Origin of the sequence: Paraburkholderia sediminicola (assembly GCF_046027355.1) — a bacterium.
Taxonomy (GTDB): domain Bacteria; phylum Pseudomonadota; class Gammaproteobacteria; order Burkholderiales; family Burkholderiaceae; genus Paraburkholderia; species Paraburkholderia sediminicola_B.
Genome location: NZ_JAQQEK010000021.1, coordinates 1 through 111,533, shown reverse-complemented (window position 1 = coordinate 111,533; position 111,533 = coordinate 1). Strand labels below are relative to the sequence as shown.

The window sequence follows — 111,533 nt, the reverse complement described above, 5'->3', positions numbered from 1 at the left end:
CGGCGCGTCACCGCTTGCAGCAGTTGTCGAGCGTTCTGGAAGTCGCCGTTCCATAGCAGCGCCGTCCCTTCGCACGCGAGTCGGTAGGCAGAGTCAGCGGTGGTGCGGTCGTCCGCGACGATGACGCGCTTGGGCGGCGGCACGGCCGCTTCGGAACGCCAACGCGCGGAGCGGGGGCCGTCGGCTTCGGGCCAGGTGATGGTTGCAGGGCTGGTCATATGAGGTGGGATCGGTGTTGCGGGAGCGACGCGCTGAAAAGCCGCGTCATCGGGGGCATTGCCCGCCGGAGTACTGGATAGCGTGGCCGACTGACGCCCGAATAGTACCTCTGTCGTCCGGGTTCGCGGTGCGCTATTCGTCGGCGGGGACGGGTGAAGCGCGTTATCTGCCGGCCTCGGCGGGCAAACGTGGACTCAAAAGTCCACAATCGACAAGGTGAAAGAGATATGGTGATTTTGGACCGCTTCACGGCTCACCGATCCTTCATGAAGCCGGTTCTTTTTGCAGGCTGAAGGGCCGTGCAGCGGGCCGGACACGGCGTCTTAATCAATCAGCGCGCACCAATGAAAAACGGGGTTTCTGACTGAACAGAAACCCCGTTTAGTACAACTGGTGCCGGCTGCAGGACTCGAACCCGCCACCTCATGATTACAAGTCAAGCGCTCTACCTGATGAGCTAAGCCGGCATGAGGCCGTGATTCTACTTCATTTTACGATCTTGAGGCGAGCCCTTCCGCCGCCTTTCGATCCGTCGTCGTCAGGCTGCGGACCGTCCGCCTCGCTATCCGCTTTGGCGGTGGCGGCGTCCGTCGCCGGCGCCGTTTCGACCACGCGTGGCGCGGGCGCTTCGGTCTCGTCCGCCACTTCCGCGTCGGCGCCCGAATCCTGCGCTTCACCGCCCGTCGACTCGACCGGGAACGCCATGCCCTGGCCATTTTCGCGCGCGTAAATCGCGAGAATATTGGCGATCGGCACCTCGATCTTGTGCGACTTGCCGGAGAAACGCGCGCTGAACTCGATCCACTCGTTGCCCATCTGCAGCTGGCTGGTCGCCTCGAAGCTGATGTTCAACACGATTTCGTTGTCGCGCACAAACTGACGCGGCACGCGCGTCTGATTGTCGACCCGGACCGCAATGTGCGGCGTATAGCCGTTATCCGTGCACCACTCGTAGAGCGCGCGCAGCAGGTAAGGCTTGGTGGAAATCTCTTGCATCAACAGTCCTCTAACCGGGCGCGGGCCCGCGCTCAGTCAACCGCGCGGCGCCCTCGCCCCCAAAGCCAATCAACGACGCATCACCTTTTCCGAAGGCGTCAGCGCTTCGATATAAGCCGGGCGGCTGAAAATGCGCTCGGCGTACTTCATCAGCGGTGCGGCGTTCTTCGACAGCTCGATGCCGTAGTGATCCAGACGCCACAGCAACGGCGCGATCGCGACGTCGAGCATCGAGAACTCTTCGCCGAGCATGTACTTGTTCTTCAGGAAGATCGGCGCGAGTTGCGTCAGACGATCGCGAATCGCGAGACGGGCCTTCTCGTGATTCTTCTCGGCGGCCTTGCCCTTTTCGTTTTCGAGCGTGCCGACGTGAACGAACAATTCCTTCTCGAAGTTCAGCAGGAACAGGCGGGCGCGGGCGCGCTGAACCGGATCGGCCGGCATCAGTTGCGGATGCGGGAAGCGCTCGTCGATATACTCGTTGATGATGTTCGATTCGTACAGAATCAGGTCCCGTTCGACGAGAATCGGCACCTGACCATACGGATTCATCACGGCGATGTCTTCCGGCTTGTTAAACAGGTCGACGTCGCGGATCTCGAAGTCCATGCCCTTTTCGAACAACACCAGCCGGCAGCGCTGGGAGAACGGGCAAGTTGTGCCGGAATACAGAACCATCATGTTTACGTTTCCTCAAAAAGCTGAAAGGCCAGCGCGCGGAAAAACCGTCCAACAGGTTTTTCCTGGCGCCGGCCCCACGCCGGGTGACGGCGTGATTATTTGATATGTTTCCAGTACGCGGCGTTCAATCGCCAGGCGAAAAAGCTCAGGATACCGAGGAACAACAGCACCCACACGCCAAGCTGCTTGCGGGTTTTCTGGGTCGGTTCGGACATCCATGACAGGTACGACACGAGGTCGGCCACAGCAGAATCATAATCTACCGGCGACATCGTCCCCGGAGTGACCTGCTGGAAGCCGACAAATTTGTGTACCGTCTCGCCAGTTTTTTCGTCGGTTTCGTCACCGAACTTCGCGGTGCGTTGCCCCTGAAGCTGCCACAGCACGTGAGGCATGCTCACGTTTTCATACACCAGATTGTTCCAGCCGGTCGGCCGCGTATTGTCGCGGTAAAAGCTGCGCAAATACGTGTACAGCCAATCCTTGCCGCGCGCTCGCGCTTCCACCGACAAATCCGGCGGACTCGCGCCGAACCACGCTTGCGCGTCGTCCGGGCGCATCGCCACGGTCATGGTGTTGCCGACTTTATCCGTGGTGAACAGCAGGTTCGCCTGAATTTCGTTCGGCGTGATGCCGATGTCGGTCAGGCGGTTGTAGCGCATCAGGTTCGCGCTGTGGCAATTCAGGCAGTAGTTTACAAACAATCGCGCGCCGTGCTGCAAGGAAGCGAAATTCTCCGCGTTATCCGGCGCGCGGTCGAGAGGGAAATTCTCGTCCGCGTAAGCCGGAGCGGCCAGCACCGCGAGCAGTGTCGCGCCGATCAGCGCGCACTTCGTAAGCAGTTTCTTCATTTCGTGTTCTCCTGGCTCGCGATTAGTGAGGCTTGAACCGCACCCGTTCGGGCGGCTGCTTGAACGTGCCAAGCCGCGTCCAGAACGGCATACCGAGGAAAAACGCGAAGTAGATCAGCGCACAGACCTGCGCGATCAACGTGGCGGCCGGCGACGGCGGTTTCGTGCCGAGGAAAGCCAACGTCAGGAACGCGGCCACGAAGATGCCGTAGAACACCTTGTGAAAGAACGGCCGGTAACGGATCGACTTGACCGGCGAGCGGTCAAGCCACGGCAGGAAGAACAGCGACACCACCGCGCTGCCCATCACCACCACACCCCAGAACTTCGACTCGGTGAACGCCATGGCCAGAATCACCAGCACCGCGAGCACCGGCAGGCCGAGCTTCCACTTGCCACGCGCGCGCACCAGCGCGAGCAGGCCGAGCAGCCCGATCACGACCATCAGCACGATCTTGAACGGATCGGTAGTGGCGCGCAGCATCGCGTAGAAGGCCGTGAAGTACCACACCGGGGCGATTTCAGGCGGCGTCTGCAGCGGGTTGGCCGGCACGAAGTTGTTCGCTTCGAGGAAGTAGCCGCCCATCTCCGGCGCGAAGAAAATGATCGCCGCGAAGATCAGCAGGAACACCGTCACGCCCATGAAATCGTGCACCGAGTAGTACGGGTGGAACGGGATGCCGTCGAGCGGAATGCCGTCCGGGTCCTTCTTCGCCTTGATTTCGATGCCGTCCGGATTGTTCGACCCAACCTCGTGCAGCGCGACCAGGTGAGCGACCACCAGACCGATCAGCACCAGCGGAATCGCGATCACGTGAAACGCGAAGAAGCGGTTCAGGGTCACGTCCGAGACCACATAGTCGCCGCGAATCCACAGCGACAGATCCGGCCCGATGAACGGAATCGCCGAGAACAGGTTCACGATCACCTGCGCGCCCCAGAACGACATCTGGCCCCACGGCAGCAGATAGCCGAAAAACGCTTCGGCCATCAGGCACAGGAAAATCGCGCAGCCGAAAATCCACACCAGTTCGCGCGGCTTGCGGTACGAGCCGTACATGAGCCCGCGGAACATATGCAGATACACGACGACGAAAAACATCGAGGCGCCCGTGGAGTGCATATAGCGGATCAGCCAGCCCCACGGCACCTCGCGCATGATGTACTCGACCGACGAGAACGCGAGCGTCGCGTCGGGCTTGTAGTTCATGGTGAGGAAGATGCCGGTGACGATCTGGTTGACCAGCACCAGCAGCGCAAGCGAACCGAAGAAGTACCAGAAGTTGAAGTTCTTCGGCGCGTAGTACTCGGAAACGTGCTTCTTCCAGGTGGAAGTCAGCGGAAAGCGCCGGTCGATCCAGCCGACCAGCCCGGTCGTCTCTACTTCGTGTTCGATCGCCATTACGCTTCTCCTTTCTCGTCCTTGCCGATCACGAGGCCGGTGGCCGAGGTGAACATGTAAGGCGGGATGTCGAGGTTCTGCGGCGCAGGTTTGTTCTTGAAGACGCGGCCGGCCATGTCATAGGTCGAGCCGTGGCAAGGGCACAGGAAGCCGCCTGGCCAGTCGTCTGGAAGATTGGGCTGCGCGCCCTCCTGGAAGCGCGGCGTCGGCGTACAGCCCAGATGGGTGCACACGGCGACGGCGACGAAAAGGTTCTTGTGGTCGGTGCGTGAACGGAACTCGTTGTTGCAGTACTCCGGCAACGGCATCGAAAAAGGATTCTTGGTGTGGGGATCCGCTACTTCGTTATCGGCTTTCTGGACATCGGCGAGCATTCTGTCGGTGCGGTTGATGATCCACACCGGCTTACCACGCCAGGCAACGGTCTTCATGTCGCCGGGCTTGAGATCACTGATATCGACTTCGACCGGGGCACCTGCTGCCTTGGCCTTTTCAGATGGTGCAAACGAACTAACAAAGGGTACGACAGTGGCAACGCCTCCTATGCCACCTGCTACGGTCGTCGCTATCAGCCAGGTACGGCGGCTGCCGTCGACGCGTTCATCTTCCTTGTCTCGCATCACACGCCCCACTTCTGAGTTGGATTTTTCCTTCACGTCTCTTCTACCGCCGCTAGTTTGCGCGAATGGAGTCGCCATTTACAAGGGCCGATTGCCAAAAACCGTGCGAAGCCTTTGATAAATCAGGGTTTCTCCGTACGAATCGCAAACCTTTTTGCACCTCCTTTTAAGCGCCCTCTCCGTTATTCTTGCCTTTTTCTTCGCTAATGCGTTTTACGTCGATCTGGCGATTCAAACGGGATTAGGGATATCGATAAAGAGGTGCTCGATATCGAACTGCTCGGACAGATGCTTGCCCACCGCCTGCACGCCGAAGCGCTCGGTTGCATGATGGCCGGCCGCGAGAAAAGCCACGCCGCTTTCCGCCGATGTGTGCATCACCGACTCCGACACTTCGCCGGTCAGATAAACGTCGGCGCCCGCATTGATGGCCGCGTCGAACATGCCTTGCGCCGCGCCCGTGCACCAGCCCACGCGGCGCAGTTCGCGGTCCGCGTCACCGAATACGAGCGGCGTGCGGCCGAGCGTCTGCTCGACTTGCGCGGTGAAGTGCGCGAGCGTGATCGGCATTGGAAACGTGGCGAGCCAGCCGAGGTCGTTCTCGCCGAAGCGCGCGTCGCTGATCCAGCCCATCTTCGCGCCGATCTGCGCGTTGTTGCCGAACTCGGGATGGTCGTCGAGCGGCAGGTGATAGGCGAACAGGTTCAGGTCGTTGGCGATCAGCAGCTTCAGCCGTGCGTGTTTGCGGCCGGTGATCTGCGGCGCTTCGTTGCGCCAGAAATAGCCGTGATGGACCAGCACGGCGTCCGCGCCCCAGTCGAGCGCGGCCTCCAGGAAGGCCGCCGAAGCGGTCACGCCGGTCGCGAGCTTATTGATCTTGCGACGCCCTTCGACCTGCAGCCCATTGGGGCAATAGTCCTTGAAGCGCGCGGTTTCAAGGAGATTGTTCAAGTACAATTCAAGTTCGATCCGATCCATATAAACCTCTAGTCTTCAGATGCTTAGACGCTTTTGGCTGTTCTTTGCCCAAGCGGTGACCGTGCTGTTGGCGCTAATGTTCATCATTGCGACCCTCAAACCGCAGTGGCTCCAGCGTCAAGGGCAATTCGGCAAGCAACTCGCCGAACCGATCGTCGCCCTGCGGGAAGTAGCGCCAGGCATCGGCAGCGGCCCAGCTCAGGCGTCGTACGCGGACGCCGCGCAAAAGGCCATGCCCGCGGTCGTCAATGTGTTCTCCAGCAAGGATGGCTCACTGCCACCCGACCCACGCGCGAAAGATCCGCTGTTCCGCTACTTCTTCGGCGACAAGAACCGCAAGCAGCAGGAACAGCCCGCGTCCAATCTGGGCTCCGGCGTGATAGTGAGTTCGGAAGGTTACATTCTAACGAACCAGCACGTCGTGGACGGCGCCGATCAGATCGAAATCGCGCTGGCCGACGGCCGCACCACGAATGCGAAGGTGATCGGCGTCGATCCGGAAACGGACCTGGCGGTGCTCAAGGTCAACATGACCAACCTGCCCACCATCACGCTCGGCCGCATGGACCAGACGCGCGTTGGCGACGTGGTGCTCGCCATCGGCAATCCGTTCGGCGTCGGCCAGACGGTGACCATGGGCATTGTCAGCGCGCTAGGGCGTAATCACCTCGGCATCAACACGTTCGAAAACTTCATTCAGACCGACGCGGCCATCAACCCGGGCAACTCGGGTGGCGCGCTGGTCGACGTGAACGGCAACCTGCTCGGCATCAACACCGCGATCTATTCGCGCTCGGGCGGCTCGCTCGGCATCGGCTTCGCGATTCCTGTCTCGACGGCGAGGAGCGTGCTTGAGAGCATCATCACCACGGGTTCGGTCACGCGCGGCTGGATCGGCGTCGAACCGCAGGACGTCACGCCGGAGATCGCCGAATCGTTCGGACTGGATCAGAAGTCGGGCGCGATTGTCGCGGGCGTGCTGAAGAACGGTCCCGCGGACCGCGCGGGCATCAAGCCGGGCGACATTTTGATGAGCGTGAACGGACAGGAAATCACCGACACCACGCGCCTGCTGAATGTGATCGCGCAGATCAAACCGGGCACGGCCGCGAAGGTGCATCTCGTGCGTAAGAGCCGCGAGATGGATCTGGAAGTCACCATCGGCAAACGGCCGCCTCCGCCAAAGCAGCCGGCCGAGGACAACGGCGGCGGCGGCGATCAGGACGACGACGGCGGCTGACGTAGCGGAGGACGCAGAACAAAATCGCGACGGCAACGCCTCAGCGGCAACAGCAGGCACAAGCAACGCGCCGCGCATCAAGCAAAAAGGGCAGTCCATAACGGACTGCCCTTTTGTCTTTGCGTGAGTGGCCTAGGCGCTACGCCATCATTCCGACGGGCTCGCGTCTTCGATCACCACCGGCTGCTTGCCGACGATCAACCGCGCCGCGATGATCCCTGCCTCATACAGCACGATCAGCGGAATCGCGAGAATCAATTGCGAGAACACGTCCGGCGGCGTGACCACGGCCGAAATAACAAAGGCGCCGACGATCACATACGGACGAATCTCCTTGAGCTTCTTGAGCGTCACCACGTTCATGCGCACCAGCAGCACCACGACAATCGGCACTTCGAACGTCACGCCGAACGCGACGAACATGGTCAGCACGAAGCTCAGGTAATTGTCGATGTCCGTGGTCATCTCCGCGCCGAGCGGCGCGTTGTAGTGCGCCATCACGCGGAAGATGGTCGGAAACACCACGAAGTACGCGAACGCCATACCGCACAGGAACAGCGTGTAGCTGCTGCCCACCAGCGGCCCGACCAGTTTCTTCTCGTGCTGGTAAAGACCCGGCGCGACGAATGCCCAGATCTGATACAGCACGATCGGCAACGCGATCACGAAGGCCACCAGCATGGTCACCTTCATCGGCACGAAGAACGAGCCGGTGACGTCGGTGACGATCATCTTGCCGTCCTTCGGCAGGTTCTGCATCAAGGGCCGCGCGAGCAACCGGAAAATATCCGGCGCCCAGTACACGAGCCCGACGAACACCACCACGACGGCAAGGCCGGCGCGAATGATACGGTCGCGCAATTCAACGAGGTGGGAAATGAAGGTCTCTTCAGTGCCTTCGTCCTGGGTATGCTGGGGGTCGCTCACACCGGCCCTCGGTTAGAGATTGTCGTTCTGATCATCAGAAAAACCGCGTCGGGCGACGCATGCTGGCCGGCGTATGCCGCGCCACGCGCGCCGCACCCGACTGCACACGCGTGCGGCGCGTGGTCGCGCGCTTGTACCAAGTGGGCATGGCCGTCTGCTTGACGCGCCAGTTCTTGCGTTTGGACGCCGCAGCCGGCGTGCTGCTCGGCCACGAGCTGTTGCCTGTATTGCCGACGTCTTCGAGCGCGCCGCCGGCAATGCTCGGCGACACCGACGTGCCGCTGTTCCACGCGTCGTTCATTTCCGTCTCGTGCTTGCGCAGGTTGTCCTGAACGGAGGTTTGGACGTTGGTCGCGGCGGCCTCGAACTCGCTTTTCATCCGACGCAGTTCGTCGAGTTCGATTTCGCGCGTGACTTCGGCCTTCACGTCGTTGATATATCGCTGCGCGCGGCCGAACAACGCGCCAGCCGTGCGGGCGACGCGTGGCAGGCGCTCAGGCCCGAGTACGACCAGCGCGACGACGCCGATCAGCGCCATCTTGGTTAGACCGAGGTCCAGCATGAAGTGGAATGTCCGTCAGTAACGCGGTTAAGCCGCGGCTTAGCGGTAATCGCCCGAACGCGGCGTCTTTTCCTTTGCTTCCACGTCCACGGCGCCGTTGCGCGGCAGTTCGCGCTGCTGCGCTTCGCCTGCCGGCGTTTCGCCTTCCTTGATGCCTTCCTTGAAGCCCTTCACCGCGCCACCCAGATCGGTGCCGATATTGCGCAGCTTCTTCGTGCCGAACACGAGCGCCACGATCAACAACACGATCAGCCAATGCCAAATACTCAACGAACCCATGACTACTCTCCTTAACCCGACACCGCACCGTAGTGCGGCGAAACTCGTACGCCTTGCGGCATGAATCGAAGCGCGTACGCTTCATCTAAACATTACCGCGAGCCCTTCCGATTCGACTCGCGACACGGTATGTCATTGTGACCAGACGATCGCGTCGGCGTCGTTACAATGCGGCAAAAACAACGGCCGCGGTATTGTGTGTGACCAAAACTCGCCGCGCTGCCGCGTCAGCCCATGCGCTGCCAGGGGCGCGGTCCCGCGAGAATGTGTGCGTGCAGGTGATATACCTCTTGCCCGCCGCCCGGCCCGGTATTGATTACCGTGCGAAAACCCGTCTCGCCGCCGGTGTACGCCACGCCCAGTTGATCGGCCAGACGTGCCGCCAAAACTAGCATTCTACCAAGCAGCGGAGCATCGCCTTCGGTGCAGTTCGACAGCGTGGCGATGTGCTTGCGCGGAATGACCAGCACATGCGTCTCGGCGGCCGGCCGAATGTCGCGAAAGGCGACGAATTCGTCGTCTTCGTGGACTTTGGTCGACGGGATCGCGCCGGCGGCGATTTTGCAGAAAAGGCAGTTCGGGTCGTGGCTCATCGTATTCCTGACACAGTATGGCTGAAGCGCGAAGCGGACGCGGCGCGATTCATGTCAGGCCCGGCAACCGTCGGACGAAACTCAGAACCAGCCACGCGGATTCGCGAGCGGCTTGTTATCGTACAGATACAGCCAGCCCTTGATAATACGGTACAACATCCAGATGCTCACGGCCCACAGAACCGGAATGCCGATCACCACGAACAGCAGCACGCCGCCGATCGCGTAACCCAGCAAGGCCATCCAGAAGGAGCGGATCTGCCACTCGAAATGGGCTTCGTACGGCGTGCCCACCACGTCGGGCCGCTTCACGTAGTTGATGATGATCGCGATCAGGATCGTCAGGCCGCCCGTCAGCCAGTGGACCGCATACAGCGCGTACAGAACGTGGGTGAGCGTGCGCAGGCTGCGTTCGCGCTCTGGCTCGATAGCATTGCGATAGACCGGCGGCGGATAGCTGTCGTGCGACTGTTCCATGCTTGCGTCCTCCCAAGGATGCGTCAGGTGCGTTCAGTGCAATGTGGGCGCCGGTGCTGTCTACTTCAAGACTCGAGCGGACCAACGACGATCAGTCGCCGTTCTGCTCGCGGTCGCGGCTCTTGCGCAGCGCCTTTTCCTCGATGCCCGACATGCCTTCGCGGCGCTCCAGTTCGGCGAGCACGTCCGCCGGGCTCAGATCGAAATGCGACAGCATCACGAGGCAGTGAAACCACAGGTCCGCGACTTCGCCGACCAGTGCCTTCGGCGCGCCGCCGTGGCGCGCGTCCTTGGCGGCCAGCACGACTTCGGTGGCTTCTTCGCCGATCTTCTTCAGCACCGCGTCGTCGCCCTTGTGGAACAGGCGCGACACATATGAAACGTCCGGATCGCCGCCCTTGCGGCTGTCGATGATCGCCGCGAGGCGCAGCAGCGTGTCATTCGTGTTCGCGGGGTCGGACGACGTGGTTTGCGTGGATTGCGTCATTTGTAGATGTGTTCGGGGTCTTTCAGCACGGGATCGACGGCGACCCAGTCGCCATCGTCCACCGCGCCTTCGAATTTCTGGAAAAAGCACGAGTGACGGCCGGTGTGGCAGGCAATGCCCGACACCTGCTCCACTTTCAGCAGCACGACGTCTTCGTCGCAATCGAGCCGCACTTCGTGCACATGCTGCACGTGGCCCGACTCTTCGCCCTTGAACCACAGACGCTGACGCGAGCGCGAGAAATACACCGCGCGGTTCGTCTCAATGGTCTTCGCCAGCGCTTCGCGGTTCATCCATGCGAACATCAGCACGTCGTTCGTCGACGCTTCCTGTGCGATCACAGGCACGAGGCCGTTCGCGTCCCACTTGACCTTGTCGAGCCAATTGACTGCCGAGGGATTCACCACGTCACAACCTCACCGAAATGCCCTGATCGGCCATGAAGCGCTTGGCCTCGCCCACGGTGTGTTCGCCGTAGTGGAAGATGCTCGCGGCGAGTACTGCGTCCGCGTGGCCGCTCTTGATGCCGTCGGCCAGATGCTGCAGATTGCCCACGCCGCCCGAAGCGATCACCGGAATCGGCACCGCGTCCGACACCGCGCGCGTGAGCGCGAGGTCGAAGCCGCTCTTGGTGCCGTCGCGGTCCATGCTGGTGAGCAGGATTTCGCCGGCGCCGAGTTCGGCCATCTTGCGCGCCCATTCGACCGCCTCCAGCCCGGTGGCCTTGCGCCCGCCGTGCGTGAAGACTTCCCAGCGCGGCGGCTCGCCGTCCGCGGAGACGCGCTTCGCGTCGATCGCGACGACGATGCACTGCGAGCCGTATTTGTCCGTCGCGTCCTTCACGAGCTGCGGATTCGCCACCGCCGACGAGTTCATGCTGATCTTGTCCGCGCCCGCGTTCAGCAGGCGCCGCACGTCTTCGACGGCGCGCACGCCGCCGCCGACCGTCAGTGGAATGAACACTTGCGAGGCGACCGCTTCGATGATCGGCAGGATCAGATCGCGCTGATCCGAGGTCGCGGTGATGTCGAGGAAGGTGAGTTCGTCGGCGCCCTGATCGTCGTAACGGCGAGCGATTTCGACCGGGTCGCCCGCATCGCGCAGTTCGACGAAGTTGACGCCCTTGACCACGCGGCCAGCCGTGACGTCGAGACAGGGGATGATGCGTTTAGCTAGAGCCATGATCTTGCAATTTTGCCAATACCGCTGATGAGGCCGCTCGCCTGGGGCAAGCGGCGCAAGGTCGGCGCGGCCAGTCGTGCCGCCGGTGAGTCGCACGCAGGCGGCTTGAGACGCTATGCCGGCGCATAGCCGCGCTGCTCCAGCGCCGGTGATTCGCTCACCGCGACGCCGAAACACGAGGAAGCACGAGACGCGGGCGCCTTGTCTTCCCGGCCTTAAGCGTCGTCCGATTCGCGCAGCCGGTCCGCGAGGGTTTGCGCCGCCGCGAAGTCGAGATCGCCCGAGTAGATCGCCCGGCCGCAGATCACGCCTTCGATGCCTTCGTCTTCGACTTCGCACAGCGATTCGATATCGGCGAGGTTCGACAAGCCACCGCTCGCGATCACCGGAATCTTCACCGCGCGCGCGAGACGCACCGTCGCTTCGATGTTGATGCCCTGAAGCATGCCGTCGCGGCCGATGTCGGTGTAGATGATCGACTCGCAGCCGTAGTCCTCGAACTTGCGCGCGAGGTCGGCCACTTCGTGGCCGGTCAGCTTGCTCCAGCCGTCGGTGGCGACCTTGCCGTCTTTCGCATCCAGCCCGACGATGATATGGCCGCCGAACGCCGTGCAGGCATCCTGCAGGAAGCCGGGGTTCTTCACCGCCGCCGTGCCGATGATCACGTACGACAAACCGTCGTCCAGATAGCGCTCGATCGTATTCAGGTCGCGGATGCCGCCGCCCAGTTGAACGGGAATCTCGCCGCCGACTTCCTCGATGATCGCGCGAATCGCGTCTTCATTCTTCGGCTTGCCGGCAAACGCGCCATTCAGGTCGACGAGGTGCAGACGCCGGGCACCGCGATCGACCCAATGTCGGGCCATCGCCGCCGGTTCCTCGGAAAATATCGTCGCCTGGTCCATATCGCCCTGTTTGAGGCGTACACACTGACCGTCTTTCAGGTCGATGGCGGGAATCAGCAGCATAGCAATCGGGTGTTGTCTGGGAAGGGGTTGAAGGTCGGCGGCAGCGGCTGGTAGTTCAGCCCGCCGAGACGCCGTTTCGCTAGTTTAGTACAACTCTTTCGACGCCCTTGCACAGCGTCGTGGGGGAGCGAAATCGCGGTGGTGCAATTGCGGCGCGCGGCACACGTTCCGCTCGTGGCGGAGCGGCGCACGGCAACAGGATGAAGAAAGGCGCTCACGGGTTCCAGTGCACGAAGTTGCGATACACGCGCAGCCCCGCTTCGGCGCTCTTTTCCGGGTGGAATTGGGTCGCGAAGATGTTATCCCGCGCCACCGCCGAGGTAAAGGGCACACCGTACACCGTTTCGCCCGAAGTATGGGCGGCATTGTCCGGCACCACGTAGTAACTGTGCACGAAGTAGAAGAACGCGTTGTCCGCGACGCCATCCCACAGCGGATGCGGCTGCGCCTGGCGCACGCGGTTCCAGCCCATTTGCGGGACCTTGAAGCGCGAACCGTCGTCCTGCACCTGGCCTTCCAGGTCGAAGCGCAGCACTTTGCCGGGCAGCAGGCCCAAGCCGGGCGTGCCGCCCTCCGCGCTCCAGTCGAACAGCATCTGCTCGCCGACACATACGCCCATCAGCGGCTTGGTGCGCGACGCTTCAACCACCGCTTCCTGCAGGCCGGATTCGGCCAGACTGCGCATGCAGTCGGGCATCGCGCCCTGACCGGGCAGCACCACGCGGTCGGCCGCGCGAATCGCTTCCGGCCGGTCGACGATCGCCACGTCCGCTTCCGGCGCGGCTTTGCGCAGTGCCTGGGCCACCGAACGGAGGTTGCCCATTCCGTAATCCACAATCGCTATCGAAGTTTTCATTTCAAGTTAGGCAGCAATGCCTTCAATCCGTCGACGATGAATTCCACCGCCAGCGCCGATAACATCAAACCCATGAGCCGCGTGCCGATGTTGATACCCGTGCGACCGACCCAGCGGGCAATCGGTTCGGCAAGGCGCAGCGAAAAAAAACAGATCGCCGCCAACACCGCGCCGATGGCGACGAGGCTGATCCGGTCGTACCAATGCGCCGAGCCGGCCGCGTAGATGATCGTGGTGCTGATCGCACCCGGACCGGTCAACAGCGGAATCGCCAGCGGCACGACCGCGATGTTGTCCTTCTGCTCGGCTTCATGGCGCTCTTCCGGCGTCGAACGGCTGTTGCCGATCTGCGCGTTCAGCATGTTGATCGCCATCAGCAGCATGATGATCCCGCCGCCCACTTCGAGCGACCCAACCGAAATGCCGAAGAAGCTGATGATCTGCTGCCCGAGCAGCGTGGTCACCGCAATCACGCAGAACACCGAAATAGCCGCGATCCGGATGGTTCTACGCCGCTCGGCATCGCTCTGATTCGCCGTCAGGCTCATGAAGAACGGGATGGCGCCGACCGGGTTGATCAATGCCAGCAGCGAAATAAACGACTTCAGAATGTCCATCGCACACCGGGCGCGAGCGCAAGCGCGGGTCCCGGTCCTGGTAATTGAGTTGGCCAATGAGCCGGCCACTGAGCCGGCTGACGAGCGCTTAAAGGCTGCCCTTGGTCGACGGAATCTGTCCCGCCGCGCGTTCGTCCAGTTCGGTGGCCATGCGCAACGCACGCCCGAACGCCTTGAACACCGTTTCCATCTGATGATGAGCGTTCAGGCCGCGCAGGTTGTCGATATGCAGCGTGACGCCGGCGTGATTCACGAAGCCGCGGAAAAACTCGATGGACAGATCGACGTCGAACGTGCCGATGCGCGCGCGCGTGAACGGCACATGGAATTCGAGGCCCGGACGGCCAGAAAAATCGATCACGACGCGCGACAGCGCCTCGTCCAGCGGCACGTAGGAATGACCATAGCGACGGATGCCCTTGCGGTCGCCGATCGCTTTCGCGACGGCCTGGCCGAGCGTGATGCCGGTGTCTTCGACCGTGTGGTGGTCGTCGATATGCAGGTCGCCATGCGCTTCGATTTCGAGGTCGAACAATCCATGCCGCGCGATCTGGTCGAGCATGTGGTCCAGAAACGGCACGCCGGTGGCCAGCTTTTGCTGACCGGTGCCGTCCAGATTGATCTTCACACGGATCTGCGTTTCGCTGGTGTTGCGAACGACTTCCGCAAGGCGCATGGTAATTCCTCGAATCTAGCTAGAAAGCGATAGGTAGGTGGGATGGGAAAACGGCGGGCCACGCGCGCTTTCCGCAATATGGGAAAGCGCTTGCGCGGCCGTTCGGCACGCCGTTCAGTTCAGCACGAGTTTCAGTCCAGCGAGCAATTGGGCGTTTTCTTCCGGCGAACCGACGGTCAAACGCACGCAATTGGCCAGCAATGCATGCATTTTACTCACGTTTTTGATCAGAACCCGCGCCGTGAGTAGCGTTTCGAACAGAACGGACGCGTCGGGCACGCGCACCAGCAGGAAGTTGCCGGCACTCGGGAACACTTCGGCGCCCGGTAATTGGGACACCGCGTGCGCCAGTTTGGTCCGTTCGTCGCGCAATTGCGCGGCTTGCGAGTCGAGCACGTCGACGTGGTCGAGCAGGAAATCGGCGGCGGCTTGCGTGAGCACGTTGGTGTTGTACGGCGGCCGCACTTTGTCGAATTCGGTCAGCCAGGCCGGTTTGCCGACCAGGTAGCCGAGACGGATGCCGGCGAGGCCGAGCTTGGACACCGTGCGCATCACGACGACGTTGTCGAACGCGTCGGCGCGCGGCAGCCAGCTTTGCTGCGCGAACGGCTGGTAAGCCTCGTCGATCACCACGAGGCTCTTTTTTGCCGCGGCGATGATGCGCTCCATGTCGGCGTCGTCGTACAGCGTGCCGGTCGGGTTGTTCGGGTATGCCAGATAGATGATCGCCGGCTGGTGCTCGGCGATGGCGGCCAGCATCGCTTCGGTGTCGAGCGTGAAGTCCGCTTTCAGCGGCACGCCGATGAACTCGAGATTCGCCAGCTTCGCCGACATCTGATACATCACGAAACCCGGCACCGGCGCGAGCACCTTGGCGCCCGGCTGTGCGCACGCGACCGACACCATGCTGATGATTTCATCCGAACCGTTGCCGAGCAGCACGTCGCAGCCGGCCGGCACTTGCATCACACGCTTGATCTTCTCGATCAGCGCATCCGGACGCGGCGCCGGATAGCGGTTCAGCGCGACGCCGGCCAGGTGCTCGCCCAGATGCGCGGCCAGCACCGGCGGCAGCGTGAACGGATTTTCCATCGCGTCGAGCTTGATGTAGCCCGTGGCGTCCGGAACCGGATAGCTCGTCATCGCGAGCACGTCGCGGCGGATGATGTCTTGAGGTGTCGTCATAGGTCGGTGAAGCGGGCCCGCGAGGAGAACGCCGGCCCGGCGTCGGCGGCATGCGGGCCGCCCCAGGTTGGTCTGTGTTGTCTTTATTAAACGGAGAACCGCGCGCAATCCGTCGCCGGCGTTCGCGGGCACCGGCTCGATGCCCGCATGCCCGCGGCTTCAGCGCCGGATCGACCGCGCTCAGCCGGTTTGCCGCATCCGGTATTCGGCGCTGCGGGCATGCGCCTGCAGGCCTTCGCCGTAAGCGAGCTCGGCGGCGATCTCGCCGAGCGTCTGCGCGCCTTCCGCGCTGACCTCGATCACGCTTGAACGCTTAAAGAAATCATAGACGCCCAAAGGAGACGAGAACCGTGCGGTACGAGACGTAGGCAAAACGTGATTCGGCCCCGCGCAGTAGTCGCCGAGGCTTTCGCTGGTGTAGCGGCCGAGGAAGATCGCGCCGGCATGGCGGATCAGTTGGCCCCATTGATGCGGCTCCAGCGCGGAGATTTCGAGGTGTTCCGGGGCGATGTCGTTGGCGATCGCGCAGGCTTGCTCCATGTCGCGCACCTTGACCAGCGCGCCGCGGCCTTCCAGCGATGCCTGGATCACATCGCGGCGCGGCATGGTGGGCAGCAGTTCGTCGATCGCGTCTTTCACGCGGCCGATGAACGCGTCGTCCGGGCACAGCAGGATGGATTGCGCGAGCTCGTCGTGCTCGGCTTGCGAGAACAGGTCCATCGCGACCCAGCGCGGGTCCGTGGTGCCGTCGCACAACACGAGGATTTCCGACGGCCCGGCAATCATGTCGATGCCGACCGTGCCGAACACGCGACGCTTGGCCGACGCGACATACGCGTTACCCGGACCGCAGATCTTGTCGACCGCGGGAATGCTTGCCGTGCCGTACGCCAGCGCGCCGACCGCCTGCGCGCCGCCGATCGTGAACACGCGGTCTACGCCGCCCAGCAACGCGGCCGCGAGCACCAGCGGATTCTTCACACCGTCCGGCGTCGGCACGACCATGACGATTTCGCGCACGCCGGCCACTCGCGCCGGAATCGCGTTCATCAACACCGACGACGGATATGCCGCCTTGCCGCCCGGCACGTAGATACCCGCGCGATCCAGCGGCGTGACCTTCTGGCCGAGCACGGTGCCGTCGGCTTCCGTGTACTGCCAGCTGTGGCTGCCGCATTCGATCTTCTGCTTCTCGTGGTAACCGCGCACCCGCGCCGCCGCCGCTTCGAGCGCCGCACGGCGCTTCGGCTCGAGGCTTTCGAGCGCCGCTTCCAGTTCCGACATCGGCAATTCGAGTGCATCGACGCTCTTCGCCTCGACACGGTCGAAGCGCTTCGTGTACTCGAGCACCGCAGCGTCGCCGCGCGCCTTCACGTCGTTCAGAATCTGCGCGACCGAGCGCTCGATTGCTTCGTCTTCGCTCGCCTCGAACGCGAGCACCGCGTGCAGCGACTTCTGGAAGTCGGGAGCGGTGGAATCGAGTTTGCGAATCTTGATAGACATACGGGTATCCGTTTCGGTAAGGCGCGCTTTAGAACGTGGTCACACTGACACTATCAGGCCGTCGTGGCGCCGGCTTTCGACGCGCGTTCGAACGCGTCGAGAATCGGCCGCAACGCGGCGCGCTTGAGCTTCAGCGCCGCCTGATTCACAACGAGGCGCGACGAAATCTGCATGATCTCCTCCACCTCGACCAGATTGTTGGCGCGCAAGGTATTGCCCGAGCTCACCAGGTCGACGATCGCATCGGCGAGACCGACCAGCGGCGCCAGTTCCATCGAACCGTACAGCTTGATCAGATCGACGTGCACGCCCTTGGCGGCGAAATGCTCACGTGCCGTTTCAACGTACTTGGTCGCCACGCGCAAGCGGGCGCCCTGGCGCACTGCATTCGCATAATCGAAACCTGCGGCGACCGCGACCGACATGCGGCAGCGCGCAATATCCAGGTCGACCGGCTGATACAGGCCGCTGCCGCCGTGTTCGAGCAGCACGTCCTTGCCCGCCACGCCGAAGTCGGCCGCGCCGTATTCGACATAGGTCGGCACGTCGGTGGCTCGCACGATGATCACGCGCAGGTTCGCGTCGGTGGTCGGCAGAATCAGCTTGCGCGAGGTTTCCGGATCTTCGGCCACTTCGATGCCGGCTGCGGCGAGCAGCGGCAACGTCTCCTCGAAGATACGCCCTTTCGACAACGCCAGCGTGAGCGGTGCGCTCACCGCCGGCGAAGACGAAGTTTGCGGCATGGCGCTCATGCCTGGCTCCCCGAGACACGGCGCACCTTCGCGCCGATGGCGGTGAGTTTGGTTTCCATCCGGTCGTAACCGCGGTCGAGGTGATAGATCCGGTCGATCAGCGTTTCACCGTCGGCGCGCAAGGCGGCGATCACGAGACTCGCGGACGCCCGCAGATCGGTCGCCATCACCTTCGCGCCGGAAAGCTGGTCGACGCCGGTCACGAGCGCGGTGTTGCCATCGATCGTGATGTTGGCGCCGAGGCGGTTCAGTTCCTGCACGTGCATGAAGCGATTTTCGAAGATCGTCTCGACGACCTGCGAGGTGCCCGTCGCGATCGTGTTCAGCGCCATGAACTGCGCTTGCATGTCGGTCGGGAACGCCGGGTATTCGGAGGTGCGGAACGTGACCGCGCTCGGACGCTTGTCCATGCGTACGCGCATCCAGTCGTCGCCCTCTTCGATCGTGACGCCCGCTTCACGCAGCTTTTCGGTCACCGCTTCGAGAATCAGCGGACGCACTTTACGCAACGTGACATCGCCACCGGCCGCCGCCACCGCGCACAGGAACGTGCCGGCTTCGATCCGGTCCGGAATCACCGTGTGCTTCGCGCCGTGCAGCTTGTCGACGCCCTGGATCACGAGGCGATCCGTGCCGATGCCTTCGATCTTCGCGCCCATCTCGACCAGCAGATGCGCGAGATCGCCGACTTCCGGCTCACGCGCCGCGTTCTCGATGACAGTTTCGCCCTCGGCCAGCACAGCCGCCATCAGCAGGTTTTCGGTGCCGGTCACGGTGATCATGTCGGTGACGATGCGCGCGCCCTTCAGACGCTTCGCGCGGGCTTCGATGAAGCCGTGCTCGATCGTGATCTCGGCGCCCATGGCCTGCAGGCCCTTGATGTGCTGATCCACCGGCCGCGCGCCGATCGCGCAGCCGCCCGGCAGCGAGACTCGCGCGTGACCGAAGCGCGCGACCAGCGGGCCGAGCACGAGGATCGACGCGCGCATGGTCTTCACCATTTCGTACGGCGCGACGAGGTTATCGACCTTCGACGCGTTCAGCGACACGCGCCCATCGCCGCTCTCGATCTGCACGCCCATCTGGCCGAGCAGCTTGAGCATCGTGCGCACGTCCTGCAGGTCGGGCACGTTTTCCAGATGCACCGGCTCCGCGCTGAGCAGACTCGCGCACAGAATCGGCAACGCCGCATTCTTCGCACCCGAGACGACGACTTCACCCGACAGCGGGTAGCCACCTTCAATGACGAGTTTATCCATGCCTGTCAGTTCCTGATTGACCCGGACTTCGGCCGGGGCTGCTTTGACTGTGTTCGACGCGCCGCTACCGGCGTCGCGCCCTTCTTGAGTAATTCGCACTAAATTTCCAGATTACGCGTTCTGCCATTCGGCGGGCGTCAGCGTCTTCATGCTGAGCGCGTGGATTTCTTCGCGCATGCGGTCGCCGAGCGCCGCATACACGAGTTGATGTCGCTGGATCAGACGCTTGCCTTCGAAGCTCGGCGAAACGATGGTCGCAAAGAAATGCTGGCCGTCGCCTTCGACTTCGAGATGCTGGCAGGCGAGCCCAGCCGCGATGTATTGCTTGACCTGTTCGGGAGTCGGCAACATGAGAGAAGCTCCTGATCAGTGGCGCAGTTTGTAGCCGGAAGCGAGCATGCGCATCGCCACCACGGCCAGCACCACGAAGAAACCGGCAACGATCGCAAGGCTCGCGAGCGGATTGATATCCGACATCCCGAAGAAACCGTAGCGAAAGCCGTCGATCATGTAGAAAAAAGGATTCAGCCGCGACACTTCACGCCACACCGGCGGCAGCGTGTGAGTGGAGTAGAACACGCCCGAGAGGAACGTGAGCGGCATGATCAGAAAGTTTTGAAACGCCGCAAGCTGATCGAATTTGTCGGCCCAGATACCGGCGATCAAACCGAGCGTGCCGAGAATCGCCGCGCCGAAAATCGCGAACGCAATGATGTAGAACGGCGCGGTGAAACTGACCGGCACGAACCAGATCGTCACGATGAATACGCCGAAGCCGACCGCCAGCCCGCGCGCCACGGCCGCGAGCACATAGGCGCCGAACATCTCATAGTGCGACAGCGGCGGCAGCAACACGAACACCAGATTGCCGGTGATCTTCGACTGGATCAGCGAGGACGAGCTATTGGCAAACGCATTTTGCAACACGCTCATCATCACGAGACCCGGAATCAGAAAACTCGTGTATTCGACGCCCGGATAAACCTGCACATGGCCGCGCAGGGCGTGGCCAAAAATCGTCAGATACAGGAGCGCCGTGATGACCGGCGCCAGCACGGTCTGGAACGCCACCTTCCAGAAACGCAGGAGCTCTTTATAAAACAGCGTACGGAAACCGCTCATGCAAGCCCCTCGATCACTTCCGGACCGTTCATCACCTGAACGAACACATCTTCGAGGTCGGCTTTGCGGACCTCGATTTCTTCGAATGTGCAGCCCGCTGCGCGGCACTGCGCGAGAATTTTTTCCACGTCGTCGTAGCTCGTTAGACGCAGCAGATGTTGGCGGCCATTGCCGTTGCCCGTGCCGCTGTCCACTTCGAGCGGACGCAGTTCAGCCGGTAATACGCCTTGCGCGAAACGCAGGAACAGCTGCATGCCGGCAAAGCGTTGCAGCAGCGTGCTGGTGCGCTCGAGCGCCACGACTTCGCCGCGCCGCAGCATCGCGATGCGGTCGCACAGCGATTCCGCTTCTTCCAGGTAGTGCGTGGTCAGCACGATGGTGTGGCCTTCGCGGTTCAGGCGCGAAATGAATTTCCACAGCGTTTGCCGCAATTCGACGTCGACGCCCGCAGTCGGCTCGTCGAGCACGATCACCGGCGGCCGGTGCACCAGCGCCTGCGCGACCAGCACGCGGCGCTTCATGCCGCCCGACAGCGCGCGCATGTTGGCGTCGGCTTTGTCGGTCAGGTCGAGATTGGCCATGATCTCGTCGATCCACGCGTCGTTGTTGCGCAGCCCGTAGTAGCCAGACTGGATGCGCAAGGTTTCGCGGACCGTGAAGAACGGATCGAACACCAGTTCCTGCGGCACCACGCCGAGCGCGCGGCGTGCGTCGCGGAAATCGCTGACGACGTCGTGGCCGCGCACCGCGATGCTGCCTTCATCGGCGCGCGCGAGCCCGGCGAGGATGCTGATGAGCGTCGTCTTGCCCGCGCCGTTCGGACCGAGCAGTCCGAAGAACTCGCCTTCTTCAACTGTGAGGCTGACGCCCTTGAGCGCCTGCAAATCCTTGTAGCGCTTCTTGACGTTACGAATTTCTATGGCTGACATGACTGTGGGCCGCGTGCGTCGCGGCGCCTAAAGGGGCCCAGAGAGGGCGCACAAATGCTGGAAGGAACGGAATTGGGGCCGGTTATGTGCCCCAAAAAACGTTTGATTATAGGGCAAAAATCCGTGGCCCTATCTCAGTAGGAGGTGTTCGGAGGCGACGCGTTAGAGCGTCAATGTCGCGCGCCGATGAGGGTATCGACGCCGTAGGCTTGCGCAAGGCTGGCGAGACCAGCCGGCAGATTGACGATCTCGAACGCGGCGCCGCGTGCCTGGGCGGCACGCTGCCACGCGAGGAGGACGGCCAGCGCGGACGAATCGAATTGCGTGAGCGGTGCGCAGTCCACGCCGTTCGCGCCCGCCGCGATACGCTGCAAACCCGCCGCGAGCGCGGCATTCGCGCTCGCGTGGGTCAGCGTCGCGCCGCTCTCGAAGCGGCTGACGACGGGGCTCAGCACTTCGCTCACGACTGCTTGCCCGCGGCGAGTTGCTGGTTGCGCTGCGTGAGGAACTGGATCAGTCCGTCCACGCCCTTCTGCTGGATCTGCTCGTTGAACTGCTGCTGGTACGCCTGGATCAGCCATGCGCCGAGCACGTTGATGTCATACACGCGCCAGCCTTGCGGCGTCTTGTACAGACGGTAGTCGAGTTCGATCGGCGAGCCGTTGTTCATCACCACCGAGCGCACCACGGTGTCGGTGTCGTCCGGGTTCATGCGGAACGGCTTGTACTGGATCTGCTGATCGCGCACTTGAGCCAGCGCGCCCGAGTACGTACGGATCAGCAGCATCTTGAACTGCTCGACCACCGCGTTTTGCTGCTCCGGCGTCGCGGTGCGCCAGTTGCGGCCCATCGCCAGTTGCGTCGTGCGGCGGAAATCGGTGTACGGCAGGATCTTTTCGTTGACCAGCTTGGTGATATGCGAGATGTCGCCTTGCTGGATCGACTTGTCTGCACGAATTGCGTCGATCACCTGCTGGGTGATCGTCTTGATCATGCCGTCGGGCGAATTGGTGTCGACCGTTTGTGCCGATGCACCGGCACTGGCAAACGAGAACAGCGCGGCGAACAGCGGAATCAGGAAGAATTTTTTCATTTGGAGCCTTGCCTTAAAAATAGTGCAACCGTTTGAGCCGACATTAACACGCGAGTTCAGCAGCAATCCATGCGCAAACTGCGAGAGTCGTATCGATCTGTTACGGCCGCACGATCAACGCAATTTGAATGACGGAAAGTTGAAACGCGTGGGCGGAACCAGTTGACCGGCCGGGATCTGCGTCGTTTCAGGGCCGCCGTTCAGGTCGAGCGGCGGCGTTTCGGAGCTGCCTGAAGCAGCCTCGGGCGCAGCCGCCGTGCCCGACGCCGCTTGCGGCGGCGTTGCCGCGGTGGTACCCGACGCCGGCGCCGCCTTCGCGGCAGCGGCACCCTGCGTGCCCGCCGCGCCACTGTCGACGTCGTCGTACTTCGGCAGCGGCGCTTCGTCGCCGTAGTTGGGCAGAGCCTGCGATTGCTTGCCATCCGACAGCAGATACTGACGGCGTTGCAAATACGCGCTACGCACGAACGAATATTTATCGAGCGCGGCGCCTTCCAGCACGTCGCCCGCGTTCAGCAGATTCGCGCGCGTGTTGACGATGTTCAGGCCGTACAGCGCCCAGCTCAGACCATCCGGATGAATATAGCTGAGCGGATTCACATAGTAATTGCCGATCGAGCCAACCGCGTCGCGCACGGTGCTCGGCCCGAACAGCGGCAGCACGAGATACGGACCCGCCGGCACGCCGTAGTGGCCGAGCGTCAGACCCAGGTCGTTGTCGTGCTTGGGCAGCTTGGCGAGCGTCGCCACGTCGAACAGACCGCCAACGCCGAACACGGTGTTGATCACGATCCGCATGATGTCTTCGACACCGTCGGTGATCTTCAACTGCAGCAGGTTGTTTGCCGCAATGTAGACGTCGCCGATGTTCGAGAAGAAGTTCGTCACGCTGTCGCGCACCGGCTGCGGCGTGATGAACACGTAGCCCTTCGCGACCGGCTTGAGCGCGTACTGATCGAGCTTGTCGTTGACGGTGAAGATGGTGCGGTTCAAACCTTCGAGCGGGTCACCCGGGGTCGGCGTCTGCACCGTCGAACAGCCGGCGAGCAGCGCTGCGGCTACCGCCAGCTTACCGGCCTGGAAGGCGCGCGCGCCGCTGATGCGTGTGGTCTGCATTCTGGTTCTCCTTATTGAGCCGCCGCGCCGGAGGCGGGCAGGCTCGACGCCGCCGGCGCCGCTGCGGGCGCGGGCGTGCCCGTCGCCGCGCCAGGTTTGGACGCACCCGAATCCGCGGCCTTGCTGTACAGAAATTGGCCGATGAGGTTTTCCAGCACGATCGCCGATTGCGTCATGGAGATGGTGTCGCCCGCCTTGAGCATTTCGCTGTCGCCGCCGGGTTCGAGCCCGATGTATTGCTCGCCGAGCAGACCCGAGGTCAGGATCTTCGCCGAGGTGTCTTTCGGAAACTGGTACTGCTTGTCGAGGTCGATCGTGACGACGGCCTGGTACGAATTGCTGTCGAAGCCGATCGAATCGACGCGGCCAACCGTCACACCCGCGCTCTTCACGGGCGCGCGCGCCTTCAGGCCACCGATATTGTCGAACTTGAGCTTGACCGGATAGGTTGCCTGGAACGACAACGAGCTCATGTTGCCGGCCTTCAGCGCGAGAAACAGCAACGCCACGAAACCCAGCACCACGAACAGGCCGACCCAGAAGTCGAGAGCAGCAGTCTTTTTCATCGTCATCCCAAAGTGAATCCGCCACGCCGCCGATACTTCCCGCCGCGCGCGTCCCGTGACGCGCCGCCGACCGAAAACGTGCAGCGCAGTCTTAGCTGAACATCAGTGCGGTCAGCAGAAAATCGAGGCCGAGCACCGCAAGCGACGCGTACACGACCGTCTTGGTCGTGGCGCGCGACACGCCTTCCGGCGTCGGCTTGGCTTCATAGCCTTGAAACAGCGCAACGAACGTCACCGCGAGGCCGAACACCACACTCTTGACGACCCCGGCGCCGACGTCGCGCCAGACATCGACGCCGCCTTGCATCTGCGACCAGAACGCGCCGGCATCGACGCCGATCAGCAGCACGCCCACCACATAACCACCGAACACGCCGACCGCGCTGAAAATCGCGGCGAGGATCGGCATGGAAATAATGCCCGCCCACAGGCGCGGCGCGACCACCACCTTGACCGGGTCGACGGCCATCATTTCCATTGCGGTCAGTTGCTCGCCTGCCTTCATCAAGCCGATCTCGGCGGTTAGCGACGTCCCGGCGCGCCCGGCGAACAACAGCGCCGTGACCACCGGGCCGAGTTCGCGCACGAGCGACAGCGCGACCAGCAGGCCGAGCGCCTGCTCGGAACCGTACCGGTTCAGCGTGTAGTAGCCCTGCAGGCCGAGCACGAAGCCGACGAACAGGCCCGACACGGCGATGATCACCAGCGAATAGTTACCTACGAAGTGGATCTGCTTCGTGACAAGACGCGGACGGCGCAACAACGGGAAAAATTCGAGCAGCAGCCGGAAGAAAAAACGCGTGGCGTAGCCGGCGGTGTCCAGCCCGTCGATCACCGAGCGGCCGATCGCACTGATCATGACTGACCTCCGCCGATGCCGAAGTCCGCCGCGAGCGGCGTCTTGCTGGGATAGTGAAATTTGAAGGGGCCGTCCGGCGCGCCGTCGATGAACTGGCGCACGGTGGGATCGGTCGACGCGCGCAGTTCGGCGGGCGTGCCTTCGGCGTGAACCCCGCCGTTGGCAAGGAAGTAGACGTAATCGGCGATGGCGAACGATTCCGGCACGTCGTGCGTGACGAGGATCGAGGTGGCGCCGAGCGCCTGATTGAGCGCGCGAATCAGGTTCGCCGTGATGCCGAGCGAAATCGGATCGAGACCGGCGAACGGCTCGTCGTACATCATCAGGTCGGGATCGAGCGCGATGGCGCGCGCCAGCGCCACGCGCCGCGCCATGCCGCCCGAGATCTCCGACGGCGCCAGGTCGCGCGCGCCGCGCAGACCGACCGCGTTGAGCTTCATCAGTACGAGGTCGCGGATCAGTTCTTCGGGAAGGTCGGTGTGTTCACGCAGCGCGAAGGCGACGTTCTCGAACACGGACATGTCGGTGAACAGCGCGCCGAACTGGAACAGCATGCCCATCTTGCGGCGCAGCGCGTACAGGCCGTCACGCGTTTGCCGGCCGATGTCCTGGCCCTGGAACAGAACCTGGCCGCGCTGCGCGCGCACCAGGCCGCCGATCAGACGCAGCACCGTGGTCTTGCCGCAGCCCGACCCGCCCATGACCGCGACCACCTGGCCGCGCTTGAAGCGCAGATTCAGGTTCGACAGGACGAGCCGGTCGCCATAACCGAAGTCGACGTCGCGCAGCTCGAGTAAGGTCTCGGGGGAGGAAGACACGAAACTGACAGTCCTTTTACACGGAAGGCCGAATTATAGGGCCACCGTGCAAAAGTTGCCTCGAGGGTGCCCTGTCCCTTAACCAATCATGACGATTATTGCGTAAACGCTTGTTGCAGTGCAGAAACGGCGGAGGCAGGATCCGCCGCTTCCGTCACCGCCCGCACCACGGCCGCGCAGCCGACACCCGTCGCCAGCACGTCGGGCAGCACCTGCAGATCGATCCCGCCGATCGCCACCAGCGGCACGACCCCGTCGAGCAGCCGCACGTAGCGGGCTAGCCGCTTGAGACCCTGCGGCGCGGTCGGCATGACCTTGGTGGTGGTCGGAAACACCGCGCCCAGTGCAATGTAGCTCGGCCGGAAATGCAGCGCTTTCAGAATCTCGTAGAAACCGTGGGTCGACAGCCCGAGCCGGACCCCTCCGGCTGCCAGCGCCGCAAGGTCAGCCGTATGGACGTCTTCCTGACCGAGGTGGACGCCGTATGCGCCGGCTTCGAGCGCGGCCTGCCAGTGATCGTTGATGAACACCTGGGCGTCGTGTGTGCGGCCGACTGCCACGCAGCGGGCGATTTCGCGCTTCAGCTCGTCGGCGGGTTCGGCCGATTTGCGGCGCAACTGCACGGTCTTCACGCCGAAGCCCACCACTCGCTCGACCCATTCCGCCGTCGGCAGCACCGGATAGAGGCCGAGCCGGTCCGGACAGCGCGCGAACGCCTGCGCCGGCGCGTCGGGCAAGCCGGCGAGACGTGGGAAATGGCCGAGATCAGCGGGAAAGGCGTCGTCGGCACGGGTTTCGTCGCCGTCGCGCCAAGCCAGCGCCAGCACCAGCGCGTCATGCGGGTCGAAGCCGCAGTCGAGGAAAGCAGCCAGCGCGGCAATCCAGTCTTCCGCCAGATGGCCTTCCAGGCGGTATTTTTCGCCGCCCAGATGCAGCGTGGCTTTGTCCTCGGCGGCTTCGATCACGCCGGCGCCCCGCACCAGCCAGCGCGCCACCTGCTCGCCATGCTGCTGCGCGTCGGCGATCACGATCAGATCGCCGCCGTTCGGTTCGTCCGGCGCGGTCAGGCAGATGCGCCACGGCGCATGCGTCGGCGGCCAGTCGCCCAACCGGGCGCGGATGCGCTCGGCGGCTTCGGTGAGTTCATCGGCGGGCGGCCAGAACAGGTCGCGGTCTTTCAAGCTCAAAGTCTGCGTCATGCGGCGCTCCCGTCTTGATGCCAGAACGGCATGCCGACCACCGGCGTGCTCGCGTGCGCGCTTTCGCGCTCGGCCATCGGCCCCGCCAGAAAAGCCTGGCGGCCCGCTTCGACGCCCAGCGCGAAGGCTCGCGCCATCGCGTCGGGGTGGGTGGCCTGCGACACGGCCGTGTTCAGCAACACGCCGTCGAAACCCCATTCCATGACCTGCGCCGCGTGCGACGGCACACCGAGCCCGGCGTCGACGATCAACGGCACGTCCGGCAGCCGTTCGCGCAGCACACGTAGGCCGTATGGATTGATCACGCCCTTGCCGGTGCCGATCGGCGCGCCCCACGGCATCAGCGCTTCACAACCGGCGTCCAGCAGACGGCGGCCAATCACCAGGTCTTCGGTGCAATACGGCAGCACCTTGAAGCCGTCTTTGACCAGTTGCGCGGCCGCTTCGATCAGGCCGACCGGGTCGGGCTGCAGCGTGTAGTCGTCGCCGATCAGTTCGAGCTTGATCCACTCGGTTTCGAAGATTTCGCGCGCCATATGCGCGGTCGTCACCGCCTCGCCGACCGTCAGGCAGCCGGCCGTGTTCGGCAGGAGCGGCACGCCGTGGCGCTTGAGCAGGTCGAAGAAGCCGGCTTCCGCGCCGCCTTCGTTCATCTGCCGGCGCAGCGCGACGGTCACCATGCCGGGCCGTGCCGCGTCGATCGAATCGGACAGCGATTGCAGCGACGGATAGCGCGAGGTGCCAAGCAGCACGCGGCTCGCGAAGGTCTGGCCGTAGAGCGTGAGCGCGTCGGCGGTTTGGGGGGCAGTCATTTGCATAATCCTTTGGGTCTCCGGCAAGGCGTGGCGGGCGCTCAGCCGCCGGCCACGGGTTGCACGACGTCGAGCTTGTCGCCCGCCCGCAGCGCGCGCGCCGCATGCTGGGTGCGCGCCACGAAGTCACCGTTCAGCGCGACCGCGAACGGCGGACGCGCGCCGAACGCGGTGAGCGCGTCGGCGACAGTCGCGCCTTCGGGCAGCGACAACGGCTTCTGATTGATATGAATGTCCATGGTGTTCGAATACGTTTCAGTCGATGGCGAAAGCGGTGTGGCGTGTCGCGCTCGTTTGGGTAAAGACCATTCGCGCAACGCTCATGCCGGCTCCCGCGCGGAATCCAGTTGAAAAAGTTCGCTCCAGCGCGCATTGCGCTGCCAGTCGGCGAAGGCATCGGCGTCGCCGATGCGACCGTCGAGCAGCGCCGCGGCGAAGCGCACGGCTTCGTCGGCGACTTCGGGCACGATCATGTAGCCGTGCCGGTACAGGCCGTTCACGCGCAATGTCTGCGCGCCGTCCCACAGCAAGGCCGGACGGTGGTCCGGCAAAGTTGGGCGGCACTGCGAATTCAGTTCGAGGATGCGTGCCTCGCCGAAGCCGGGATGCACGGAAAACGCCGCGCTCAGCAGTTCGAGCGCCGAGCGCACGCTGACCGGCGACATGTCCTCGCCTTCGACTTCGGTGGCGCCGATCACGTAGAGATCGTCCTGCTTCGGCGCGATGTAGAGCGGATAGCGTGGATGCAGCAGCCGCACCGGCCGTGTCAGCTTGATACCGGGCGCATGCACGCGCGCCACTTCGCCGCGAATGCCCCGCAACGTGGGCAGCACGGGCTTCGCGCCGAGGCCGCGGCAGTCGATCGTAATGCGGGCGGGCGGCAGCGCATGATCGTCGACCGCAGTATTCCAGTGCGTTTCGACGCCGCGTTGCGCGAGGCCCGCGGCCAGCGCGGTCAGCACCTGACGGTTATCCAGCTGCCCTTCACGCGGCAACAGCCAGCCCTGATTGAAGCGGCCCGCCAACGCAGGCTCGGCGGCGCCGAGTTGCGCGCCCGCGAGCGTCACGAAGCCGCCGTCCAGCAACTCAGCCGGAGCATTCGAACGCACCCGGCGCTCGAACAGCGGTGCTTCGGTGCGATCCGCGTGATGCCAGACGACCAGCGTGCCATTGCGCTGAAAGAACACCGGTTCCGGAAGCTCGGCCAGCACTTGCGGCCACGTTTCGAGCGAACTCGCGCCGAGGCGCGTGATCAGCAATTCGGCGCTGGCGGCTTCCGCGAGCGGCGCCAGCATGGCCGCGGCGACCCACGCGGCGGATTGCGAACCGGCGGCATCGCCACGTTCATAGAGCGCCACGCGATGCCCCTGGCCGGCGAGACGCCACGCGACCAGCCGCCCGCACAGGCCACCGCCGAGCACGGCGAAATCGGGTTGTGCAGGCCGCGTCATCGCACACACTCCGCTTCTCGACGGCAAACAAAGCTAAAGCAGCACGGCGCGCCAACGACGGCGGCGTGACGAAGAGCAAAACACATATCTGAAGAATAGGCGGTCATCGAGTCCTTTCCGTACGGCAAAAAAACGCACGTACCCAGGACGAAACCGGCGGGTGAGGCCGGCCGGACAATGCGCGTTCCAATGACGGACGCTGCCCGGCGGGGAATGGAAGACTGGCTGCTTCCGGAAACTTCCCGCGCCGGTATTACCCGGATCGGGTGCAAAGGGTGTCTCTCAGCCTCGCCGCTGCGCCATGAAAACCATGCCGCCTGTGCGCGAAGCACCCCTGTTTCGTCGAAGGTCATTAGACCATAAAAGGCGCGGCGCCCGCAAACCAGCGGCTGGTCGCGTCGCGCGCGATTTGATCCGGCACCATCTTTCACGTTATCAATACGGCCGAAGGCGGCGCTCTGGCACAATGCCAGCACAGGATGCCGCACGAACGCGGTGCGGGCGGCACGCCGTCCCGCCATGTTCGCAATGGCACCGGCGCGGGGCCTCGCGGCGCAAATTAATTTTCGCTTAAGGGCTTCACGCCAGAATCTGACGCTCACCCGGGCGTGCGTTCGTCGAGCACGACGCCCGGGCATGTACCGCAAACCCGCCGCAGGGTAGCCCGCCGACGGGCCTGCCCCGTTGGGTCAGCCCGAATGGGCCAGCACTACTTCAGGATGCTCATGACACCGAATACCTCTGCCAGCCCTGTGCTGCCGCCGGACGAAAAAGTCTCCGCATGGAGCCTGATCAAACCCTACTGGGTTTCCGAAGAACGAAAAACGGCATGGGGCCTGCTCATCGCGATCATCGTGATGAATCTGCTCGTGGTGTGGATCAACGTGCGCCTGAACCGCTGGAGCGCCGACTTCTACAACGCGCTGCAAACCAAGAACGTGCACGACTTCCCGCACCTGCTGATGGTGTTCTCGGGGCTCGCGTTCGGCTTCATCATTCTCGCGGTGTATGGCCGTTATCTGCGCCAGATGCTCGGCTTCCGCTGGCGCCAGTGGCTGACCACGCGCTACCTGAACGAGTGGCTGAAGGACAGTGCGTTCTACCGGATCGAACGCGACCGCCTCGCCGACAACCCCGACCAGCGGATCAGCGACGACCTGCAATCGTTCGCCACCAGCACGCTCTCGCTGACGCTCGACCTGCTGTCCACGGTCGTCACGCTGGTGTCGTTCATCACGATCCTGTGGTCGCTGGCCGGCGCGCTGACCATCTCGCTCGGCGGCATGCCGATCGAGATTCCCGGCTACATGGTGTGGGCCGCGGCGCTGTACGCCGTGGTCGGTTCGCTGATCATCCAGAAGGTCGGCCATCCGCTCGTGCCGATCAATTATCAGGCGCAGAAAGTGGAGGCGGATTTCCGTTTCGGCCTGATCCGTCTGCGTGAAAATGCCGAGCAGATCGCGTTCTACAACGGCATGGAAACCGAGAAGACGAACGCGCACTCGTTGTTCGGACGTATCCGCGACAACTGGTGGCAGGTGATGAAGTACACCAAGCGGCTCACCTTCGTGCTGAGCTTCTATGGCCAGATCGCGATCATCTTCCCTCTGGTGGTCGCCGCGCCGCGCTACTTCGCCGGCGCCTTCACGTTCGGCGTGCTGATGCAGATCTCCAGCGCATTCGGCACCGTCAGCGATTCGTTCTCGTGGTTCATCAACAGTTACGGCACCTTGGTCGAATGGCGCGCTACCGTGAACCGGTTGCGTGAATTCAAGCGCGTCGTACATTCGCCGCATCTGAAGGAGTCGGTCTCGCCGGCTACCGCGCATGGCGGCATCAATCTGCATTTCGTCGACGAAGACAAACTCACCACCGACGGTCTCAAGCTCGCCCTGCCCAACGGCAACCCGCTGTCGCGCATTCGCGATGTCGCGATTCAGCCGGGCTCCCGCTGGCTGGTGCGCGGCCCGTCGGGCTCGGGCAAGAGCACGCTGATGCGCGCGCTCGCCGGCTTGTGGCCGTTCGGCGACGGCTCGATCGACGCCCCGGTCAACGCCCGCATGATGTTCATCCCGCAGGTGAGCTACATGCCGATCGGTACGCTCAAAGCGGCGCTCGCCTATCCGTCCGCCGTCGGCACCTACACGGACGACGAATGCCGCGAAGCGCTCGTCGTGTGCCATCTGTCGGAATACGCGGACCGTCTGCAGGAATCGGGACACTGGACCCGCATTCTGTCGCCGGGTGAGCAGCAACGCCTCGCCGCCGCGCGCGTGCTGCTGCACAAGCCGGACTATCTGTTCCTCGACGAAGCGACCAGCGCGCTCGACGCGGAAAATGAAGCGCGTCTGTATCGCCTGTTCACGGAGCGGCTGCCGAAGGCGGCGATTGTCAGCGTCGCGCATCGCGAGTCGCTGGCTGCGTTCCATGACGAGACGCTCGACGTCGAGCGCTCGGCCGAAGCGGTCGCGGCATGAGCGGCATGAGCGACGTGGACGCGCTGAACGACGCCGGCAGCGCCGGATTCGAGCGCGTCGTGCTGATCACCGGCGCGGGCTCCGGCATCGGCGCCGCGCTGGCACGACGCATCGCTGCGCCACGCTCGGCCTTGATGTTGCACGCACGCGGCGCCGATCAGGAATCTCGCGAACGGCTCGCGCAAGTCGCCGTCGACTGCAGCGCGAACGGCGCACGCTGTGCGACGGTGTTCGGCGACCTGGCCGAACGCGGCGCCGCGGAGCACGTGATCCATCAAACGCTGGCGAGCTTCGGCGCACTCGATCAACTGGTCGCCAACGCGGGACACGCGCAGCGCCAAACGCTGAATGCGCTCGATCCCGACGCGCTCAGCGCAGCCTTCGCCGCGATGCCGGCCGCGTTCGCGGCGCTCGTCAAACGTGCGACGCCCGCACTGGAAACCTCGAAGCGCGGCCGCGTAGTCGCGCTCAGTTCGTTCGTCGCGCACCGCTATCGCGCGGACGCGCCGTTTGCCGCGACGGCCGCCGCGAAAGCGGCGCTCGAGTCGTTGGCGAAAACCGCGGCCGCTGAACTTGCGCCGCACGGCGTGACGGTCAATTGCGTGGCGCCTGGCTATACCCGTAAAGATCGCGGGCCGAGCGCCGATAATGCATCGGTGTGGACGCGCGCCGCCGAAGCGACGCCGCTCGGCCATGTCGCCGAACCCGCGGATGTCGCCGCGCTGATCGCGTTCCTCCTCTCCGACGAAGCGCGTCATATCACCGGCCAGGTGATTCACGTCGACGGTGGTCTCACGCTTGGGTGAGTGACAGGCGAACTGCACCACGCCGGCCGTACTAGCCACAGGCGCGGCCACTCAGCCGCAACACTCGCTCACGCTGCACCGCTGCACCGCTGCACCGCTGCACCGCTTCACCGCTTCACCGCTTCACCCAACCACGCCAGATCGCAGCGGCTTGCGCCGCATCCCTTCGCGATCCCAGGCAATACACCGCAACATCCCGAAACACGCGAGAAGAGTTCGAAAGCATTTGCGAAGCGGGCAAGCTGTTCCGCGCTTTGGAAATGCCTCCCAGCGGCGACGATAGTCGTGCGGGCCGTACCACGTCCTGCTCCACGTCATTCATCGCTACCGGATTCTCCGCCCATGTCATTCGATCGCCGCTCCCATCCTTTGACCCAGCGCCTCGCGCTGGCTCTCGGCGCCGCGCTGCTCGTCACGAGCGCCGCGCACGCAGCCCAGGCGACTCAGGCCAATCTGCCCAACGAGCCGGCCGACGCTTGCCCCGCGCTCAAGCACATCGTCGACGCCGCCGATTTCAGGCAGTTGCAAACCCAAGCCGCCGCGCAACTGCCGGGCACGTCTAGCGTCGACGATTGCCGCGCCAACACGCACGCCTACGATTGCCACTGGCGCGCGCACTGGCAGGCCGATGGCGTCGTCACCGATCCGCTCGAGGAATTCGGCGCCGATATCGCTGCCTGCTTCCCGAACGTCGTGCACGACGTCAACACGCCGACGCGCCAGCATTTCATCGTCATCACCGCCGAGCGGCGCGTGAACGTCACGGCAAGCGTGCAGGGGCAAAACGAACTGCGCCTGCGCGTCACGCGCTGAGCATGATCCTGATCGCAGCTACCCGCGGTGATTCGGCTGTGATTCACCGCATCCATTGACCGCCACCAGGCACCGCCTCATGACCTTCATGCCGAGCATGCGCGCATATGCTTTCACGCGAACCCCACGGGCCGCGTGGGTCACGTTGCGGCGTCCCTGCGCGTGGCTCGCCGTTTCCGCCACGCTGGCGGTCGGCCTGAACGGCTGCGCGTGGACGCTGATCCAGGCTGCCGATGCCACCGGCTCCGTGATTCAGGCAGGCTACGCGATCGCGGCGAACTACTCGTCGCCGACCTTCGTCAACGGCAGGCCGGCAGAGGTGAGTCACGTCTGCATTGAAGTGAACCAGAACGTATCGGTCGGCGATTTCGTGCCGGCGCTGCAGCTCGCGCTCGACCGGCGCGGCATTCGTTCGGACGTCTACAATCCGGGCACCTCGCCCGCCGGCTGCGAAGCGCGCCTCGTCTACAACGCCGCGATCGATTACGGCCGCCGCTCGTTCAGCGACGAAACGATCCAGTATCTGTCGATCATCGACCTGACGCTGATTCAGAACGGCCGCATTCTCGTCACAGCCCGCTATCAGACCGGCGGCCTGAACACCGATCGCTTCTCTTCGGCGTCGACCAAGCTCAACGGCCTGATCGAGCGAATGGTGGTCAATCGAACCGACTTCGCGCGTCAGCCGCTGCAGACCACTCAGACCTCCCAGGCGAACTAGACGCGCGGGCTCTTGCTTTCTCTTACACGGGAAAGGATTCGAAAGCGTTGCGCGCTTTGCTCCGCGCGCGTCGTTCTCTAAGATGACCTGAATGAACCAATCCATTCTGGTCGTCGACGACGACCCCGTCGTACGTGAGCTCGTCAGCGGCTATCTGCAAGGGCGCGGCTTCAAGGTCGACACGCTCGAGCACGGCATGGCGCTGCAGCGTCGCTTGCAGGACGAGCGTCCCGCCTTGATCGTGCTCGACATCATGATGCCGGAACTCGACGGCATCAGCGCGCTGCGCGCCTTGCGCGTGGCCGGCGACGACATTCCCGTGATCCTGCTGACCGCGCGCTCCGATCCGATCGACCGGGTGATCGGCCTCGAACTCGGCGCGGACGACTATCTCGGCAAGCCCTTCGAACCGAGCGAACTGGTCGCGCGGATTCGCACCGTGCTGCGCCGTCGCGGCACGATTGCGCCGAGCGCGCCGGAGCAGCGCGCACCGTACCGTTTCGGCCGTTTCGAAGTGAATTTCCCGGCGCGCGAATTACGCCGGGACGGCGAGCGCATCACGTTGCGTTCGAGCGAATTCGCCATGCTCAAGGTATTCGTCAGCCACGCGATGACCGTGCTCACGCGCGCGCAGTTGCTGGAGAAACTGCACGGCAATAGCGAGCTGCATCGCAATCGCAGCCTGGACGTCTCGATCTGGCGTTTGCGCCGGCTGATCGAAGTGGATCCGTCCGAGCCGCGCTATGTGCAAACCGTGTGGGGACGCGGCTACGTGTTCGTGCCGGACGGTGAAATCGGCGCGGCCGAACGCAGCGCCTGACGGGTGCATGAAGTGCGATGGACATCCCACTTCATGCATCTCTTGCGTCTCAGGTATCCATCGCGTCGCCGGCTCAGAACGTGAGCACGCTCATGAACATTCTCTGCAGCCAGCCCATCGTCGTGGAGTCGGACACCATTCCCACGCCGGCCTGCTCGATACGCGCGTTCGCGACCTTGCTCGACGCCACGTAGTTGCCCGATTCGATATCCTTAGGATTGACGATGCCCGACAGGCGCAGCCGGTCGCGGTTGCCGCTCATCGCAATCACCTTCTCGCCCGACACCACGAGATTGCCGGTCGACATCGTGCCGATCACGGTGACGGCGAGCGTGCCGCTCATGCCGCTAATGTCAGTGATATTGCCCTGACCTTTGTATTCCGTGCTCGCCGAGCCGATGTTGAACAGTCGCGCGAGCCGCGCGGCGGCGTTGGTGGAATGGTCGGCCGCGTCGGCAGTGATGCTGCTCGAACGGCTCGCCGCCGCGGTCGCGCTGTTGTTGCCGCTGTACGATTCCGACAGACGGATCGTCAGCACGTCGCCGATATGTTGCGCGCGCGGTGTTTCGTACAGCAGCAGCGGCGTGCCGGCTTGGTAGATCGCGCCTTGCGTGTTGACGTTCAGCGGCGCCGAGGCGAGCGGCGGCGCCATCGGCGTATCGACGATCGAGTTTTGCTGATGGCTCGCGCAAGCCGCAAGGCAAGCCGCCGCGCCTAGCGCGACAGTCAGACGTAGCGCAGTCATGCATGCTCCTTGTTCGTAACGGGCCTGACGCCCACATTCATTGGCGCGCTCATTGGCCACACTCATTGGCCACACTCACTGCCGCGCATCAGCCCGCCTCCGCGCCGCTCGCCTGCCATTGCCGCACGACCGACTTCACCCACGCATCCGAGCCCTTCAACAGATAGGTGAGCGTGCCGTTGCGCGTGCCCGGCAGAAAGCACAACGTGATCGAACTCACCGCGTTTTCCCAGACATACGTGGGCATCGCGCCCGTCGCCGACACGTTCTGCGTCGCGAGACGCGGCGGCCCGTAGCGGTCCGCGAGCGCGTCGCGCAAGTCCTCGGCGGTGATCTCGTCGATCACGAAAGAAATCTCGTATAGATGCAGCGCGCTTTGCCCGTCCACGCGCGCGAAGCGCAGCACATGCTCCAGCGCCGGCGCGCCGTCGACCACCGCTTGCGACACCGCCCAGCCGTTGTCCGCGCGATGCGCCCAGCGGCAGGCCACCGTCAGACTGTCGTGCGACTTGAGCCGCATGCCGAGCGCGCCCGCCTGCACGTCCGTCTCGCAGACCGGCACGCTGCCGAGCGGCGTCGCCCGCACGCTCGAGCCCGCGCGGAATTCGTCGAGCGTGATGCCGAGCGCGATGCCACGGAACGCGAATGGCGCGTCTTGCGAACGCCGCCGTGCATCGGCGGAAGGGTCTTTCGACGCGGCGCTCGCCGCACTCGCATCGCGCGCGGGCGGCTGCGCTTCGGCGCTCGACGCGAACACGCCGCCCAGCAACGCCAGCGCGCAGGCAATCCGTTTGAGTGTCATGATTCAGTCGATGGCGGATGAACACATGTCGAACGGCGAGGCCGCGGCATGGCCGACGACCGGGATGATTTTCAGCGTGGCCGAAGTCAGCCGGCACGGCAGCGCGGCGACGGCGCAGCCGCCCAGGGGCAGCAGCGCCGCGCCGAGCGTCAACCACGCAACGACACGCATGAAGCGGTGAAGAATTCTCGGGGTCGACACATGGGCCTCGATACGTCAGGCTGTCGTATTGACGTGATGCCCGACGAGCCCGGCAGGCAGCGACGGCTGCGGCTGCGTGGCGGACTCCCTGGTTTGCGCGGTAGCGCCCGGGTTGTTGGCGGCTGCGGGCCTTTCCGCCGGCGGCGTCGGCGCCAGAGAAGAAAAGCGGGTTGAAGTCAGATTGCTGGGAACGGTCATGATGAGCCTCGCGTGGCGCTAGGTTTCGATTTCACGCCGCCTGCCGTGGGCCCAAGGCGTTAGGCTGTTTTCAGCATGCGGCGCAACGTACTGCACGACGAATCATCGCGCCGACCACGCGGTGCCGATGCACGAAGGAAAGCGCGCTTTCCGCCGGTTCTTACGACCTGTTCCCACCCGTTCCGACCTGTTTCGACCGGTTCCAGATGCGCGCGAATTCTTTCTTCGGAGGGATGTTGGCGATGCGAAACGAATTCGGCACCGCTCGCGCGCGTCGCCAGATATGGCGCCGCTGAAATATGCCGCGAGCCTTGCGTGGCGGGCCTGACAAGCGAGCCGCCCGATGCAGCGCGGCATGACGTAAGCATTGGTAAGAAAACAGTCGGCCGCGCGTCACGCGCGCCAGTCTAAAATTTCGCCATGAATCCACAGGTCCTCATCGTCGACGACGATCCGGTCGTACGCGATCTGCTTTGCAAGTTCCTGCAGTCGAACGGCTTCGACGCGTCCGTGCTCCACGACGGCACGCATCTCCAGCGCCGGCTCGAACGCGAGCGGCCGTCCGTCGTCGTGCTCGACATCATGATGCCGAACACCGACGGCTTGCGCGCGCTCACCGCGCTGCGCGCCGCCGGCGACGACATTCCGGTGATCTTCGTGACCGCGCGCGGCACGGTGGCCGACCGCATCGTCGGGCTCTCGCTCGGCGCGGACGACTACCTGACCAAGCCGTTCGATCCGCGCGAATTGCTCGCCCGCATCCACACGGTGCTGCGTCGGCGCGGGCCGTCCACCACGAGCGCGCCGGAAGCCCGCAAGCCGTATCGCTTCGGCCCGTTCGAGCTCGACTTCGCCACGCGTGCGCTGTGCCGCGACAACTCGAAGCTGCCGTTGCGCGACAGTGAGTTCGCGCTCCTGAAGATCTTCGTCAACAATCCGTACAAGGTGCTGTCGCGCGTGCTGATTCACGATCTCGTGCATCGCGACAATCTCGCCTTCCGCGACCGCAGCCTCGACGTGCCGATCTGGCGCCTGCGCCGCGTGATCGAAGACGACCCGTCGAATCCCTGCTACGTGCAGACGGTGCGCGGCAAAGGCTACGTCTTCGTGCCCGACGCCGACGGCACGCCCTTCGCCGACGAGGCCGCCTCAAGCGCATGAAAAACCCGCTGAACACGCTGTTCGGCAGAATGGCGTTACTCTCGGCGGCGGTGTTGTTCGCAATTCAGGCCGGCTGGTTCGTGCTGGTGGTGATGCAGCCGCCGCGCCATGAAATCGACGGCTTCGCGCGCGGCATCCTGCTGGTGCTGCAGGCCATCAACGGCGAGCCGATGAAAGGCGCGGCGCTCGCGCCCGCCATGCGCGTGCATCTCGTGCCCACCTGGAACATGCCGGCGAGCGTGCATCTGCACCAGCCGACTCAGCGTCCGCTGGAAGAACTGAGCCGGCATCTGCGCGAGAACCTGCCGCCCGGCACACAGATCGCCGTCGACGACCTGCGGCCGCCGCAGTTATGGGTGCTGTTTCCCGGCAAGTCGAACTGGGTCGTGGTGCCGGTCGACGTGCCGCCGCGCCCGCGCTTTCTGATCGAATCGATCTCGATGCTGCTCGCCGCGCTGATCCTCTCGCTGTTCGCAGTCTGGCAGATGCAGCGGCCGCTCTCGCGCGTCGCCGACGCCGCGCGCGCGTTCGGCTCGGGCGGACGTCCGGAACCCGTCACAGTGCAAGGCCCGCGTGAACTGCGCGATCTGATCGGTTCGTTCAACGACATGATGCGGCGCCTGAACGAAGCGGGCGACGACCAGGCCGTGATGCTGGCCGGCGTCGCGCACGATCTGAAGGCGCCCCTCACACGGCTGAAGCTGCGCGCGAGCGTGCTGGTGGCGGAAAACGAGCGCGCCGGTCTGATCCGCGATGTCGACTCGCTCACCAACATCGTCCAGCAGTTTCTCGAATTCGCGGGCCAGTCCGCCGACGCCGGACCGCCGGTCGAAGTCGACGACTTTTTGCAGGAACAGTTCTCCGCCAGCGACAGCACCGAAACGCCGCTCTTCACGCTCGATCTGCGCGCCGGTTCGGCGTTCAGGTTACCGCGTACGCTGCTGGACCGGCTGGTCACGAACCTCGTCGACAACGCGCTCGAACACGGTGCGCCGCCGGTGGATATCGCCACCGCGCGCACTGACGGCCATTGGGTGATCAGCGTGCGCGACCACGGTCCCGGCATCCCCGACGACCGCATCGCCGCCGCGATGAAGCCGTTCGTCCGGCTCGACGCCGCGCGTGGCGGCGAAGGCCATTGCGGGCTCGGCCTCGCGATCGTCGCGCGGCTCGCGCACGATCGCGGCGGACGGTGTCACGTGCGTAATCATGCGCAGGGCGGCCTGGAAGTGCGGATCGAATTGCCGGTGGTGCCGGCGTTGACGTGAGAGAAGTTGGGCGGGCGCTTACGCGTCCTTACTGGATGAACCATTGCAGGCGCGGCGGCTTTATAGTCGCCCCCGGCAACCTCGATGCCGCCCTTCTCTGTCCGCCCAGTCATTGGGGGCGGACTTTTTTTTGCCCGCTTTTTTCGTGTCGAACGCGCGGCGCGCGGCTGTGACGCCTCAGACCACCAGGCGGCTGTGCAAGGTGTCGATGGTCGTCTGCGAGACGCCGAGGCCTTGCGTCAGATAGCTCACCATCGTGCCGTAGCTCGCCTGCACCTGGTCGAACCCGGCCTGCAGATAATTTTCCTGAACATTCATCAGCGGTGCTTCGGCGGAAGCGACGGCGTCGCCGTCCCGCGCGCGCAGCGCATCGGTTTGCGCCTTGATCGACGGCGTTAGATAGACGTTGCTCAGTAGATAGTCCTGCATGATGACGTCGAGCGGAACGTTCGCAATGCTCAGCAGCAGTGCCGCGACCCAGCCAGTGCGGTCCTTGCCCGCGTTGGAGTGAAAGAGTTGCGCGCCGGGCCCGTCGGCGAGACTCGTCAGCAGCGCACCGTAAGCGGCGCGCTGGGCGGCGCCGGTGACGTAGCCGCGCGCCTGCGTCTCCATGAACGCGACAGCCGCGCCCGCCGTGTCGAAGGGCGACGCCACGAAGTCCGTGATGCCGAGCACGTTGAGCGTCTGGGTGGTCGCGTTGCTCGGCAAGATATCGGCAGTGCGCGCGATTTCACCAGGCGTGCGCAGATCGTAGACCGAGGCAATGCCGAGCCGGTCGATCGTAGCCTGGTCGGCGGCGTTCAGCGTCAAGGCGTTCGCGCGATAGAACGCGCCTCGGCGCATCTGTTTGCCGTCGACGGTCGGATAACCCGCGGCCGCTCCCGCCAGGTCGCGGAAGTTATCGACCGACGCAAGGCGCGGCGTGGCCGGCTGATCGACGTCGAGATTGCCGCCGCCGCACGCGGACAGCAGCGAGCTGCCCACGCCGGAAACCAGCAGCAGGCTGGCCGAGCGCTTCAGAAAAGCGCGGCGCGAGGTCAGCGGCGCCTCGTCTGAGAACTGGCTTGCCCGCGGGAACGTGCTCGCGGAGCGACGGGATGGCGAGCAGGTTTTTGCGGTAGCATGCATTCGGCGTGGCTGGCGCGGGCGTGAGTGATTAATCGCAGCATCGGCGCTGCGAGCGCAGTTTAACCACGGCAAATAATGTTTGGGTTACACGGTAGTAGTTGGTAAGGAAAAAGATCTTCGCGCGCATCGCCCGAACCGCGCGATCGCCGGCCCGGCTGTGGTTCTGGCCTTTCCTCGGCAAGATTTCTCCGGCTTTTCATCTCTTAACGGTTTCTTACCGTTGCCTGCCATTTTTGACCACAACTGGCCCCACGACGCCCCATCCCCTTAGAATACAAACACCCCACATTCAAGCCGACGGCAGGCCAACAAGCCCTGGAGACCACAACAAAACATGCCTTCTCTCCAATGGTTCACCGAACTGACCCAGCGCGAACGCCGCACTCTGTACGCCGGCTTCGGCGGTTACGCGGTCGACGCCTTCGACTTCATGATTTACTCCTTCCTCATTCCGACGCTGATCGCGACATGGGGCATGACCAAAAGCGAAGCCGGCATGATCGCCACCAGTTCGCTGATCTCGTCGGCGGCGGGCGGCTGGCTCGCCGGCATACTCGCCGACCGCTACGGCCGCATCCGCGTACTGCAGTGGACCATCGCCACCTTCGCGCTCTTCACCTTTCTGTCCGGCTTCACGCACTCGTTCTGGCAGCTGCTCACCACGCGCACGCTGCAGGGCATCGGCTTCGGTGGTGAATGGTCGGTCGTGACGATCATGATGGCCGAGACCATTCGCTCGCCTCAGCATCGCGCGAAAGCCGTGGGCACCGTGCAAAGCAGCTGGTCGTTCGGCTGGGCGGCGGCGGCCATCATCTACTGGGCGTTCTTCGCGTTGCTGCCGGAACAGTACGCGTGGCGCGCCTGCTTCTGGATCGGCCTGCTGCCCGCCGCGTGGATCATCTACATTCGGCGCAACGTCAGCGATCCGGATATCTTTCTTGAAACGCGCCGGGCTCGTGAGAGCGGTTTCGACACCTCGCATTTCCTGCAGATCTTCTCGGGCGATCACCTCAAGACCACCCTGCTCGGCAGCGCGCTGTGCACCGGCATGCTCGGCGGCTATTACGCGATCACCACCTGGCTGCCGACCTATCTGAAGACCGTGCGCCATCTGTCGGTGTTCAACACCAGTGGCTATCTGATCGTGCTGATCGTCGGCTCGTTCACCGGTTATATCGTCGGCGCGATTCTGTGTGACAAGATCGGCCGGCGCGCCTCGTTCGTGCTGTTTGCGATCGGCTCTTTCGTGCTCGGCATGTTCTACACCATGCTGCCGATCACCGACGGCATGATGCTCGCGCTCGGCTTTCCGCTCGGCATCGTGGTGCAAGGGATTTTCGCGGGCGTGGGCGCGTATCTGTCGGAGCTTTATCCGAACGCGATACGCGGCTCGGGACAAGGGTTCTGCTACAACCTCGGACGCGGACTCGGCTCGTTCTTTCCGATTCTGGTCGGTACACTGTCGCAAACCATGACGCTGGTGAAGGCGATGGGCATCGTGGCCGGCTCGGGCTATCTGCTCGTGATCGTCGCCGCCTCGTGTCTGCCCGAAACCAAGGGCAAGGTACTCGGCGCGACTCGCCCTGCCGCCTGAATCCGCAGTACACATACATGAAAACGATTGTTCTGGGCGGCGGCGTCATTGGCGTCGCCACCGCTTTTTACCTGCGCCAGCAGGGCTGCGAAGTCACCGTGATCGAGCGCGAACCTGACGTCGCGCTCTCCACCAGTTTCGGCAACGCCGGCGTGATCGCGCCGGGCTATGTGACACCCTGGGCCGCGCCCGGCATGCCGGCGAAGATTCTCAAGTACCTGTTCAAGCCGGCCTCGCCACTCATCTTTCGCCCGACCTTCGATCCGGCGCAGTGGCGCTGGATCGCGCGATGGCTCCGTGAATGCGATCTCGAACGGTTTCGCGTCAACAAGCAGCGCATGCAGCGCATTGCTTACTACAGCCGCAATTGTCTGCACGAATTCCGCGGCCGCCATCCGTTCGACTATGGACGCAGCCAGGGCTATCTGCAATTGTTCCGCAGCGAGTACGACGTCGAACTCGCGCAGCCGGCGCTTGCCGTGTTGCGCGACGCGGGCATCGTGCATCGTGAGGTTAGCGCGGCGCAGTGCGTCGAGATCGAGCCGGGCTTGCGCTGGGCGCGTCAGGCGCCGCTCTCGGGTGTCTACCTGCCCGACGACGAAGCCGGCGATTGCGCCCGCTTCACCCGCGAACTGCGCGCGATCTGCGAGCGCAACGACGTGCGCTTTCGCTTCGACACGCGGGTGACGTCGCTCGATGTGCAAGGCGGTGCGCTGCGCGCGGTGCGTATCGAGAGCGAGCGCGGCGCCGAGTCGCTGTACGCGGATGCCGTGGTGGTGGCGCTGGGCGTCGACAGTGCGGCACTGCTCGCGCGGCTCGGCGTGAAGGTGCCGCTTTATCCGGTGAAAGGCTATTCGGCGACGCTGCCCGTCACCGATGAAGAAAAAGCCCCGCGCGCCGCGCTGATGGACGAATCGCTGAAAACGGCGATCACGCGTTTTGGCAACAACTTGCGGGTGGCCGGCACTGCAGAACTTGGCAATCGCCAGATCACTTTGCGGGAACAGGCCCTGCAAACGCTGATGAAAGTGTTGAGCGACTGGTTCCCTCACGCGGCCAATCCCACGTCGGCGCATTTCTGGGTCGGCCGCCGTCCGATGACACCCGATGGCGCGCCGCTGCTCGGTCCGTCCGGCGTGGAGAAACTGTGGTTGAACCTCGGGCACGGCTCGACAGGCTGGGCGATGTCGATGGGTTCGGGGCGCGTGGTCGCGGATTTGATCACGCACCGCAAGCCAGAGATCGATCTCGATGGACTGACCTTGGCGCGATATGGTAGGTCACGCACATAGCGCCGCCGCACGCTGAAGTTAAAAAGCCGGGTCACCCTCACAGGTGCCCGGCTTTGTTTTTTACCGCTTGATGCGCCGCTGACGCGGCACATTGTCGTCTCCACCTCTTCCTGCAAGCAGTAGCCGGTTTCCGCACACAGGCGCGAAAACCGGCCGGAGACGTTTTAGCGCGGCAGTTCCGAATGCCCCATCAGGAACGCGTCGACCGAACGCGCGCACTGACGGCCTTCACGAATCGCCCACACCACCAGCGATTGACCGCGACGCATGTCGCCCGCGGTGAACACCTTGTCCACCGACGTGTAATACGCCTTCTCGCCTTCCGTCGACGCACGCACATTGCCGCGATTGTCCTTGTCGACGCCGAACGCCTCGAGCACCGGCGACACCGGCTGCGTGAAGCCCATGGCGAGCAGCACCAGATCGGCCTTCATTTCGAACTCGGAATCCGGCACTTCCTGCATCTTGCCGTCCTTCCATTCGACGCGCGCCGCGATCAGCTTTTCGACCTTGCCGTTCTTGCCTTCAAGGCGCTTGGTCGCGACCGCCCAATCACGCGAGCAGCCTTCGTCATGCGACGACGAGGTGCGCAGCTTGATCGGCCAGTACGGCCATACGAGCGGCTTGTTCTCCTCTTCCGGCGGCTGCGGCAGCAATTCGAACTGCGTGACGCTCTTCGCGCCATGACGATTCGACGTGCCCACGCAGTCCGAACCCGTATCGCCGCCGCCGATCACGACAACATGTTTGCCCTTCGCGAGCAGCTGGTTCGCGACCTTGTCGCCGGCATTGACCTTGTTCTGTTGCGGCAGGAATTCCATCGCGTAGTGGATGCCTTCCAGCTCGCGGCCCGGCACCGGCAGATCGCGCGGCGTTTCCGAACCGCCAGCGATCACCACTGCGTCGAACTCTTCCTTCAACTGATCCGGCGTGATGGTTTCCTTCGCGGTGTTGCCGATATGCGCCGGCAGCGAATCCGCTTTGCCGATGAATACGTTGGCACGGAACGTCACGCCTTCGGCTTCCATCTGGCGCATGCGGCGATCGATCAGCCACTTCTCCAGCTTGAAGTCGGGAATGCCGTAACGCAGCAAGCCCCCAATCCGGTCGTTCTTTTCGAACACCGTGACATCGTGCCCCGCGCGCGCGAGTTGCTGCGCGACGGCCAAACCCGCGGGGCCGGAACCGACGACGGCAACCTTCTTGCCGGTCTTGTGCTTCGGCGGCAGCGGCGCAACCCAGCCTTCGGCCCATGCCTTGTCGATGATCGCGTGCTCGATCGACTTGATGCCGACCGGGTCGTCATTGATGCCGAGCGTGCAGGCCGCTTCGCACGGTGCCGGGCAGATGCGGCCCGTGAACTCGGGGAAGTTGTTCGTCGAGTGCAGCACTTCGATCGCGTTCTTCCAGTCCTGATGGAACACCAGGTCGTTGAAGTCCGGGATGATGTTGTTCACCGGGCAGCCGTTGTTGCAGAACGGAATGCCGCAGTCCATGCAACGTGCGCCTTGAATCTTCGCTTCGTCGTCGGTCAGTGCGGCGACGAATTCCTTGTAGTGCTTCACACGCGTGAGCGGAGCTTCGTACGCCTCGTGGCGGCGTTCGAACTCGAGAAAACCGGTTGCCTTGCCCATGTGGTTCTCTTCTCTATCTAATCAGGTGGGGTGATCTACACCCGCCGCGTGCGACCGATCAACGGCGCCACGCGGCGGGTACGGCTAAAGGTGACGTCTTGCTGATGAACAGCGTTGCGGATCAGGCGGCGAGCACTTCCTTGTTCGCCTTCTTCGCGGCCATTTCGCCCAGCGCGCGCTTGTATTCGGTCGGGAACACCTTCACGAACTGACGGCGCGATGCGTCCCAGTTTTCGAGCAGCGCCTTGGCGCGCGGCGAACCCGTGAACTGGAAGTGACGCTCGATGAGTCCCTTGAGCAGCGCTTCGTCCGTCGTGCCGGAGTGCCACAGGCCCTTGTCGACCGTGCGTTCCTGTTCGGCCTGTTGCAAGACCGGATCGAGCGCGACCATCGACTTGTTGCACTTGCCCGCAAACGTATTGTCCGGGTCGTACACGTAGGCGACGCCGCCCGACATGCCGGCCGCGAAGTTACGGCCCGTCTCGCCGAGCACGATGACCGTGCCGCCCGTCATGTATTCGCAACCGTGGTCGCCCGTGCCTTCGACAACCGCCGTCGCGCCCGAGTTACGCACGCAGAAGCGCTCGCCTGCCACGCCGCGGAAGAACGCTTCACCTTCGATCGCGCCGTACATCACCGTGTTGCCGCAGATGATGTTCTCTTCCGACTTACCGCGGAAATCGTTGGTCGGACGGATGATGATGCGGCCGCCCGAGAGGCCCTTGCCGACGTAGTCGTTGCCGTCGCCGACCAGATCCAGCGTGATGCCCTTGGCGAGGAACGCGCCGAAGCTCTGGCCCGCGGTGCCCTTCAACTGGATATGGATCGAGTCGTCGGGCAGGCCGTCGTGGCCGTACTTCTTCGCGATCGTGCCGGACAGCATCGCGCCGACCGTACGGTTCACGTTACGCACCGGCTGGATGAACGAGACGTGCTCGCCCTTCTCGATCGCCGCCTTCGCCTTCTCGATCAGCGTGTGGTCGAGTGCCTTGTCCAGACCGTGGTCCTGCACGTCGACATGTTTGCGCGCGACTTCAGCCGATACTTGCGGCAAATAGAACACGCGCGAGAAGTCGAGACCCTTCGCCTTCCAGTGCTCGATGCCCTTCTTCATATCGAGCAGTTCGGCGTGGCCGATCAGGTCGTCGAATTTGCGGATGCCCAGTTGCGCCATGATTTCGCGCGCTTCTTCCGCAACGAAGAAGAAGAAGTTCACGACGTGTTCCGGCTGGCCCTGGAATTTCGCACGCAGCACCGGATCTTGCGTCGCGACGCCGACCGGGCAGGTGTTCAGGTGGCACTTGCGCATCATGATGCAGCCTTCGACGACGAGCGGTGCCGTCGCGAAACCGAACTCGTCCGCGCCGAGCAGCGCGCCGATCACGACGTCGCGGCCGGTCTTCATCTGGCCGTCGGCCTGCACGCGGATACGGCCGCGCAACTGGTTCAGCACCAGGGTTTGCTGCGTTTCGGCGAGACCCAGTTCCCACGGCGTACCGGCATGCTTCACCGACGACAGCGGCGACGCGCCCGTGCCGCCGTCATGGCCGGCGATCACGACGTGATCGGCCTTCGCCTTGGCGACACCCGCGGCAACCGTACCGACGCCCGATTCCGACACCAGCTTCACCGAAATGCTGGCCGCCGAGTTGGCGTTCTTCAGATCGTGGATCAGTTGCGCCAGGTCCTCGATCGAGTAGATGTCGTGGTGCGGCGGCGGCGAAATCAGACCGACGCCCGGCACCGAGTAACGCAGCTTGCCGATGTAGTCCGACACCTTGTGGCCCGGCAACTGGCCGCCTTCGCCCGGCTTCGCGCCTTGCGCCATCTTGATCTGGATCTGATCGGCGGACGCGAGGTATTCCGCGGTCACGCCGAAACGGCCCGACGCCACCTGCTTGATCTTCGAGCGCAGCGAATCGCCTTCCTTCAACGGAATGTCGACGATCACTTCGTCGCCAATCACCGACTTCATGGTGTCGCCGTTCTTGATCGGAATGCCGCGCAGTTCGTTGCGATAACGGTTCACGTCCTCGCCGCCTTCGCCGGTGTTCGACTTGCCGCCGATGCGGTTCATCGCGACCGCCAGCGTGGCGTGCGCTTCCGTGCTGATCGAGCCCAGCGACATCGCGCCGGTGGCGAAACGCTTGACGATGTCCTTCGCCGATTCGACTTCGTCGAGCGGGATGGCCTTGGTCGGGTCGAACTTGAATTCGAACAGGCCGCGGAACGTCATGTGACGCTTGGTCTGATCGTTGATCAGATGCGCGTATTCCTTGTACGTCTGATACGAGTTGCTGCGTGCCGAGTGTTGCAGCTTGGCGATCGCATCCGGCGTCCACATGTGTTCTTCACCGCGCACGCGGTACGCGTATTCGCCGCCGGCGTCGAGCATGTTCGCGAGGACCGGGTTGTCGCCGAACGCATCGCGATGCAGACGGATCGCTTCTTCCGCGACGTCGAACAGGCCGATGCCGCCGACCTTCGACGACGTGCCCTTGAAGTACTTGACCACCAGGTCTTCTGCCAGACCGACCGCTTCGAAAATCTGCGCGCCGGTGTACGACATGTAGGTCGAAATGCCCATCTTCGACATGACCTTCATCAGGCCCTTGCCGACAGCCTTTGTGAAGTTGTAGACCGCCTTCTCCGCCGACAGGTCGCCCTTCAGGCCGGCCGCGAGCTGGCTGAGCGTTTCCATCGCAAGGTACGGGTGCACGGCTTCCGCGCCGTAGCCCGCGAGCAGCGCGAAGTGGTGCGTTTCACGCGCCGAGCCGGTTTCGACGACCAGGCCCGCGCTCGTGCGCAGACCATGCTGCACGAGGTGCGTGTGGATCGCGGCGGTAGCCAGCAGCGCCGGGATCGCGACGTTGTCGCGGTCGGTCTTGCGGTCCGACACGATCAGCATGTTGTAGCCGGACTTGACCGCATCCACGGCTTCAGCGCACAGCGAGGCGAGGCGCGCTTCGATGCCTTCCTTGCCCCACGCCACCGGATAGCAGATGTTCAGTTCATAGGAGCTGAACTTGCCGCCCGTGTACTGATCGATCGCGCGGATCTTCGCGATGTCCTTGAAGTCGAGCACCGGCTGCGACACTTCGAGACGCATCGGCGGGTTGATATTGTTGGTGTCCAGCAGGTTCGGCTTCGGACCGACGAACGACACCAGCGACATCACCATGTTTTCGCGGATCGGGTCGATCGGCGGGTTCGTCACTTGCGCGAAAAGCTGCTTGAAGTAGTGATACAGCGTCTTGTTCTTGTTGGACATGACTGCCAGCGGCGAGTCGTTGCCCATCGAGCCAACGGCTTCTTCACCGGCTTGCGCCATCGGCGCCATCAGGAACTTGAGGTCTTCCTGCGTGTAGCCGAACGCCTGCTGGCGATCCAGCAAAGCGGCGGCTTCGCGGCGCTCCGTCACGACGTCTTCGGCCTTCGGCTCGATTTCGTCGAGCTTGATGCGCACGGCGTCGATCCAGCTCTTGTACGGCTTGGCGTTCGCGAGGTTGTCCTTCAGTTCCTTGTCGTCGATGATGCGGCCGTGTTCCATGTCGATCAGGAACATTTTGCCCGGCTGCAGACGCCACTTCTTGACGATCTTCGACTCAGGGATAGGCAGCGTGCCGGCTTCCGACGCCATGATGACCAGGTCGTCGTCCGTGACGATGTAGCGCGCCGGACGCAGGCCGTTACGGTCGAGCGTCGCGCCGATCTGACGGCCGTCGGTGAAGGCGATCGCAGCGGGGCCGTCCCACGGCTCCATCATCGCGGCGTGGTATTCGTAGAACGCGCGGCGGTTGTCGTCCATCAGCGTGTGCTGTTCCCAGGCTTCCGGGATCATCATCATCATGGCGTGGACGAGCGGGTAGCCGGCCATCACCAGCAGTTCGAGACAGTTGTCGAACGAGGCGGTGTCCGATTGGCCCGGATAGATCAGCGGCCAAAGCTTCGGCAGATCGTCGCCGAGTACGTGCGACGCGATCGCGCCGGTACGCGCGTTCAGCCAGTTGACGTTGCCCTTCACCGTGTTGATTTCGCCGTTGTGGGCAATCATGCGGTACGGGTGAGCCAGTTCCCACGCCGGGAACGTGTTGGTCGAGAAGCGTTGGTGCACTAGCGCCAGCGCCGACACCGTGCGCTCGTCCTGCAGGTCGCGGTAATACACGCCGACCTGGCCGGCCAGCAGCAGGCCCTTGTAGACGACCGTGCGCGCCGAGCACGACGGCACGAAGTATTCCTTGCCGTGCTTGAGCTTGAGCGCCTGGATGCGGTGGCTCGCGGTCTTGCGGATGATGTACAGCTTCCGCTCGAGCGCGTCCGTCACCATGATGTCCTTGCCGCGGCCGATGAAGATCTGGCGGATCAGCGGCTCGCTCGCCTTGACGGTGGGCGAAATCGGCATGGTGTGGTCGACCGGCACATCGCGCCAGCCCAGCACGACCTGGCCCTCGGCCTTCACCGTGCGTTCCAGTTCCTGTTCGCAGGCGAGACGCGACGCGTGTTCCTTCGGCAGGAAGACCATGCCGACGCCGTATTCGCCGTGCGGCGGCAGCACCACGCCCTGCTTGGCCATTTCCTCGCGATAGAAGCCGTCCGGAATCTGGATCAGGATGCCCGCGCCGTCGCCCATCAGCGGATCGGCGCCGACGGCGCCCCGGTGGTCGAGGTTCTCGAGAATCTTCAGACCCTGCTCGATGATCTCGTGGCTTTTCTTGCCCTTGATGTGAGCGACGAAGCCGACGCCGCAGGCGTCGTGCTCGTTTTGCGGGTCGTATAGACCTTGCGCGGCGGGAACCGGGTGAGTCGGTTGCTGGTGGTCGTTCATGGGGACACCGTCTGTGAGGGGCCGGGCAGGCCGTTAAACCATTTTTCTATTGCCGCAGTGCGATTCACAACCGCGACGGCGCGCTCAACGCTCGATGCTACGCGCGTCAAAAAGCGCCGGAATTCGGAATATACGCGACGAATCAATGGAATAGCAAATAAAACGTGATCATTGAACCCCAATTATCAAGTTGGTGCATTGCACCTTGTTTTTATTGGTGCCACATCAAAATCGTGCAAAAGAAAACGGCATGCGAAGATGCCGTTTCGATGCAGCCCTTTGATCCGAAACGCTTTATTGCTGCTGCGGCGTCTCGCGCACCTTGCGCGGCCGTCCGCGTGGCAACGGCGACACGCGCCGGTTGGCGGCCCGCGCCGCCCATTCGCGGTACGTATCACTCCCCAAAACCCAGCCCTTCAGCGTGGCCTGCTGAAGCTGGCTGGCTTCGCGTTCGTCGAGCGGCTGCTCACACAGTTCGCGGTACGCACGCTGTCGTTCGAACGGCGTATTGCCGAGCGACCAGTACAGCGGGTGGTCCGTAATCAGGCTATCGAGCGTCAAGCCGATGTGGTGCCGGTAGCTCGACCAGCGGTAGTCTTCCGGCGCGCTCACGAGCCCCGCGCGCACCGGGCACATCTCGACGACGCGGCTCGCCAGCAGGAAGTAGCGCTCGCCTTCGATCACCGTGGCGCGGTAGCGGCCTTCCCACAAGGTGCCGCGGCGCGCGTAACGCCGGTTGAAGTGCGCCACGTAGCGGCGCCCGACCGCCTGCATCGCCTTCGGCAGACTCGACTCCTCGGTCGGCGTGACGAGCAGTTGCACCGCGCCTGGCATCAACGCATAGGCGTGGATGGATAAGTGATGGTCGCGAGAAGCCGCTTTCAAACAATCGATGAAGAGCTCGTAGTCCTGGTCGTCGACGAATGCGGGCTGCTGATCGAGCCCGCGGAGGATGACGTGCTGCGGCTGGTCAGGGACATAGAGACGTGCAAGCCGTGCCATGCTGGAGTATCCGATAGTCGCGTTGGTACATACCCGAAGGTCCGAAGAACCGCATGCGCCAAAGGTTCGGCGCGGCGCGGCAGAGCCAGAAACCGCGCGGAGCTTAGGGAGAAAGCTCTAACCGCCGCGTATGGTTTGTTTCAAACGTTGTCGTCATAATGAGCGGGCCTTTTTTGGAGGAGCACATATGAAATTAAAACAGGCCGTAACGGGGATCGCGGCGCTAGCCTGCATGACAACGGCAGCGCATGCGCAATCGGCCGGTAGCTTTTTCGTCACAACAGGCTGGTTCCATCTTGCGCCTCAATCGAGCAGCGAACCGTTGAAAGTGACAAGCATTGGCGGCAGCCCGACCAACATCACCGAAGCCAACACCGGCGCAACCCTCAGTTCAGCCGACACCATCGGTTTCACTGCCGGCTACTTCGTTACCGATCACATCGCAGCCGAGTTCGTCATCGGCGTCCCGCCTTCGTTCGACCTGGAAGGTTCGGGCAGCCTCGCCCAGTTCGGCAAGCTGGGCCAGGCAAAACAGTGGAGCCCGACTCTGCTATTCAAGTACTACTTCAACGCCCCGACTGCCACCTTCCGCCCGTATCTCGGCGTTGGCGTGAGCCGCATCTGGTTCACCGACGAAAAGATCACCAACAGCGCATTCGAGGCAAACGTTCTGCATGGTCCGACCAGCGTCAGTACGGATAGTTCGTGGGAGCCGGTGTTTAATGCCGGCTTCACATACGCGTTCAACCAGCATTGGTTCGCGGGCGTCTCGATTTCGTATCTGCCGCTCAGCACGACCGCCAAGCTGAACACCGCTGCGAACACGCCGGTCGGCACGCTGAACGTGCAGTCGCAAACCAAGATCAAGCTGAACCCGATCGTTTCCTACGTCAACATCGGTTACCGTTTCTAACGCTTCGAGAAAATTAGGGGCCGTAGAGTTAGGGTAGTCGAATTTTCGTGGCTTGGACAACGCCGTCATATATCCAATGGCGGCGTTTTTATTTTTGTGCGCGCTTTGTGGCAGCCGGGTCGGCGCTCTTGGAAGCCCCGCGCCGACCGACTGTCAGCATTTGTAAATTTGACCCGGAATCGCGTCAGTCAGTGCAATATCTGCTGACAAATTTGGCGTCCAGCCTACGGCGGGTGGGGCCTGTGGGGTTTGGCACCGAAGTTGCGTTCGCATGGTGTTTCCCGCGCCGAGACGTGAACGTGCGTCTTCGTGACAGCGCGTGGGACCCTTTTTCACCTCATCGACGGAGCGACCATGACTGCACTTCCGAATACGCGAGACGCCCTCGGCGAATCCTGGACCAGCACCAGCCGCCGTGCGCGGCGTATCGCTCGCCACAGCCGCCACGCGGCCGAAGATATCGCAGGCGAACTGCGTACGCTAATGTCGGAACTCGAATCCACGCTGGCGGACGGCACCCAAGCCGACGCGGTGGCGTTGCGCAGCAAACTTCGCAAACAACTCGAAGTCGCGCGCGCCCGCTTGAACGATACGCGTGACGCCGTGCGCGAACGCGCCCAGGTGGCGGTCGCCGATGCCGACCATTACGTGCATGAAAATCCGTGGCAGACAATTGCGATCGTCGGCGGCGTTGCGTTGATTGCGGGCGCGTTGTTCGCGTCGCGGCTGCGTTAAGGCGTCTACCGCGCGGGACTGCCGCCGGTCGGGCGGCGGCTTGCTGCAAATGCTCTGAACCGGCGCCTCGCACTGGTGTCGGCTCGCAGGCCGCCCGGGCCGGCGCAGTCTTGTGCCGTGCCGCTCAGTTGTCGTCGATCACGAACAGCCGCTGGTATTCCTTGACTGCGTAGCGATCCGTCATACCCGCGATGTAGTGGGCGATCAGACGCGGTTGCTGCGTCGCGTCGGTCGATTGATAGCTCGGCGGCAGCAGCCGCGGATCGTCCGTGAACGCGTCGAACAGACCGGCGACGACGCGGCGCGCCTTGTTGGCCATGCGCATCACGCGGTAATGGCGATACAGGTTCTTGAACAGAAAGCGCTTGAGCGCCGCAGCCTGCGCGGCAATCGTGTCGCTGTGCGCGACGAGCGCGGGCGATGAACGCACGGCGTCCAGCGACGCCGGCGCATGCCGGTCCAGATTCAGCTTGGTCGTATCGATCAGATCGACGATCAACGTATTGATGATGCGGCGCACCGTTTCGTGAATCAGCCTGCGCCCTTCGATCTGCGGAAAATCGCTGCGCGCCGCCTCATAGTGCACCTGCCACAACTCCACTTCGGCGAGCTGCTCGACGGTGAGCAGTCCCGAGCGCAAACCGTCGTCGACATCGTGATTGTTGTACGCGATCTCGTCGGCGACATTCGCGATCTGCGCCTCGATGGACGGCTGCCGCCCTTCGAGAAAGCGCTCACCCAATGCGCCGAGCCGCCGCGCGTTCTCGCGCGAGCAGTGCTTCAGAATCCCCTCGCGCGTTTCGAAGCAGAGATTCAGGCCATTGAACGCGCCGTAGTGCTCCTCCAGATCGTCGACGACCGCCAGGCTCTGCAAATTGTGCTCGAAGCCGCCGTGCTCACGCATGCATTCGTTGAGCGCGTCCTGCCCGGCATGGCCGAAAGGCGTATGGCCCAAGTCGTGAGCGAGCGATATGGCTTCGACGAGATCTTCGTTGACCCGCAGATTGCGCGCGACCGACCGCGCGATCTGCGCGACTTCCAGGCTGTGAGTCAGGCGCGTGCGAAACAGGTCGCCCTCGTGGTTCACGAACACCTGAGTTTTGTACTCGAGCCGGCGGAATGCGGTCGAATGGACGATGCGGTCGCGATCGCGCTGGAATTCTGTGCGCGCGCTGGGGGCGGTTTCCGGATAGCGGCGGCCGCGCGATTGCGCGGAATGCGCCGCGTACGGCGCGAGGTGCGCTTCGAGTGCCTCCTGCGAAGGCACGCCGATCGTGGCCGTGCCTGCCGCCGGGTCTTGCTTTACATCGTCGCTGCGCCTGTCAGTCACCGGGTTCTCCGAAACATGGGCGGCGCCTCGTGACGCTGGAGCGTGCTGCGTTGCTGGATGCCCCGCTAGACTCAGACGGCGGCGGCCAGCGTGGCGTGCACCTCGGCGTCGGGCGCCTGGGTGATCAGCGTCTCACCGAAACGCTTCAGCAGAATGAATTTGATCGCGCCGGCTTCCGCCTTCTTGTCGACCCGCATGAGTTCGACATAGCGCGCGTCGCCGAGCGCGGGCGCCCGGGTCGGCAAATGCGCGGCGACGATCACGTCGACCAGACGCTTGCGTGCGGCCTCGTCGAGATAGCCCATGCGCACGGAGAGATCCGCCGCCATCACCATCCCGCAGCCGACCGCCTCGCCGTGCAGCCACTCGCCGTAGCCGAGGCCGGCTTCGATCGCATGGCCGAACGTGTGGCCGAAATTGAGAATGGCGCGCAGTCCGCCTTCTCGCTCGTCCTGCGCGACCACCGACGCCTTGATTTCGCACGATCGCTTGACCGCCTCGGCCAGCGCTTCGGGTTCGCAGCGATTCAATGCCTCGATATTGGCTTCGATCCAGCTGAAGAAACCCGCGTCGGCGATGGCGCCGGTCTTGATCACTTCGGCGACGCCCGCCGCCAGTTCACGCGCCGGCAGCGTGCGCAGCGCGCCGATGTCGGCGATCACGGCCTGCGGCTGGTAAAACGCGCCGATCATGTTCTTGCCGAGCGGGTGATTGATGCCCGTCTTGCCGCCCACCGACGAATCGACCTGCGACAGCAACGTGGTCGGCACCTGAATGAACGGCACGCCGCGCATGTAGCAGGCGGCCGCAAAACCCGTCATGTCGCCGATCACGCCGCCACCCAATGCGATCAGCGTGGTCTTGCGATCGGCGCGACTGCCGAGCAGCGCGTCGAAAATCAGGTTCAGGGTTTCGAGGTTCTTGTGCGCCTCGCCGTCCGGCAACACGACTGTGGAGACCTGCTTGCCAAGCGGCGCCAGCGCGGCGCGCAGCTTGTCGCCGTACAGCGGGTCGACGGTGGTGTTGGTGACGATCGTGACCGAGCTGCCGGCGATATGCGGCGCGAACAGCGCGGTCTGGCCGATCAGATCGGCCCCGATATGGATGGGGTAGGCACGTTCGCCCAGTTCGACGTTGACGGTAATCATACGGTCCATTATGACGCAGGATGTTTGGCGACGCCGGCCATCTCGAGCTGCATCAGAACCATGTTGACGAGTCCGTTGACCGAAGGCCGGCCGGTTTCGATCACGAAATGCGCGCATTCCCGGTATAACGGGTCGCGCACTTCGTACAGTGCTTCGAGACGCGCTTTGGGGTCTTCGGTCTGCAAAAGCGGGCGATTTTTGTCGCGCCGGGTGCGCAGCCACAGATCGTGCGGATTGGCGCGCAAATAGATCACCACCCCGCGATTTTGCAGTGCTTCGCGGTTTTCTGGCCGCAGTATCGCGCCGCCGCCGGTCGCGAGCACGATATTGTCGCGCCCGGTGAGGTCGGAAATCACGCTGGCTTCGCGCTCGCGGAAGCCCGCTTCGCCCTCCAGCTCGAAGATCACCGGGATGCGCGCGCCCGTGCGCGCCTCGATTTCATGGTCGGAATCGAAGAACGGGCGATCGAGACGGCGCGCAATGGCCCGGCCCACGGTGGTTTTCCCTGCCCCCATGAGCCCTACAAAAAATACATTGGCGTGTGCGTCCCGCGCTTGCAACGGTGTCCTCTGGCTAATCCGGTATGGTTCGTGCCGCAGCTTACTGGCAAAGCGGCTGCCTTGTCGAGCCTGCGCGCCGCTCGAGAGCGCCCCCAAGCCCTGTCGCTTCGTGCCGGGCTCCCCAAGGAGAAAGAAAACCTGGGGGCCGGCCCGCGTTTTCTCGCCGGCAGCGGCAGCATGCCCCTAATTTGTCTGAACGACGCGCGGCGTGATGAAAACAGCCAGTTCGCTGCGCTGGTCGCGATGAGCCCGATGGCGGAACAGCGCACCTAAAATTGGTATTTTGCCCAGGACCGGGACCCGCGTCACATCGTCCCGGTCGTCGGTCGCATAAATTCCGCCGATCGACACCGTACCACCATCCTCGACCTCGACGCGCGTTTGCACGTGCTTGGTGTTGATCGCAGGCCCGGCGTCGGTCTGTTCGCCGACGCTGTCTTTGGCGACGTCGAGATCCAGCACCACCCGGCCGTCCGGCATGATCTGCGGCTCCACCTCCAGTTTGAGCGTGGCGCGGCGAAACTGCACGCCCGACACGCCCTGCCCCACTTTCGCCTGATACGGCAGTTCGGTGCCCTGCTCGACCACCGCTTTCATTCGGTCGGCCGTGACCACGCGCGGACTCGAGACGATTTCGCCGCGCCCCTGCGCTTCGAGCGCGCTCAGCTCGATATTCAGCAGCCGGGTCGCGCCGGCGGCGAACAGGGTCAGGCCGGCGGTAGCCGCGTCGAAACCGGAAATCGGGCGGGCCGACAGATCGTAGGCGGCGTCGGTCAAGCCTTTCGCGGTGCCGTCGGCGTTCGTGGCCGCCATGGATAGCTTCACGCCGAGATTGCGCGAAAACCCATGTTCGCCCTCGACGATACGCGCTTCGATCAGTACCTGGCGCGTCGGCCGGTCGACCGAGGCGAGCAGCGCCGCAATCTGCGCGAGGCGCCCTTCGAGATCGGTCACGAACAGCAGATTGGTGCGCGGATCGGCAGTCGCTGCACCGCGTTTGGACAAAACGCGCTGCGCGCCCGAACCGGTCAGCAAGCGCCTGACGTCCTCGGCATGCGCGTAGTGCAGTTCGAACGTGCGGCTCGCGAGCGGCTCGAGATCGGCGGCCCGGGCGTGCGCTTCGAAGCGCTGCCGCTCGCGCGCGGCCAGATCCGCAATCGGCGCGACCCAGATCACGTTGCCGTGGCGTTCCATCGCCAGGCCGTTGACGTCGAGCAAGGTGTCGAACGCGGTGCGCCACGGCACTTTGTCGAGCTTCAGCGAGACGGCGCCACGCACTCTCTCGCTCGCGACGATGTTCAGCCCGGTGAATTTGGCGAACGCATTCAGGACGGCGCCGAGTTCGGCACGTTGGAAATTCAGCGAGATCGGTTTGTCGTCGGGCGCGAGGGCTGCGTCGGCGGCACCGCGCGGCGCATTGCTCAGACGCGCGAGCGGCGGCAGCGGCACCGGCGGGCCTTCGAGCGCGGCGCTGCCAACGGCATCGCCGCGAGCCTCAGCGGCGGATTGTCTTCGCAGCGGGACGGAGCCGTCGGCGTCGGCATCGCCGAGAGCCAGGGCGGCAGATTGCCTTCGCAACGACAGTGAGCCGCCCACGTCGTCGGCGGCACGCTCGTCCGTGGCGGCGTTGGCCGCCGTCGCGCTCATACGCGATGCGTCTGGATCGTCTGCTGCATCCTGACGAAACGGGTTGGGCACTTCGGCCGAAACTTCGCGTGGCGGCGGCGGTGTGCCGTTATACAAAGCGTCGCGCGGCGATACCGCGTCGTCGAGCAGCATGTAGGCAGGCAGCGGCGGCAGCGGTGGAGTCGACGCCTGCGTGACACTGGCGCCCAGCGCCGCGCTGAGATACAGGCCGAGACACACCTTGAGGCGAGGCGACGCACGCGTATCGACACTCGGCAATGCAAAGGGAAATGACTTCGCCAGTCTCATCAGGAAGCCTCCGGCATCGCCAGCGTACGTGTCGCACCGGCCTTCGCGAGCGTAATGCCGGACGCGTCCAGCTTCGTGACACGCTCGGCGCCGATCCGCTCTCCGGACTCGACAGTTGCCACGCCGTCCGGTGTATCGAGCAAGGCCAGCCCGCGCGTGCGATCGCTCAGCAATCCGACCAGACGCAGTTGCGCGACATCGGGCAGATCGCCGGCAGCCTGCATCTGTGGCTGCGAAAATGGATCGAAGAAGACGATGTCTTCATCGTCGTCCGAGTCGAGGCTGTCGTCGGCGAACGCGTCCGCGGAGGTTGTCGATGGCGCCGGCCTTAGCGCGTCGAACACATGCAGCGTGGCGCTCACCGACAACGCCGCGGCATCCCGCTTGACGGTCACATCGACAGGCACGATCAGCACCGGCAGATCGGACAGTCCGCGCAGAAATGCCATCAGGTGAACGAAGTCCGTACGCGCGGTCAGTTGCAGCGGACGCATGCTTTCAACGCCCGCGCCGCTGACCGCGCCGGGTTCCACCGTCAGCAACGCGACGTTATTTTGCGCGGCCAGTTCGGAGACGATGCGCACGACGTCGGCGGAACTCCACGACGCGGATGAGCGCGTGGTCGAAGCAGCAACCGGCGCGGCGGCGGCATCACGGCGCAGCGCGGGCAGTTGCGCAAGCGCGCGCCGCGCGTTCGCGAGACGCAAGCTACTGGCCTCCAACGCTGCCCGGCTCGCTTCGACACCACCGAGATCGGCCACGACCCAGCCATGCGCGCCAATACCGAACACCAGTGCCGCAATCAGCAACGCGACCACCCAGCGGCGGCGCAGGCTCCATGCGTCGAGCGGCAAGCGCACGCGCTTGATCCAATGGGAAAGAGAAAGCCGCGCGTTTGCCGCGCCGTTGAACTCGACAAAGATCGTACTCATTTCGCACCTCTTGATTGTTCAGACTTCACAGGACGCTGCGCCGTGGAACCTGCCGGGCGGACCGCTTTCTGCGTCGGCTCGTTCCAGCGCAGATGCGCACCGAATTCGATCGGAGCGGCGACGCTCGCCTGCGTAGCAGCTGCACCGCCACGTGAAGCCGAACGATGCAGATCGCTCACCTCCGCCCCCTTCACGCCACGGATCGCACTCAAGCGCTTGAGCCACTCAGCCGAGGCGAGATGTTCACGCGATGTCGCCAGCAACTCGGTCTCATCCTCACGGTGGCGCAACTGCTGCAGCACTACGCCGTCGCCCGGTTCGAAACTCAGCGCGTCGAGCAGATCGCGTAGATGCGTGAGCGGCTCAGACACGCTCTTTGCGTGTGCGACGTTGCGGCGCTGTTCGTCTCGCACGCGCAGCAACGCCGCGTGCTCCGCGAGTGGCGCTGATAGTTGTGTGAGCGTGCGCTCGATCGACACGCGCCGCGCATCGAGCCGCGCCCTCGCGATCACCTGCCACCCGGCCAATGCGAAAACGGCGACGCAACCGGCGCAGACCGCGGCAATCCATTCGAGTACGCGCCGCCGACGCGCGAGCCGCGCATTGCGTTGCCGGTAAGGCAGCAGATTGAAACCACCGAGCCACGACCGCGCGAAACGCGTGCCGCGTACCGGCGCTCGAGTGTTAGAGGCCGCCGCGTGCAATAGGCCACCCGTCATTCGAGCACCCCACGCAACGCAAGCCCAAACGCGACCGCGCCGGACGGTTCGTGCAACAGCGAATCGTCCAACGGTCGAACGAGGCCGCCCAGCGCCGCGCATTCGAATGGCAGCACGGCGCAACTCAACACGTCGGCGATATCCGCCGTCGAGAAACCCACGCCGTCGAGCAGATCGACCTCACCACTCAGCAACGCACAGTCGAGTTCCGGACCGTGCGCCAGGTCGCGCAACGCATCGGCGAGATCGGCGTGTTCCGGTGCGGGATAGCGCATTTCGCGGCAGATGATGTCGTCCACGATCCGCCAGCCGTACACGCCGTCCGTGCCGATCCACAACGCAACATACGGCTCGTGCGGATCGAGCTCGTAACTCGCCGCGTAGCGCATGGCGCGCAACGCCGCATGCGGCTCACCGTCGATGGCGGTGAGCGAGATGCCCCCAATCGCCGCGCATTCGATTCGCGCTTCGAGATGTTGCCGCGCGGTGGCGGCAATGGTCACGGAGCGGACCGGCGAATACGTTTCATCGAGATACCAATCGACTGCGAGAGCATGCCGCTCGAGACCCGCAATGCGTTCGACCTCGCTCATCACCGCCGGCTCCAGTTCGGCCAGTTGATGCCCGCCGTCTTCCGCGCAACCGCTCTGCGTGGCAAGGCGCGCGAGCGGCACCGTGGTGGTCATGGTGGCCGACGCGGGCAGCGCCATCGCGCATCGCAAGGCATGTGTCGCGCACGCGTGCGGCAGGCCGGCGAACGCCTCGCGCAACGCACGCGCGACCGCGTGCCGGTCGGCAATTTCGCTGCCGGCCATTGCGCCGGCGACAAGCGGCACGGTGCTCACATATTCGATATGCAGCGCGCCGGGTGAGCGCACGCGCTGACTCAGCACGATCAAACGCACGCTCTGCGAGCCAACATCGATCCCCGCAGCAAAACGCTGCGCACCGGGTTGCACTGCCTGAAGCCAAGATCTTTTCAACGCCATGACGTCCTCCCTCTGACTCACGCGACGAACCATTCGAACGCGAGTGATGAGGACGAATTGTGCGTAGCCGCGCCGCCGCGCGACACTCAGCCAAATGGCTAACGTTGAGCAACGCACGTCCTGTACGCCATCAAAGGGACTACAGTGAAGTCATTCCCGCGCGGCGCGCAGACTTGTCAAGAAGTGTCAGTAAGCATGTCGAAAGCTGAAAAGCGAGGCGGCTATAATCGCGGGACTGTTTTTTTGGTGCCTACATGCAATCCACGTCTCCTACGTCCCCGCCGCCCGCGCCGCAAAAGCGCAAACGCCCGTTGTGGCTGAAGCTCATCCTGGGCTTCGTGGGTCTGATCGTCGCAGGCATTCTGTGCGTGCTGCTGGTGCTCGGGTATGCGCTCGTCGTCGCCACGCCCAATCTGCCGTCGCTCGATGCGTTGACCGACTACCGGCCGAAGGTGCCGCTGCGCATCTACACGGCCGACCACGTGCTGATCGGCGAATTCGGCGAGGAACGGCGCGACATCGTCCGTATTCAGGACGTGCCCGATCATCTGAAGAAGGCGATCCTCGCCATCGAAGACGCGCGCTTCTACGATCACGGCGGCGTCGACCTCACGGGCATTGCGCGCGCGGGCTTCGTCGCGCTGACCAATGGCCACGCCACGCAGGGCGCAAGCACGATCACCATGCAGGTGGCGCGCAACTTCTTTCTCTCGAGCGAGAAGACCTACACGCGCAAGATCTACGAGATGCTGCTCGCCTACAAGATCGAGTCGAAGCTGTCCAAGGATCAGATTCTCGAGGTGTACATGAATCAGATCTATCTCGGTCAACGCGCCTACGGTTTCGCGAGCGCGGCGCGGGTGTACTTCGGCAAGGATCTGAAGGATCTGACGCTGGCGGAATCGGCCATGCTGGCCGGCTTGCCGAAGGCGCCGTCGGCGTATAACCCGGTCGTCAATCCGAAGCGTGCGAAGGTGCGTCAGGAGTACATCCTGCAACGCATGTACGAGCTGCACTACATCACCCAGGAACAATACGACGAAGCGAGCAAACAGCCGCTCGTGGTCAAGGGCGCGGGCAAGGAATTCAGCGTGCACGCGGAATATGTCGCGGAAATGGTGCGTCAGATGATGTACGCGCAGTATCGCGAAGAAGCCTATACGCGTGGTCTGAACGTGGTGACCACGATCGATTCGGCCGATCAGGACGTCGCGTACCGGGCACTGCGCAAAGGCCTGATGGACTACGAACGGCGCCACGGTTATCGCGGGCCCGAGGCGTTCATCGATCTGCCGTCCGACGCCGATGACCGCGAACAGGCCATCGACGACGCACTGCTCGAACACCCGGACAATGGTGAGATCATTGCCGCGGTGGTCACCGCGGCTAGTCCGAAGCAGGTGCAGGCCGCCTTCATCGACGGTAATGTCGCGACGATCCAGGGCGACGGCCTGCGCTTCGCGCAGTTCGCGCTCGGCCCGCGCGCGCAGCCGAATCAACGCGTGCGACCCGGCGCGATCATTCGGCTCGTCAAGACTGACGACGGCAACTGGTCGATCACGCAATTGCCGCAAGTGGAAGGCGCGTTCGTTTCGGTGATCCCGCAAGATGGCGCGATCCGCGCGCTCGTCGGCGGTTTCGACTTCAACAAGAACAAGTTCAATCACGTGACTCAGGCGTGGCGGCAGCCGGGATCGAGCTTCAAGCCGTTCATCTATTCGGCGTCGCTCGAAAAGGGGCTCGGACCGGCAACCGTGATCAACGACGCGCCGCTCTTCTTCAGCGCGGCTGAAACCGGCGGCCAGGCGTGGGAGCCGAAGAACTACGGCGGCGGCTTCGACGGCCCGATGACCATGCGCACCGCGCTGCAGCGCTCGAAGAACCTGGTGTCGATTCGTATCCTGAACCAGATCGGCACGAAGTACGCGCAGCAGTACATCACGCGTTTCGGCTTCGACGCGGATCGTCATCCGGCTTATCTGCCGATGGCGCTGGGCGCCGGTCTCGTCACACCGTTGCAGATGGCGGGCGCGTTCTCGGTGTTCGCCAACGGCGGCTATCGGATCAATCCGTATCTGATCGCTGAAGTCACGGATCAGCGCGGCATGGTGGTCGCGCACGCGCAACCGCTGGTGGCCGCGCAAAGCGCGCCGCACGCGATCGAGCCGCGCAATGCATATGTGATGAACAGCCTGCTGCAAAGCGTGGCGCAACGCGGCACGGGCGCGAAGACCAACGTGCTGAAGCGTACTGATCTCGCCGGCAAGACAGGCACGACCAACGATTCGCGCGACGCGTGGTTCGCCGGTTATCAGCACACGCTCACGGCCATCGCATGGATCGGCTACGACAACCCGCGCAGTCTCGGCGACAAGGAAACCGGCGGCGGCCTCGCGTTGCCCGTCTGGATCGAATACATGGGGCGTGCGCTGAAGGGCGTGCCGGAGTACAAGATGCCGATGCCCGACGACGTGACCGAAGTCGGCTCGGAGCTTTATTTCGACGACTTCACGCCGGGGCATGGTTTTGTCGCCACGGTCGGCATCAGTCAGGCGGCGTTGGATGCCGAGGCGAGCGGCGCGTCAGCGGCCGCGCCTGAGCAGGTCGGCGAGCAGGAGAAGCAGGACATCATGAATCTGTTCCGCGGACACTGACGCGCTTACACAGTCCCTTTGAAGCAAAACGGCCGCGCTTTTCAGCGCGGCCGTTTTGCTTGTGCGGTCTGGATGATCGATTCGGCCGCTTGCGCGGCCCTCGTCCGAACGGCGAGTCTTACGCTTCGAAGTGAACCGGCTCGCCGGCCTGCTGCGTCGCGTACTCCGACAGCGCGGCGAAAAACTCCGTGCCGCTGCGCGTGTCGCGCCATTCGCCGTCGACGAAACGGAAGTGGAAACCGCCCGCTTTCGCGGCGATCCAGATCTCGCTCATGGGCGGCTGAAGGTTGACGATGATCTTCGAGCGATTCTCGAATTCGAGGGTCAAGACGTTGCCGCTGCGCTCCAGTTCGATGTCGGCATCCGTGTCGTCGAGCGCGCGTTCGATGGCGGCTAGCGCGGCTTCCGCGCGGGTCAGGTATTCACTATCGGACATGCTAAACTCCATCGATTATTTATTCAGGGACAGTCATGCGAGTCGTATCTCGGATGCGCGCGGCGGCGCCCGGCCGCGCGATTGTAGCGGTTTTAGCCATTCTCGCAGGTTGTGCACTTGCCGGCTGCGGACAACGCGGTTCGCTCTATTTGCCCACCGTGCCGCCGCTACCGGCCAAGCCGATCGATCGCACGCAAACGCCGCCGAGCGTTGCGCAACCCGCCTCGGCAACATCCACCGACATGAGCACCGTCCCGGATACCTCCGGCACACCGCTTTCGTTGGCGCCGGAAAACGAACTCGCCGCGCCGCCCGCCTCCGCTGCATCCGCTACGGCGGCTCCGCTGCCTGCTTCCGCCGCCACACCTGCTCAATAAGACTTCCGCATGACTCGATCCGCATTTGACTACGTCGACGGCGTGCTGCACGCCGAAGGCGTGTCCGCCGTCTCCCTCGCCGAGCAGTTCGGCACGCCGCTGTACGTGTACTCGCGCGCCGCGCTCACCGAGGCGTGGAACGCCTACGCGGGCGCTTGCACCGGGCGTCGCGCGAGCGTGCATGTCGCCGTGAAGGCCAATAGCAATCTCGCAGTGTTGAACGTGTTCGCGCGGCTTGGCGCCGGCTTCGACATCGTGTCGGGCGGCGAACTGGCGCGTGTGCTGGCCGCCGGCGGCAAGGCGGAGAACACCGTGTTTTCCGGCGTCGGCAAGAACGCGGACGAAATGCGCGACGCGCTCGCGGCCGGCGTGAAATGCTTCAACGTCGAATCGATTCCCGAACTCGATCGCCTGAATGCGGTTGCCGCGGAAATGGGCAAGAAGGCGCCTGTCTCGCTGCGCGTGAATCCGGACGTCGACGCGAAGACGCATCCGTATATTTCCACCGGCCTGAAGTCGAACAAGTTCGGCGTCGCATTCGAAGATGCACGCGCCACGTATCAGGCGGCTGCGGGCATGGCGAATCTCGAGGTGGTCGGCATCGACTGCCATATCGGCTCGCAGATCACCGAAGTCGCGCCGTATCTCGACGCGGTCGACAAGGTTCTGGAGTTGGTCGAGCAAATCGAGCAGGACGGCGTGAAGATTCGTCACATCGACGTGGGCGGTGGTCTCGGCATCACGTACGACGATGAAACGCCGCCGGAAATTGGTGAGTTTGTGCGCACCGTACTCGATCGCATCGAAGCGCGCGGTCACGGCCATCGTGAAGTGTATTTCGAGCCGGGCCGTTCGCTGGTCGGCAATGCGGGCGTGCTGCTCACGCGCGTCGAGTTTCTGAAGCCGGGCGCGGAAAAGAATTTCGCCATCGTCGACGCGGCCATGACCGACCTCGCGCGCCCCGCCATGTACGAGGCGTATCACGCGATCGATCCAGTCGTGAAGCGCGACGTGCCGGCTCACGTGTACGACGTGGTCGGCCCGGTTTGCGAGAGCGGTGACTGGCTCGGCCGCGAACGTCTGCTGGCGGCCGAACCGGGCGATTTGCTGGCGATTCGTTCGGCCGGCGCGTATGGCTTCGTGATGAGCTCGAACTACAACACACGTCCGCGCGCCGCGGAGGTGATGGTCGATGGTACACAGGTGCATGTGGTTCGCGCACGCGAAGAGGTGAAGCAGTTGTTTGCGGGCGAAAGCATTCTCCCGGCATAACCTTCAATAGTTGCACCAACATCAAAAAAGGCGATGCCACTGTGGCATCGCCTTTTTCTGTTTACGACGCGAGGCGCACCAACTCCCGTCAGCGGGTCTTTAACTTCCTGTCACGCAGCCACACGATCAAACGCCAACCCAGCAGCGCCACCATGATCGCGCCATAAATCTTCGGCAGGATCAGATCGTGTTTGCCCGCCTTCATCCACCAGAAGTGCAGGATCGCGAGCGCGCCGATCGCATAAATGGACCGATGCAGTATCTGCCAGCGACGCCCGAGCTTGCGCACCATCGCGCGAGGCGACGTCACGGCCAATGCGATCAGCAGCACGAATGCCGCGAAGCCCACCGTGATGAACGGCCGCTTGCCGATGTCCTTGATGATCTCGGCGACATCGAACCATTTGTCGAACCACAGGTAAGTGGTGAAATGCAGCGTCGCGTAAAAGAACGCATAGAGCCCGAGCATGCGGCGAAAACGCACGAACGCAGCGACGCCGGTGAGTCGGCGCAACGGAGTCACGGCTAGCGTGATGCAGAGAAAGACGAGCGTCCACAGCCCCGTCGAGCGCGTGATGAACTCGATCGGATTCGCGCCGAGGCGGTCGGTCAAGCCAAATAGCACGATGCGCGCGAGCGGATACCACGCCGCGATAAACACCGCGATCTTGGCCGGCACGATCCAGCGCGCGCCGGTTGCGGGCCGCTTCGCCGTCGTCGACGATGCAGACGCCTGCGCGCGTGTCGCTTTGCGTTCGAGCTGTGCGGCGGATTGCGTATCGGAAGAAGCCATGTTCGCGCCGCTCAAAAATTCTTCTTCAGGTCCATGCCCTGATAAAGCGACGCGACCTGATCGCCGTAGCCGTTGAACATCAACGTCTTGCGCTTGGGCGTGAAGAAACCGTCCTCGCCGATGCGTCGCTCGGTCGCCTGACTCCAGCGCGGATGATCGACGTTCGGATTCACGTTCGAATAAAACCCATATTCGTTCGATGCGTACGTGTTCCAACTGGTCGGCGGTTGCTTGTCGAGGAAGCGGATCTTCACCAGCGACTTCGCGCTCTTGAAGCCATATTTCCACGGCACCACGACGCGCACCGGCGCGCCGTTCTGATTGGGCAGCACCTCGCCGTAGAGGCCCATCGTCAGCAACGTCAGCGGATTCATCGCTTCGTCCATGCGCAGCCCTTCGGAGTACGGCCAATCGAGCACGGGCGTCGACAGTCCGGGCATTTGCGACGGGTCGGCCAGCGTGATGAATTGCACGTATTTGGCGTTGCCCGTCGGTTGCACGCGCTTGATCAACTCCGCGAGCGGCACGCCGATCCACGGAATCACCATTGACCACCCTTCGACGCAGCGCATTCTGTACACGCGCTCCTCGAGCGGCGCGAGCTTGAGCAATTCGTCGATGTCGTAGACCTTCGGATTCTTGATCTCACCTTCAACGCTCACCTTCCACGGATGCGGCCGCAGCGTCCCAGCGTTGCGCGCGGGATCGGCCTTGTCGGTGCCGAACTCGTAGTAGTTGTTGTACGTGGTGATGTCCTTGAACGGCGTGATCTTGTCGAGCGCGACGAATTTGGCGTCGGTCTTCGCCGCCAGCTTTTGCGCCTTCGGATCCGGCGACGTGTAAGCCGCCAGCGCCTCGCCGTTCACCCCGATCAGACTACCGAGCGCCACCGCGCCGGCCGCCTGCAACACGCGCCGCCGGTTCTGAAAAACACGTTGCGGCGTGATTTCGCTGCGCGCAATGTCGTCGCCGCTGAGTTGAATTCTGTCGCTACGCTTGATCCACATCGTGCTGCTCCTTGCCGGCCCATCGGTCTATGCATCTTAAGGGGCCATATTGATGATCGCTCGTCCGGGCGTCCGTCGTTCAGCCATCCATAGGTACTGTCAGGGCGAACACTCCGGATGCTGCCTATATTCCATCGGCCATAAAAAAACCGCCGGTGCGAAGCACACGGCGGTTTTGAGTCGGTTCAGCGCGGCAGATCTTACAGCTTGCCGTAACTATGCAGGCCCGACAGGAACATGTTGACGCCGAGGAAGGCGAAGGTCGTCACCAGCAGGCCGGTCAGCGCCCACCATGCCGCCACCGCGCCGCGCAGGCCCTTCATCAGGCGCATGTGCAGCCACGCCGCATAGTTCAGCCAGACGATCAGCGCCCACGTTTCCTTCGGGTCCCAGCTCCAGTAGCCGCCCCAGGCTTCAGCGGCCCACAGCGCGCCGAGAATCGTCGCAATCGTGAAGAAGGCGAAACCCACGGCGATCGACTTGTACATCACGTCGTCGAGCACTTCGAGCGCCGGCAGCCGATCGGCCAGCACGCCACGCTCTTTCGCCAGATACGCGACCGCCACCATGGCCGACAACGCGAAGCTGCCATAGCCGATGAAGTTCGCCGGCACGTGAATCTTCATCCACCAGCTTTGCAGCGCCGGAACCAGCGGCTGGATCTGCTGCGCGTCGCGCGCCACCGAGTACCACATCAGGAAACCGACCGCGGCGCTGATCACCAGCAGCACGAATGCGCCGAGCGCACGGGTGTTGTAGTGCTGCTCGTAGTACAGATAGAACAGCGCGGTGATCAGGCTGAACAGCACGAACACTTCGTACAGGTTCGAGATAGGAATATGGCCGACGTCGGCGCCGATCAGATACGACTCGTACCAGCGCACCATCAGGCCGACGAAGCCCATCACCACTGCCGCCCACGTCATTTTCGAGCCGATCGCGGCGCCGGTCGGCGAGCGCGACAGCAGGCCGATCCAGTAGAACACCGTGGCGAACACGAAGAGCGCGCTCATCCACAGAATCGCGGACTGGCTGGAGAGGAAATACTTGAGGAAGAAGGCGTTATCCGCGCGGCTGAGATCGCCGTGGTAGATCTGGATGGCCAGCAGCGACAGCGCCGCGATGCCCACCATCAGCGGACGCACCGGTTTCCAGCGCCAGCCGAGCACCACGAAAACCGGCACGGCGCAGCAGAGCACCAGCTTGTCGTAGTAATTCATGAACGGGTGATAGCGCGACAGCGCGAACCCGGCGCCCGCGACCATCGCGAGAGCAAACAGCCAGTCGACAATGCCGAGCCGCTTCAGGAACGGCCGCTCGTCGTACTCGCCGATGTTGAGTGACTCGCCTACCAGCGCTTTTTGGGGCCGCGAGGAGGGAGATTGGGAAACCTGAGTCAAGTCCATGATCTTACCGGGTCGAATCTTGTGAGCTTGCGGACGGCGCGCCGGCGTTGCCGGATTGATTGGAGGCGCCGGCGGCGTCGGGTGCTTCAACGAGTTTGGCGCCCAGCGCGGCGCCTACCGCGTCGCGCGTCTGGACGAACTCTTTCTCGAAGTCGAGCGTCTTGCGCGCGCTCGACATCGCCATCACGACATTCGTGCCGTGCTCGGTGTCTTTGAGCCAGAACCAGAGGCGCCGTTCGCGGACGTAGAACATCGAAAAGATGCCCAACACGAGGAGCAGGCTGCCAAGATACACGACTTTTTTGCCCGGCGCGCGCGTCAACTGAAATACCGAAGCTTGCACCTGCTTGAATGAGTCAAGCTGTAAATAGACCGGCGATCCATACAAAAAGCTGTCGGATATCGCGTTGATCGAGCTTTGGATGAAGCGGCTGGCGTCCGCATTGGCCGTCGCCTCGGGCTCGCCGAGCTGCTGGCGGGACAACTGATACAGGTCCCACGTCGAGCCTTCCAGCATGCGCAACAGCAGGCCGGCGGCCTTTTCCTGTTCGCCCTTCGGCACGGAATGGTCGATAAACCCGGCAATAGCCTGGAAGCCGCCGACCGTCTGGCCGTTCGGCATCTTGATGCTGTTATCCGCGCCCGCAAAGAGGGTCAGCACCCGCAGCGCACTTTCTTCCAGATGCTGCTGCAGTTCGGCATTCGAACCAGGCACCGAGCGCAGCGCGAAACGGTGAGCCGCTGAAGCGCGCATGGCCGGATCTTCCAGCGTCGCACGCAGATTCATCCATTCCTTTACGGTGCCGCCACCGTCGGCGGGAATGCGCAGGTAGCGGAACGGATCGTCCGGATTCACGCGCATGCCGGCGAGGAACATCTTTTCACCGGACACGTCGACCGGGAGCATGTAGTTGTTGTATTCGCGCGCCTGGCCGTCCTTGTCGCGCACCTTGTATTGCACCGACGGGCCGACGTTGTGCAGATCGACCGGCTTCGAGGTCTTCGCGCCGGAGCCGAGGCGCTCGTCGAACGCTTCTTTCAGCGTGCGGTGCGCCGCGACGCCGCGGGCGTCGGTCTGGCCGCTGCCGTTCTGGATGTTTTCGACGTTGATCGCGCGGAAATCGGTGAATTCGACCGTCTGGCCGTCGGCCAGCGGCGAGGCCGTGTTCAACGGCGCATTGCCGCCGATCGTGCCGCCGAACGGCGCGGTCTTCGCGCTTGCGCCGCTCATCGGGTAGGCCGTCATCTGCATCTGCGAGCCGCCGTCCTGGAAGCTCGACTGATAAATCGACACGCCGTCGTAAGTGAACGGCTTGTTCACTTCGACCCGCGCCGGCACGCGCGCGCCGGTCTTGTGGTCGACCACCACGATGTCGCTCGCGAACAGCTTCGGCATGCCCGTCGAGTAGTAATCGACGATGAATTTGTTCAGCTCGATCGAGAACGGCAGGTCCTGGATCAGCGAGCCGTCGGGCTGGTTAAGGATCGCCGTGGACACATGCTGACCTTCCGGCACCCATGCGTAGCCGCGGAACGTCGGGTTGGATTGCGACAGGCGATGGTCCGGCGTGATGTCGTTGATCACCGTGTTGGCACGGATCGGCGACTTGTCGAACAGCCACATTTGCAGCTTGATCGGCAGATTGCTGTCGAGCAGGCCGCCGAGGCAGATCACCACGATCGCAAGGTGAGCGGAGATATAGCCGAACTTGGTCAGCGCGCCGCGCTTGGCGGCGATCAGGGTCGTGCCTTCGGACTCACGCGTGACGAACTTATAGCCGAGCTTCGCTGAAAGCTTGGCGAGCAACGCCGCAGTCTGCGCGCGGGAGCCATGCACCGCGAATTCGCCCTTGTGATGGAAGGCGCGCAGGCTGCCTTCGCGGACCTTGTCCTTCCAGCTCTTCGCGTCGGCGACCATTTTTGGCGCATTGCGGATCACGCACAGCGACACCGACACCATCAGGAAGCCGAGAATCAGCATGAACCACCACGAGCTGTACACCGTATACAGGCTCAGCGAGCGGAAGATATCCGCCCAGAACGGACCGAACTGATTGACGTAGTTGGGATACGGATCGTCCTGCGTGAGGACGGTGCCGATGATGCTGGCGATCGACAGAATCACGAGCAACGAAATGGCAAAACGCATCGAACTCAAGACTTCGACGACGCTGCGCGTAATGCGATTGCCCGACTTCGACTGCAAACCCGACGTGGTGACGCTCATTCATACTCCGACTGAACAGCAAAAAAGGGTGAAGGGCTGTCGTAGGCACGACGCCCTCACCCTTTTCTTGTTTTGTACCGGCCTCGCCGGGCCGGTTGCACTTGCGTGCGGACTTTGTTAATGCAAGCCCGCGATGTAATCGGCTACAGCCTTGATCTCGCTGTCCGACAGACGCGTTGCGATCGCATGCATCGCCTCGTTGTTGTTACGTGCGCCAGGACCTTGCGTGAACGCCAGCAACTGCGCCACCGTGTATTCCGCCCACTGTCCCGACAGCCGTGGATACTGCGACGGAATCCCTTGCCCGGTCGGCCCATGGCAGCTCGCGCATGCCGGTATGCCCTTGTCGGCAATCCCGCCGCGATAAATCTTCTGACCGAGCGGAACGGTGTCCTTGTTGTGTGCATAGCCCGGCTTCGGGGTCTGCGCCGCGAAATAGGCCGCGACGTTGACCATATCCTGATCGGACAGTGCCGCCGCCATGCCCGCCATGATCGCATTGTTGCGCGCTGGCTGCTTGGCGCCCGGCTGGGTCTTGAAGTCCTTGAGTTGCTTGACGAGATACTCAGGGTGCTGGCCCGCCAGCTTCGGATACGCGCCGCCGGCACTGTTGCCGTCTGCCCCGTGACATGACGCGCACACCTGCACCGCGATTGCCTGCCCCCGATTGACGTCCGGCTTTGCCGGTTCTGCTGCTCGTGCCTGAATTGCCAAACCTGAAAGACCTGCCGCTACATGAAGCACCATCAGAGTCTTGCTCAGTCGATTCATTCGCACACCCTGTCTCGTCTTGTGGGATTTTTAGAGCGCCCCCAAACCTGCCGCTTCGCGCCAGGCCCGGCGTTTTTCTTGAAGGTTTTGCAAAATACGACGGCGACCGAGTGACCGCCAGGAGCCGCCAAGGCACGTGGGCTGGCCCCCTCAGGTTTTCAGTAAACCATCGTATTGTACAATAACTCGCTAATCGCTAAGACGCCAGTCGGGCTTGACCCGTCCCCACTCCGGGTTCCCCGGCGTCTCGAATCCTGGCCTGATCATGTCCTTCCTGCTCCACCAATCCCGCTTTTTCACGACCGTCAATCACTTGCGTGATCTGCCGGCCACTTCGCAACCCGAGATCGCCTTTGCGGGACGCTCGAACGCGGGCAAGTCGACGGCCATCAATATTCTGTGCAATCAGAAGCGGTTGGCCTTCGCCAGTAAGACGCCGGGACGCACGCAGCATATCAATTACTTTTCGGTGGGCAAGGCGGACGAGCCGACCGCGCATCTGGTCGATCTGCCGGGTTACGGCTACGCGGAAGTGCCGGGCGCGGCCAAGGCGCACTGGGAAGCGCTGTTGTCCACTTATCTGCAAACGCGCTCGCAACTGCGCGGCATGATCCTCATGATGGACTCGCGCCGCCCGCTGACGGATCTGGACCGCCGCATGATCGAGTGGTTCGCGCCGACCGGCAAGCCGATTCACACGCTCCTGACCAAGTGCGACAAATTGACGCGACAGGAAAGCATCAACGCATTGCGCGCGACGCAGAAAGGTCTCGCTGAATATCGCAGCGCCGGCTACCAGGGTGAACTGACCGCGCAGCTGTTCTCGGCGCTCAAGCGCATCGGCATCGACGAAGCGCACGAGCTGATCGAAAGCTGGCTGATCCCCGACGCGAAGGGCGAAACGGACGCCGCTCAGTAAGCGGGGCAATCGCCGCCGGACAGCACAAAAAACGCCTTTCCGGCCGCCCATAAAAAAACCCGCCGCTTTAACGGCGGGTCAAACAGCCTAATCGAAAAAACGACAGGCACCCGCTCAGGGAGGAGAAGCGGGGAGGTCAGCGCAAGGCGCCTTGCTCGATCGGTATGATATACCATTGTCTCGAAAAGTTTCCGGCAGCGCTGGCAGGCGTTACTTGTCCACTCCTCACATCCACGTTTCTTCGGTTCGTTTATGAGCTTCTATCCGCACTACCGTCCGCGCCGCATGCGCCGCGACGACTTCTCGCGCCGTCTGATGCGGGAAAACATCCTCACCACCAACGATCTGATTTATCCGGTCTTTATCGTCGAAGGCACCAACGTACGGCAAGCCGTGCCGTCGATGCCGGGCGTCGAGCGCGTGTCGGTCGATCTGCTGATGGGCGTGGCCGAGCAATGCGTCGAACTGGGCGTGCCCGTGCTGTCGCTGTTTCCGGCGATCGAGCCGTCGCTGAAAACGCCCGATGGCCGTGAAGCGACCAACCCGGCCGGTTTGATTCCGCGCGCGGTTCGCGAACTCAAAAAGAACTTCCCCGGGCTGGGCGTGCTCACCGACGTGGCGCTCGATCCGTACACGAGCCATGGTCAGGACGGCGTGCTCGACGAAACCGGCTATGTGATCAACGACGAGACCGTCGAGATTCTGGTCGAACAGACACGTGCGCAGGCTGAAGCGGGTGTCGACATCGTCGCGCCTTCGGACATGATGGACGGCCGCATCGGCGCGATCCGCGAAATGCTCGAGAGCGAAGGCCTTATCCACACGCGCATCATGGCTTATGCGGCCAAGTTCGCGTCAGCGTTTTACGGCCCGTTCCGCGACGCCGTCGGTTCCGCGACGAACCTCGGCAAGAGCAACAAGATGACCTACCAGATGGACCCGGCCAATTCGAATGAAGCGCTGCGCGAAGTGCGAGCGGACATCGACGAAGGCGCGGACATGGTGATGGTCAAGCCCGGCATGCCGTATCTGGATATCGTGCGTCGAGTGAAGGACGAGTTCCAGTTCCCGACGTACGTGTATCAGGTGAGCGGTGAGTACGCCATGTTGAAGGCGGCCGCGCAGAATGGCTGGCTCGATCACGACAAGGCGATGATGGAATCGCTGCTGGCGTTCAAACGGGCGGGCGCGGACGGCGTGCTGACCTATTTCGCATTGGATGCCGCGCGGATTTTGCGTTCGCAGAAGTAATCAGATTCGCCGTCTTGTGGGGCGGCTCGGGCGTTGCAATGAACGGAGGACGACTTGTGGGTCGTGCCTCCGTTTTTTATTGGACTGCGGGCGTTTGGCGTTTGGCGCTTGACGCTTGCTCCACGCGCCCCGTTAGTTTTTGCGAAGCGGCGATCACGCCGCGGCTGGCTGCTCGCTAGTCCGCTCCACCGCGATTGCCTTGCGCTCCACAGTCAGCGCCAGACGCCGCGCTTCGCGCTCAATTCCCAGCTTCATGGAAGTCGCCGGCTGGCCTCGAGTCAGATCCGTGATCTGAGGGAGCGACATCTCGGCGGCCGACCGGCCGTCGATTGTGGTGATCCGGTCCTCGCGTTTCACGCCGGCGCGTTCGGCCGGCGTGCCGGGCGCCGCGACGGACCACCCGTTATCCGTTACGCCCCAGGGCCGCTCGCCCGATCCAGACTACGCAAAAATTTATCTGCTGACTCGTAGCCGACGACGCGCAGCACTTCCTTGCCACTCTGATCGAAAAAGATGATCCCCGGCGGACCGAACAGGCTAAAGCGCTTGAGCAGCATCTGATCGTCGACATTGTTGGCGGTCACGTCGGCGCGCAACAGATTCATCTGCCTCAATTTCGCCTGAACGCGCGGGTCGCTGAAGGTGAATTTCTCCATTTCCTTGCAGCTGACGCACCAGTCCGCGTAAAAATCGAGCATGGCGGGTTGTGCAGCCGTTTTGACGGCCTGGTCGAGTTCATTCGATGAGCGCACCGGGGCGAACGTCAAATCGCTCTGCGGCGCGCTGTCCGGCTTATTCGACGCGTTCGCGACGCCCGCTTCACCTCCACGCGCCGCGAGCACGGCAAGCGGGCGCAGCGGGTCGGAGGAGCCCGCCGCCAGCCCGACCAGCAGAACCGCCGCCCAGATGGCCAGCGCGGCGCCGATGCCTCGGCCAAGCCGGCGCCACACGGAAGCTTCCGCAGTGGGTGCCGAGAACAAGCCGAGGGAAGCCGCGGCGATCAGCAGCCAGAGCGCGCTCAGGAGCATCGTCGCAGTCGCGCCGAGCACGGGCCAGACGATCCACAACGCGGCCGCGAGCAACACCACGCCGAAGAACACCTTGACGCTGTCCATCCACGCGCCGGCACGCGGCAGCAGCGTGCCCGCGCCAAATCCGAGGATCAGCAGCGGCACACCCAGGCCCAGTCCCATCGAGAACAGCGCCGCACCGCCAAGCACCGCGTCGCCCGTATGCGCAATGAACGCCAGCACCGCGAAGAGCGGTGCGGTCATGCAGGCGCCGACCACCAAAGCGGACAGAGCGCCCATCACGGCAACGGCCGCAAACTTGCCCCCCGAACGCCCGGACGACGCGCGCGAGACGCCATCCTGCCAACGTTGCGGCAGCGCGATGTCGAAGCCTGCAATCAGCGTCAGCGCGAAAACGGCCAGCAGTACGCCAAATGCACCGAGCACCCACGGATTTTGCAGCCACGCGCCGAGACTCTGCCCGACCAGCGCAGCAGCGATGCCGAGCGCCGTGTACACGAGCGCCATGCCGATGACATAGGCCAGCGACAGTGCAAGCCCACGTGCACGCGTCACGCGCGCGCCTTCGCCGATGATGATCGCCGAGAGAATCGGAATCATCGGATAAGAACAGGGGAGCAGACTGAGCACGGCGCCAGCGACGAAGTAAAGTCCGACGATCGCGAAGAAACCGCCGCCTTGCAGCAGCGACTGCGCGTAGTCTGCGCTGGTGGCGCGGTCGTACCACGAGGTGCCCGTGGCAGCGGATTGCTGGGAGACTTCGGCTCCCGGGGCCGCCGCGCTGCCGGCAGGCTGCAGAGCCGCGCCGCTCACGTGGTAGACACGCTCCATCGGCGGATAACAGATGCCGGCATCGGCACAGCCTTGCGACGTCACAGCCAGATCGAACGGTCCGGCCGCCTGTTTAACGGGAATCCGGATCGTCAGTTCGTTCCGATACGTCTCGACGTTCTTGTTAAAGGTCTGATCGAACTTGACGTGACCAGCCGGCAATTGCGGCTCGCCGATCGTGGTCGCGCCGTTGCGCGTCGCGAAAGCGAAGCGCTCACGGTACATGTAGTAGCCGTCCGCAATTTTGTAGGTTACGTCGACTTCGCCGGGCTTCTCCGTCGCGCTGAATTTGAAGGCGACCGCAGGATCCAGAAAGTCGTCCGCCGCGCGGGCGAGCGTGCCGAACTGCGCGACGATCAGGCAACCAAGCAGGAAGAATACGGTGCGCAGCGCATTGCGCGCGCGCCGGTCGAGGCCGTTAAACATGAAGAGGACGTTGGGTTTCAGCAGTGATCCACTGGCCGTACGCGGCCGACGCCGTCGCTTGCCATGAGAGGATTTCTGGCGTGTCGTAGGGATGATGAGCCTGAATGTACTTCTCGAGTTCGAGCGCGCGTGCGGCGCTGGTCTTGAATAGCAACTGGATTTCCTGCGCTGTTTCGATCGCACCCTGCCAGTGGTAGCTCGACTGCACAGAACCTAGTTGCGTGACGCAGGCGCATAGCCGCGCGGCCAGAGTATCCGCGGCAAGCTTCTGAGCCACGGTCGCGTCGGGCACCGTCGTCAGAATCAAGGTCACATTCACGCTCACAGAAGGCTCCGGCGAAGGCACGATTCAGGTGCCGATATCGTATCACCTAGCCTTGTCCGACCGCTGACGGCTCCGCAGCGGCCATGCGGCAGATGGCCGCGGGCACCGTGTTCTGGCGCTATAAACAAAAACGCCAGGCTTGGCGCCTGGCTTTTTTCGATGCTGAGAAGCTTACTCAGCTTCTTGCACTTCAACTTCTTCAACTTCCGGACGGTCGAGCAGTTCGACGAGTGCCATCGGAGCGTTGTCGCCGACGCGGAAGCCAAACTTCAGGACGCGCAGGTAGCCGCCCGGACGGGTAGCGTAACGCGGGCCCAGAACTTCGAACAGCTTTGTGACCGAGTCACGATCGCGCAGGCGGTTGAATGCCAGACGACGATTTGCCAGCGACGGCTTCTTGCCGAGCGTGATCAGCGGCTCGACAACTTTACGGAGTTCTTTCGCCTTCGGCAGCGTGGTCTTGATGACTTCGTGCTCGATCAGCGAGTTGGACATATTACGGAGCATTGCCAGACGGTGACTGCTCGTGCGGTTCAGTTTCCGCAAACCATGACGGTGACGCATGTTAATTCCTTTGATTCAAAGTTTTGGTCCAGCTCTTCTATCGCGCTCAGTTCACCCGAGGGTGTGAGTGCACGGGCCGGTAGTGAAAAAAGACAAGACGCGGATTTTAAAGGAAAATCCGCGTCTTTGCCAGTGCAGCGGCGCGTTCTGTCCCGGGATTACTTGTCGAGACCGGCCGGCGGCCAGTTTTCGAGTTTCATACCAAGCGTCAAACCACGCGACGCCAGTACTTCCTTGATTTCGTTCAGCGACTTGCGGCCCAGATTCGGCGTCTTCAGCAGTTCGTTTTCCGTGCGCTGGATCAGGTCGCCGATGTAGTAAATGTTCTCGGCCTTAAGGCAGTTCGCGGAACGAACCGTCAGTTCGAGATCATCGACCGGACGCAGCAGGATCGGATCGATCTGCGGCGCACGCGACGGCGCTTCAGCCGTTGCTTCGGTGCCTTCCAGTGCAGCGAAGACCGACAGTTGATCGACCAGAATGCGCGCCGATTGACGGATCGCTTCTTCCGGCGAAATCACACCGTTGGTTTCGATGTTCATCACGAGCTTGTCGAGGTCGGTACGCTGTTCGACGCGAGCGCTCTCAACGGCGTAGCTCACGCGGCGAACCGGCGAGAACGACGCGTCCAGCACGATACGGCCGATGATCTTGGCCGACTCTTCGCCGTAACGACGCACATTGCCCGGCACATAGCCGCGGCCCTTTTCGACCTTGATCTGCACGTCGAGCTTGCCGCCTTTCGACAGATGCGCGATCACGTGATCCGGATTGATCACCTCGCAATCGTGCGCGAGTTCGATGTCGCCGGCGGTGACAACGCCTTCGCCTTCCTTGCGCAGCGTAACCGTCACTTCGTCACGGTTATGCAGCTTGAAGACCACGCCCTTCAGGTTCAACAACAGGTTGACCACATCCTCTTGCACACCGTCGAGCGTCGAATACTCATGTACGACGCCTGCGATCGTCACTTCGGTCGGCGCGTAGCCGATCATCGACGACAGCAGCACGCGCCGGAGCGCGTTACCCAAGGTGTGGCCGTAACCGCGTTCAAACGGTTCCATGACCACTTTCGCATGGCTCTCACCAAGCGATTCAACAGCGATGATCTTGGGCTTCAACAAACTGGTTTGCATAGGTTTTCCTTTTCAATACCCTCGGCTCGTTACACCGATAAGGCTGACCGGTAACAACCTGAAAATAAACAGCCGAGACGCCCCCTTGCTTAGCGCAATCGGGGTGCCCCGGCCGTTAATCCGATTACCGCGAATACAATTCGACGATCAGGCTTTCGTTGATATCGCCAGCGATGTCGCTGCGTTCCGGCTTCGACTTGAACGTGCCTTCGAACTTCTTCGAATCGACAGCGACCCAGCTCGGCAGACCGCCTTGCTCAGCCAGCGACAGCGCTTCGAGAATACGCGCCTGCTTCTTCTTTTGTTCGCGCACAGCAACGATGTCGCCGGCCTTCACTTGCATCGACGGGATGTTCGACACGACGCCGTTCACCGTGATCGCCTTGTGGCTCACCAGCTGACGCGCTTCAGCGCGCGTCGAACCGAAACCCATGCGATACACGACGTTATCCAGACGCGATTCGAGCAATTGCAGCAGGTTTTCACCCGTGTTGCCCTTCAGGCGGTCGGCTTCAGCGAAGTAACGGCGGAATTGACGCTCGAGGACACCGTAGATGCGCTTCACTTTTTGCTTTTCGCGCAGCTGCGTGCCGTAGTCGGACGTACGTGCGCCCGAGGTGCGGCCGTGTTGGCCGGGCTTGCTGTCAAGCTTGCACTTGTCAGCGAGCGAACGACGGGCGCTCTTCAGGAAAAGGTCAGTGCCTTCACGGCGGGAGAGCTTGGCCTTAGGGCCGATATAACGTGCCACGTTGATTCCTTCGTTGATTAGTCACGCGAATGCGTGCATCCGCGCTAGTCCGAGCCCTTTGGGTCGAACGGTGGGCTTAGTCAATTCAATAGCGCAAGCAGCCTGCCGCCGCGCTAGGCGGCAACAGGCGCAAGCAATACTAGCGTCTTAGATACGACGACGCTTCGGCGGACGGCAGCCGTTGTGCGGGACCGGGGTCACGTCGGAGATCGCGGTGATCTTGATGCCAAGACCATGCAACGCGCGCACCGCCGATTCACGGCCAGGACCGGGGCCCTTGATCCGCACTTCGAGGTTCTTCACGCCGTATTCCATCGCCACGCGGCCAGCCGATTCGGCTGCCACCTGGGCTGCAAACGGGGTCGATTTACGCGAACCCTTGAAGCCCTGACCACCCGACGTTGCCCAGGCAAGTGCATTGCCTTGACGATCGGTGATCGTGATGATGGTGTTGTTGAACGACGCGTGAACGTGAACCACGCCCTCGGCGACGTTCTTCTTGACCTTCTTGCGAACGCGTTGCGCCGCGGAGTTGTTCGAAGCCTTAGCCATTACGTTTTCCTGTAACTGTCAGTTCCGCTTACTTCTTCAGCGATTGCGCTGCACGACGCGGACCCTTGCGCGTACGGGCATTCGTACGCGTACGTTGGCCGCGCAGGGGCAAGCCCTTACGATGCCGAACGCCACGGTAGCAGCCGAGATCCATCAGGCGCTTGATGTTCATCGTCGTTTCACGACGCAAATCGCCTTCAACGATGAACTTGCCGACTTCTTCACGCAGCTTTTCGAGGTCTGCGTCGTTCAGGTCTTTGACCTTCTTCGAAAATGCCACACCAGCAGCGACGCAGATGTCGCGCGAGCGCGTGCGGCCGACACCGTAAATAGCCGTCAGGCCGATTTCGGTATGCTGGTGATTCGGGATGTTAACCCCTGCGATACGAGCCATTGTTTTTCCTCAAACAAAAAGCGCAGCAAAAAGCGCGGCGTTCAGCCTTGACGCTGTTTGTGGCGCGGATCAGAGCTGCAAATCACGCGCACAACGCCTTTGCGCTTGATGATCTTGCAATTGCGGCAAATGCGCTTAACCGATGCCATCACTTTCATGATATTACCCTTTTTTCAAATCACTTCGCCCGGAACACGATCCGCGCACGCGACAGATCGTAAGGCGTCAATTCAACCGTTACCTTGTCGCCCGGCAAGATTCGGATGTAGTGCATCCGCATCTTCCCGGATATGTGTCCCAATACGACATGGCCGTTTTCCAGCTTCACCCTGAAGGTAGCGTTAGGCAGGTTTTCGATGACTTCACCCTGCATCTGGATAACATCGTCTTTGGCCATAAGTCCTTTCAACGCATCGGGACGCCGCCGCCTTTGAAATTAGCTTTCTTCAGCAGCGATTCATACTGTTGCGACATAACGTACGACTGCACCTGCGCCATGAAATCCATTGTGACGACGACAATGATCAGCAGCGACGTTCCACCAAAATAAAACGGCACGTTCCAGCGCAGCACCAGAAACTCGGGCAGCAGACAAACAAACACGATGTAGATCGCACCGGCCAGCGTCAGACGCGTGAGGATGCGGTCGATGTATCGCGCCGTTTGATCGCCCGGGCGGATGCCTGGGACGAACGCGCCACTCTTTTTCAGGTTGTCGGCCGTCTCTCTGCTGTTGAACACCAACGCGGTGTAGAAGAAACAGAAGAAAACGATCGCCAACGCGTACAGCAACACGTACACGGGTTGACCGGGCTTGAGCGCTTCGGCCACGTTGTGCAACGTGTCTGCGAACCAGCTGGTACGCGACCCCGAACTAAACCAGTTCAGGATAGTTGCCGGGAAGAGAATGATCGACGATGCAAAGATCGGCGGAATCACGCCCGACATGTTCAACTTCAGCGGCAGATGCGAAGACTGTCCGCCGTAAATCTTGTTACCGACTTGCCGCTTCGCGTAGTTCACGAGAATCTTGCGCTGGCCGCGTTCAATGAACACCACCAGATACGTAACAGCAGCAATCAGCGCGACGACGATAATCGCGGATATCGGGCTCATCGAACCGGTTTGCACCAGTGAAACGAGGCCACCGATCGCATTCGGGAAACCCGCTGCAATCCCGCCGAAAATAATGATCGAGATACCGTTGCCAAGCCCACGCTCCGTGATCTGCTCACCCAGCCACATCAGGAACATCGTGCCGGTCACCAGCGTCACGACCGTCGTCAACCGAAAAACCATCCCCGGATCGATCACCAGGCCCGGCTGATTTTCCAACGCGACGGCAATGCCGAACGCCTGGAACGTCGCCAGCAGGACCGTGAAGATACGCGTGTACTGCGTAATCTTCCGCTGACCCGCCTGCCCTTCCTTTTTCAGCGCTTCGAGTTGCGGCGAGACAATTGCCAGCAACTGCATGATGATCGACGCCGAAATGTACGGCATGATCCCCAGCGCAAAAATCGTGAACCGCGATAGCGCGCCACCCGAGAACATGTTGAACATGCCAAGGATGCCGCCCGACTGACTTTGGAACAACTTTGCCAGTTGGTCCGGGTCAATACCCGGCACCGGAATATGCGCGCCGATACGGTAGACGATCAGCGCCAGCAGCAGGAACACTGCCCGCCGACGCAGATCGCCGAACTTCGCCGCGCCGCGACCGGGTTTTGCGAGACTCGGGCTGTTAGCCAAGTACCTTCTCCGATGCAAATGCTAGTGACGGCAAATAACTTGCGCGTTACTCGGCGAATGAGCCGCCAGCTGCTTCGATAGCAGCGCGCGCACCCTTCGTCGCACCCAGACCCTTCACAACGACCTTACGCTTCAACTCGCCGGTCTTGATGATCTTGGCGCTCGTGATCATCTCGCCAATCAGGCCGGCTTGTTTCAGAGCCAACAGATCGATCTCGTCGACCGGCAGCTTTTCCAGATCCGAGAGACGCACTTCACCGACGAATTCCTTCGTCAGCGAGGTGAAGCCACGCTTCGGCAGGCGACGTTGCAGCGGCATTTGACCGCCTTCGAAGCCAACCTTGTGAAAGCCGCCCGAACGTGACTTCTGACCCTTGTGACCGCGGCCAGCCGTCTTGCCCAGACCGGAGCCGATGCCACGGCCGACGCGACGCTTAGCGTGCTTCGAGCCTTCAGCCGGCTTCAGGTTATTCAATTCCATTATCAACTCCTTGAGTCCTGGTCAGCCGCTTAGCTGATGACCTTAACGAGGTACGAAACCTTGTTGATCATGCCGCGCACAGCCGGCGTGTCCTGCAACTCGCTAACCGAGTTGAGTCGGCGCAGGCCCAAGCCACGCACCGTTGCACGGTGCGTTTCACGGGTGCCGATCAGGCTCTTGACGAGCTGGACCTTGACAGTTTTATCAGACATGGTGTCCACCTTAGCCCAGAATATCTTCGACGGACTTGCCGCGCTTCGCCGCGATGTCGCCCGGCGTGGACTGCTTGCGCAGACCGTCGAGCGTTGCACGAACGAGGTTGTACGGGTTCGTCGAACCGTGGCTCTTGGCCACAACGTTCTGCACGCCCATCACGTCGAACACTGCGCGCATCGGACCACCGGCGATCACACCGGTACCGTCCTTCGCCGGAGCGAGGAGGACCATCGATGCGCCGTGCTTACCGTGCACTTCGTGTTGCAGGGTGCCGTTCTTGAGCGGCACCTTGAACATGTTGCGGCGAGCCTGTTCCATCGCCTTCTGAACAGCGACCGGCACTTCCTTCGCCTTGCCCTTGCCCATACCGACGCGGCCATCACCGTCGCCAACCACGGTCAGCGCGGCGAAACCGAGAATCCGGCCACCCTTCACGACCTTGGTCACGCGGTTGACCGAAATCATCTTTTCGCGCAGGCCGTCGTCGCGTTCGTCAGCCTGAACTTTCGCTTGCATCTTTGCCATGACGAATTCTTCCCTTAGAACTTGAGTCCGGCTTCGCGCGCCGCATCAGCCAGCGCTTTCACGCGGCCGTGGTAACGGAAACCCGAACGGTCGAAGGCGACGGATTCGATGCCGGCAGCCTTAGCCTTTTCTGCGATGCGCTTACCGATCAGGGTAGCGGCAGCGACGTTGCCGCCCTTGCCGGTCTGATCAGCCAGTTGCGCACGCACTTCGGCCTCGAGCGTCGACGCGCTGGCGAGCACCTTGGTGCCGCACGGCGAGAACACTTGCGCATAGATGTGCGTGTTCGTGCGATGCACGGCGAGACGCGCGACCTGCAGCTCAGCGATCTTGATACGCGTCTGACGAGCGCGGCGCAGGCGAGATTGAGTCTTATCCATGATTGCGCACCCTTACTTCTTCTTCGTTTCTTTGAGGATCACAACCTCATTGGCGTAACGCACACCCTTGCCCTTGTAGGGCTCCGGCGGGCGATAGCCGCGCACTTCTGCAGCGACCTGGCCAACTTGTTGCTTATTGATCCCCTTGATCACGATTTCGGTTTGCGTCGGGGTTTCAGCCTTGACGCCTTCCGGCATCTGGTGCACCACGGGGTGCGAGAAACCCAGCGACAGGTTCAGCTTGTCGCCTTGCGCCTGTGCGCGGTAACCAACGCCAACCAGCGTCAGCTTGCGCTCGAAACCCTTCGTCACGCCGTTCACCATGTTCGCAACCAGTGCGCGCATCGTGCCCGACATCGCATTCGCTTCGCGGCTTTCGTCAACCGGCTCGAACTTCAGCGTGCCGTTGTCGTTCACCACCTTCACGAGGCTGTTAGCAGCCTGCGAAATCGTACCCAGCGGGCCCTTGACGGTAATGCGATCGTCGCTCAGGGCCACTTCTGCGCCTTGCAGCGCGACCGGGCTTTTACCTACTCGAGACATGTTTCTCTCCTTTCGGCCTTAAGCGACGTAGCAGATGACTTCGCCGCCAACGCCCGTTGCGCGCGCCTTGCGGTCCGTCATCACGCCCTTCGGCGTCGACACGATTGCCACGCCGAGGCCATTCATGACCACAGGGATGTCGTTACGGCCGCGGTACACACGCAGACCAGGCTTCGAGACGCGTTCAATGCGCTCGATGACCGGACGGCCAGCGTAGTACTTCAACACGATGTTCAATTCAGACTTCGCACCTTCGGACTTCACTGCGAAATCATCGATATAGCCTTCGTCCTTCAGGACCTGCGCAATCGCAACCTTGACTTTCGACGAGGGCATAGTCACCGAGACTTTCTCAACCATCTGCGCATTGCGGATGCGAGTCAGCATATCGGCGATAGGATCACTCATGCTCATTTACGTTTCTCCTATTACCAGCTCGCCTTGGTCAGGCCAGGGATCTCGCCGCGGAACGCGATTTCGCGAATCTTGTTACGCGCCAGCCCGAATTTACGGAACGTGCCACGCGGGCGACCGGTAATTGCGCAACGGTTGCGCTTACGGGTCGGGTTAGAGTTGCGCGGCAGTTGTTGCAGTTCCAGACGTGCTGCGTAATGCTCTTCGTCCGACTTGCTCATATCGCCAATGATCGCTTTCAGCTCAGCACGCTTGGGAGCGTACTTAGCGGCCAGGCGAGCACGCTTCTTTTCACGTTCGATCAGTGCCAGTTTAGCCACGGTAACCTCAGTTTCTGAACGGGAACTTGAAGCTGGCGAGCAGAGCCTTTGCTTCGTCGTCGGTCTTCGCAGTCGTCGTGATGCTGATGTTCAGCCCACGCAGTGCGTCGATCTTGTCGTAGTCGATTTCGGGGAAAATGATCTGCTCTTTCACACCGATGTTGTAGTTGCCGCGACCATCGAACGCACGACCCGACACGCCACGGAAGTCACGCACACGGGGGAGCGCGACCGTCACGAAACGGTCCAGAAATTCGTACATTGCCTGACCACGCAACGTGACCATTGCACCGATCGGATAGCCTTGACGGATCTTGAAGCCAGCGATCGCCTTGCGTGCCTTCGTGATCACCGGCTTCTGGCCTGCGATCTTCGTCAGGTCGCCAACGGCGTTTTCGATGATCTTCTTGTCAGCAACCGCTTCGCCAAGGCCCATGTTCAGGGTGATCTTGGTGATGCGCGGCACTTCCATCACGGACTTGTAACCGAACTTCTCGATGAGGCCGGGTACAACCTTCTCTTTGTAAAACTCTTGCAAACGAGCCATTTTTTTACTCCGCAGCGTCAGGCGCTCAGCTCGGCACCGGTCGTCTTAAGGAAACGGACTTTCTTGTCTCCTTCGACCTTGATGCCTACACGCGACGCCTTGCCATTCGCGTCGACCAATGCGACGTTCGAAATTTGCAGCGGCATCGTCTTGGCTTCCACACCGCCCGTCGTACCCTTCATCGGGTTCGGCTTGACGTGTTTCTTGACGAGGTTGATACCCTCGACAGTCACTTTGCCTTCGCCAACGGACAGCACGACGCCGCGCTTGCCTTTATCTTTGCCGGTGATGACGATAACTTCGTCACCTTTGCGAATCTTGTTCATCGCGACTCCTTACAGCACTTCAGGTGCCAACGAAACGATCTTCATGAATCGTTCGCTGCGCAACTCGCGCGTGACAGGCCCGAAAATACGGGTGCCAATAGGTTCGAGCTTGGCATTCAACAACACAGCGGCATTGCCATCGAACTTGATCAGCGAGCCGTCTTGACGACGAACGCCCTTGGCGGTGCGAACCACCACGGCGTTATAAATTTCGCCTTTCTTCACGCGCCCGCGCGGCGTTGCTTCTTTGACGGTCACCTTGATGATGTCGCCAATGCTGGCATAACGACGCTTCGAGCCGCCGAGCACCTTGATGCACATGACTTCACGCGCACCCGTGTTGTCGGCCACTTCAAGCCGAGTTTCGGTCTGGATCATGGTTTATCTTTCCCAACTTAATCCGGTCACACCACCATGGCGTACCCGGTCAGTCTTGGTCCCGTCAGCCAATCGGCTGCTTGGGTATGAACAGCAGCGACGGCAAACGAAACCCGCCATCGCAATCCGGTGAATCCTACGGAACAGACTGGCGCCTGAACCGCTTCCCCCACCAACTTCGCCCGCGACGGGGCTCCCATAAAAGAGGGAAGACCGAGATTATAACAAATAATCTCGGTCTTGCAAGCGAAACTTACTGCGATTTCAATTACTTCTACAACTTTGCGGCGTCAGATGACGCGAGCAGCCTCGACCAGGCGAGCCACAACCCAAGCTTTCGTCTTCGAAATCGGACGCGTTTCCTGGATTTCAACGAGGTCGCCCTCGTTGTACGTGTTCGCATCGTCATGCGCGTGGTACTTCTTCGAACGCACAACGTACTTGCCGTAGATCGGGTGCTTCACGCGGTGCTCAACCAGCACGGTGACCGTCTTGTCCATCTTGTTGCTGACGACCTTGCCGACCAGCGTCCGCTTGAGCGAGGTTTTTACGCTATCGTTCATTTCTGGTTCGCCTTCTCAGTCAGGACGGTCCGCACACGTGCGATGTCGCGACGAACCTTCTTCAGCTGGCTCGTGTTCGTGAGCTGCTGGGTCGCGAGTTGCATGCGCAGGCCGAATTGCGCCTTCAACAGGTCCGACAGCTCCTTGTTGAGCGCGGCCTGATCTTTCTGGTGAAGTTCGGAAGCCTTCATCATTTGCTCCTTAGGCGCCGAGCTGACGCACGATAAACGTCGTCTTGAGCGGCAGCTTAGCTGCAGCCAGACGGAACGCTTCGCGTGCCAGCTCTTCGGTTACGCCGTCCATTTCGTACAGCATCTTGCCCGGTTGAATCTCTGCGACGTAGTACTCAGGGTTACCCTTACCGTTACCCATACGTACTTCAGCCGGCTTGTGCGAGATCGGCTTGTCCGGGAAGATGCGGATCCAGATGCGGCCACCACGCTTGATGTGACGCGTCATTGCACGACGTGCCGCTTCAATCTGGCGCGCGGTCAAACGACCACGACCGATAGCCTTCAGGCCGAACTCACCGAACGACACCGCGTTGCCGCGGGTAGCGATACCGGTGTTACGACCCTTCTGCTCTTTGCGATACTTTCTGCGTTTCGGTTGCAGCATCGTTATTCTCCAGTCTTCCCGCCGTCGCCGGCACCGCCAGTACGACGAGGAGCGCCACGGCGTGCACCTGCCGGGCCACCACCTTCACCATCGCGACGCGGACGGCGATCGCCACCCGGACGTGCGTTGCGGCGCGGACGCTTTTCTTCGGCGACTTCTTCAACCACCGGAGCGTCGTTGCGGCCGAGCGTGTCGCCCTTGTAGACCCACACCTTCACGCCGATGATGCCGTACGTCGTCTTCGCTTCCGAAGTTGCGTAGTCGATATCAGCACGCAGCGTATGAAGCGGCACGCGACCTTCGCGATACCATTCCGTACGAGCAATTTCGATACCGTTCAGGCGGCCAGCGCTCATGATCTTGATGCCTTGAGCACCCAGACGCATTGCGTTTTGCATCGCACGCTTCATCGCGCGGCGGAACATAATCCGGCGCTCGAGCTGTTGCGTGATCGAATCCGCGATCAGTTGCGCATCGGTTTCCGGCTTGCGGATTTCTTCGATGTTGACGTGGACCGGAACGCCCATGCGGCGTTGCAGTTCCGACTTCAGCAGTTCGATATCCTCACCCTTCTTACCGATGACCACACCCGGACGCGAGCTATAAATCGTGATGCGCGCGTTTTTCGCCGGACGCTCGATAACGACGCGACCAACCGAAGCGTTCTTCAGCTTCTTCTTCAGGTATTCACGAACACCGATGTCTTCCTGCAACATCGCCGCGAAATTGTTGTTGTTCGCGTACCAACGCGACGCCCAATTGCGGCTGACGGCCAAACGGAAGCCAGTCGGATGAATTTTCTGTCCCATCGTATGACCCCTTAATTCCCGACCGTCACAGTGATGTGACAGGATTGCTTCTCGATGCGGTTACCGCGGCCTTTAGCGCGCGCGGTAAAACGCTTGAGCGACGCAGCCTTGTCGATGTAGATGCTCGTGATCTTGAGCTCATCGATATCGGCGCCTTCGTTATGCTCCGCATTCGCGATCGCCGACAGCACGACCTTTTTCACGATTCCCGCAGCCTTCTTCGGCGAGAACGTCAGAACGTTCAGCGCCTTGTCGACCGGCAAACCGCGGATCTGGTCAGCCACAAGGCGCGTTTTCTGCGCCGAGATGCGGGCACCGCGATGAATTGCTTTCACTTCCATCATGAGCCCCTTATTTCTTAGCCTTCTTGTCGGCTGCGTGACCCTTGAACGTACGGGTCAATGCAAACTCGCCAAGCTTGTGGCCGACCATGTTTTCCGAGATGTACACCGGAACGTGTTGACGGCCGTTATGAACGGCGATCGTCAGACCGATGAAATCCGGGAGGATCGTCGAACGGCGCGACCAGGTTTTGATCGGCTTCTTATCCCGCGAAGCTGCTGCCGCCTCAACTTTCTTCAGCAAATGGGCGTCGCAGAACGGACCTTTTTTTACAGAACGTGCCATTGCCTACTCCTTAACGCTTGTGACGGCGCTGGACGATCATGCTCGTCGTGCGCTTGTTGCTGCGGGTGCGATAACCCTTAGCAGGCGTGCCCCACGGGCTCACCGGATCGCGACCTGCAGCCGTCTTGCCTTCACCACCACCGTGCGGGTGATCGACCGGGTTCATTGCAACGCCGCGCACCGTCGGGCGGATACCGCGCCAGCGGTTTGCGCCAGCCTTACCGATTTGACGGAGGCTATGCTCTTCGTTGCCAACTTCACCAATCGTCGCGCGGCACTCAATGTGAACGCGGCGGATTTCACCCGAGCGCAGGCGGACCTGTGCGTAGATGCCTTCACGAGCCAGCAACATCGCCGACGTACCAGCCGAACGCGCCATTTGCGCGCCCTTGCCCGGCAGCATTTCGATGCAGTGGATCGTCGTACCGACCGGAATGTTGCGGATCGGCAGTGTGTTGCCTGCGCGGATCGGCGCTTCCGAACCCGACATCAGTTGCTGACCGACGGTGATACCCTTCGGAGCGATGATGTAGCGGCGTTCGCCGTCTGCGTACAGAACCAGTGCGATGTTCGCGCTACGGTTCGGATCGTACTCAAGACGTTCGACCTTGGCCGGAATGCCATCCTTCGTGCGACGGAAATCGACGACACGATAGTGATGCTTGTGACCACCGCCCTTATGACGGGTGGTGATGTGACCGTTGTTGTTACGGCCGGCAGTCGTGGATTGCGCGTCGAGCAGCGGTGCGTACGGCTTGCCCTTATGCAGATCCTTGTTGACCACCTTGACCATCGCACGGCGGCCCGGCGAAGTCGGCTTAACTTTAACGATTGCCATGATTACTTGGCCTCCGCTTCAAAGTTGATTTCCTGGCCGGGCTTCAGGCAGACGTACGCCTTCTTCACGTCCTTGCGCTTGCCCATGAAGCGACCAAAGCGCTTGGCTTTGCCCTTCGAGACCAGCACGTTGACGGAATTGACTTCCACCTTGAACAGCAGCTCGACTGCAGCCTTCACTTCCTGCTTCGTGGCATCGGGCGCGACTTCGAACACGACTTGCTCGTTCTTGTCGGCCACCAGCGTCGCCTTTTCGGAGATCACCGGCGCGAGCAGGACCTGCATCAAACGATGATCGTTCTTGCGAATCTCGCTCATGACAGCAACTCCTCGATCTGGGCGACCGCAGCCTTCGTGATCAGGATCTTCTTGAAGTAGATCAGCGACAGCGGGTCGGCGTAACGCGGCTCGACAACTGCCACATGGGCCAGGTTGCGCGACGCGAGGTACAGGTTTTCGTCAACCGTGTCGGTAATCACCAGCACGGAGTCGAGACCCATCGCCTTGAATTTTTCGGCCAGCAGCTTCGTCTTCGGCGCTTCGAGCGTCAGCTCGTCGACCACCGAGATGCGGCCTTCGCGGGCCAGCTGCGAGAAGATCGAGCAGAGACCTGCGCGATGCATCTTCTTGTTGACCTTGTGCGAAAAGTTTTCTTCCGGCGAATTCGGGAAGATACGGCCACCGCCGCGCCACAGCGGGCTCGACGACATACCGGCACGAGCGCGGCCCGTACCCTTCTGACGCCACGGCTTCTTGGTCGTGTGCTTGACTTGCTCACGATCCTTCTGCGCGCGGTTGCCGCTACGGGCATTCGCTTGATACGCCACTACCACTTGGTGAATCAGGGCTTCGTTGTAATCGCGGCCGAACACGACGTCCGACGCGCTAACGCCTGCACCTTCCTGACCATTGGCATTCAGGAGCTTAAGTTCCATTATTTCGCTCCTTTCACGGCACGCGTCTTCACGGCCGGCGTAACGAATACCTTGCCACCCTTCGCACCCGGAACGGCGCCCTTGACCAGCAACAGCTTGCGGTCAGCGTCGATACGAGCGATTTCGAGGTTTTGCACCGTTACCGTGTCGTCACCCATGTGACCGGTCATGCGCTTACCCGGGAAAACACGACCCGGATCCTGCGCCATACCGATCGAACCCGGCACGTTGTGCGAGCGCGAGTTGCCGTGCGATGCACGGCCGGATGCGAAGTTGTAACGCTTAATGGTACCGGCGTAGCCCTTACCGATCGACACGCCTTGCACGTCGACCTTCTGGCCTACTTCGAACAGGTCGGGACCGACCACGGTGCCGTTCGACAACTCGGCAGCCTTCGCAGCATCGATCTGGAATTCTTTGAGGATTTCACCGGCTTGAACACCGGCTTTGGCGAGATGACCGGCCAACGGCTTCGTCACGCGCGATGCACGGCGCGTACCGAATGCAACCTGCACGGCCGTGTAGCCGTCGGTTTCAACAGTCTTGATCTGCGTCACGCGGTTGTCGGACACGTCCAGCACGGTAACGGGAATCGAATCCCCTTCTGCCGTGAAGATACGGGTCATGCCAACCTTGCGACCTACGAGTCCAAGGCTCATCGTTTTCTCCATTCCCGACTGCGATTGGTCGGGGCTAATTTACAAAATGCCGGTGCCGTTTCGGGCATGAATTCATGCTGCAGCACACCGACTTTTTTGCGCCAATGCGCGAAAAGCCTTGCATTATAGCGAGGCTTTTCGTTTTCCGCAAGCAATCAATGACTTAGCGTTCGCCGGCGAGCCGGACAACCGCTGGAAGCCTTATTGCAGCTTGATTTCCACGTCCACGCCAGCCGGCAGATCCAGCTTCATCAGTGCGTCAACGGTCTTGTCCGTCGGATCGACGATGTCCATCAGGCGTTGGTGCGTACGGATTTCGAGCTGATCGCGCGACGTCTTGTTGACGTGCGGCGAACGCAGGATGTCGAAGCGTTGAATCCGGGTCGGCAGGGGCACCGGACCACGAACGATTGCGCCAGTCCGCTTTGCCGTGTCGACGATTTCAGCTGCCGATTGATCGATCAGGCGATAGTCGAAAGCCTTCAGGCGAATGCGGATTTTCTGGTTCTGCATGACAATTCCTTGGAAAAGAGCGAGGCGGTGTTGCACCGCCAGACAGTAAAAGAACGTAGAGCCGGGCGCCCGCTGAGGGCCGGCGCCCGGCTCCGGGCACCACTTACAGCAAATACGTCAAGTCGCGATTTTACTCGAGAATCTTGGCAACCACACCTGCGCCGACCGTACGGCCGCCTTCGCGGATTGCGAAGCGCAGGCCTTCTTCCATCGCGATCGGGTTGATCAGCTTCACCGTGATCGACACGTTGTCGCCCGGCATGACCATTTCCTTGTCCTTCGGCAACTCGATCGAGCCCGTCACGTCCGTCGTACGGAAGTAGAACTGCGGACGATAGTTGTTGAAGAACGGCGTATGACGACCGCCTTCGTCCTTGCTCAGCACGTACACTTCAGCCGTGAAGTGCGTGTGCGGGTTGATCGAACCCGGCTTCGCCAGCACCTGGCCACGCTCCACGTCTTCACGCTTCGTGCCGCGCAGCAGAATACCCACGTTGTCGCCTGCCTGACCCTGGTCCAGCAGCTTGCGGAACATTTCCACGCCCGTGCAGGTCGTCTTCACCGTCGGCTTGATACCGACAATTTCGATTTCCTCGCCGACCTTCACGACGCCGCGCTCAACGCGACCCGTCACCACCGTGCCGCGACCCGAGATCGAGAACACGTCTTCCACCGGCATCAGGAACGCGCCGTCCACTGCGCGCTCCGGCGTCGGGATGTACGTGTCCAGCGCATCGGCCAGATTCATGATCGCCACTTCGCCCAGCTCGCCCTTGTCGCCTTCCAGCGCCAGCTTGGCCGACCCCTTGATGATCGGCGTGTCGTCGCCCGGGAAGTCGTACTTCGACAGAAGTTCGCGAACTTCCATCTCGACCAGTTCCAGCAGCTCAGCGTCGTCCACCATGTCGCACTTGTTCAGGAACACGATGATGTACGGCACGCCAACCTGACGCGCCAGCAGGATGTGCTCACGCGTTTGCGGCATCGGGCCGTCAGCAGCCGAGCACACCAGGATCGCGCCGTCCATCTGCGCTGCGCCCGTGATCATGTTCTTCACATAGTCAGCGTGGCCCGGGCAGTCGACGTGCGCGTAGTGGCGGTTAGCCGTTTCGTACTCGACGTGTGCCGTGTTGATCGTGATACCACGTGCCTTTTCTTCCGGCGCCGCGTCGATCTGGTCGTATGCCTTCGCTTCGCCGCCAAACTTCTGCGTCAGAACCGTCGTGATCGCTGCCGTCAGCGTGGTCTTGCCGTGGTCAACGTGACCGATCGTGCCGACGTTCACGTGCGGCTTGGTCCGTTCGAATTTACCTTTAGCCATGTTTCTCTTCTTTCAAAAAGTTAATCGTTGAATGACTTGCCGCGCGATTACTTCGACTTCGCGTTGATGATCGCTTCGGACACGTTACGCGGTGCTTCGGAGTAGTGCTTGAACTCCATCGTGTACGTTGCACGACCTTGGGTCAGCGAACGCAGCGACGTCGAGTAGCCGAACATTTCCGACAGCGGGACTTCGGCGCGAACGATCTTGCCGCCGCCAACCATGTCGTCCATGCCCTGAACGATACCGCGACGACCCGACAGATCGCCCATCACGTTGCCCATGTAATCTTCAGGCGTTTCGACTTCCACAGCCATCATCGGTTCGAGGATGACCGGTTGAGCCTTGCGCATTGCTTCCTTGAACGCCATCGAACCGGCCATGCGGAACGCATTTTCGTTCGAGTCAACGTCGTGGTACGAACCGAACGTCAGGTGAACCTTGACGTCGACGACCGGGAAGCCCGCCAGCACGCCTGCCTTCAGCGTTTCCTGGATACCCTTGTCCACCGCCGGGATGTATTCGCGCGGAATCACACCGCCCTTGATCTCGTCGAGGAACTCGTAGCCCTTGCCTTGCTCATTCGGCTCGAGCGTGATGACCGCGTGACCGTATTGGCCGCGACCACCCGACTGCTTGACGAACTTGCCGTCAACATCTTCCGCCTTGCCGCGGATCGTTTCGCGGTATGCAACCTGCGGCTTGCCGACGGTCGCTTCCACGCCGAATTCGCGCTTCATACGGTCAACCAGAATTTCCAGGTGGAGCTCGCCCATGCCCGAAATAATGGTTTGGCCCGATTCTTCGTCCGTTTGAACGCGGAACGACGGATCTTCCTGTGCCAGACGGTTCAGCGCCAGACCCATCTTTTCCTGGTCAGGTTTCGTCTTCGGCTCAACAGCCTGCGAAATCACCGGCTCCGGGAAAATCATGCGTTCGAGCACGATCGGGCTTTGCGGATCGCACAGCGTGTCGCCGGTCGTTGCGTCTTTCAGGCCGACTGCAGCAGCGATGTCGCCCGCGCGGACTTCCTTGATTTCTTCGCGCTGGTTCGCGTGCATCTGCAGAATACGACCCAGACGCTCCTTCTTGTCTTTGGTCGCGTTCAGCACGGTGTCGCCCGAATTCACCACGCCTGAGTACACGCGGAAGAAGATCAGCTGACCAACGAACGGGTCGGTCATGATCTTGAATGCCAATGCCGAGAACTTTTCGTCGTCGGCAGCGCGGCGCTCGCCCTTTTCACCGTTTTCCAGCTCGCCGGTCACCGGCGGGATGTCGATCGGCGACGGCAGGAAGTCGAGCACGGCGTCCAGCATACGTTGCACGCCCTTGTTCTTGAACGCGGTGCCGCACAGCATCGGCTGGATTTCGCAAGCGATCGTACGGTCGCGCAGACCCTTGATGATTTCCGCTTCGGAGAGCTCGCCCTCTTCCAGGTACTTGTTCATCAGCTCTTCGCTCGACTCGGCAGCCGCTTCGATCATCTTCTCGCGCCACTCGTTGCAAGAGTCAGCCAATTCTGCCGGGATTTCTTCGTACGAGAACTTCGTGCCTTGGGACGCTTCGTCCCAAATGATCGCTTTCATCTTCAGCAGATCGACGACGCCCGTGAAGTTTTCTTCCGCGCCGATAGGCACCACGACCGGAACCGGGTTCGCCTTCAGACGCAGCTTGAGCTGGTCGTAAACCTTGAAGAAGTTCGCGCCGGTACGGTCCATCTTGTTGATGAACGCGAGACGGGGAACCTTGTACTTGTTAGCCTGACGCCACACGGTTTCCGACTGGGGCTGAACGCCGCCCACAGCACAGTAGACCATGCACGCGCCGTCGAGCACGCGCATCGAGCGCTCAACTTCAATCGTGAAGTCGACGTGGCCCGGGGTGTCGATGATGTTGATGCGGTGCTCAGCGCGGTCGCCGGCCATGCCTTTCCAGAACGCCGTGGTAGCAGCGGACGTGATCGTGATGCCGCGTTCCTGCTCCTGCTCCATCCAGTCCATGGTGGCAGCGCCGTCGTGAACTTCACCAATCTTGTGGTTCACGCCGGTGTAGAACAGGATGCGCTCGGTCGTCGTCGTTTTGCCGGCGTCGATGTGAGCGCTAATACCGATGTTACGGTAGCGCTCGATAGGTGTCTTGCGAGCCACTTTGATCCTCTATTGGGATGACGCGATGCGAGAAAATGCCCATCGCGCTGTAACACAAACGGGCGAGGCGCTTTGTAAGCGCACCCGCCCGGAATTTCTTTCCGTTTTTTCTGCTAAACCCGGGTTCGGGAAGCTTAGAAACGGAAGTGCGAGAACGCCTTGTTGGCTTCTGCCATCCGGTGAACTTCGTCGCGCTTCTTCATTGCGCCGCCACGGCCTTCGGCCGCTTCGGAAAGCTCACCTGCCAGACGCAGGGCCATCGACTTCTCGCTGCGCTTCTTCGCGGCTTCACGCAGCCAACGCATCGCCAATGCCATACGACGCGACGGGCGCACTTCGACCGGAACCTGATAGTTCGCACCACCAACGCGGCGGCTCTTTACTTCGACCACCGGCTTGACGTTGTTGAGCGCTACCGTGAACACTTCCAGCGGGTCCTTGCCACCCTTGGTCTGGATCTGTTCGAAAGCGCCGTACACGATACGCTCGGCAACCGACTTCTTGCCGGAGAGCATCAGCACGTTCATGAACTTAGCTACATCAACGTTACCGAACTTCGGATCCGGCAACACTTCCCGCTTGGGGACTTCGCGACGACGCGGCATGTTTCTTCCTTTAACTTTTCAGTTGGAGCTACTTTTAGCCCCGCGGCCACCAACTAACCCGATTCATCTCTAACGACTTACCAGCCTGGTCGGGTGACCACTTACTCGACAGCACCGGCGATTCCGGCACCACCGCTCTTACCGCCTTTGCAGGCGACCTGAAACTACGGACCGGCTAATTACTTGCCAGCCTTGGCACGCTTCGCACCGTACTTCGAGCGAGCCTGCTTACGATCCTTGACGCCCTGGGTATCCAGCGAGCCGCGAACCATGTGGTAACGCACACCCGGCAAGTCCTTGACACGGCCGCCGCGAATCAGCACGACCGAGTGTTCCTGCAGGTTGTGGCCTTCACCACCGATGTACGAAATGACTTCGAAGCCGTTCGTCAGGCGCACCTTCGCAACCTTACGGAGTGCCGAGTTCGGCTTCTTCGGCGTCGTGGTGTACACACGGGTGCACACGCCGCGACGCTGGGGGCAGTCCTGCAAAGCCGGGCTCTTGCTCTTCGTCGTTTCCGACGCGCGGCCTTTGCGAACCAGTTGATTGATGGTTGGCATTGTTTATTCCTGAAATTGAACAAAATCGACGCATCTGTTTCCGGGCAAAGCAGAAACGATTGCGCATCGAACTTCCGGACTGGGTAGCCGGCGCATGAATTGACTTCGCGCGCAGGCATTCCAAGAACCGGAACCTAGCATAATATTCCGAAATTACTAAGTGAGTCAACAGGTTGCGATGTTTCGTACCCCTGTCGACCTGCTCAGATACTCGCTGAGCGCTCAGTCGGCGGCGACGACTTCCAGCAATTCGTCGCCGAAACGGTCGAGTTTGCGTGCGCCCATACCCGGAATGCCGCGCAAATCCTCGATCGAGTCGGGCCCGTTGCGGGCAATTTCCGCCAAGGTCGCGTCGTGGAAAATCACGTACGCCGGCACGCCGTCGCTCTTCGCCGTTTCGGTGCGCCATGACCGCAGGCGCTCCCAGCGCGCGCGTTCGCGCGGGCCCATGCCGATCGTCGGGTCGGCGCGTTCGCTGGTGCGGCCGGACGATTGACGCGTGCGCGTCGGCTTCACATAGCGGCGCATCGTGACGTTCTGCTCGCCCTTGAGCACCGGCTTGCTTGCCTCGGTCAGGACCAGCGAGCCGAATCCTTCGTGATCAACCGTTAGATAGCCGAACGCGACCAGTTGGCGAAATACCGCGCGCCACTCCGGCTCGCCTAGCGCCGAACCGATGCCGAACGTAGTCAGTTTCTCGTGACCGCGCTGCAGGATTTTTTCACTGCTGTTACCACGCAAGATGTCGATCAGATGCCCGGCACCAAAATGGAAGCCGCTCGCCCGCTGCGCGCGGAACACGCACGACAGCGCCATTTGCGCCTCGCGCGTCGCATCCCATGTGTCGGGCGGTTCGAGGCAGTTGTCGCAGTTGCCACAAGGCTTACTCGATTCGCCGAAATAGGCGAGCAACCGCACTCGCCGACAGGTCGCCGCCTCGCACAGCCCGAGCAACGCGTCCAGCTTGCCGGTTTGCACGCGTTTGTGCGCGTCGTCGGCGTCGGACTCGTCGATCATCTTGCGCTGCTGCACGACGTCGCCGAGACCGTAGGCCATCCACGCGTTTGCCAGCATGCCGTCGCGGCCCGCGCGCCCTGTTTCCTGGTAATAGCCTTCGACGCTCTTCGGCAAGTCGAGGTGAGCCACGAAACGCACGTCCGGCTTATCGATCCCCATGCCGAACGCGATCGTCGCGCACATCACGATTCCTTCCTCGCGCTGAAACATCTCCTGATGCTTCTGGCGGATTTCGAACTCCATGCCGGCGTGATACGGCAGCGCGCGCATCCCTTTTTCCTTCAGCCACTCCGCCGTCTCTTCGACTTTGCGGCGCGACAGGCAATAGACAACGCCGGCGTCGGTCGTGCCGTCCGGCTTCGAATGCTCGGCGCGGATGAAGTCCAGCAATTGCGTACGCGCGTTGTCCTTTTCGACGATGCGATAGCGGATGTTCGGCCGGTCGAAGCTCGACACGAAAATGCGCGCGTCGTCCAACGCGAGGCGGTGGATGATTTCATCCCGCGTGATTGCATCCGCGGTGGCCGTCAGCGCGATTCGCGGCACGTTCGGGAAGCGCTCGTGAAGCACCGACAGCTGAATGTATTCCGGCCGGAAATCGTGCCCCCATTGCGACACGCAATGTGCTTCGTCGATTGCGAACAAGCCGATGCGCGTGCGCTCGAGCAACTCCTGGAAACGGGGCGTCATCAAACGCTCCGGCGCCACGTAGAGCAGATCGATCTCGCCTTCGCGTAACGCACGCTCGGTCGCCATCGCCTCGGCGCTCGACAGCGTCGAATTGAGATACGCGGCGCGCACGCCCACTTCGGTGAGCGCGGCCACCTGATCCTGCATCAACGCGATCAGCGGAGAAACGACGATGCCGGTGCCGAAGCCGCCTTCGCGGCGCACCAACGACGGAATCTGATAGCAGAGTGACTTGCCGCCGCCCGTCGGCATCAGCACGAGACAGTCGCCGCCGCCGGCGACGTGCTCGACAATTTCGCCCTGCTGCCCTCTGAACGCGGGGTAACCGAAGACTTCGTTGAGGATTTCGAGCGGACGGGACATGAATTTGAGAGAAGCAGCGTGATGCCGGTGACACGAATTTTACCAACGCATTCGTGCTGCGCTCGCGCTTTGATGCAGCGTTAGCCGTTTGGCCTACTAATCCGCAAAAAAGGCGCAAAAAAGAAGAGCGCATAAAAAAAGCCGCTCAGTCGAAACTGAGCGGCTTCGCTGGCTAGAGCCCCAAGCGGCTTGCGCCGCCGGGACTTACTCGCCTGAGTGCTGCTGTTCGGCGGCCGGGGTTTCCGGCGTACCGAATTCGAACGACTCTTCCGCTGCGATCTGATCGAAACGCTCGCGGTCGGACAGTTCCTTGCTCTTGCGTGCCTTGTGGAACGCGAGACCCGTACCGGCCGGAATCAGACGGCCGACGATCACGTTTTCCTTCAGACCACGCAGGTCGTCGCGCTTGCCCATGATCGCCGCTTCGGTCAACACGCGGGTCGTTTCCTGGAACGACGCAGCGGAGATGAACGAATCGGTCGACAACGAGGCCTTCGTGATACCGAGCAGCACGTTTTCGTACGTTGCCGGACGCTTGTCTTCCGCGATCATACGGTCGTTCTCGTCGAGCATATCCGACCGCTCGACCTGTTCGCCCGGGATGAAGCGCGTATCGCCGTTGTCCGAAATCTGCACGCGACGCAGCATCTGACGAACAATCACTTCAATGTGCTTGTCGTTGATCTTCACGCCTTGCAGACGGTACACGTCCTGCACTTCGTCCACGATGTAACGCGACAGCGCTTCGATACCTTGCAGACGCAAGATGTCGTGCGGATCGGCAGGACCGTCGACAATCATTTCGCCCTTGTTGACGACCTGACCATCGTGCACCAGAACCTGCTTCTCCTTCGCGATCAGGAACTCGTGCTGATTGCCGTCGAGGTCCGTGATAACGAGACGCTGTTTGCCCTTCGTGTCCTTACCGAACGATGTCGTACCCGTGACTTCCGCCAGGATACCTGCGTCCTTCGGCGAACGTGCTTCGAACAGTTCGGCCACACGCGGCAGACCGCCGGTAATGTCACGCGTCTTCTGCGATTCAACCGGGATACGTGCCAGCACTTCACCGACCTGCACTTGCTGACCATCCTTCACGGTGATCAGAGCGCCGACCTGGAACCCGATCTGCACCGAGTGCTCGGTGTTCGGGATCTTGACTTCTTCGCCGTTCGCATCGAGCAGCTTGACCTGCGGACGCACCGTCTTCGAAGCTTGCGAACCACGACGCTTCACGTCGATCACGACCAGCGTGGACAAACCCGTCACATCGTCGATCTGCTTCGCAACGGTCACGCCTTCTTCGACGTTTTCGAACTTCACCGTACCGCCCCACTCGGTGATGATCGGACGCGTCAGCGGATCCCACGTTGCCAGTTGCGTACCGGCCTTGATCTGCGCGCCGTCCAGCTGCAACAGCGTCGCGCCGTACGGCACCTTGTGACGTTCGCGCTCGCGACCGTGGTCGTCGGTGATCATCGCTTCGCCCGAACGCGAGATGACGATCTGCTCGCCCTTCGCGTTGGTGACGTAACGCATCGTTGCCGTGAAACGCACCGTACCGTTCGACTTGGCTTCAACCGACGAAGCCACTGCCGCACGCGACGCCGCGCCACCGATGTGGAACGTACGCATCGTGAGCTGCGTGCCCGGTTCACCGATCGACTGAGCCGCGATCACGCCAACTGCTTCACCGACGTTGACCGACGAGCCGCGGCCCAGGTCGCGGCCGTAGCAGGCTGCGCACAGACCGTAGCGCGTTTCGCAAGTCAGCGGCGTACGCACGCGCACTTCGTCGATGCCGAGGCGTTCGATTTCTTCGACCGCGTCTTCGTCGAGCAACGTGCCCGTTTCGTACAGCGTTTCCTGCGATTCCGGATTGACGACGTCAGCCACCGTCACGCGACCCAGAATACGGTCACGCAGCGCTTCGACGACTTCGCCGCCTTCGACCAACGCCTTCATGGCGACGCCGTTGGACGTACCGCAATCGTCCTCGACCACCACCAAGTCTTGCGTCACGTCGACCAGACGACGCGTCAGGTAACCCGAGTTTGCCGTCTTCAGTGCCGTATCAGCCAGACCCTTACGTGCGCCGTGGGTCGAGATGAAGTACTGCAACACATTCAGGCCTTCGCGGAAGTTCGCCGTAATCGGCGTCTCGATGATCGAGCCGTCCGGCTTCGCCATCAGGCCACGCATACCGGCCAGCTGACGAATCTGAACCGCGGAACCGCGAGCACCCGAGTCCGCCATCATGTAAATCGAGTTGAACGATTCCTGACGCGTTTCGTTGCCGTCGCGATCCGTGACCGGTTCCGTCGACAGCTGTTCCATCATCGCCTTGCCGACCGCTTCCGACGTTGCCGACCAGATGTCGACCACGTTGTTGTAGCGCTCTTGCGACGTGACGAGACCCGACATGTACTGACGGTCGTATTCCTTCACCTTCTTCGCGGCGTCGCCGACGATGGTTTCCTTCTGCGGCGGCACGAGCATGTCGTCGACGCAGATCGAGATACCAGCGCGCGTTGCCAGACGGAAACCCGACTGCATCAACTGGTCGGCGAAAATCACCGTTTCACGCAGACCGCACTTGCGGAATGCGGTGTTGATGAGACGCGAGATTTCCTTCTTCTTCAGCGGCTTGTTGAGCACCGAGAACGGCAGGCCCGGCGGAAGGATTTCCGACAGGATTGCGCGGCCGACGGTGGTCGGGTACAGCGTGATCTTCGGCACGAACGCCGGCGCACCTTCCGACTTGTCTTCGTTGTGGACCATTTCGGTGATCCGCACGTTGACGCGCGAGGCGAGCTCGACTTCCTTGTTCTCGTAGGCACGCAGCGCTTCCGAAACGCCGGTGAACGTCAGGCCTTCGCCCTTTGCGTTCACTGCCTCACGGGTCGCGTAGTACAGGCCGAGCACGATATCCTGCGACGGCACGATCGACGGATCGCCGTTGGCCGGGAACAGGACGTTGTTCGACGCCAGCATCAGCGTGCGCGCTTCCATCTGCGCTTCCAGCGACAGCGGCACGTGAACAGCCATCTGGTCACCGTCGAAGTCGGCGTTGAACGCCGCGCAAACGAGCGGGTGCAACTGGATTGCCTTACCTTCGATCAGCACCGGCTCGAAAGCCTGAATGCCAAGACGGTGCAGCGTCGGCGCACGGTTCAGCATGACCGGATGTTCGCGAATGACTTCTTCGAGAATGTCCCACACCACCGGCGTCTGGTTCTCGACTTCCTTCTTCGCAGCCTTGATGGTGGTAGCAACACCCATCACTTCCAGCTTGTTGAAGATGAACGGCTTGAACAGTTCGAGCGCCATCAGCTTCGGCAGACCGCACTGATGCAGCTTGAGCGTCGGGCCGACCACGATCACCGAACGGCCCGAGTAGTCGACGCGCTTACCGAGCAAGTTCTGACGGAAACGACCGCCCTTACCCTTGATCATGTCAGCGAGCGACTTCAGCGGACGCTTGTTCGCGCCAGTCATGGCCTTACCGCGACGACCGTTGTCGAGCAGCGAATCGACGGCTTCCTGCAGCATCCGCTTTTCGTTGCGGACGATGATTTCAGGCGCCTTCAACTCGAGCAGACGCTTCAACCGGTTGTTACGGTTGATCACGCGGCGATACAGGTCATTCAGGTCCGACGTCGCGAAACGGCCGCCGTCCAGCGGCACCAGCGGACGCAGTTCCGGCGGCAGCACCGGCAGAACTTCGAGCACCATCCAGTCAGGCTTGATGCCCGAACGCTGGAAAGCCTCGAGCACCTTCAGGCGCTTCGCGTACTTCTTGATCTTCGCTTCCGAACCCGTGTTCTTGAGCTCAGTGCGCAGCATCTCGACCTGTTCGTCGATGTTGATCGCGCGCAGCAGTTCGCGCACGCCTTCCGCACCCATTTCGGCACGGAATTCGTCACCGTACTCTTCGACCTTGTTGTAGTAATCCTCTTCCGTCATGATCTGCCGCGCTTTCAGCGGCGTCATGCCCGGATCGATCACCACATATGCTTCGAAGTACAGCACGCGTTCAATGTCGCGCAGGGTCATGTCGAGCACCATGCCCAGACGCGACGGCAGCGACTTCAGGAACCAGATGTGCGCAACCGGCGAGGCCAGTTCGATGTGGCCCATCCGTTCGCGACGCACCTTCGCCAGCGTCACTTCGACGCCGCACTTCTCGCAGATCACGCCACGGTGCTTCAGGCGCTTGTACTTGCCGCAAAGGCATTCGTAGTCTTTGATCGGCCCGAAGATCTTGGCGCAGAACAAACCATCGCGTTCCGGCTTGAACGTCCGGTAGTTGATGGTTTCCGGCTTCTTCACTTCACCGAACGACCACGAACGGATCTTGTCCGGCGAAGCCAGACCGATCTTGATCGCGTCAAAAACTTCAGGCTGTTGGACTTGCTTGAATAGATCGAGCAGAGCTTTCATTGCTTTCTCTCCGTAGTCCGATTAGTTGCGGTCGAGGTCGATGTCGATACCGAGCGAGCGGATTTCCTTCACCAACACGTTGAAGGATTCCGGCATGCCGGCGTCGATCACGTGATCGCCCTTGACCAGGTTTTCATAAACCTTGGTCCGGCCTGTCACGTCGTCCGACTTCACCGTCAGCATTTCCTGCAGCACGTACGATGCGCCGTACGCTTCGAGCGCCCACACTTCCATTTCACCGAAACGCTGGCCACCGAATTGCGCCTTACCGCCCAACGGCTGCTGCGTCACGAGCGAGTACGGGCCCGTGGAGCGCGCGTGCATCTTGTCGTCGACCAAGTGGTGCAGCTTCAGGTAATGCATGTAGCCGACCGTCACCGTACGTTCGAACATTTCGCCCGTGCGGCCGTCGTACAGACGTACCTGATTCTTCGACGGCGTCATGCCGAGGTTCTTCGCGATGTCGTCCGGGAATGCCAGATCCAGCGCGCGCGACATTTCTTCTTCCGTCGCACCATCGAACACCGGCGTTGCAAACGGAACGCCTTCGCGCAGGTTCTTCGCCAGTTCGACGATCTCGTCGTCCGTGAAGCTGTCCAGCTCTTCGGCGCGGCCCGACTCGTTGTAGATCTTGGTCAGGAATTCGCGCAGTTCAGCGATCTTCGCCTGACGCTGCAGCATTTCGCCGATACGCCAGCCGAGACCCTTCGCGGCCCAACCCAGATGCACTTCGAGAACCTGACCCACATTCATCCGCGACGGCACGCCGAGCGGATTGAGCACGACGTCAGCCGGACGGCCGTCGGCCATGTACGGCATGTCTTCGATCGGAACGATCTTCGACACCACACCCTTGTTACCGTGACGGCCGGCCATCTTGTCGCCAGGCTGCAGGCGGCGCTTGACTGCCAGATACACCTTGACCATCTTCAACACGCCCGGCGGCAGTTCGTCGCCTTGCGTGAGCTTCTTGCGCTTTTCTTCGAACGCCAGATCGAACTGGTGACGCTTCTGTTCGATCGAGTCCTTGATGGCTTCGAGCTGTGCCGCTGCTTCTTCGTCCGCGAGGCGGATGTCGAACCAGTGGTAGTGATCCAGATCTTGCAGGTAAGCCTGTTCGATCTTCGTGCCCTTGGCCAGTTTCTTCGGACCGCCGTTCGCGACCTTGCCGTCGAGCATACGTGCGAGACGCTGGAACGCGTCGCCTTCCACGATGCGCAGCTGGTCGTTCAGGTCGAGGCGATAGCGCTTCAGTTCATCGTCGATGATCTGTTGCGCGCGCTTGTCGCGCTGAATGCCTTCGCGCGTGAACACTTGCACGTCGATCACGGTGCCGCTCATGCCCGACGGCACGCGCAGCGACGTGTCCTTCACGTCCGAAGCCTTTTCACCGAAGATCGCGCGCAACAGCTTTTCTTCCGGCGTCAGCTGGGTTTCGCCCTTCGGCGTGACCTTGCCGACCAGCACGTCGCCTGCTTCGACTTCAGCGCCGATGTAGACGATGCCCGACTCATCGAGACGGCCGAGTTGCACTTCAGCCAGGTTCGAGATGTCGCGCGTGATTTCTTCCGGTCCAAGCTTCGTATCGCGAGCAACGACGTTCAGTTCTTCGATGTGGATCGACGTGTAACGGTCGTCGGCAACCACCTTCTCCGAGATCAAAATCGAGTCTTCGAAGTTGTAGCCGTTCCACGGCATGAACGCGACCAGCATGTTCTGGCCGAGAGCCAGCTCGCCGAGGTCAGTCGATGCACCGTCAGCCAGCACGTCGCCACGCGACACGATGTCGCCGACCTTCACGATCGGGCGCTGGTTGATGTTCGTGTTCTGGTTCGAACGCGTGTACTTGATCAGGTTGTAGATGTCCACGCCGACGTCGCCGGCAACGGCTTCATCGTCGTTCACCCGGATCACCATACGGCCTGCGTCGACGTAATCGACCACACCGCCGCGGAATGCCTGAACCGTCGTACCCGAGTCGACTGCCACCGTGCGTTCGATACCCGTACCGACCACGGCCTTTTCAGGACGCAGACACGGCACAGCTTGACGCTGCATGTTCGAACCCATCAATGCGCGGTTCGCGTCATCGTGCTCGAGGAACGGAATCAGCGATGCCGCCACCGACACGATCTGCGACGGCGCCACGTCCATGTACTGGATGCGGTCCGGCGTGACCATCAGCGTTTCGCCTGCTTCACGCGACGACACCAGTTCGTCGGTCAGCGAGCCGTCAGCAGCAACCGCCGCGTTCGCCTGAGCGATCACGTAACGGCCTTCTTCGATCGCCGACAGATAGTCGATCTGATCCGTCACCTTGCTGTCCACGACCTTGCGATACGGCGTTTCGAGGAAGCCGTATTCGTTCAGGTGCGCGTACAGAGCGAGCGAGTTGATCAGGCCGATGTTCGGACCTTCCGGCGTTTCAATCGGGCACACGCGACCATAGTGAGTCGGGTGCACGTCGCGGACTTCGAAGCCTGCGCGCTCACGCGTCAAACCGCCCGGGCCAAGTGCCGAAACACGGCGCTTGTGGGTGATTTCCGACAGCGGGTTCGTTTGGTCCATGAACTGCGACAGCTGCGACGAACCGAAGAACTCGCGAATCGCCGACGAAATCGGCTTCGAGTTGATCAGGTCGTGCGGCATCAGGTTTTCGCTTTCGGCCTGGCCGAGGCGTTCCTTCACAGCACGTTCGACACGCACGAGACCTGCGCGGAACTGGTTTTCCGCCAGTTCGCCGACGCAACGCACACGACGATTGCCCAAGTGGTCGATGTCGTCCACTTCGCCCTTGCCGTTACGCAGTTCGACCAGGATCTTGATCGTGGCGAGGATGTCGTCGTCTTGCAGCGTCATCGGGCCGACGATTTCGTCGCGACCGACACGGCGATTGAACTTCATACGACCCACCTTGGACAGGTCGTACGCGTCTTCGCTGTAGAACAGACGGTTGAACAGCGCCTCGACCGCTTCTTCGGTCGGCGGTTCGCCCGGACGCATCATGCGGTAGATCGCGATGCGTGCGGCCATCTTGTCCGCGGTTTCGTCGATACGCAGCGTCGACGAGATGTACGGACCTTGATCCAGATCGTTCGTGTAGAGCGTCTGGATGTCTTTGATCTTCGACTCGCGCAGCTTCTCGAGGACGGTCTCGGTGATTTCGTCATTCGCGTTAGCGATGACTTCACCGGTGTCGCCGTCGACGACGTTCTTCGCCAGCACGCGGCCGAGCAGATAGTCTTCCGGGACCGAGATGAACTTGGTCTTGGCGTTGTCGAGATCGCGAATGTGCTTCGCGTTGATCCGCTTGTCCTTCTGGACGATCACGTTGCCATCACGGTCCGTGATGTCGAAACGCGCGACTTCGCCACGCAGACGCTCGGGAACGAATTCCATCTGCGCGCCTTCCGGCATCAGCGTGAAATTGTCGAACACGAAGAAGTTTGCGAGGATCTGTTCCGGCGTGAGGCCGATGGCCTTCAGCAGGATCGTGACCGGCATCTTGCGGCGACGGTCGACGCGGAAGTACAGCACGTCCTTCGGGTCGAACTCGAAATCGAGCCACGAACCGCGGTAAGGAATGATACGTGCCGAGAACAGGAGCTTGCCCGAGCTGTGCGTCTTGCCCTTGTCGTGTTCGAAGAACACGCCCGGCGAACGGTGCAGCTGCGAAACGATCACACGTTCCGTGCCGTTGATGACGAACGAACCCGTCGGTGTCATGAGCGGAATTTCGCCCATGTACACTTCCTGTTCCTTCACTTCCTTGACGACCGGCTTGCTCGGCGATTCCTTGTCGAGCAGCACCAGACGCACTTTCGCGCGCAGGGCCGAGCAGTACGTCAAACCGCGCTGCTGACATTCCTTGATGTTGAATGCCGGCGGCGACAGCATGTAGCTGACGAACTCTAGACGAGCGAACCCGTTATGCGAAACAATCGGGAAAACGGAGGTAAACGCAGCTTGCAGGCCTTCCGGCTTGCGTTGCGTGGACGACGTGTCTGCTTGCAGAAACGTGCTGAATGATTCAAGCTGGGTAGCCAGCAGGAAAGGTACTTGGTGAACGATGGGGCGCTTCGCAAAACTCTTGCGAATACGCTTCTTCTCGGTGAAGGAATATTGCATACGATCTCCGAATCACGGCGGGCATTGTTGTCGAGGCAGGATACCTTGATGAGACAACCCGAGTGTTCACCGACTGAGACCCGATGGCCGTCCGATGGCTTGAACGAGCCTAGAAGCTTGGTGGTTGGCCGCTACCAACCGCTGGCTGACGGCAGCGGATGCCTATGTTGCCCGCTACCCGACCAAACTTGCCTTCTGCAGTCGCTTCAGAAGACAAAGAGAAACGCCGGTCAATGTTGCCGAATGGCGATTTTCTTTGGCCTCTGGGGCTTCTATTCTTGCCGAAATTGACTGGCAAAAACGATGTCCCCACAAAGCACAAAAAGGCCGGCGGTGGAAAACCGCCAGCCTTCGCACAGCGCGCTGAAACTTACTTGATTTCAGCTTTCGCGCCGGCTTCTTCCAGCTTCTTCTTGGCTTCTTCAGCAGCAGCCTTCGGTACCGCTTCCTTAACAGGCTTCGGTGCGCCGTCGACCAGGTCCTTCGCTTCCTTCAGGCCGAGACCCGTCAGTTCACGAACAGCCTTAATGACCGAAACCTTGTTCGCGCCGACTTCCGTCAGGTTGACCGTGAATTCGGTTTGCTCTTCAGCGACAGCAGCAGCTGCGCCTGCCGGGCCTGCCACTGCAACAGCAGCTGCCGACACGCCAAACTTTTCTTCGAACGCCTTAACCAGCTCGTTCAGTTCCAGAACCGACATCGAGCTTACTGCCTCGAGGATGTCTTCTTTTGCGATTGCCATTTGAAATACTCCTAAATTGAATTCGGATACAGCCAGCGATCAATCACGCTCGACTGAAGTGCATTACGCAGCGGTTTCTTCGCCTTGTTTCTTTTCAGCCAGCGCGGCCAGAGCGCGCGCAAAGCCGGAAACAGGTGCTTGCATAACGTACAACAGCTTGGAGAGCAGTTCTTCGCGGCTCGGGATGTTTGCCAGCGCTTGCACGCCAGCCTTGTCCATCACCTTGCCTTCGTAGGAACCAGCCTTGATGATCAACTTGTCATTGGTTTTGCCGAAGTCGTTGACGACCTTAGCAGCAGCAATTGCATCTTCCGAGATGCCGTAGATCAGCGGACCAGTCATCTGCTCTGCCAGCGGAGCAAACGGGGTACCTTCGACAGCGCGACGCGCCAACGTGTTTTTCAACACGCGAAGGTAAACCTGTTGCTCACGCGCTTTCGCGCGCAGCTTGGTCAGATCGCCAACCGCGATTCCACGATACTCAGCCAGAACCACGGTCTGGGCTTTCGCGACTTGCGCGGCAACCTCAGCGACGACGGCCTGCTTGCTTTCTTTGTTAAGTGGCACGGTTAACCTCCAGATTCGATACACGCGGCGTGCGCCTTGTGTACCGCGTTCAATAACGGCGTCCGACCAGTCAGGAGTATTTCGACCGCCCGATGCCCACATTGCTGCGGAGATCGACCGGCTTCATCACTACAAAACCTTTTCGGGTTCGCCATCTGCGTTGGCTTTGCATTAAGGACTCGCCTACCTGATGCGTGCCCGCCAACGGTCTTTGACAACCGGTCGCTCAATGCAGACTGCCATCTCACGACCGCCCAAAGCCCATAAAACCGCCCCGACTCACGCCGAGGCGATGAAATCTTTTACTGTGCTGCGATCGATGCCTGGTCGACGCGAACGCCAACACCCATCGTGCTCGACAGCGCAACCTTGCGCAGGTACACACCCTTGCTCGTTGCCGGCTTCGCTTTTTGCAGCGCGTCGACGAGAGCGTTCAGGTTGCTACGCAGAGCCGTCGGCTCGAACGAAGCACGGCCGATGGTGGCGTGGATGATACCGGCCTTGTCGACACGGAATTGCACCTGACCAGCCTTGGCGTTCTTCACTGCCGTTGCGACGTCCGGCGTAACCGTACCGACCTTCGGGTTCGGCATCAGGCCGCGCGGGCCGAGGATCTGACCGAGCGTACCGACAACGCGCATCGTGTCCGGCGAAGCGATCACGATGTCGAAGTCCAGCTTGCCGGCCTTGACTTGTTCAGCCAGGTCTTCCATACCGACGACTTCTGCGCCGGCTGCACGAGCCTGTTCAGCCTTTTCGCCTTGTGCGAACACAGCGACGCGGACCGACTTACCGGTACCTGCCGGCAGAACGACCGAGCCACGAACCACTTGGTCCGACTTTTTTGCGTCGATGCCGAGTTGCACTGCAACGTCGATCGACTCGTCGAACTTCGCGCTTGCGCATTCCTTCACGAGCGACAGAGCTTCGTCGATTGCGTACAGCTTTTGACGATCAACTTTGGCTGCAAATGATTGCAGACGCTTCGAAAGCTTAGCCATTTACACGCCCTCCACGGTGATGCCCATCGAGCGGGCGCTACCAGCGATCGTACGAACCGCTGCGTCCAGATCAGCTGCCGTCAGATCGGGCATCTTGGTCTTGGCGATGTCTTCTGCTTGAGCGCGGGTGATCTTGCCGACCTTGTCGGTATGCGGCTTGCTCGAACCCTTGTCGATCTTCGCTGCCTTCTTGATCAGAACCGTTGCCGGCGGCGTCTTCAGAACGAACGTGAAGCTCTTGTCCGCAAATGCGGTGATCACGACCGGAATCGGCAGACCCGGTTCCAGTGCTTGAGTCTGCGCGTTGAACGCCTTGCAGAACTCCATGATGTTCAGGCCGCGTTGACCCAGCGCCGGACCGACCGGCGGCGACGGATTGGCTTTACCTGCAGGAATCTGCAGCTTGATAAAGCCGATGATTTTCTTTGCCATGTTGAAAACCTCTTTGGAACACCGCATGGGCACATGCGGGCGTTCAGTGAGTAGTAGCGCGCGTTCGCCGAAAAATTGGGTACTTACGCTCCTCAACGGCCGTTACGCGGACCGTAAGCGCGAAATACGGAACGCACCGACTGGTGCGCTCCGTAGAATTCTGGATTACAGCTTTTCGACCTGGCCGAATTCCAGTTCGACCGGCGTTGCGCGGCCGAAGATTGTAACGGAAACACGGACGCGCGACTTTTCGTAGTTCACTTCTTCGACGCTGCCGTTGAAATCTGTGAACGGACCGTCCTTCACCCGCACCATCTCGCCGACTTCGAACAGGGTCTTCGGACGTGGCTTTTCCACGCCTTCCTGCATTTGCGACATGATCTTCTCGACCTCCCGCGGGGAAATCGGACTCGGACGATTACGTGCACCACCTACGAAACCCGTCACCTTTGCCGTGTTTTTCACGAGATGCCACGTCTCGTCAGTCATTTCCATCTCCACGAGTACATAGCCCGGGAAGAAACGACGCTCGGTCACCGATTTGTGACCGCCCTTCACCTCGACCACTTCTTCAGTCGGAACGAGGATCTGACCAAACTGGTCTTGCATGCCAGCACGTTCGATGCGCTCCTGAAGCGCACGTTGCACGCTCTTCTCCATGCCGGAGTAGGCGTGCACGACATACCAACGTTTGCCGCTCGGGGATGCCGGAGTATCGCTCATATTATTTCCAACCCAGAATCACCGAGAAAATCGCCCATTCGATGGATTTATCACTAATCCAAAGAAAGATCGCCATGACGAACACGAAGCCGAACACTACGAGCGTTGTCTGGGTAGCCTCCTTGCGAGTCGGCCAAACAACCTTACGGACTTCTTTATACGAATCTTTGGCGAAAGCGATGAAACCCTTGCCAGGCGCGGAGAGAAGACCGACTGCAACACCCGCGATCGCACCAACAGCCAAGGCGGCTCCGCGGACGTACCATTCCTGGCCGCTAAGCCAGAAGAACCCCACGAACCCGGCCAAGACCAACAATACGCCCGCGACGAGCATCAGCTTGTCGCCGGATGTATTTACAGTTTCGACGGAAGGATTCGCCATAACACCTTAACGAAGCGCCACATACGGCGCGAGAATTGGCAGGGGCAGAGGGAATCGAACCCCCAACCTTCGGTTTTGGAGACCGACGCTCTGCCAGTTGAGCTATACCCCTAAACCATTTGGGGTTGACGACACCGCCAACCCCGAAACTACCGATCAACGAGAACTATCTGGCGTTACTCGAGGATCTTGGCAACCACACCTGCGCCGACCGTACGGCCGCCTTCGCGGATTGCGAAGCGCAGGCCTTCTTCCATCGCGATCGGGTTGATCAGCTTCACCGTGATCGACACGTTGTCGCCCGGCATGACCATTTCCTTGTCCTTCGGCAACTCGATCGAGCCCGTCACGTCCGTCGTACGGAAGTAGAACTGCGGACGATAGTTGTTGAAGAACGGCGTATGACGACCGCCTTCGTCCTTGCTCAGCACGTACACTTCAGCCGTGAAGTGCGTGTGCGGGTTGATCGAACCCGGCTTCGCCAGCACCTGGCCACGCTCCACGTCTTCACGCTTCGTGCCGCGCAGCAGAATACCCACGTTGTCGCCTGCCTGACCCTGGTCCAGCAGCTTGCGGAACATTTCCACGCCCGTGCAGGTCGTCTTCACCGTCGGCTTGATACCGACAATTTCGATTTCCTCGCCGACCTTCACGACGCCGCGCTCAACGCGACCCGTCACCACCGTGCCGCGACCCGAGATCGAGAACACGTCTTCCACCGGCATCAGGAACGCGCCGTCCACTGCGCGCTCCGGCGTCGGGATGTACGTGTCCAGCGCATCGGCCAGATTCATGATCGCCACTTCGCCCAGCTCGCCCTTGTCGCCTTCCAGCGCCAGCTTGGCCGACCCCTTGATGATCGGCGTGTCGTCGCCCGGGAAGTCGTACTTCGACAGAAGTTCGCGAACTTCCATCTCGACCAGTTCCAGCAGCTCAGCGTCGTCCACCATGTCGCACTTGTTCAGGAACACGATGATGTACGGCACGCCAACCTGACGCGCCAGCAGGATGTGCTCACGCGTTTGCGGCATCGGGCCGTCAGCAGCCGAGCACACCAGGATCGCGCCGTCCATCTGCGCTGCGCCCGTGATCATGTTCTTCACATAGTCAGCGTGGCCCGGGCAGTCGACGTGTGCGTAGTGGCGGTTAGCCGTTTCGTACTCGACGTGTGCCGTGTTGATCGTGATACCACGTGCCTTTTCTTCCGGCGCCGCGTCGATCTGGTCGTATGCCTTCGCTTCGCCGCCAAACTTCTGCGTCAGAACCGTCGTGATCGCTGCCGTCAGCGTGGTCTTGCCGTGGTCAACGTGACCGATCGTGCCGACGTTCACGTGCGGCTTGGTCCGCTCAAACTTACCCTTGGCCATTTTCGACTCCTAAGAGGATTTTTCCGTACGTTGCGCCGGGCGCAAACAATCACCGAGTACTTCTGGTGCCCATGGGCAGGATCGAACTGCCGACCTCTCCCTTACCAAGGGAGTGCTCTACCACTGAGCCACATGGGCGCTACTTCTGTGTTGCTGGAGCGGGTGAAGGGAATCGAACCCTCGTCGTAAGCTTGGAAGGCTTCTGCTCTACCATTGAGCTACACCCGCAAGGATTCATGGATTCCCAACAACTGCTACAACTTGCATTCTGGTGGAGGAGGTTGGATTCGAACCAACGTAGGCGTAAGCCAACAGATTTACAGTCTGCCCCCTTTAGCCACTCGGGCACCCCTCCGCAGAGAACTGATGATTATGGGGGAACAACCGCTTGTTGTCAAGGCTTGCTTGACTGTTCCAAACCCAAAGCTCTCACTTATATAGCGATTGCAGCATCAC

The 111,533-nt window shown here is 62.0% G+C and carries 120 protein-coding genes, 5 tRNA genes, 1 pseudogene and 1 riboswitch (1 of these 127 running past the window's edge); of the genes and pseudogenes, 18 read left to right on the top strand and 108 right to left on the bottom strand.

From position 1 onward, the window contains the following. From PQR42_RS30210 to PQR42_RS30175, 8 genes are all read right to left on the bottom strand, one after another. A protein-coding gene (locus PQR42_RS30210; RefSeq protein WP_408388748.1) for a methyltransferase crosses the window boundary here: on the bottom strand, positions 1–218 show its 5' portion. The gene continues 907 nt to the left of window position 1, outside the view; 218 of the gene's 1,125 nt are visible here — the first part of the coding sequence; its start codon is at positions 216–218; the stop codon falls past the left edge of the window. Between the two features lie 392 nt (positions 219–610). After that, positions 611–686, bottom strand: a tRNA-Thr gene (locus PQR42_RS30205). Between the two features lie 19 nt (positions 687–705). After that, on the bottom strand, positions 706–1,215 hold the full coding sequence (locus tag PQR42_RS30200; protein WP_408215365.1) for a ClpXP protease specificity-enhancing factor: 510 nt from the start codon (positions 1,213–1,215) through the stop codon (positions 706–708). A gap of 69 nt (positions 1,216–1,284) precedes the next feature. Further along, entirely contained in the window at positions 1,285–1,896 is a 612-nt protein-coding gene (locus PQR42_RS30195; RefSeq protein ID WP_006052302.1) for a glutathione S-transferase N-terminal domain-containing protein, read from the bottom strand. A 95-nt stretch (positions 1,897–1,991) separates the two neighbouring features. After that, positions 1,992–2,747, bottom strand: a complete 756-nt coding sequence (locus PQR42_RS30190) for a cytochrome c1 (RefSeq protein WP_408388746.1) — start codon at positions 2,745–2,747, stop codon at positions 1,992–1,994. Between the two features lie 22 nt (positions 2,748–2,769). Continuing rightward, entirely contained in the window at positions 2,770–4,149 is a 1,380-nt protein-coding gene (locus PQR42_RS30185) for a cytochrome b (RefSeq protein WP_408215361.1), read from the bottom strand. Continuing rightward, a complete protein-coding gene (gene petA / locus PQR42_RS30180) occupies positions 4,149–4,769 on the bottom strand; it encodes a ubiquinol-cytochrome c reductase iron-sulfur subunit (protein ID WP_012434493.1) in 621 nt (206 codons plus the stop codon). Before petA ends, PQR42_RS30185 begins: the two co-directional genes overlap by 1 nt. A gap of 231 nt (positions 4,770–5,000) precedes the next feature. Then, positions 5,001–5,747, bottom strand: a complete 747-nt coding sequence (locus PQR42_RS30175) for a Nif3-like dinuclear metal center hexameric protein (RefSeq protein ID WP_408235039.1) — start codon at positions 5,745–5,747, stop codon at positions 5,001–5,003. A gap of 19 nt (positions 5,748–5,766) precedes the next feature. Here PQR42_RS30175 and PQR42_RS30170 point away from each other — a divergent pair, with 19 nt between their 5' ends. Further along, on the top strand, positions 5,767–6,987 hold the full coding sequence (locus PQR42_RS30170) for a Do family serine endopeptidase (protein ID WP_132376755.1): 1,221 nt from the start codon (positions 5,767–5,769) through the stop codon (positions 6,985–6,987). A gap of 147 nt (positions 6,988–7,134) precedes the next feature. On the opposite strand, the gene tatC is transcribed toward PQR42_RS30170, so the two are convergent. The 29 genes from tatC to PQR42_RS30025 all read right to left on the bottom strand — a co-directional run bounded on the left by tatC (position 7,135) and on the right by PQR42_RS30025 (position 29,275). Beyond that, positions 7,135–7,914: a twin-arginine translocase subunit TatC gene (gene tatC / locus PQR42_RS30165; protein WP_408215355.1), complete on the bottom strand. Its 780-nt coding sequence runs from the start codon at positions 7,912–7,914 to the stop codon at positions 7,135–7,137. Positions 7,915–7,948: 34 nt separating this feature from the next. After that, complete coding sequence (tatB, locus tag PQR42_RS30160) at positions 7,949–8,476, bottom strand: Sec-independent protein translocase protein TatB (protein ID WP_408215352.1); 528 nt, start codon at positions 8,474–8,476, stop codon at positions 7,949–7,951. A gap of 39 nt (positions 8,477–8,515) precedes the next feature. Then, complete coding sequence (tatA, locus tag PQR42_RS30155; protein ID WP_168795379.1) at positions 8,516–8,755, bottom strand: Sec-independent protein translocase subunit TatA; 240 nt, start codon at positions 8,753–8,755, stop codon at positions 8,516–8,518. 227 nt (positions 8,756–8,982) lie between these two features. Further along, positions 8,983–9,348 (bottom strand): histidine triad nucleotide-binding protein, encoded by a 366-nt coding sequence (locus tag PQR42_RS30150; protein ID WP_342960584.1) that lies wholly within the window; start codon positions 9,346–9,348, stop codon positions 8,983–8,985. Positions 9,349–9,429: 81 nt separating this feature from the next. After that, positions 9,430–9,825: a DUF4870 family protein gene (locus tag PQR42_RS30145; protein WP_408215348.1), complete on the bottom strand. Its 396-nt coding sequence runs from the start codon at positions 9,823–9,825 to the stop codon at positions 9,430–9,432. Between the two features lie 91 nt (positions 9,826–9,916). After that, the gene (locus PQR42_RS30140; protein ID WP_408215346.1) at positions 9,917–10,312 is read right to left on the bottom strand and encodes a phosphoribosyl-ATP diphosphatase; all 396 of its coding nucleotides are present in this window, start codon (positions 10,310–10,312) and stop codon (positions 9,917–9,919) included. Continuing rightward, a complete protein-coding gene (hisI, locus tag PQR42_RS30135; protein WP_408215343.1) occupies positions 10,309–10,719 on the bottom strand; it encodes a phosphoribosyl-AMP cyclohydrolase in 411 nt (136 codons plus the stop codon). The genes PQR42_RS30140 and hisI overlap by 4 nt, the downstream gene beginning before the upstream one ends. A 1-nt stretch (position 10,720) precedes the next feature. Further along, positions 10,721–11,494 (bottom strand): imidazole glycerol phosphate synthase subunit HisF, encoded by a 774-nt coding sequence (hisF, locus tag PQR42_RS30130; protein WP_013589770.1) that lies wholly within the window; start codon positions 11,492–11,494, stop codon positions 10,721–10,723. A gap of 215 nt (positions 11,495–11,709) precedes the next feature. Then, positions 11,710–12,462, bottom strand: a complete 753-nt coding sequence (hisA, locus tag PQR42_RS30125) for a 1-(5-phosphoribosyl)-5-[(5-phosphoribosylamino)methylideneamino]imidazole-4-carboxamide isomerase (protein WP_042329166.1) — start codon at positions 12,460–12,462, stop codon at positions 11,710–11,712. Positions 12,463–12,676: 214 nt separating this feature from the next. Beyond that, on the bottom strand, positions 12,677–13,318 hold the full coding sequence (hisH, locus tag PQR42_RS30120; protein ID WP_408215338.1) for an imidazole glycerol phosphate synthase subunit HisH: 642 nt from the start codon (positions 13,316–13,318) through the stop codon (positions 12,677–12,679). After that, positions 13,315–13,935 carry a MarC family protein gene (locus PQR42_RS30115; RefSeq protein ID WP_408215335.1) on the bottom strand — a complete coding sequence of 207 codons (621 nt, stop codon included), beginning with the start codon at positions 13,933–13,935 and terminating at the stop codon, positions 13,315–13,317. The genes hisH and PQR42_RS30115 overlap by 4 nt, the downstream gene beginning before the upstream one ends. Positions 13,936–14,023: 88 nt before the next feature. Continuing rightward, positions 14,024–14,611 (bottom strand): imidazoleglycerol-phosphate dehydratase HisB, encoded by a 588-nt coding sequence (hisB, locus tag PQR42_RS30110; RefSeq protein WP_064267519.1) that lies wholly within the window; start codon positions 14,609–14,611, stop codon positions 14,024–14,026. 114 nt (positions 14,612–14,725) lie between these two features. Beyond that, the gene (gene hisC / locus PQR42_RS30105) at positions 14,726–15,796 is read right to left on the bottom strand and encodes a histidinol-phosphate transaminase (protein WP_408215331.1); all 1,071 of its coding nucleotides are present in this window, start codon (positions 15,794–15,796) and stop codon (positions 14,726–14,728) included. Between the two features lie 180 nt (positions 15,797–15,976). Continuing rightward, positions 15,977–17,299, bottom strand: a complete 1,323-nt coding sequence (gene hisD / locus PQR42_RS30100) for a histidinol dehydrogenase (RefSeq protein ID WP_408388743.1) — start codon at positions 17,297–17,299, stop codon at positions 15,977–15,979. 53 nt (positions 17,300–17,352) lie between these two features. After that, a complete protein-coding gene (gene hisG / locus PQR42_RS30095) occupies positions 17,353–18,051 on the bottom strand; it encodes an ATP phosphoribosyltransferase (RefSeq protein ID WP_168795388.1) in 699 nt (232 codons plus the stop codon). After that, positions 18,048–19,310 (bottom strand): UDP-N-acetylglucosamine 1-carboxyvinyltransferase, encoded by a 1,263-nt coding sequence (gene murA / locus PQR42_RS30090; RefSeq protein WP_408179071.1) that lies wholly within the window; start codon positions 19,308–19,310, stop codon positions 18,048–18,050. Before murA ends, hisG begins: the two co-directional genes overlap by 4 nt. A gap of 111 nt (positions 19,311–19,421) precedes the next feature. After that, positions 19,422–19,661, bottom strand: coding sequence for a BolA family protein (locus PQR42_RS30085; protein ID WP_006052280.1), 240 nt, complete (start codon positions 19,659–19,661; stop codon positions 19,422–19,424). A 15-nt stretch (positions 19,662–19,676) separates the two neighbouring features. Continuing rightward, complete coding sequence (locus tag PQR42_RS30080) at positions 19,677–20,432, bottom strand: ABC transporter permease (RefSeq protein WP_408215325.1); 756 nt, start codon at positions 20,430–20,432, stop codon at positions 19,677–19,679. Further along, entirely contained in the window at positions 20,429–21,361 is a 933-nt protein-coding gene (locus PQR42_RS30075) for an ABC transporter ATP-binding protein (protein WP_408215322.1), read from the bottom strand. Before PQR42_RS30075 ends, PQR42_RS30080 begins: the two co-directional genes overlap by 4 nt. A 170-nt stretch (positions 21,362–21,531) precedes the next feature. Next, positions 21,532–21,825, bottom strand: coding sequence for an STAS domain-containing protein (locus PQR42_RS30070; protein ID WP_408388741.1), 294 nt, complete (start codon positions 21,823–21,825; stop codon positions 21,532–21,534). After that, positions 21,822–22,454, bottom strand: a complete 633-nt coding sequence (locus PQR42_RS30065) for an MlaC/ttg2D family ABC transporter substrate-binding protein (RefSeq protein ID WP_408215316.1) — start codon at positions 22,452–22,454, stop codon at positions 21,822–21,824. The genes PQR42_RS30070 and PQR42_RS30065 overlap by 4 nt, the downstream gene beginning before the upstream one ends. A gap of 114 nt (positions 22,455–22,568) precedes the next feature. Beyond that, positions 22,569–23,570: an MlaA family lipoprotein gene (locus PQR42_RS30060; RefSeq protein ID WP_408215313.1), complete on the bottom strand. Its 1,002-nt coding sequence runs from the start codon at positions 23,568–23,570 to the stop codon at positions 22,569–22,571. Between the two features lie 11 nt (positions 23,571–23,581). Beyond that, positions 23,582–24,136, bottom strand: a complete 555-nt coding sequence (mlaD, locus tag PQR42_RS30055; RefSeq protein ID WP_408215310.1) for an outer membrane lipid asymmetry maintenance protein MlaD — start codon at positions 24,134–24,136, stop codon at positions 23,582–23,584. Positions 24,137–24,227: 91 nt separating this feature from the next. Beyond that, positions 24,228–24,995, bottom strand: a complete 768-nt coding sequence (mlaE, locus tag PQR42_RS30050; RefSeq protein ID WP_408215307.1) for a lipid asymmetry maintenance ABC transporter permease subunit MlaE — start codon at positions 24,993–24,995, stop codon at positions 24,228–24,230. Further along, on the bottom strand, positions 24,992–25,813 hold the full coding sequence (locus PQR42_RS30045; protein WP_408388739.1) for an ABC transporter ATP-binding protein: 822 nt from the start codon (positions 25,811–25,813) through the stop codon (positions 24,992–24,994). Before PQR42_RS30045 ends, mlaE begins: the two co-directional genes overlap by 4 nt. A 95-nt stretch (positions 25,814–25,908) precedes the next feature. After that, positions 25,909–27,012, bottom strand: a complete 1,104-nt coding sequence (thiE, locus tag PQR42_RS30040; RefSeq protein WP_408215301.1) for a thiamine phosphate synthase — start codon at positions 27,010–27,012, stop codon at positions 25,909–25,911. After that, positions 27,009–27,824 (bottom strand): thiazole synthase, encoded by an 816-nt coding sequence (locus PQR42_RS30035; RefSeq protein WP_408215298.1) that lies wholly within the window; start codon positions 27,822–27,824, stop codon positions 27,009–27,011. Before PQR42_RS30035 ends, thiE begins: the two co-directional genes overlap by 4 nt. A 41-nt stretch (positions 27,825–27,865) precedes the next feature. Then, positions 27,866–28,063 carry a sulfur carrier protein ThiS gene (thiS, locus tag PQR42_RS30030; protein WP_310813708.1) on the bottom strand — a complete coding sequence of 66 codons (198 nt, stop codon included), beginning with the start codon at positions 28,061–28,063 and terminating at the stop codon, positions 27,866–27,868. Positions 28,064–28,144: 81 nt separating this feature from the next. Beyond that, the gene (locus tag PQR42_RS30025) at positions 28,145–29,275 is read right to left on the bottom strand and encodes an FAD-dependent oxidoreductase (RefSeq protein WP_408215294.1); all 1,131 of its coding nucleotides are present in this window, start codon (positions 29,273–29,275) and stop codon (positions 28,145–28,147) included. Positions 29,276–29,497: 222 nt separating this feature from the next. After that, a riboswitch (TPP riboswitch) is annotated at positions 29,498–29,621 on the bottom strand. Positions 29,622–30,000: 379 nt separating this feature from the next. On the opposite strand from PQR42_RS30025, the gene PQR42_RS30020 reads away from it, so the two are divergent. The 5 genes from PQR42_RS30020 (at position 30,001) to PQR42_RS30000 (ending at position 34,912) form a co-directional block, all read left to right on the top strand. Continuing rightward, a complete protein-coding gene (locus tag PQR42_RS30020) occupies positions 30,001–31,752 on the top strand; it encodes an ABC transporter ATP-binding protein/permease (protein WP_408494351.1) in 1,752 nt (583 codons plus the stop codon). A 5-nt stretch (positions 31,753–31,757) separates the two neighbouring features. Then, the gene (locus PQR42_RS30015) at positions 31,758–32,558 is read left to right on the top strand and encodes an SDR family NAD(P)-dependent oxidoreductase (protein WP_408388735.1); all 801 of its coding nucleotides are present in this window, start codon (positions 31,758–31,760) and stop codon (positions 32,556–32,558) included. 342 nt (positions 32,559–32,900) lie between these two features. Continuing rightward, complete coding sequence (locus PQR42_RS30010) at positions 32,901–33,371, top strand: hypothetical protein (RefSeq protein ID WP_408388733.1); 471 nt, start codon at positions 32,901–32,903, stop codon at positions 33,369–33,371. A 79-nt stretch (positions 33,372–33,450) separates the two neighbouring features. Beyond that, positions 33,451–34,092, top strand: a complete 642-nt coding sequence (locus tag PQR42_RS30005) for a hypothetical protein (protein WP_408494349.1) — start codon at positions 33,451–33,453, stop codon at positions 34,090–34,092. A gap of 91 nt (positions 34,093–34,183) precedes the next feature. Beyond that, a complete protein-coding gene (locus PQR42_RS30000; protein WP_408234964.1) occupies positions 34,184–34,912 on the top strand; it encodes a response regulator in 729 nt (242 codons plus the stop codon). 73 nt (positions 34,913–34,985) lie between these two features. Here PQR42_RS30000 and PQR42_RS29995 read toward each other — a convergent pair whose 3' ends face one another. The 4 genes from PQR42_RS29995 to PQR42_RS29980 form a co-directional block, all read right to left on the bottom strand. After that, a complete protein-coding gene (locus tag PQR42_RS29995; RefSeq protein WP_408215280.1) occupies positions 34,986–35,657 on the bottom strand; it encodes a flagellar basal body L-ring protein FlgH in 672 nt (223 codons plus the stop codon). 88 nt (positions 35,658–35,745) lie between these two features. After that, positions 35,746–36,459, bottom strand: coding sequence for a hypothetical protein (locus PQR42_RS29990; protein ID WP_408388728.1), 714 nt, complete (start codon positions 36,457–36,459; stop codon positions 35,746–35,748). Positions 36,460–36,462: 3 nt separating this feature from the next. After that, a complete protein-coding gene (locus tag PQR42_RS29985) occupies positions 36,463–36,630 on the bottom strand; it encodes a DUF6726 family protein (RefSeq protein WP_308706150.1) in 168 nt (55 codons plus the stop codon). Between the two features lie 45 nt (positions 36,631–36,675). Beyond that, positions 36,676–36,858: a hypothetical protein gene (locus tag PQR42_RS29980; RefSeq protein WP_408215275.1), complete on the bottom strand. Its 183-nt coding sequence runs from the start codon at positions 36,856–36,858 to the stop codon at positions 36,676–36,678. A gap of 420 nt (positions 36,859–37,278) precedes the next feature. Here PQR42_RS29980 and PQR42_RS29975 point away from each other — a divergent pair, with 420 nt between their 5' ends. Then, the gene (locus PQR42_RS29975) at positions 37,279–38,019 is read left to right on the top strand and encodes a response regulator (protein WP_408215273.1); all 741 of its coding nucleotides are present in this window, start codon (positions 37,279–37,281) and stop codon (positions 38,017–38,019) included. Further along, a complete protein-coding gene (locus tag PQR42_RS29970; protein WP_408215271.1) occupies positions 38,016–39,287 on the top strand; it encodes an ATP-binding protein in 1,272 nt (423 codons plus the stop codon). The genes PQR42_RS29975 and PQR42_RS29970 overlap by 4 nt, the downstream gene beginning before the upstream one ends. A gap of 177 nt (positions 39,288–39,464) precedes the next feature. On the opposite strand, the gene PQR42_RS29965 is transcribed toward PQR42_RS29970, so the two are convergent. Then, the gene (locus tag PQR42_RS29965) at positions 39,465–40,415 is read right to left on the bottom strand and encodes a tyrosine-protein phosphatase (RefSeq protein ID WP_408388726.1); all 951 of its coding nucleotides are present in this window, start codon (positions 40,413–40,415) and stop codon (positions 39,465–39,467) included. 334 nt (positions 40,416–40,749) lie between these two features. Between PQR42_RS29965 and PQR42_RS29960 the strand changes: the two genes are divergently transcribed. Beyond that, complete coding sequence (locus tag PQR42_RS29960; RefSeq protein ID WP_408388724.1) at positions 40,750–42,009, top strand: MFS transporter; 1,260 nt, start codon at positions 40,750–40,752, stop codon at positions 42,007–42,009. A 17-nt stretch (positions 42,010–42,026) separates the two neighbouring features. Next, a complete protein-coding gene (locus tag PQR42_RS29955) occupies positions 42,027–43,301 on the top strand; it encodes a D-amino acid dehydrogenase (RefSeq protein ID WP_408388722.1) in 1,275 nt (424 codons plus the stop codon). 164 nt (positions 43,302–43,465) lie between these two features. Here PQR42_RS29955 and PQR42_RS29950 read toward each other — a convergent pair whose 3' ends face one another. From PQR42_RS29950 to PQR42_RS29940, 3 genes are all read right to left on the bottom strand, one after another. After that, the gene (locus PQR42_RS29950) at positions 43,466–44,935 is read right to left on the bottom strand and encodes a glutamate synthase subunit beta (RefSeq protein ID WP_408388720.1); all 1,470 of its coding nucleotides are present in this window, start codon (positions 44,933–44,935) and stop codon (positions 43,466–43,468) included. Positions 44,936–45,056: 121 nt separating this feature from the next. Next, positions 45,057–49,760: a glutamate synthase-related protein gene (locus PQR42_RS29945; RefSeq protein WP_408388718.1), complete on the bottom strand. Its 4,704-nt coding sequence runs from the start codon at positions 49,758–49,760 to the stop codon at positions 45,057–45,059. A gap of 294 nt (positions 49,761–50,054) precedes the next feature. Next, the gene (locus PQR42_RS29940) at positions 50,055–50,762 is read right to left on the bottom strand and encodes a transposase (RefSeq protein WP_007180173.1); all 708 of its coding nucleotides are present in this window, start codon (positions 50,760–50,762) and stop codon (positions 50,055–50,057) included. A gap of 187 nt (positions 50,763–50,949) precedes the next feature. On the opposite strand from PQR42_RS29940, the gene PQR42_RS29935 reads away from it, so the two are divergent. Together PQR42_RS29935 and PQR42_RS29930 are read left to right on the top strand one after the other, a co-directional pair. Continuing rightward, entirely contained in the window at positions 50,950–51,675 is a 726-nt protein-coding gene (locus tag PQR42_RS29935) for an OmpW/AlkL family protein (protein WP_408215256.1), read from the top strand. Between the two features lie 354 nt (positions 51,676–52,029). Continuing rightward, positions 52,030–52,410 carry an ElaB/YgaM/YqjD family protein gene (locus PQR42_RS29930; RefSeq protein ID WP_408215254.1) on the top strand — a complete coding sequence of 127 codons (381 nt, stop codon included), beginning with the start codon at positions 52,030–52,032 and terminating at the stop codon, positions 52,408–52,410. A 124-nt stretch (positions 52,411–52,534) separates the two neighbouring features. On the opposite strand, the gene PQR42_RS29925 is transcribed toward PQR42_RS29930, so the two are convergent. The 7 genes from PQR42_RS29925 to pilM all read right to left on the bottom strand — a co-directional run bounded on the left by PQR42_RS29925 (position 52,535) and on the right by pilM (position 60,023). Then, positions 52,535–53,740 carry a deoxyguanosinetriphosphate triphosphohydrolase gene (locus PQR42_RS29925; protein WP_408388716.1) on the bottom strand — a complete coding sequence of 402 codons (1,206 nt, stop codon included), beginning with the start codon at positions 53,738–53,740 and terminating at the stop codon, positions 52,535–52,537. Between the two features lie 71 nt (positions 53,741–53,811). Continuing rightward, positions 53,812–54,897 carry a 3-dehydroquinate synthase gene (gene aroB, locus PQR42_RS29920; protein ID WP_408215248.1) on the bottom strand — a complete coding sequence of 362 codons (1,086 nt, stop codon included), beginning with the start codon at positions 54,895–54,897 and terminating at the stop codon, positions 53,812–53,814. Further along, on the bottom strand, positions 54,897–55,448 hold the full coding sequence (locus PQR42_RS29915) for a shikimate kinase (RefSeq protein ID WP_106284162.1): 552 nt from the start codon (positions 55,446–55,448) through the stop codon (positions 54,897–54,899). The genes aroB and PQR42_RS29915 overlap by 1 nt, the downstream gene beginning before the upstream one ends. Positions 55,449–55,631: 183 nt before the next feature. After that, positions 55,632–57,383, bottom strand: a complete 1,752-nt coding sequence (locus tag PQR42_RS29910) for a type IV pilus secretin PilQ (protein WP_408388714.1) — start codon at positions 57,381–57,383, stop codon at positions 55,632–55,634. Then, complete coding sequence (locus PQR42_RS29905) at positions 57,383–58,315, bottom strand: hypothetical protein (RefSeq protein ID WP_408388712.1); 933 nt, start codon at positions 58,313–58,315, stop codon at positions 57,383–57,385. Before PQR42_RS29905 ends, PQR42_RS29910 begins: the two co-directional genes overlap by 1 nt. Then, on the bottom strand, positions 58,312–59,034 hold the full coding sequence (locus PQR42_RS29900) for a fimbrial assembly protein (protein ID WP_408388710.1): 723 nt from the start codon (positions 59,032–59,034) through the stop codon (positions 58,312–58,314). Before PQR42_RS29900 ends, PQR42_RS29905 begins: the two co-directional genes overlap by 4 nt. Then, the gene (gene pilM / locus PQR42_RS29895) at positions 59,031–60,023 is read right to left on the bottom strand and encodes a type IV pilus biogenesis protein PilM (protein ID WP_408215238.1); all 993 of its coding nucleotides are present in this window, start codon (positions 60,021–60,023) and stop codon (positions 59,031–59,033) included. Before pilM ends, PQR42_RS29900 begins: the two co-directional genes overlap by 4 nt. Before the next feature lie 254 nt (positions 60,024–60,277). On the opposite strand from pilM, the gene PQR42_RS29890 reads away from it, so the two are divergent. Further along, the gene (locus PQR42_RS29890) at positions 60,278–62,677 is read left to right on the top strand and encodes a penicillin-binding protein 1A (RefSeq protein ID WP_408388708.1); all 2,400 of its coding nucleotides are present in this window, start codon (positions 60,278–60,280) and stop codon (positions 62,675–62,677) included. Positions 62,678–62,795: 118 nt separating this feature from the next. Here PQR42_RS29890 and cyaY read toward each other — a convergent pair whose 3' ends face one another. Beyond that, complete coding sequence (gene cyaY, locus PQR42_RS29885; protein WP_011490036.1) at positions 62,796–63,113, bottom strand: iron donor protein CyaY; 318 nt, start codon at positions 63,111–63,113, stop codon at positions 62,796–62,798. A 35-nt stretch (positions 63,114–63,148) separates the two neighbouring features. Here cyaY and lptM point away from each other — a divergent pair, with 35 nt between their 5' ends. Both lptM and lysA read left to right on the top strand, forming a co-directional pair. Continuing rightward, positions 63,149–63,490 carry an LPS translocon maturation chaperone LptM gene (lptM, locus tag PQR42_RS29880; RefSeq protein ID WP_408215233.1) on the top strand — a complete coding sequence of 114 codons (342 nt, stop codon included), beginning with the start codon at positions 63,149–63,151 and terminating at the stop codon, positions 63,488–63,490. Between the two features lie 9 nt (positions 63,491–63,499). Next, complete coding sequence (gene lysA, locus PQR42_RS29875; RefSeq protein ID WP_408215231.1) at positions 63,500–64,762, top strand: diaminopimelate decarboxylase; 1,263 nt, start codon at positions 63,500–63,502, stop codon at positions 64,760–64,762. A gap of 88 nt (positions 64,763–64,850) precedes the next feature. On the opposite strand, the gene msrQ is transcribed toward lysA, so the two are convergent. The 5 genes from msrQ to PQR42_RS29850 all read right to left on the bottom strand — a co-directional run bounded on the left by msrQ (position 64,851) and on the right by PQR42_RS29850 (position 70,966). Continuing rightward, complete coding sequence (msrQ, locus tag PQR42_RS29870) at positions 64,851–65,555, bottom strand: protein-methionine-sulfoxide reductase heme-binding subunit MsrQ (RefSeq protein WP_408388706.1); 705 nt, start codon at positions 65,553–65,555, stop codon at positions 64,851–64,853. Positions 65,556–65,566: 11 nt separating this feature from the next. Beyond that, a complete protein-coding gene (msrP, locus tag PQR42_RS29865) occupies positions 65,567–66,562 on the bottom strand; it encodes a protein-methionine-sulfoxide reductase catalytic subunit MsrP (RefSeq protein ID WP_408220335.1) in 996 nt (331 codons plus the stop codon). 200 nt (positions 66,563–66,762) lie between these two features. Then, positions 66,763–67,968 carry a c-type cytochrome biogenesis protein CcsB gene (gene ccsB / locus PQR42_RS29860; RefSeq protein ID WP_408220338.1) on the bottom strand — a complete coding sequence of 402 codons (1,206 nt, stop codon included), beginning with the start codon at positions 67,966–67,968 and terminating at the stop codon, positions 66,763–66,765. A 4-nt stretch (positions 67,969–67,972) separates the two neighbouring features. Next, on the bottom strand, positions 67,973–70,195 hold the full coding sequence (locus tag PQR42_RS29855) for a cytochrome c biogenesis protein ResB (protein WP_408388704.1): 2,223 nt from the start codon (positions 70,193–70,195) through the stop codon (positions 67,973–67,975). 117 nt (positions 70,196–70,312) lie between these two features. Further along, positions 70,313–70,966, bottom strand: a complete 654-nt coding sequence (locus PQR42_RS29850) for a c-type cytochrome (RefSeq protein ID WP_408220344.1) — start codon at positions 70,964–70,966, stop codon at positions 70,313–70,315. Between the two features lie 265 nt (positions 70,967–71,231). Here PQR42_RS29850 and yihA point away from each other — a divergent pair, with 265 nt between their 5' ends. Together yihA and hemB are read left to right on the top strand one after the other, a co-directional pair. Continuing rightward, the gene (yihA, locus tag PQR42_RS29845) at positions 71,232–71,885 is read left to right on the top strand and encodes a ribosome biogenesis GTP-binding protein YihA/YsxC (protein ID WP_408388702.1); all 654 of its coding nucleotides are present in this window, start codon (positions 71,232–71,234) and stop codon (positions 71,883–71,885) included. 252 nt (positions 71,886–72,137) lie between these two features. Then, a complete protein-coding gene (hemB, locus tag PQR42_RS29840) occupies positions 72,138–73,136 on the top strand; it encodes a porphobilinogen synthase (RefSeq protein ID WP_408220350.1) in 999 nt (332 codons plus the stop codon). Positions 73,137–73,289: 153 nt separating this feature from the next. Here the strand turns inward: hemB and PQR42_RS29835 are convergent. The 39 genes and pseudogenes from PQR42_RS29835 to rpoB form a co-directional block, all read right to left on the bottom strand. Beyond that, a pseudogene (locus tag PQR42_RS29835) lies at positions 73,290–73,514 on the bottom strand (PDZ domain-containing protein); the annotation flags it as partial. 32 nt (positions 73,515–73,546) lie between these two features. Beyond that, positions 73,547–75,424 carry a protein-disulfide reductase DsbD gene (gene dsbD, locus PQR42_RS29830; RefSeq protein WP_408388700.1) on the bottom strand — a complete coding sequence of 626 codons (1,878 nt, stop codon included), beginning with the start codon at positions 75,422–75,424 and terminating at the stop codon, positions 73,547–73,549. Next, on the bottom strand, positions 75,417–75,749 hold the full coding sequence (gene cutA, locus PQR42_RS29825) for a divalent-cation tolerance protein CutA (RefSeq protein WP_408220356.1): 333 nt from the start codon (positions 75,747–75,749) through the stop codon (positions 75,417–75,419). The genes dsbD and cutA overlap by 8 nt, the downstream gene beginning before the upstream one ends. 171 nt (positions 75,750–75,920) lie before the next feature. Beyond that, positions 75,921–76,313 carry a 50S ribosomal protein L17 gene (gene rplQ / locus PQR42_RS29820; RefSeq protein WP_006052227.1) on the bottom strand — a complete coding sequence of 131 codons (393 nt, stop codon included), beginning with the start codon at positions 76,311–76,313 and terminating at the stop codon, positions 75,921–75,923. 158 nt (positions 76,314–76,471) lie between these two features. Then, on the bottom strand, positions 76,472–77,449 hold the full coding sequence (locus tag PQR42_RS29815) for a DNA-directed RNA polymerase subunit alpha (protein ID WP_006052226.1): 978 nt from the start codon (positions 77,447–77,449) through the stop codon (positions 76,472–76,474). Positions 77,450–77,573: 124 nt separating this feature from the next. Continuing rightward, positions 77,574–78,197 carry a 30S ribosomal protein S4 gene (gene rpsD, locus PQR42_RS29810; RefSeq protein WP_105511086.1) on the bottom strand — a complete coding sequence of 208 codons (624 nt, stop codon included), beginning with the start codon at positions 78,195–78,197 and terminating at the stop codon, positions 77,574–77,576. A 147-nt stretch (positions 78,198–78,344) separates the two neighbouring features. Next, positions 78,345–78,749 (bottom strand): 30S ribosomal protein S11, encoded by a 405-nt coding sequence (rpsK, locus tag PQR42_RS29805; RefSeq protein WP_006052224.1) that lies wholly within the window; start codon positions 78,747–78,749, stop codon positions 78,345–78,347. Between the two features lie 28 nt (positions 78,750–78,777). Continuing rightward, the gene (gene rpsM / locus PQR42_RS29800) at positions 78,778–79,143 is read right to left on the bottom strand and encodes a 30S ribosomal protein S13 (protein WP_012434566.1); all 366 of its coding nucleotides are present in this window, start codon (positions 79,141–79,143) and stop codon (positions 78,778–78,780) included. 41 nt (positions 79,144–79,184) lie between these two features. Next, positions 79,185–79,301 (bottom strand): 50S ribosomal protein L36, encoded by a 117-nt coding sequence (gene rpmJ, locus PQR42_RS29795; RefSeq protein ID WP_004199844.1) that lies wholly within the window; start codon positions 79,299–79,301, stop codon positions 79,185–79,187. A gap of 20 nt (positions 79,302–79,321) precedes the next feature. Continuing rightward, positions 79,322–79,540 (bottom strand): translation initiation factor IF-1, encoded by a 219-nt coding sequence (gene infA, locus PQR42_RS29790; RefSeq protein ID WP_004521905.1) that lies wholly within the window; start codon positions 79,538–79,540, stop codon positions 79,322–79,324. Positions 79,541–79,548: 8 nt separating this feature from the next. Next, positions 79,549–80,895, bottom strand: a complete 1,347-nt coding sequence (secY, locus tag PQR42_RS29785) for a preprotein translocase subunit SecY (RefSeq protein WP_091798353.1) — start codon at positions 80,893–80,895, stop codon at positions 79,549–79,551. Positions 80,896–80,941: 46 nt separating this feature from the next. Continuing rightward, on the bottom strand, positions 80,942–81,376 hold the full coding sequence (gene rplO / locus PQR42_RS29780; protein WP_012434567.1) for a 50S ribosomal protein L15: 435 nt from the start codon (positions 81,374–81,376) through the stop codon (positions 80,942–80,944). 29 nt (positions 81,377–81,405) lie between these two features. Next, entirely contained in the window at positions 81,406–81,588 is a 183-nt protein-coding gene (gene rpmD / locus PQR42_RS29775; protein ID WP_007180126.1) for a 50S ribosomal protein L30, read from the bottom strand. Positions 81,589–81,598: 10 nt separating this feature from the next. Then, complete coding sequence (gene rpsE, locus PQR42_RS29770; protein WP_006052219.1) at positions 81,599–82,117, bottom strand: 30S ribosomal protein S5; 519 nt, start codon at positions 82,115–82,117, stop codon at positions 81,599–81,601. Between the two features lie 14 nt (positions 82,118–82,131). Continuing rightward, positions 82,132–82,497 (bottom strand): 50S ribosomal protein L18, encoded by a 366-nt coding sequence (rplR, locus tag PQR42_RS29765; RefSeq protein ID WP_006052218.1) that lies wholly within the window; start codon positions 82,495–82,497, stop codon positions 82,132–82,134. Between the two features lie 12 nt (positions 82,498–82,509). Then, complete coding sequence (gene rplF / locus PQR42_RS29760) at positions 82,510–83,040, bottom strand: 50S ribosomal protein L6 (protein ID WP_132376698.1); 531 nt, start codon at positions 83,038–83,040, stop codon at positions 82,510–82,512. An 18-nt stretch (positions 83,041–83,058) separates the two neighbouring features. Further along, positions 83,059–83,454 (bottom strand): 30S ribosomal protein S8, encoded by a 396-nt coding sequence (rpsH, locus tag PQR42_RS29755; protein ID WP_006052216.1) that lies wholly within the window; start codon positions 83,452–83,454, stop codon positions 83,059–83,061. Between the two features lie 14 nt (positions 83,455–83,468). Then, the gene (gene rpsN / locus PQR42_RS29750) at positions 83,469–83,774 is read right to left on the bottom strand and encodes a 30S ribosomal protein S14 (protein ID WP_006052215.1); all 306 of its coding nucleotides are present in this window, start codon (positions 83,772–83,774) and stop codon (positions 83,469–83,471) included. Between the two features lie 7 nt (positions 83,775–83,781). Further along, the gene (gene rplE / locus PQR42_RS29745) at positions 83,782–84,321 is read right to left on the bottom strand and encodes a 50S ribosomal protein L5 (protein WP_006052214.1); all 540 of its coding nucleotides are present in this window, start codon (positions 84,319–84,321) and stop codon (positions 83,782–83,784) included. Positions 84,322–84,338: 17 nt separating this feature from the next. Then, entirely contained in the window at positions 84,339–84,647 is a 309-nt protein-coding gene (gene rplX / locus PQR42_RS29740) for a 50S ribosomal protein L24 (protein WP_020070584.1), read from the bottom strand. Between the two features lie 9 nt (positions 84,648–84,656). Beyond that, on the bottom strand, positions 84,657–85,025 hold the full coding sequence (gene rplN / locus PQR42_RS29735) for a 50S ribosomal protein L14 (protein ID WP_006052212.1): 369 nt from the start codon (positions 85,023–85,025) through the stop codon (positions 84,657–84,659). Between the two features lie 290 nt (positions 85,026–85,315). Continuing rightward, positions 85,316–85,588 (bottom strand): 30S ribosomal protein S17, encoded by a 273-nt coding sequence (rpsQ, locus tag PQR42_RS29730; protein ID WP_007180129.1) that lies wholly within the window; start codon positions 85,586–85,588, stop codon positions 85,316–85,318. Next, positions 85,585–85,779, bottom strand: coding sequence for a 50S ribosomal protein L29 (gene rpmC, locus PQR42_RS29725; RefSeq protein WP_007180130.1), 195 nt, complete (start codon positions 85,777–85,779; stop codon positions 85,585–85,587). Before rpmC ends, rpsQ begins: the two co-directional genes overlap by 4 nt. Positions 85,780–85,789: 10 nt before the next feature. Next, entirely contained in the window at positions 85,790–86,206 is a 417-nt protein-coding gene (rplP, locus tag PQR42_RS29720; RefSeq protein WP_007180131.1) for a 50S ribosomal protein L16, read from the bottom strand. A gap of 2 nt (positions 86,207–86,208) precedes the next feature. Further along, entirely contained in the window at positions 86,209–87,015 is an 807-nt protein-coding gene (rpsC, locus tag PQR42_RS29715; RefSeq protein ID WP_408220360.1) for a 30S ribosomal protein S3, read from the bottom strand. Between the two features lie 11 nt (positions 87,016–87,026). Beyond that, positions 87,027–87,359 (bottom strand): 50S ribosomal protein L22, encoded by a 333-nt coding sequence (rplV, locus tag PQR42_RS29710; RefSeq protein WP_007180133.1) that lies wholly within the window; start codon positions 87,357–87,359, stop codon positions 87,027–87,029. A 7-nt stretch (positions 87,360–87,366) separates the two neighbouring features. Further along, on the bottom strand, positions 87,367–87,642 hold the full coding sequence (rpsS, locus tag PQR42_RS29705; protein ID WP_004199273.1) for a 30S ribosomal protein S19: 276 nt from the start codon (positions 87,640–87,642) through the stop codon (positions 87,367–87,369). A 10-nt stretch (positions 87,643–87,652) separates the two neighbouring features. After that, positions 87,653–88,480, bottom strand: a complete 828-nt coding sequence (rplB, locus tag PQR42_RS29700) for a 50S ribosomal protein L2 (RefSeq protein ID WP_408220362.1) — start codon at positions 88,478–88,480, stop codon at positions 87,653–87,655. A 2-nt stretch (positions 88,481–88,482) separates the two neighbouring features. Then, positions 88,483–88,797: a 50S ribosomal protein L23 gene (gene rplW / locus PQR42_RS29695; protein ID WP_007180135.1), complete on the bottom strand. Its 315-nt coding sequence runs from the start codon at positions 88,795–88,797 to the stop codon at positions 88,483–88,485. Further along, on the bottom strand, positions 88,794–89,414 hold the full coding sequence (gene rplD, locus PQR42_RS29690; RefSeq protein WP_007180136.1) for a 50S ribosomal protein L4: 621 nt from the start codon (positions 89,412–89,414) through the stop codon (positions 88,794–88,796). The genes rplW and rplD overlap by 4 nt, the downstream gene beginning before the upstream one ends. Next, the gene (gene rplC / locus PQR42_RS29685; protein ID WP_007180137.1) at positions 89,414–90,073 is read right to left on the bottom strand and encodes a 50S ribosomal protein L3; all 660 of its coding nucleotides are present in this window, start codon (positions 90,071–90,073) and stop codon (positions 89,414–89,416) included. The genes rplD and rplC overlap by 1 nt, the downstream gene beginning before the upstream one ends. A 201-nt stretch (positions 90,074–90,274) precedes the next feature. Further along, a complete protein-coding gene (rpsJ, locus tag PQR42_RS29680) occupies positions 90,275–90,586 on the bottom strand; it encodes a 30S ribosomal protein S10 (RefSeq protein WP_006998489.1) in 312 nt (103 codons plus the stop codon). Between the two features lie 130 nt (positions 90,587–90,716). Continuing rightward, entirely contained in the window at positions 90,717–91,907 is a 1,191-nt protein-coding gene (gene tuf / locus PQR42_RS29675) for an elongation factor Tu (RefSeq protein ID WP_012434572.1), read from the bottom strand. A gap of 47 nt (positions 91,908–91,954) precedes the next feature. Beyond that, on the bottom strand, positions 91,955–94,057 hold the full coding sequence (gene fusA, locus PQR42_RS29670; protein WP_012434573.1) for an elongation factor G: 2,103 nt from the start codon (positions 94,055–94,057) through the stop codon (positions 91,955–91,957). A 134-nt stretch (positions 94,058–94,191) separates the two neighbouring features. Then, positions 94,192–94,662 (bottom strand): 30S ribosomal protein S7, encoded by a 471-nt coding sequence (gene rpsG, locus PQR42_RS29665; RefSeq protein ID WP_006053291.1) that lies wholly within the window; start codon positions 94,660–94,662, stop codon positions 94,192–94,194. Positions 94,663–94,841: 179 nt separating this feature from the next. Further along, positions 94,842–95,222 (bottom strand): 30S ribosomal protein S12, encoded by a 381-nt coding sequence (gene rpsL, locus PQR42_RS29660; protein WP_006998493.1) that lies wholly within the window; start codon positions 95,220–95,222, stop codon positions 94,842–94,844. A 222-nt stretch (positions 95,223–95,444) separates the two neighbouring features. Continuing rightward, a complete protein-coding gene (recQ, locus tag PQR42_RS29655) occupies positions 95,445–97,292 on the bottom strand; it encodes a DNA helicase RecQ (protein ID WP_408388697.1) in 1,848 nt (615 codons plus the stop codon). A 204-nt stretch (positions 97,293–97,496) separates the two neighbouring features. Beyond that, entirely contained in the window at positions 97,497–101,735 is a 4,239-nt protein-coding gene (gene rpoC, locus PQR42_RS29650) for a DNA-directed RNA polymerase subunit beta' (protein WP_408220366.1), read from the bottom strand. Between the two features lie 21 nt (positions 101,736–101,756). Further along, positions 101,757–105,863, bottom strand: coding sequence for a DNA-directed RNA polymerase subunit beta (gene rpoB, locus PQR42_RS29645; RefSeq protein WP_408388695.1), 4,107 nt, complete (start codon positions 105,861–105,863; stop codon positions 101,757–101,759). A gap of 124 nt (positions 105,864–105,987) precedes the next feature. Between rpoB and PQR42_RS29640 the strand changes: the two genes are divergently transcribed. After that, positions 105,988–106,230 carry a hypothetical protein gene (locus PQR42_RS29640; protein ID WP_408220369.1) on the top strand — a complete coding sequence of 81 codons (243 nt, stop codon included), beginning with the start codon at positions 105,988–105,990 and terminating at the stop codon, positions 106,228–106,230. Between the two features lie 3 nt (positions 106,231–106,233). Here the strand turns inward: PQR42_RS29640 and rplL are convergent, their stop codons facing one another. From rplL to PQR42_RS29585, 11 genes are all read right to left on the bottom strand, one after another. After that, on the bottom strand, positions 106,234–106,605 hold the full coding sequence (rplL, locus tag PQR42_RS29635) for a 50S ribosomal protein L7/L12 (protein ID WP_035554731.1): 372 nt from the start codon (positions 106,603–106,605) through the stop codon (positions 106,234–106,236). A gap of 63 nt (positions 106,606–106,668) precedes the next feature. Beyond that, positions 106,669–107,172 (bottom strand): 50S ribosomal protein L10, encoded by a 504-nt coding sequence (gene rplJ, locus PQR42_RS29630; protein ID WP_007180144.1) that lies wholly within the window; start codon positions 107,170–107,172, stop codon positions 106,669–106,671. Between the two features lie 302 nt (positions 107,173–107,474). After that, complete coding sequence (gene rplA / locus PQR42_RS29625; protein WP_408220372.1) at positions 107,475–108,173, bottom strand: 50S ribosomal protein L1; 699 nt, start codon at positions 108,171–108,173, stop codon at positions 107,475–107,477. After that, on the bottom strand, positions 108,174–108,605 hold the full coding sequence (gene rplK, locus PQR42_RS29620) for a 50S ribosomal protein L11 (RefSeq protein WP_007180146.1): 432 nt from the start codon (positions 108,603–108,605) through the stop codon (positions 108,174–108,176). A gap of 165 nt (positions 108,606–108,770) precedes the next feature. Beyond that, positions 108,771–109,328, bottom strand: coding sequence for a transcription termination/antitermination protein NusG (gene nusG, locus PQR42_RS29615; protein WP_007180147.1), 558 nt, complete (start codon positions 109,326–109,328; stop codon positions 108,771–108,773). A gap of 1 nt (position 109,329) precedes the next feature. Then, the gene (secE, locus tag PQR42_RS29610) at positions 109,330–109,710 is read right to left on the bottom strand and encodes a preprotein translocase subunit SecE (RefSeq protein ID WP_046567533.1); all 381 of its coding nucleotides are present in this window, start codon (positions 109,708–109,710) and stop codon (positions 109,330–109,332) included. A 36-nt stretch (positions 109,711–109,746) separates the two neighbouring features. Further along, positions 109,747–109,822, bottom strand: a tRNA-Trp gene (locus PQR42_RS29605). 64 nt (positions 109,823–109,886) lie between these two features. Then, positions 109,887–111,077 (bottom strand): elongation factor Tu, encoded by a 1,191-nt coding sequence (tuf, locus tag PQR42_RS29600; RefSeq protein ID WP_012434572.1) that lies wholly within the window; start codon positions 111,075–111,077, stop codon positions 109,887–109,889. Positions 111,078–111,140: 63 nt separating this feature from the next. Further along, positions 111,141–111,215 (bottom strand) — tRNA-Thr (locus tag PQR42_RS29595). A gap of 16 nt (positions 111,216–111,231) precedes the next feature. Next, positions 111,232–111,305 (bottom strand) — tRNA-Gly (locus PQR42_RS29590). A gap of 41 nt (positions 111,306–111,346) precedes the next feature. Next, positions 111,347–111,432 (bottom strand) — tRNA-Tyr (locus PQR42_RS29585). Between the last annotated feature and the right edge of the window lie 101 nt (positions 111,433–111,533).

Bases quoted from the DNA above. Each gene is read 5' to 3' on its own strand.
- PQR42_RS30200 (WP_408215365.1), bottom strand. From the start codon at position 1,215: ATGCAAGAGATTTCCACCAAGCCTTACCTGCTGCGCGCGCTCTACGAG.
- PQR42_RS30195 (WP_006052302.1), bottom strand. From the start codon at position 1,896: ATGATGGTTCTGTATTCCGGCACAACTTGCCCGTTCTCCCAGCGCTGC.
- PQR42_RS30190 (WP_408388746.1), bottom strand. From the start codon at position 2,747: ATGAAGAAACTGCTTACGAAGTGCGCGCTGATCGGCGCGACACTGCTC.
- PQR42_RS30185 (WP_408215361.1), bottom strand. From the start codon at position 4,149: ATGGCGATCGAACACGAAGTAGAGACGACCGGGCTGGTCGGCTGGATC.
- petA (WP_012434493.1), bottom strand. From the start codon at position 4,769: ATGCGAGACAAGGAAGATGAACGCGTCGACGGCAGCCGCCGTACCTGG.
- PQR42_RS30175 (WP_408235039.1), bottom strand. From the start codon at position 5,747: ATGGATCGGATCGAACTTGAATTGTACTTGAACAATCTCCTTGAAACC.
- PQR42_RS30170 (WP_132376755.1), top strand. From the start codon at position 5,767: ATGCTTAGACGCTTTTGGCTGTTCTTTGCCCAAGCGGTGACCGTGCTG.
- tatB (WP_408215352.1), bottom strand. From the start codon at position 8,476: ATGCTGGACCTCGGTCTAACCAAGATGGCGCTGATCGGCGTCGTCGCG.
- tatA (WP_168795379.1), bottom strand. From the start codon at position 8,755: ATGGGTTCGTTGAGTATTTGGCATTGGCTGATCGTGTTGTTGATCGTG.
- PQR42_RS30150 (WP_342960584.1), bottom strand. From the start codon at position 9,348: ATGAGCCACGACCCGAACTGCCTTTTCTGCAAAATCGCCGCCGGCGCG.
- PQR42_RS30145 (WP_408215348.1), bottom strand. From the start codon at position 9,825: ATGGAACAGTCGCACGACAGCTATCCGCCGCCGGTCTATCGCAATGCT.
- PQR42_RS30140 (WP_408215346.1), bottom strand. From the start codon at position 10,312: ATGACGCAATCCACGCAAACCACGTCGTCCGACCCCGCGAACACGAAT.
- hisF (WP_013589770.1), bottom strand. From the start codon at position 11,494: ATGGCTCTAGCTAAACGCATCATCCCCTGTCTCGACGTCACGGCTGGC.
- hisA (WP_042329166.1), bottom strand. From the start codon at position 12,462: ATGCTGCTGATTCCCGCCATCGACCTGAAAGACGGTCAGTGTGTACGC.
- hisH (WP_408215338.1), bottom strand. From the start codon at position 13,318: ATGAAAACTTCGATAGCGATTGTGGATTACGGAATGGGCAACCTCCGT.
- PQR42_RS30115 (WP_408215335.1), bottom strand. From the start codon at position 13,935: ATGGACATTCTGAAGTCGTTTATTTCGCTGCTGGCATTGATCAACCCG.
- hisB (WP_064267519.1), bottom strand. From the start codon at position 14,611: ATGCGCCTTGCGGAAGTCGTTCGCAACACCAGCGAAACGCAGATCCGT.
- hisC (WP_408215331.1), bottom strand. From the start codon at position 15,796: ATGACGACACCTCAAGACATCATCCGCCGCGACGTGCTCGCGATGACG.
- hisD (WP_408388743.1), bottom strand. From the start codon at position 17,299: ATGTCTATCAAGATTCGCAAACTCGATTCCACCGCTCCCGACTTCCAG.
- hisG (WP_168795388.1), bottom strand. From the start codon at position 18,051: ATGAGCGCCATGCCGCAAACTTCGTCTTCGCCGGCGGTGAGCGCACCG.
- murA (WP_408179071.1), bottom strand. From the start codon at position 19,310: ATGGATAAACTCGTCATTGAAGGTGGCTACCCGCTGTCGGGTGAAGTC.
- PQR42_RS30085 (WP_006052280.1), bottom strand. From the start codon at position 19,661: ATGTTGCCGACTCCCGAACAGGTCAAGCAATACATCGCGGCTGGGCTC.
- PQR42_RS30080 (WP_408215325.1), bottom strand. From the start codon at position 20,432: ATGAGCGGTTTCCGTACGCTGTTTTATAAAGAGCTCCTGCGTTTCTGG.
- PQR42_RS30075 (WP_408215322.1), bottom strand. From the start codon at position 21,361: ATGTCAGCCATAGAAATTCGTAACGTCAAGAAGCGCTACAAGGATTTG.
- PQR42_RS30065 (WP_408215316.1), bottom strand. From the start codon at position 22,454: ATGAAAAAATTCTTCCTGATTCCGCTGTTCGCCGCGCTGTTCTCGTTT.
- PQR42_RS30060 (WP_408215313.1), bottom strand. From the start codon at position 23,570: ATGCAGACCACACGCATCAGCGGCGCGCGCGCCTTCCAGGCCGGTAAG.
- mlaD (WP_408215310.1), bottom strand. From the start codon at position 24,136: ATGAAAAAGACTGCTGCTCTCGACTTCTGGGTCGGCCTGTTCGTGGTG.
- mlaE (WP_408215307.1), bottom strand. From the start codon at position 24,995: ATGATCAGTGCGATCGGCCGCTCGGTGATCGACGGGCTGGACACCGCC.
- thiE (WP_408215301.1), bottom strand. From the start codon at position 27,012: ATGACGCAGACTTTGAGCTTGAAAGACCGCGACCTGTTCTGGCCGCCC.
- PQR42_RS30035 (WP_408215298.1), bottom strand. From the start codon at position 27,824: ATGACTGCCCCCCAAACCGCCGACGCGCTCACGCTCTACGGCCAGACC.
- thiS (WP_310813708.1), bottom strand. From the start codon at position 28,063: ATGGACATTCATATCAATCAGAAGCCGTTGTCGCTGCCCGAAGGCGCG.
- PQR42_RS30025 (WP_408215294.1), bottom strand. From the start codon at position 29,275: ATGACGCGGCCTGCACAACCCGATTTCGCCGTGCTCGGCGGTGGCCTG.
- PQR42_RS30020 (WP_408494351.1), top strand. From the start codon at position 30,001: ATGACACCGAATACCTCTGCCAGCCCTGTGCTGCCGCCGGACGAAAAA.
- PQR42_RS30015 (WP_408388735.1), top strand. From the start codon at position 31,758: ATGAGCGACGTGGACGCGCTGAACGACGCCGGCAGCGCCGGATTCGAG.
- PQR42_RS30010 (WP_408388733.1), top strand. From the start codon at position 32,901: ATGTCATTCGATCGCCGCTCCCATCCTTTGACCCAGCGCCTCGCGCTG.
- PQR42_RS30005 (WP_408494349.1), top strand. From the start codon at position 33,451: ATGACCTTCATGCCGAGCATGCGCGCATATGCTTTCACGCGAACCCCA.
- PQR42_RS30000 (WP_408234964.1), top strand. From the start codon at position 34,184: ATGAACCAATCCATTCTGGTCGTCGACGACGACCCCGTCGTACGTGAG.
- PQR42_RS29995 (WP_408215280.1), bottom strand. From the start codon at position 35,657: ATGACTGCGCTACGTCTGACTGTCGCGCTAGGCGCGGCGGCTTGCCTT.
- PQR42_RS29990 (WP_408388728.1), bottom strand. From the start codon at position 36,459: ATGACACTCAAACGGATTGCCTGCGCGCTGGCGTTGCTGGGCGGCGTG.
- PQR42_RS29985 (WP_308706150.1), bottom strand. From the start codon at position 36,630: ATGCGTGTCGTTGCGTGGTTGACGCTCGGCGCGGCGCTGCTGCCCCTG.
- PQR42_RS29980 (WP_408215275.1), bottom strand. From the start codon at position 36,858: ATGACCGTTCCCAGCAATCTGACTTCAACCCGCTTTTCTTCTCTGGCG.
- PQR42_RS29975 (WP_408215273.1), top strand. From the start codon at position 37,279: ATGAATCCACAGGTCCTCATCGTCGACGACGATCCGGTCGTACGCGAT.
- PQR42_RS29970 (WP_408215271.1), top strand. From the start codon at position 38,016: ATGAAAAACCCGCTGAACACGCTGTTCGGCAGAATGGCGTTACTCTCG.
- PQR42_RS29965 (WP_408388726.1), bottom strand. From the start codon at position 40,415: ATGCATGCTACCGCAAAAACCTGCTCGCCATCCCGTCGCTCCGCGAGC.
- PQR42_RS29960 (WP_408388724.1), top strand. From the start codon at position 40,750: ATGCCTTCTCTCCAATGGTTCACCGAACTGACCCAGCGCGAACGCCGC.
- PQR42_RS29955 (WP_408388722.1), top strand. From the start codon at position 42,027: ATGAAAACGATTGTTCTGGGCGGCGGCGTCATTGGCGTCGCCACCGCT.
- PQR42_RS29950 (WP_408388720.1), bottom strand. From the start codon at position 44,935: ATGGGCAAGGCAACCGGTTTTCTCGAGTTCGAACGCCGCCACGAGGCG.
- PQR42_RS29945 (WP_408388718.1), bottom strand. From the start codon at position 49,760: ATGAACGACCACCAGCAACCGACTCACCCGGTTCCCGCCGCGCAAGGT.
- PQR42_RS29940 (WP_007180173.1), bottom strand. From the start codon at position 50,762: ATGGCACGGCTTGCACGTCTCTATGTCCCTGACCAGCCGCAGCACGTC.
- PQR42_RS29935 (WP_408215256.1), top strand. From the start codon at position 50,950: ATGAAATTAAAACAGGCCGTAACGGGGATCGCGGCGCTAGCCTGCATG.
- PQR42_RS29930 (WP_408215254.1), top strand. From the start codon at position 52,030: ATGACTGCACTTCCGAATACGCGAGACGCCCTCGGCGAATCCTGGACC.
- aroB (WP_408215248.1), bottom strand. From the start codon at position 54,897: ATGGACCGTATGATTACCGTCAACGTCGAACTGGGCGAACGTGCCTAC.
- PQR42_RS29910 (WP_408388714.1), bottom strand. From the start codon at position 57,383: ATGAGACTGGCGAAGTCATTTCCCTTTGCATTGCCGAGTGTCGATACG.
- PQR42_RS29905 (WP_408388712.1), bottom strand. From the start codon at position 58,315: ATGAGTACGATCTTTGTCGAGTTCAACGGCGCGGCAAACGCGCGGCTT.
- PQR42_RS29900 (WP_408388710.1), bottom strand. From the start codon at position 59,034: ATGACGGGTGGCCTATTGCACGCGGCGGCCTCTAACACTCGAGCGCCG.
- pilM (WP_408215238.1), bottom strand. From the start codon at position 60,023: ATGGCGTTGAAAAGATCTTGGCTTCAGGCAGTGCAACCCGGTGCGCAG.
- PQR42_RS29890 (WP_408388708.1), top strand. From the start codon at position 60,278: ATGCAATCCACGTCTCCTACGTCCCCGCCGCCCGCGCCGCAAAAGCGC.
- cyaY (WP_011490036.1), bottom strand. From the start codon at position 63,113: ATGTCCGATAGTGAATACCTGACCCGCGCGGAAGCCGCGCTAGCCGCC.
- lptM (WP_408215233.1), top strand. From the start codon at position 63,149: ATGCGAGTCGTATCTCGGATGCGCGCGGCGGCGCCCGGCCGCGCGATT.
- lysA (WP_408215231.1), top strand. From the start codon at position 63,500: ATGACTCGATCCGCATTTGACTACGTCGACGGCGTGCTGCACGCCGAA.
- msrQ (WP_408388706.1), bottom strand. From the start codon at position 65,555: ATGGCTTCTTCCGATACGCAATCCGCCGCACAGCTCGAACGCAAAGCG.
- msrP (WP_408220335.1), bottom strand. From the start codon at position 66,562: ATGTGGATCAAGCGTAGCGACAGAATTCAACTCAGCGGCGACGACATT.
- ccsB (WP_408220338.1), bottom strand. From the start codon at position 67,968: ATGGACTTGACTCAGGTTTCCCAATCTCCCTCCTCGCGGCCCCAAAAA.
- PQR42_RS29855 (WP_408388704.1), bottom strand. From the start codon at position 70,195: ATGAGCGTCACCACGTCGGGTTTGCAGTCGAAGTCGGGCAATCGCATT.
- PQR42_RS29850 (WP_408220344.1), bottom strand. From the start codon at position 70,966: ATGAATCGACTGAGCAAGACTCTGATGGTGCTTCATGTAGCGGCAGGT.
- yihA (WP_408388702.1), top strand. From the start codon at position 71,232: ATGTCCTTCCTGCTCCACCAATCCCGCTTTTTCACGACCGTCAATCAC.
- hemB (WP_408220350.1), top strand. From the start codon at position 72,138: ATGAGCTTCTATCCGCACTACCGTCCGCGCCGCATGCGCCGCGACGAC.
- dsbD (WP_408388700.1), bottom strand. From the start codon at position 75,424: ATGTTTAACGGCCTCGACCGGCGCGCGCGCAATGCGCTGCGCACCGTA.
- rplQ (WP_006052227.1), bottom strand. From the start codon at position 76,313: ATGCGTCACCGTCATGGTTTGCGGAAACTGAACCGCACGAGCAGTCAC.
- PQR42_RS29815 (WP_006052226.1), bottom strand. From the start codon at position 77,449: ATGCAAACCAGTTTGTTGAAGCCCAAGATCATCGCTGTTGAATCGCTT.
- rpsK (WP_006052224.1), bottom strand. From the start codon at position 78,749: ATGGCTAAGGCTTCGAACAACTCCGCGGCGCAACGCGTTCGCAAGAAG.
- rpsM (WP_012434566.1), bottom strand. From the start codon at position 79,143: ATGGCTCGTATCGCAGGGGTTAACATCCCGAATCACCAGCATACCGAA.
- rpmJ (WP_004199844.1), bottom strand. From the start codon at position 79,301: ATGAAAGTGATGGCATCGGTTAAGCGCATTTGCCGCAATTGCAAGATC.
- infA (WP_004521905.1), bottom strand. From the start codon at position 79,540: ATGGCCAAAGACGATGTTATCCAGATGCAGGGTGAAGTCATCGAAAAC.
- rplO (WP_012434567.1), bottom strand. From the start codon at position 81,376: ATGGAATTGAATAACCTGAAGCCGGCTGAAGGCTCGAAGCACGCTAAG.
- rpmD (WP_007180126.1), bottom strand. From the start codon at position 81,588: ATGTCTGATAAAACTGTCAAGGTCCAGCTCGTCAAGAGCCTGATCGGC.
- rpsE (WP_006052219.1), bottom strand. From the start codon at position 82,117: ATGGCAAAGATGCAAGCGAAAGTTCAGGCTGACGAACGCGACGACGGC.
- rplR (WP_006052218.1), bottom strand. From the start codon at position 82,497: ATGGATAAGACTCAATCTCGCCTGCGCCGCGCTCGTCAGACGCGTATC.
- rplF (WP_132376698.1), bottom strand. From the start codon at position 83,040: ATGTCTCGAGTAGGTAAAAGCCCGGTCGCGCTGCAAGGCGCAGAAGTG.
- rpsH (WP_006052216.1), bottom strand. From the start codon at position 83,454: ATGAGCATGAGTGATCCTATCGCCGATATGCTGACTCGCATCCGCAAT.
- rplE (WP_006052214.1), bottom strand. From the start codon at position 84,321: ATGGCTCGTTTGCAAGAGTTTTACAAAGAGAAGGTTGTACCCGGCCTC.
- rplX (WP_020070584.1), bottom strand. From the start codon at position 84,647: ATGAACAAGATTCGCAAAGGTGACGAAGTTATCGTCATCACCGGCAAA.
- rplN (WP_006052212.1), bottom strand. From the start codon at position 85,025: ATGATCCAGACCGAAACTCGGCTTGAAGTGGCCGACAACACGGGTGCG.
- rpsQ (WP_007180129.1), bottom strand. From the start codon at position 85,588: ATGAACGATAGCGTAAAAACCTCGCTCAAGCGGACGCTGGTCGGCAAG.
- rpmC (WP_007180130.1), bottom strand. From the start codon at position 85,779: ATGAAGGCTTCCGAACTTCACCAGAAAGATCAGGCCGCGCTCAACAAG.
- rplP (WP_007180131.1), bottom strand. From the start codon at position 86,206: ATGCTGCAACCGAAACGCAGAAAGTATCGCAAAGAGCAGAAGGGTCGT.
- rpsC (WP_408220360.1), bottom strand. From the start codon at position 87,015: ATGGGACAGAAAATTCATCCGACTGGCTTCCGTTTGGCCGTCAGCCGC.
- rplV (WP_007180133.1), bottom strand. From the start codon at position 87,359: ATGATGGAAGTGAAAGCAATTCATCGCGGTGCCCGCATCTCGGCGCAG.
- rpsS (WP_004199273.1), bottom strand. From the start codon at position 87,642: ATGGCACGTTCTGTAAAAAAAGGTCCGTTCTGCGACGCCCATTTGCTG.
- rplB (WP_408220362.1), bottom strand. From the start codon at position 88,480: ATGGCAATCGTTAAAGTTAAGCCGACTTCGCCGGGCCGCCGTGCGATG.
- rplW (WP_007180135.1), bottom strand. From the start codon at position 88,797: ATGAGCGAGATTCGCAAGAACGATCATCGTTTGATGCAGGTCCTGCTC.
- rplD (WP_007180136.1), bottom strand. From the start codon at position 89,414: ATGGAACTTAAGCTCCTGAATGCCAATGGTCAGGAAGGTGCAGGCGTT.
- rplC (WP_007180137.1), bottom strand. From the start codon at position 90,073: ATGAGCCTTGGACTCGTAGGTCGCAAGGTTGGCATGACCCGTATCTTC.
- rpsJ (WP_006998489.1), bottom strand. From the start codon at position 90,586: ATGCAGAACCAGAAAATCCGCATTCGCCTGAAGGCTTTCGACTATCGC.
- tuf (WP_012434572.1), bottom strand. From the start codon at position 91,907: ATGGCTAAAGGTAAATTCGAACGGACCAAGCCGCACGTGAACGTCGGC.
- rpsG (WP_006053291.1), bottom strand. From the start codon at position 94,662: ATGCCGCGTCGTCGCGAAGTCCCCAAGCGGGAAGTGTTGCCGGATCCG.
- rpsL (WP_006998493.1), bottom strand. From the start codon at position 95,222: ATGCCAACCATCAATCAACTGGTTCGCAAAGGCCGCGCGTCGGAAACG.
- recQ (WP_408388697.1), bottom strand. From the start codon at position 97,292: ATGTCCCGTCCGCTCGAAATCCTCAACGAAGTCTTCGGTTACCCCGCG.
- rpoC (WP_408220366.1), bottom strand. From the start codon at position 101,735: ATGAAAGCTCTGCTCGATCTATTCAAGCAAGTCCAACAGCCTGAAGTT.
- rpoB (WP_408388695.1), bottom strand. From the start codon at position 105,863: ATGCAATATTCCTTCACCGAGAAGAAGCGTATTCGCAAGAGTTTTGCG.
- rplL (WP_035554731.1), bottom strand. From the start codon at position 106,605: ATGGCAATCGCAAAAGAAGACATCCTCGAGGCAGTAAGCTCGATGTCG.
- rplA (WP_408220372.1), bottom strand. From the start codon at position 108,173: ATGGCTAAGCTTTCGAAGCGTCTGCAATCATTTGCAGCCAAAGTTGAT.
- rplK (WP_007180146.1), bottom strand. From the start codon at position 108,605: ATGGCAAAGAAAATCATCGGCTTTATCAAGCTGCAGATTCCTGCAGGT.
- nusG (WP_007180147.1), bottom strand. From the start codon at position 109,328: ATGAGCGATACTCCGGCATCCCCGAGCGGCAAACGTTGGTATGTCGTG.
- secE (WP_046567533.1), bottom strand. From the start codon at position 109,710: ATGGCGAATCCTTCCGTCGAAACTGTAAATACATCCGGCGACAAGCTG.
- tuf (WP_012434572.1), bottom strand. From the start codon at position 111,077: ATGGCCAAGGGTAAGTTTGAGCGGACCAAGCCGCACGTGAACGTCGGC.